This window comes from Vibrio porteresiae DSM 19223, from assembly GCF_024347055.1.
GTDB classification, from domain to species: domain Bacteria; phylum Pseudomonadota; class Gammaproteobacteria; order Enterobacterales; family Vibrionaceae; genus Vibrio; species Vibrio porteresiae.
Genome location: NZ_AP024895.1, coordinates 576,714 through 692,056 on the forward strand (window position 1 = coordinate 576,714; position 115,343 = coordinate 692,056).

Genomic DNA, 115,343 nt, shown 5'->3' on the forward strand with positions numbered 1-115,343 from the left:
GACCTTGTCGGTGGTGATGCGGCGTTAGATGCTTTGAAATGTTTAAGCGATAACGCGCGAGTAGTGACTGTGCCAACCATTACGGCTGAGCTCATTTGTGAAAAAGCCAAACTACTGGGCTTTGAGGCATCTGGAATTCTGGTGGATCCTAATCCAGAGCAGCTCGATACCATGCTTTATATGGTCAGTGTCGGTTTACTTAAAATCGAAATTTTCCAAGTTTATCCACTTACTGAAGCGGATAAAGCTCATCAACAAATCGAAACTGGACACACACGAGGTAAGGTTTTGTTAGATATGAAATGTTAAATCACTTAGCGTCACTACTCAGTGATCTTTGGCAGCTGTTTTCCTCTTCCCCTCTGTGGGTGCTCGGTGGTAGCGGCTTTCTCAGCGCTACGTTATTACCTGGAAGTTCTGAGGCCGCTTTTATTGCCACATTATCTCTTCATCAATATTCTCTCTACATCGTTATTTTAGTTGCAACACTAGGTAACACTTTAGGTGGTCTAACAAATTACTGGATTGGGTTATGGTTACCCAATCGCGCTGTGCACCATCAAGGGCATAGAGTGATGAATTGGCTCAATCGTTATGGCTACTGGGCTTTGCTGCTGAGTTGGCTACCGGTCGTTGGCGATCCTCTCTGTTTAGCTGCAGGTTGGTTAAAGATGCGTTTTGGACCAGCGTTACTCATGATTGCACTGGGTAAGGCTGCTCGTTATTTGCTTTTGGCTTTGGTTTTTAATGGCTTTTTCTAAGGAATCTCATATGAGAAAAATCTTGTGTGGTGTTTTTTCTCTGTTCTTGTTGGTCGGCTGTGGTGCATCAAGTACATCGTCTTTCTTCTCTTCATTACCCGCTGGGGTTTCCCTTGTTGAAGAGGTCGATGCAACGCCAGGTAGTGTGACTATTGCTTATAAAAAATATAAGTTATCCAATGGATTAACGGTATTACTCACTCCTGATCATTCAGATCCCTTGGTACACGTTAATGTCACCTACCATGTAGGTTCTGCTCGTGAAGAGGTGGGTAAGTCTGGCTTTGCGCATTTCTTTGAACACATGATGTTTCAGGGCTCGAAACATGTGGGTGATCAACAGCATTTTAAACTGATTACCGAAGCGGGTGGGACGCTTAATGGGTCAACGAATCGAGATAGAACGCAATATTACGAGACGGTTCCTGCCAATCATTTAGAAAAAGTCTTATGGCTTGAGTCTGACCGCATGGGGTTTTTGCTCGATGCCGTGTCGCAGAAGAAATTTGAGATCCAACGTTCGACTGTGAAAAATGAGCGAGCACAAAATTACGATAACCGACCTTATGGCATGATGCGTTTGAAGATGGATGAAGCTATGTTCCCATCAAATCACCCGTATTCATGGCCAACAATTGGTTATGTGAGCGATCTTAATCAGGTTAACGTCAACGATCTCAAAGCGTTTTTCTTACGTTGGTATGGCCCGAATAACGCGGTTCTGACCATCGGTGGGGACTTCGATGAGCAGCAAACACTCAGTTGGATCGCAAAATATTTTGGTTCTATTCCTGCAGGACCAGAAGTGCCGAAGCTACCAAAGCAGCCAGCGACTCTCGATCGCGATCGCTTTGTAACCTTACAAGATCGTATTCAGCAACCCATGGTACTGATCGGCTGGCCGACCAGTTATTTGGGCGCTCATGATCAAGTGGCTCAAGAGGTCCTAGCCACTGCGTTAGGGCAAGGAGCAAATAGTCTTCTCTATCGAGATTTGGTTAAAACGCAGAAAGCGGTGAGTGCGGGATCATTTGTCGATTGTGCGGAGCTCGCCTGCACCTTTTATGTTTATGCCATGGCGCCTGCGGGTCAGCAACTTAAGCCGTTATATAACGACGTTATGGACTCTCTAGCTCGCTTTGGTAAGCAAGGCATCTCACCAGATTTATTGAATCAAATTAATGGGGTGGCTGAATCTAGTGCTATTTTCGGTTTGCAGAGTGTTCAAGGTAAAGTGAATGAACTTGCCTTTAATCAAACCTTCTTTGGCGAGCCTGAACGTATTCAGAAAGATCTCGCTGATATTCGCTCTGTAACGGCAGATAGCGTCGCTCAAGTCTACACACAGTACCTAGAGAACCGCCCTAAGGTGGTATTGAGCGTTGTTCCAAAACAAAGGGAAGATTTGGCCGCTCAAAAAGCCGATTTTGCACCAGCTGAGCGTCAGTTACCTGATTATCAGGTGATGCAAGAGAACCAATTAGCGTACCGTCATGTTAGTGATGATTTTGATCGCAGTATCATGCCCACGTCAGAAAGTGCGGTGAGCATTCATACGCCTAATACCTATAAAGTTTATTACGATAATGGTGCTGAATTAATTGGTGAGAAGAGCAGTGAAACCCCGACAGTTCTGATTCGTTTTAGCCTGCCAGCTGGTGAACGCTATGTTGCGAAAGGCAAAGAGGGGTTAGCGGATATTACCGCGACAATGATGAATCAAGGCTCGCTGCAATATTCTAAAGAAGAGCTGCAAGCAAAATTAGATACATTGGGATCGGATATCTCTATCTCTGCTGGCGAATATTCCACACAGGTGACGGTATCGAGTTTGACCAGTAAGCTCGGTCCTACATTAGATATTCTCCAAGAAGTGCTATTTCATCCTCGCTTCTCCGAGCAAGATTTCACTCGCGAAAAGCAGCGATTACTGCAAGGCATCATGTATCAGCAACAGACACCAGCTTGGTTGGCGGGACAAGCAACTCGACAGGTGCTGTTTGGGGATACCTTATTTGCACGTGAGAGTGGTGGAACCCCTGAATCAATTAAGGCCCTGACCTTAGAGGATGTAAAAGCCTTTTATCGTCAATATTACACCCCCAAAGGAACCCAGATTGTGTTAGTTGGGGATGTAAACAAAGAGCAAGCCCGTAAGCAGCTGTCATTTGTGCAAAACTGGCATGGAAAAAATGTTCCTTTGCTTCGTCCACAGGTTTTGCCGGATCTGAAGGGACAAAAAATCTATTTGGTCGATAAAGACAAAGCAACTCAGTCTGTTGTTCGCTTGGTTCGCCGTGGCTTACCTTATGATGCGACAGGAGAAAACTTCTTGTCTGAACTGGCTAACTTCAACTTGGCGGGTAATTTTAATAGTCGGATCAACCAAAATTTACGTGAAGACAAAGGGTACACCTACGGTGCGGGAAGCAACATTATTTCTAACCGTGAAACTGGGGCTATTATTTTTTATGCCAATGTCAGAGCTGATGCGACTGCTGATTCGATAGTTGAGATACAAAAAGAGTTGGCGCAATATAGTGAGCACGGTCCGACAGCGGATGAGGTAACGTTCATGCGTTTAGCGCTAGGACAACAGCAAGCGTTAGCTAATGAAACACCCGGGCAGAAAGCACAGGTATTAAGCCGCTTGATGGCGTATAGCTTGGATGATGACTACATACAGCAGCAACATGAGCTGGTACAAACAGTCGATAGGGCGACCTTATCTCGTTTAGCTAAAAAATGGTTTAAACCACAGGACTATCAAATTATCGTTGTCGGGGATGCCCAGTCGTTGCGTCCTCAATTGGAAAAGCTAAATATTCCGGTGGAGCAACTTGAAATCAGCCGTTAGAGCACACATAAACAAGAGGTGAAAAACTCACCTCTTCCCTTTTAAAAGGGACAAGTCTCAGCTTCAATTGGATTACATAACCATAAGCGAATCATATTTTGACTAAATTTGCCGAGCGACTCGAACGAGTTGCAAAAAGACCCGAAGTGTTTAAAGCGTTTGGCCGTGGTGTCGAACGAGAAACTCTGCGTTATCAAAAAGATGGCTCTATTGCTCAAACAGGTCATCCAGAGATGTTAGGCGCTGCGTTAACCAACTCTCTAGTGACAACCGATTATGCAGAGTCACTGCTGGAGTTTATTACGCCAGTATCCAATGACGTAGACACGCTCATTGCTCAACTTGAAGATATCCATCACTTTGCACAATCACATCTAGATAAAGAGCAGCTATGGCCGCTTTCTATGCCTTGTTACGTTGGCGCTGAAGATGATGTGAAGATTGCCCAATACGGCACTTCGAATTCGGGGCGAATGAAAACGCTATATCGTGCTGGATTGAAACGCCGTTATGGCAGCTTAATGCAAATTATTTCAGGTGTTCATTTTAACTTTTCTTTCCCTGACAGTTTTTGGGATGCCCTCTATGGTGAGCAAAGTGAAGAACAGCGCCAGAATACAAAATCAAAAGGTTATTTTGGTTTAATCCGTAATTACTACCGTTTCGGTTGGTTGATTCCCTACTTTTTTGGTGCATCACCCGCGCTATGCTCTTCCTTTATTCAAGGCAGAAAAACGGCTTTGCCATTCGAAAATATTGGTCAAACGCTTTATTTGCCACATGCGACTTCGCTGCGCTTGAGTGATTTAGGTTATACCAACCATGCTCAAAGCTCATTGCGCATTGGTTTTAATAGCATTGATGAATACTTAGAAGGGCTTAACCGCGCTATACGTACGCCTTCAGCAGAGTTTGCGCAGATTGGTGTCAAAGTGGATGGCGAGTACCGTCAACTTAACAGTAATGTGCTGCAAATCGAAAATGAGCTTTATGCGCCAATCAGACCTAAGCGTGTGACTAAAAAAGGCGAGAAGCCATCGGAAGCTCTGTCTCGTGGTGGTGTTGAATATATTGAGGTGCGCTCTTTAGACGTTAACCCATTTAGTCCAATTGGTATCACTGCACAACAAATTCGTTTCCTTGATCTCTTGGTTACTTGGATGGCGTTATCGGACTCTGACCCAATGGATGATTGTGAATTGGGATGCTGGCGTGATAACTGGCGTAAAGTGGTTACTGAAGGTCGTAAACCTGATTTGATGCTGCAAATTGGCTGTCATGGTGAACAGCTAACACTGCAACAGTGGGCGAAACGTGTGTTTGCCGATCTTAAGCTGGTGGCAGAATTAATGGACTCCGCTACTGGTGGTACCGAATATCAAGCGGTTTGCCATGAATTAGAGCGCTGGATTGATCATCCAGAATTAACCTTGTCGGCACAGATTCTTGAGAAAACAAAAGAACTTGGCGGTCTTGGTAAAGTGGGTACTGCGTTTGGTTCACAGCATTGTGTGACCAACACGGAACATGAATACTCGTTCTACAGTGAAGAGAGCATGCTCCAAGAGGCTGAACGTTCACTAGTAAAACAACGCGAAATGGAACAGAGTGATAGTGAGAGCTTTGATGAATTTTTGGCTCACTATTTTGCGTATCTCAACTGAGATGAAATCTGTGTTTCGTTTGCTGATGTTGGTGGGTGTCGCTTTTGTGTCTGGTTGCGCGACAGCACCGCCAACGAATCAGTCGAATCTATGTGATATCTTTCGGGAAAAACCGGATTGGTACGAAGCTGCTTTGAATATGAATAAGCAGTGGGGCACACCAATTCAGGTCGCGATGGCGTTTGTTAAACAAGAAAGCGCATTTCATCATGATGCGCTACCGCCCAAAGATTATGTGTTGGGCTTTATTCCTTGGGGACGAGTGAGTAGCGCTTATGGCTATGCTCAAGCGCAAGATCCTGCCTGGGATGAGTTCCAAAACTCAACGGATTATGGCGGTTCCCGTAACGATTTTGATGACGCCTTGATGTTCATCGGTTGGTATACCAGTGAGACCCAAAAACAGCTAGGGGTTTCTAAATGGGATACTTTTCACCAATACTTAGCGTATCATGAAGGCCGAGGTGGTTTTCAACGTCACTCCTATCGCTCTAAACCGGCAGTGGTTGCGGTGGCCAGAAAAGTTGAACATCAAGCGAAAGAATATGGCTGGCAGCTGAAACAATGCCGTCAGGAACTGGACGATAATTTAAGCTGGTTTTTCTAAACCAGTGTGCAATGGAGAAAAGAATCATGCCACTATTAGACAGTTTTACCGTCGATCATACACGTATGCATGCACCAGCAGTTCGTGTGGCAAAAAATATGACAACCCCTAAAGGCGATACAATCACTGTATTCGACCTGCGTTTTACTGTACCAAATAAAGACATTTTGTCTGAAAGAGGTATTCATACTCTAGAACATCTGTTTGCTGGCTTTATGCGTGCGCATTTAAACGGTTCTGATGTTGAAATCATTGATATTTCACCAATGGGTTGTCGTACTGGTTTTTACATGAGCCTTATTGGCGCTCCTGATGAACAGCGTGTAGCAAAAGCTTGGTTAGCTGCGATGGAAGATGTTTTGAAAGTTGAAGATCAAAACAAGATTCCTGAATTGAACAAATACCAATGCGGTACTGCAGCTATGCACTCACTAGAACAAGCTAAGCAGATTGCACAAAATGTCATTTCTGCAGGTATTCAAGTGAATAAAAACGAAGATTTGGCATTGCCAGAAGCGATGTTGAAAGAACTTAAGGTTCACTAATTTTTCGTTTATAAAAGAAAAGGCTTGGTTCGCACCAAGCCTTTTTGCTTTTGGCTCTAACGTCAGTCGGAGCACACATCGAATCGTTTTATCGACCAGCTAAAAGCCATTAGCTGGTCTTTTTCATCTTGGTTGGAAAAACTCTGACCAGCTTAATACGGTTCTCTTCCAACTCAACAATTTCCATCGGATGTTTGGCGATCTTAATGCTGATCTTATCCTCAGGAATATCTTCAAGATGCTCTAAAATCAGGCCATTAAGTGTTCTTGGACCATCTGTCGGCAACTTCCATTTGAGGCTCTTGTTGATATCACGGATATTGGCGCTACCTTCAATTAAGAAGCTACCATCACCTTGAGGGGTGATTTCTTCCGCAAGGCTTGGAGACATTGAGGTGGTGAACTCACCGACAATCTCTTCCAAAATATCTTCCAAGGTAATCAAACCAACGATATCACCGTATTCATCTACTATAAGACCAATACGTTCTTTATTGCGTTGAAATTTAAGTAGTTGCACGTTGAGTGGTGTACCTTCTGGAATGAAGTACACTTCATCGGCTGAACGAAGCAAGGTTTCTTTAGTCAGTTCATTCTTTTCTAACATCTGACGTGACGCATCACGTAAACGCAAAATACCTACTACTTCATCAATTTGGTCACGATACAAAACCAAACGACCGTGAGGTGAGTGAGTTAATTGGCGAACAATGGATTTCCAATCATCATTGATGTTGATACCGGTAATTTCGTTACGTGGCACCATGATGTCGTTTACCGTCACGTGCTCCAAGTCAAGAATCGAGAGCAGCATATCTTGGTGACGACGTGGAATTAGACCACCGGCTTCATTTACTACCGTGCGCAGTTCATCAGAGCTCAGCGAATCATCGCCACTTTGCTGTGGTTTTAGACCAAGCAACAGAATAAAACCGTTAGTGATGAAGTTCATGAAAATGACGATAGGAGCCATCACTTTCATTAGTACGTTTAGCAAAATACTACTCGCGTACGAAATCTTTTCTGGATAAATCGCAGCGATGGTTTTTGGTGTTACTTCAGCAAACACCAAAACAACAATGGTTAAGACACCTGTTGCAATGGCAACACCCACGTCACCGTAGAGGCGCATACCGAGTATGGTCCCGATAGCAGAAGCAAGGATGTTGACTAGGTTGTTACCAATCAGAATCAGACTGATTAGTCGGTCAGGACGATCTAACAGCTTTTCGACCCGTTTTGCGCCTTTGTGTCCAGTGTTGGCTAAGTGTTTGAGTCTATAGCGGTTCAGAGACATTAACCCTGTTTCAGAACCGGAGAAATAGGCAGAGATAACAATAAGACACGCGAGTAGCGCAAACAATATACCCGTAGATATGTCGTCCAAAACGATCCATTTCCTTATAACAATTTGAGTAATTAATGACCTATGTGAGGTCAGGTGTCAATGAAGAAAAGGTCTAAACCTAGACCTTAACTAAGAATAAATTCCTTCACAAAGCGGCTACCAAAGTAAGCTAGAGTGAGTAATAAAGCACCAATGACGGAAAGCCAAGTGACTTTTTTACCACGCCAACCACGTTGGTAATGGCCCCACAACAAAACGCAATACACAATCCACGCAATAAAAGAGAGTATCCCTTTATGCGCTTTTCCTTCTGCAAACATATCGGTCAAGAACCAAAATCCAGTGATTAAGGTACAAGTCAGAAGAGCATTACCAACCACAATGATATTGAACATATGACGTTCAACTTTCATCAGCGGAGGTAAGTTCGGATTGATTGCGAGGCTCTTTTTCTTCTTCAGTTTATGATCTAACCAAGCAAGCTGAATGGAGTACAGCGCGCCGATACAGAGCGTAGAGTAGGAAAAAAGTGCGAAAGAAATATGAATGAGCAGTGTGCCGTTGTGCTCTAAATGCGTCATAAACGTATTTGGAACCACTTTAGCAATCACTAAGTTGATAGCGGAGAAACTATAAACTATCGGCAATAGAAACCATAGACGCGCCTTAAACATCGATGCTGTCATCAAGCATGAAACAATGAAGCTCGTTAACGAAGCAACATTGAGAATACTTAAATTCTGCCCATTACGATGAAATATAAGATCACTTAGTAGCCAAGCATGAAAGACTAGCGCGAGGACGGCACAGCCAAATACGGCTTTGGTTTTGATGCCTGTCTGGTTGACCACACCGGGTACGATCATCGCGATAGATGCAAAATATAAAAAAGCGGCAACTGCGGTGATAAAGTTGTCCATGTTTCTCACTAAACCGATTATTGAATCGCTCGATTATACCTTGAGTGATGCCAATGGGCTATGGCTGTTTAAACAATGATCATGCAGACTTTGTTTAGAAAAGTGATCTATGCCAATGATGAAATTGATATCTTAGGTGCTTGATAGAGATCTCATGGGTATGCCTAATCCTCTGGCTAAGGTATACTCACGAGTAGATGGTCGCCTGATAGCGAAGAGAATAGAGATGTTTGAGAATTTAACCGAACGATTATCCAAAACGCTGAAGAACATCAGCGGTAAAGGTCGTCTTACTGAAGACAATATCAAAGAGACGTTGCGCGAAGTGCGCATGGCGCTGTTAGAAGCTGACGTTGCTCTGCCTGTTGTTCGTGATTTTGTAAATCGCGTCAAAGAGAATGCAGTTGGCGTGGAAGTCTCTAAATCCCTGACGCCAGGCCAAGAGTTCATCAAGATTGTTCAAGCTCAGCTTGAAGCAGTAATGGGTGACTCCAATGAGGCTCTTAACCTAGCAGCTCAGCCGCCAGCCGTTATTTTGATGGCCGGTTTACAAGGTGCAGGTAAAACAACCAGCGTTGGTAAACTGTCGAAGCTGCTAAAAGAGCGCGACAAGAAAAAAGTATTAGTGGTTTCAGCTGACGTGTATCGCCCTGCGGCGATCAAACAGTTGGAAACCTTGGCATCGGATATCGGTGTGGATTTCTTCCCATCGTCGGCTGACCAAAAGCCAATTGATATCGCTAACGGTGCTATTGACCACGCAAAACGTAAATTTTATGACGTGGTGATTGTCGATACCGCTGGTCGTCTTGCAATTGACGAACAGATGATGGGCGAAATCAAAGAGCTTCATCATGCGATCAAGCCTGTTGAAACCCTGTTTGTTGTTGATGCAATGACAGGTCAAGATGCGGCGAATACTGCGAAAGCCTTTGGCGATGCACTACCATTGACTGGTGTTATCCTAACCAAAGTCGATGGTGATGCACGTGGTGGTGCGGCGCTTTCTGTCCGTCATATCACTGGTAAGCCAATCAAATTCTTGGGTGTGGGTGAAAAAAACGACGCATTAGAACCTTTCCATCCTGATCGTGTGGCATCACGTATTTTGGGCATGGGTGATGTTCTGTCTCTGATTGAAGATTTGCAACGTAACGTTGACCATGAAAAAGCAGAGAAGCTGGCGAAGAAATTTAAGCAGAAGAAAGGCTTTGATTTAGAAGATTTTCGTGAGCAACTCGGTCAGATGCAAAACATGGGTGGCATGATGGGTATGTTGGATAAACTGCCTGGTATGTCTCAGCTACCTGCTGATGTGAAAAACAAAGTCGATGATAAAGTTTTCAAACAGATGGAAGCGATTATCAGCTCGATGACCATGAAAGAGCGTCAAAACCCGGACTTGATTAAAGGTTCGCGTAAAAAACGTATTGCGGCGGGTTCTGGTACTCAAGTGCAAGACATTAACCGTCTATTAAAACAGTTCACCCAGATGCAGAAGATGATGAAGAAAATGCAACAGGGTGGAATGAAAGGTATGATGCGCACCATGCAAGGCATGATGGGCGGAATGGGTGGCGGCTTTGGTGGTGGTGGCGGTTTCTTCGGTCGTTAAGCTGTTTATGCGATAAACAATCGTTGACGACTTTTCAAACTGTTAACTACTTCACAGACATTTTCGCCTAATCTTGTTGGCGAAAAAATAGCTAAAACCCTTGCAATGCCTCGGAATAAGAGTAAAATTCCGAGGCTTTATTTTGGCACGAGACCCCAAACTGTTATTTTATGAACGGTTCTTGGGGTTAATTTTATTATTGAGAAAGCAAAGAGGACGACATGGTTACCATTCGTTTGGCACGTCACGGCGCTAAAAAGCGTCCATTCTATCAAATCGTTGTTGCGGACAGCCGTAACGCAGCTACTGGCCGTTTCATTGAGAAAGTAGGTTTCTTTAACCCTACTGCTACTGGTCAAGAAGAAGGCCTACGTCTAGATCTAGACCGCGTGAACCACTGGGTATCACAAGGCGCTACTGTATCTGACCGCGTAGCTAAACTAGTTAAAGACGCTCAAAAAGCGGCTTAATTCTGTTTAGAAGCAACTAGTTTATGTCGATGAAAGGTAAAGAAACAATGAGTGAGCAAAAAGAAAGAATCGTTGTAGGTAAACTAGGTTCTACTTATGGCATTCGTGGCTGGCTTAAAGTTTTTTCCTACACAGACAATCCAGAAAGTATTTTTGAGTACAGCCCTTGGTTTATTGACCAAAAGGGCGAGTGGATTGAATTCAAAGTAGAGAGCTGGAAGCGCCATAACCAAGGTATGGTGGTGAAACTGAGCGGACTTGATGTTCGTGAAGATGCACAATTACTGACAAATCTCGAAATTGCAATTGATCCAGCGGTACTACCTGAACTGTCAGAAGATGAGTTCTACTGGCGAGAATTGTTTGGCATGCAAGTGGTAACGACTCAGGGTTATGACCTTGGTCAGGTCACTGATATGTTAGAAACTGGCTCAAACGATGTTCTGGTAGTGAAAGCAAATCTGAAAGATGCTTTCGGCCAAAAGGAACGATTAATTCCGTTTCTTGAAGAGCAAGTGATCATTAAAGTTGATCGCGAAGCTCAACGGATCGAAGTTGACTGGGATCCTGCGTTTTAACTCTAAAGACGATAAGGCAAAGAACAATGTGGGTTGGCGTTATTAGCCTATTTCCAGAAATGTTCCGTAGCGTGACGGATTTTGGAGTAACAGGTCAAGCGGTAAAAAAAGGGTTGTTGTCAGTTGAGCTTTGGAATCCTCGTGATTTCGCTCATGACAAACGTCACACTGTTGATGATAAGCCCTACGGTGGTGGTCCTGGCATGTTGATGATGGTTCAGCCTTTGCGCGATGCCATTCACAGTGCAAAACAGGCTGCCCCGGGAAAGACGAAAGTCATCTACTTGTCTCCACAAGGTCGCAAGCTCGATCAAACTGGAGTAGAAGAACTGGCAACAAATGAGAATTTAATTCTGATTTGTGGTCGTTACGAAGGGGTAGATGAACGCATTATTGAGTCCGAAGTTGACGAAGAATGGTCAATTGGTGATTTCGTAATGACGGGTGGTGAACTCCCAGCCATGACGTTGATTGATTCTGTCTCTCGGTTCATTCCGGGTGTACTTGGAGATTTCGCGTCAGCAGAAGAGGACTCTTTTGCGAATGGCTTATTGGATTGCCCACACTATACACGTCCTGAAGTGTTAGATGGAAAAGAGGTGCCTGCGGTACTGAAATCCGGAAATCATGAGGATGTGCGTCGCTGGCGGTTGAAACAATCGCTAGGCCGTACCTGGAAAAGAAGACCAGAGCTCCTGGAAAACCTAGCTCTGACTGACGAACAGGAACTATTACTGGCTGAGTTCATTAAAGAATCTCAGAACCCGTAACCTATTTTATTAAGTATCAGTTTATTCTAGGAATTTAAATAATGAGTAACATCATCAAGGCTCTAGAACAAGAGCAAATGAAACAAGACCTACCTCAATTTGCACCAGGTGACACTGTTGTTGTTCAAGTTAAGGTAAAAGAAGGTGACCGTGAACGTCTACAGGCGTTCGAAGGTATCGTAATCGCTATTCGTAACCGTGGTCTACACTCAGCATTCACTGTACGTAAGATCTCTAACGGTGAAGGCGTTGAGCGTACTTTCCAAACTCACTCACCAGTTGTTGATAGCATTGAAGTGAAACGTCGCGGTGCTGTACGTCGTGCCAAACTGTACTACCTACGTGATCTATCTGGTAAAGCTGCTCGTATTAAAGAGAAGCTTGCTAAGAAGTAATGCTAGAACTCGCGTTCTCATAAAAACGGAGCCTACGGGCTCCGTTTTTTATACATAAACATTATCGATATCTCTCCACTACTGATGGGAGCAATTCGATAGTGATAGAGACAAAAAAGAGTGATAAAAAAAGAGAAGCATAGCTTCTCTTTTGTGTTTTATAGCGTATCTAATAGATTAATCACGTGTATCTTCTGCGATGGTGACCGGTACAACTACCTCTTTACCTTTACGCAGCAAGGTGATTTGGACTGTCGTTCCTGGACGCAAATTGGTAATGGTATCCATGACGCTTTGGCGTCCACTGATCTTCTTACCATCTATCTTCAATATGATGTCATTGGCTTTTAAACCTGCTTTTTGTGCAGGTCCGTTAGGATCAACTCCAATCACCAAAATACCACCGATATGTTCCCCATCAAGCAATCGCGAGGTGACCGCATTCATATCTTCGCCATCCACACCAATATATCCGCGAATCACCCGGCCATCAGCGATGATTTTATTCATGATGGTATTGGCCAATGAAAATGGGATAGCAAACGAGATGCCGTAAGTTTCGATATCAGTGGCTTGTTGGAAAGAGGCCGTATTGATGCCGACCAATTCGCCGCGAGAGTTAACTAATGCACCGCCTGAGTTACCTTCGTTGATGGCTGCGTCCGTTTGGATGAAAGCTTGGCGGCGACCCGCACTAATCGATGAACGCCCAGTGGCAGAGATAATACCAAAGGTGGTGGTTTGTCCTAGGTTATAAGGATTGCCAATCGCGAGTACCACATCACCGACTTTAGGTTGGTAATTAGGGTTTAAAGGGATAACTGGTAGGTTAGTACCTTCAATACGTAATACTGCAAGGTCCGTACGTTTATCTTTACCAACCAGTTGCGCTGCTGCAACACGACCGTCTTGGAGAGCCACAATAATTTGGTCAGCTTGAGCAATCACGTGGTAGTTGGTAATGATGTAACCTTTACTGCTGACAATAACACCAGATCCTAGCCCTTGAGTGGAAAGCTTCTGATGATTGTCTCGGTCGTATTGACGACTATAAATGTTTACCACAGCAGGAGCAGCGCGATGTACTGCTTGGTTAAAGGATAATTGTACTGTTCCCATATCTGCCGCATTTTCTTCATTTTGAGGCAGAATATGAGCTCGAAGCGATGGTACTGAGACTACGATGATCGCAGCTGCAAGCACACCAATACCAATGGAACGAAGCCAAAATTTCAGCATAAAGACCCCAAAAAAATCAATAACGACAATGAATATGAGCGACTAATAAGCGGTATTGTATGCTGAATCAGTGCTAAATCGCTACTTTGTTTTCACTCTATTACGTGGCTAAAGAGGTAAAATGGGCTCTTATTACCCACAAAAAGACCCAACAAAAAAGTGCAGACAAAGTACCAAAAAGAAAAGGCAGTAGTATAAAAGAAGACTACTGCCTAGGTGTATCCGATATTCCCCATCCTGACAGAATGGAGAGAAAAAGCACGGCGCTGTTGTACCGTGCTTAATCGAAGACGTTAGCGAATGATCAAGTAGATCGACTGCTCACCACGTTGGATGTTCAGGGCTAGAACGCCTGGCTTTTTCTCAAGGATCTTACGTAGATCGGCGATATTCTTCACACGTTCACGGTTCACGCCAATGATGATGTCATCTTTTTGCAATTGGTATTGCGCTGCTGGTGAGTCTTTTTCTACGGAGACCACTTTCACACCTTGGATTGAATCGGCGGAAGTCGTGTTACTGAACTGGGCACCAGCAAGACCTTGGTGTAGATCAGCGGCTTGAGTTTTAGTTTCGTTTTGCTCACCTAAAGTGACTTTAAATGATTCAGTTTTACCATCACGGATGATACCAAGAGTAACCTCTTTACCAGCTCCTAATGTCGCCACTTTTGCACGTAGTTCGGAGAAGGAATCAATCGATTTACCGTTAACGGAAACAATCACGTCACCTGCTTTTAGGCCAGCTTTGTCTGCTGCACTATCAGGAACCACTTGGCTAACAAAAGCCCCTTTACTTGAGTCTAGGCCAAGCGCTTCTGCCAATTCAGAGTTTACTTCACCACCTTGGACACCCAGCATACCGCGTTTTACTTCGCCGTATTTTAGAATTTGGTCGGTAAGGTTTTTCATCATATTTGATGGGATAGAGAAACCAATACCTACGTTACCGCCATTAGGGCCAAGAATCGCCGTGTTAATACCGATGAGTTCACCATTAAGGTTAACTAACGCACCACCAGAGTTGCCACTGTTAATTGCAGCATCGGTTTGAATAAAGTTTTCGAAGTTTTCGATATTGAGTCCACTACGGCCCAACGCAGAAATGATGCCGGACGTTACCGTTTGGCCAAGACCAAATGGGTTACCGATAGCGACTGCAAAATCACCCACACGTAGTTGATCAGAGTCGGCAATTTTAATTTCGGTTAGGTGTTTAGCATTCTTCAGTTGCAGTAGGGCGATATCTGACATCTTGTCGCCACCCACCAATTTTGCTTCGTACTCACGACCATCGTGAAGTTGCACTCGGATGGAGTTTGCACCATTAATCACGTGGTAGTTGGTAACGACATAGCCTTTTTCTGAATTGATCACGACGCCTGAACCGAGCCCTTTAAATGGACGCTCTTGAAGTTGTTCAGTAGGGAAATCTGGACCAAAGAAAAATTGGAACTGTTCTGGAATACGTTGACGGGAAACTTGGGTCCCTTCTACAGCAATACTGACCACCGCTGGTGTTACCTTTTCTAGCATGGGCGCTAAACTAGGTACTTGCTCCCCTTGAACCGTTAGGGGGAGAGCCGCTGATGCCGGTAGCGGGGCAATGATGGAACTTAAACTTAAAGACAATGCGGTAAGAACAAGCAAAGGTTTTTTCATCATAAAACTCCTCAAAGATACACGCCTGTAGTGTTTGATATATGTGCCAAACGAAAAAATTCAACAGACTCAATGTGAGTTATGACTCAAAAACCTTTGCAAAGTTCAGTCACTATTTTAACAATTAACTGGCTCGGCTATTTACCACCTGTGATGAGTCCAAAATTTCTTTCTTCTCATCTTTTAGCAAACCTGTAGCGCCAGAAGCGTAATCTTTCGGTGGTAATGCATGGCCTTCTTCATCGACAACTAACGATTCGTCAGTCTGATTATGTTGTGCCATGGCTTTTTCAAACGGATTGTCTTGTTCTGGCATATTCGGCAACAAATCGACCGATGTTTTGGCCATGTGTTGGTAAAGCTTTGTGTAATCCTTGCCCAATGCGTCTAGCATTTCAGCGGTTTGAGAAAAGTGATCCGCGAGCTCTTGACGTTGCTGCTCTAGCTCGAATTTTGCAGTTTGCAGATCTTTGTGTAGGGACTTTTGAGACTTATACTGTGGCGTAGTCAGGCGTGCGATGATGATCCCGACAACAACGCCAACTAGCAGGCCTACAATAGCATATATCCAAGGCATAACAGCTCCTTATTGTTGTTATTTAACATGTTTTTCACCAATTGGTTACACATGCCCTAGTCACATGTTACTATGAGTTCATGGTTGGGATAAAGCAAAAAGCATGTGCGCTGTGCGTCAGTTTTTTCTCTTTAAAGATAGTAGACAGCAATGACTCCAAAGCAACGTTACGAACAAGATTTAGCAAAGTCAGATTTTCAAAGGGATTCAGCGCAGGCGATGGCTGTCGACGCTTTGGATCGCTTATATCATCAATTAGTCGAATACGACCAATTACCCGAAGTAAAACCTACTTTTTGGCAGAAAATGACTCGCCAAAAAGTATTGCCAGTGAAACCACCGAAAGGACTCTATTTTTGGGGCGGCGTTGGCCGGGGTAAAACCTATTTAATGGATACCTTTTTCGATGCATTACCAATTAAAAAGAAAATGCGTATTCACTTTCACCGTTTTATGCTGCGTGTCCATCATGAACTGTCTCAACTAAGTGATGTGAGTGATCCTCTCGAAAAGGTCGCTGATACTCTGGCTAAAGAAACGACTATCATCTGTTTTGATGAGTTTTTTGTCTCTGACATTACCGATGCGATGATATTGGGTACTCTTTTCCAAGAGCTTTTCTATCGTAATGTCGTTTTAGTGGCAACATCGAATATTCCACCCAAAGAGCTCTACCGTAATGGTCTGCAGCGAGCTCGGTTTTTACCCGCCATCGCCCTGATTGAAGCCAATTGCCATATTCTCAATGTTGATAGTGGTGTTGATTATCGGCTACGTACACTTGAGCAGGCAGAAATCTATCACTTCCCATTAGACATCCATGCCCAGCAAAATCTTGAACGTTATTATCAGCAATTAACGGGAACAGGGCAGTCACATCAGCAGACGATTTCTATCAATCATCGCGATGTAGCGGTGATCAATTCGTGTGATGGCGTGTTGTACGCCAGCTTCGCACAGCTGTGTCAAACTGCTCGTAGCCAAAATGATTATATCGAGCTCTCTCGTTTGTATCATACTGTTTTCCTTAGTGAAGTGAAGCAGATGGGGGCGACCATTGATGATGCAGCACGTCGTTTTATCGCATTAGTGGATGAATTTTATGAGCGACACGTCAAGTTGATAGTGTCTGCGGAAGTGGCGTTAGAGTCGCTTTATACTCATGGTCAATTAGAGTTTGAATTCGCTCGTTGTCAGTCTCGTTTGATTGAGATGCAAAGTAGAGAATATTTGGCAAGAGAGCATTTAGTTTAGGCAGAAACGACGCTTTGCTGTATGATGCCCGCCGCACTTGCTTTTTCGCATGGTGAGAAGTGGTTTTTTATCAAAAAAACGGGAAATTTTTATCAAAAAAAAGGTGATTTTTTCTTCGCTCTTCTCTATAATCCTGCGACCCACCGTTACTGCAGGTCTTTTTAGGCCGAGAGTGCCATCCACTCGAAGGGGTGATGACTGGGCTCTTAGACAGTGGGAGCAAATGCTCCTTTAAGTGTAAATTTGAATTTAACGGGTAATTATTAGCATGAAAACTTTCGTTGCTAAACCAGAAACTGTAAAACGCGACTGGTACGTTGTAGACGCTGAAGGTAAAACTCTTGGCCGTCTAGCAAGTGAAATTGCATCTCGCCTACGTGGCAAACACAAAGCTGAATACACTCCTCACGCTGACGCTGGTGACTACATCATCGTTATCAACGCTGAGAAAGTGACTGTGACTGGTAACAAAGCTAAAAACAAAGTTTACTACCGTCACTCTGAATTCCCAGGTGGTATTAAATCAATCACTTTTGAAAAATTGATTGACCGTAAACCAGAAATGGCGATTGAAACAGCAGTTAAAGGTATGCTTCCAAAAGGTCCTCTAGGCCGTGCTATGTACCGTAAACTGAAAGTTTACGCTGGCGCTGAGCACAACCACGCTGCTCAACAACCAAAAGTACTAGACATCTAATTGGGGATTTCGAAAATGGCAGAGAATCAATACTACGGCACTGGCCGTCGCAAAAGCTCAGCTGCACGTGTTTTCATCAAACCAGGCAGCGGCAACATCGTAATCAACAAGCGTAGTCTTGATGAATACTTCGGTCGTCCAACTTCTCGTATGGTTGTTAAACAACCTCTAGAGCTAGTTGATATGGTTGAAAAACTAGACCTATACATCACTGTTAAAGGTGGTGGTATTTCTGGTCAAGCAGGTGCTATCCGTCACGGTATCACTCGCGCTCTTATGGAATACGATGAGTCTCTACGTCCTGCTCTACGCGCAGCTGGCTACGTTACTCGTGACGCACGTCGCGTTGAACGTAAGAAAGTTGGTCTACGTAAAGCACGTCGTCGTCCACAGTTCTCTAAACGTTAATCTTTTCTTTACGAAAAGATCATCGTCCAGAATTGTTGGATTATGGCTCAAAAAGCTCGGCTTATGCCGGGCTTTTTGTTTTTCTGGCTATCATTGTTTCTCCCGCTAAGCACCGCTATTGTTTATTCTCACTCTCCGGCTTTAGTACTGATAAATAATCAATAAACCCTTTACCAATTATGGAAATAGCGGTTTACTAAAACTCCTATCTCACTAATGATAAGCGGCAATTTTGTGGTCTATTTAACAAAGGTTTCATTACCTATCCCTCTCTTTGGAAGTGTGATGTATGGATAATGACACGACAGATCGTCTCTCTAGACGGCGCTTTCTCACTGCCAGCACTTCGGTTGTGGGGGCGTTGGGTGTGGCCGCATTTTCTGTCCCTTTTATTCGTGCGTGGCAACCTAATCGTAAAGCTCAGATCGCTGCGGCACCCATTGAGGTGGATATTTCTAAACTTGAAGATGGGCAGTTGATCCGCGTGCAGTGGCAAGGTAAACCTGTTTGGATTGTTCGGCGTCCGGCAGTGATGATTGCTGCTCTTTTAAAGCCTGATGAGCGGCTTCTTGATCCCCTCTCTTTACAAAAACAACAGCCAGACTATGCGCAAAATTCATTGCGTTCGATTCGCCCTGAGATCTTTGTTGCCGTTGGCATCTGTACGCATTTGGGCTGTTCACCGACGTATTTACCTCAGACACTGAGTGATCATATTACTAACGTACAGAGTGGTTTTTTTTGTCCTTGCCATGGTTCTAGTTTTGATATGGCTGGGCGCGTTTTTGCTGGTGGTCCCGCCTCTTTAAATTTGGCCGTACCGAAATATCGTTATTTATCCGCCAATCGACTCCTTATTGGTAAAGACGAAGGAGAGGTCACTTGATGTCACGCTTAGTTAATTGGATTGATGCTCGATTGCCGGTTAAAGAGGCTTTTCGTAAGCATGCTTCGCAATATCCGATACCCAAAAACATCAATATTTGGTGGTTGTTTGGTTCCTTATCTTTGCTGATTTTGCTCAATCAAATATTGACTGGATTGTGGTTAGCCATGAGTTATCAGCCAACGGTCGAACAAGCATTTGCCTCAATTGAAGAGATCATGCGTGATGTCGATTATGGTTGGTTATTACGTTATCTCCATGTGGTGGGGGCGTCGGCATTCTTTGTCGTTATTTATCTGCATATTTTTCGAGGCTTGTTATACGGTTCTTATAAAAAGCCAAGAGAGTTAGTGTGGCTTATCGGTATGGCCGCCTTTTTGGTAATGATGGCGGAAGCCTTTATGGGGTATCTATTACCTTGGGGGCAGATGTCTTATTGGGGCGCGCAGGTGATAACGTCTTTGTTTAGCGCTATCCCTGTGGTAGGAGACTCACTGGCTAATTGGATTCGTGGCGACTTTGTGGTGTCAGGTATTACCTTGAGCCGCTTTTTTGCTTTTCACGTAATTGGCTTACCTTTAATTTTGTTACTGTTGGTTTATCTGCATATTATCGCTTTGCATCAAGTGGGCTCCAATAATCCTGATGGTATTGAGACGAAATTGCCGAAAGGGAGTTCGAATGAACAAAGCCAATTTACGTTCCATTCCAGTTATACTCAAGAGCATGATATCGTCGATTGCGTTCCCTTTTATCCTTATGGCGTATTAAAGGATCTCGTCGGTATTGGGATTTTCCTGATATTGTTTAGTTATATACTGTTTTTTCATCCTGGCTTAGATGGGTATTTTTTAGAAGCTAATAACTATATTCCAGCCAATCCGATGCAAACTCCAGAGCATATCGCACCGCTTTGGTACTTCACCCCGTTCTATGCGGTACTGCGTGCTGTACCAGATAAGCTACTGGGCGTAATTGCCATGATGATGGCGGTAATGGTGCTGTTTTTCTTGCCTTGGCTTGATAGAGGGGAGGTACGTTCTTTCCGTTATCGCAGCCGTCTTCACCAATGGAATTTGGTGTTGTTAACTATTAGCTTTATTGGCTTAGGGATATTAGGTAGCCTGCCGGTTACTTGGCTTAATACATTACTGGCAAGAGTTTTTAGTTTGGGGTATTTCATGTTTTTTGTGCTGCTCTTTTTTTACAGCAAACATGAAACAACACGTCCTCTACCCAATAGGGTGACGATGAAATGAAAACATTATGGATAATTCTATTTGGTTGCTGTGCCATATTGCCATTTGAAACCTATGCCTTAATGGCAGCCAATAATGACCTTGGTGACCAAGCATCTCTAAGAAGAGGGGCTCAATACTATTCACAATACTGTCTAAGTTGTCATGGCTTGCAATACCAACGCTATCGCACTGTTGCTCATGATTTAGCTATTGATAAACACACCTTACGTCGGAGCATCATTATTGATCCCAATGTCCGCTGGACAGAGCCGATGCAAAGCGTGTTATCGAAGCAAAATATGCAAGAATGGTTAGGTGTAGCGGCGCCTGATCTCTCGCTTGTGACAAAACAGCACTCTGTAGATTGGCTTTATACCTATCTCCATCAGTTTTATCGTGATGAGCAGCGACCACTTGGGGTTAATAATCTCTTGGTTCCGAATGTCATGATGCCGAACGTGTTGGAGTGGTTACAAGGAAGCCAGGTGGCCGTGCGCAAAGAGCAAGGCCAAATGACCTTATCTGCTAGTAGCACAGGAACGTTGAGCAAGGCGGAATATGATCAGTTGGTACGCGATCTTGTGAACTATCTTGCGTATGCTGCTGAACCTAAACAACAAGAGCAGCAACAACTTGGTATTTGGGTCATAGGTTTTTTACTGATATTTACTATACTCTCACTGTTCCTCAAGAAAGAATATTGGCGTGATGTGCACTAATTGTGCTATTATGCCGTGCTATTTCCCGATTTTGAAATATTCAATGGAGGCTTGTCCCTCCATTGTTTTTATCTGTTTAAGTGTGCTGGAGGGCTCCATGGCTGTAGCTGCCAATAAACGTTCTGTGATGACTCTGTTTTCAAGTGCCACTGATATGTATAGCCATCAGGTTCGCATCGTGCTGGCGGAAAAAGGCGTGAGTTTTGAAGTTGAGTTGGTTGACGAAAATAACCTACCAGCGGAACTGATCGAACTGAATCCTTACAAATCAGTACCAACTCTTGTTGATCGCGAGTTGGCTTTGTACGATTCAAAAATCATCATGGAATACCTAGATGAGCGTTTCCCTCATCCACCATTGATGCCTGTTTACCCAGTAGCTCGTGGTAACAGCCGTCTGATGATTTACCGCATCGAACGTAACTGGTACTCACTAGCTGAGAAAATCGTGAAAGGTTCTGCTGAAGAAGCTGAAACTGCACGTGCTCGCCTACGTAACGATCTACTTACATTGGCACCAGTTTTTGCTGAATACGAATACTTTATGAGTGAAGAATTTAGCTTGATCGACTGCTACCTAGCTCCTCTGCTATGGCGTCTACCTGTATTAGGTATTGATCTAATTGGTTCTGGTTCTAAAGAACTGAAAGTTTACATGAACCGTGTATTTGAACGTGATTCTTTCTTGGCTTCACTAACTGAAGCTGAACGTGAGATGCGTCTGGCGCGTTAATGGTTGCCTGATGGATATTGATAAAATGACTCCTCGCCGTCCTTTTATGCTTCGAGCATATTATGATTGGTTGTTGGAGAATGATCTCACGCCTCATCTAGTTGTGGATGCGACGTTAAATGGTGTCAAAGTGCCGCTTGAATACGTTCAAGATGGACAAATTGTATTGAATGTTGCTCCTCGTGCTGTTGGTAACCTCCAACTGGGCAATGATGAAGTTACTTTCAGTGCTCGCTTTGGTGGACGCCCACATCTAGTGATTGTGCCTTTGTATGCTGTACAGGCTATTTATGCACGCGAAAATGGGGCAGGTACTATGTTTGAACCTGAACCTGCGTACATGGATATGATGATCGAAGCAGATGAATTTGATGATGTTGAAGAGATGGATGAGACCATGTCTTTGGTATCTGCTGATTCAGATGACACTGACCCAGATCCTGACGATGAACCGCCAAGACCGCGTGGTCGTCCAAGTCTGCGTGTTGTGAAATAACACGGCGTGACAAGGTAATAAAGATAAAAAGCAGCGTGGATACGCTGCTTTTTTTGTTACTGGATTTTTACTCAAGCGGTGCTTTAGTTAGGCTTGTTAGCGTGATAACAAAGAGAGGATTGTCACATGCATATCCTCTCTTTTTCTCGTTAGTATAAGGCTAGTCAGCGTAGTTAAAACCACGCACAACTTCTTTCACGCCGGAGATATTGCGAGCCACATCGGTAGCGATTTGAGCTTTATCGCGAGTGACATAGCCAAACAGATAAACCACTTTATCTTCTGTTTCGACACTCACTTTAACCCCGTTAAGATCTGATTTCGTTAACAGTGCGGATTTCACCTTGGTGGTGATCCAGCTATCTTCGCTCACTTCACCTAAGCTTAGCGGTGCTTTTATTTCGACACGGTTATGCAGCTCGCGTACACCTTTCATGTTACGCACTTCTGTTGCAAACTTATCGAGTAGATCTTGCTGCTGAGCCTGACCAATCAAAACCACTTTACCTTGGTAAGAAACGGCAGTAATTCGTAATTGATCTTTGTAAGGGGCTTTATGGGCTAACCCGCCGATGTTCAATTCTAAGTGGTTATCATCCCAAATTTGCTGCGCGGAGCGTGGGTCGGTAACCAAGTTAGCTGTAGTTGCTGCGCCTGCAATGAAAATACCGGCACAGCCTGTGACGGAAAATAAAACCGTTAATGCCAACAAAAAGTGACGATATTTTTTCACTCGATTAGTCCTCGTGTGCTGGGAACAGTACTTGATCAATCAAGTCGCACAAACAGTGGAGTGTTAGCATATGCACTTCATGAATGCGCGCTGTTCGCTGAGATGGAATACGGATTTCTACATCGTTTTCACCCAACAAACCTGCCATCTCTCCCCCGTCTTTACCGGTGAGAGCAATGATCGTCATATCACGAGTCACAGCAGCTTCCATTGCTTTAATGATATTTTGGCTATTACCACTGGTTGAGATAGCCAGCAAAATATCGCCAGGTTGACCTAAAGCGCGTACTTGCTTAGAAAAAATCTCTTGGTATGCATAATCATTAGCAACGGCTGTCAGCGTGGTGGTGTCAGACGACATGGTTAATGCTGGCAGGCTAGGGCGTTCAGTTTCAAAACGGTTTAATAAACAAGATGTAAACTGTTGCGCGTTGGCTGATGAGCCCCCATTACCACAACAGAGAATTTTGTTGCCGTTGAGTAGGGTTGCTACCATAGCTTGCGCTGCATGCATAATGGCATCTGGTAATGCTTCTGCAGCAGCAATTTGAATTTGAATGCTTTCGGTAAAACTGTCTTTAATGCTATCGAGCATTGATTATCCTTCGGTAATTGCGTTCTTTATCCACTCAATATGGCGACCCGAATCGTGGATCGCAACCACATCAAAGCGAAAATCCGTGTCGTGCACGTTTAGGTGGTGTTGTTTCATCCATATCATAGCCGAACGAATCAGAAGTTTTTGTTTCTGTCTCGTGACCATTTCAGCGGCATGACCATGACGTTGATTATCTCGATATTTTACTTCGACAAACACCAACGTCTGTTTATCACGCATCACTAAATCCAATTCCCCACCGCGAATCACAAAGTTTTTCTCGATGAGGGTTAGACCGTGGCGGATCAGATGATCCGCCGCTTGCTGTTCATACATTAACCCCGCTTTGCGGCGATTGAACAGCCCCATAATCAGTGTTTAGCCCAACTGATTTCTCGTTGTACTACACACTGGTCATCAATGCTTAGTACGCCAGTTTGGCCGTTGATGGTATAACCTTGGACCACTTTCATCTGTGGTAATTCCATCATCAAACGATAAGCATCCATACCCAGTGCTTGGAGACGACGTTCACCATTAGAATCTTTTGGCCACAAGCGTTCCATTTGGTTAGCAATCGAGGTATCTGGCTGAATAAGCAATGGAATATCGCTGTAAGTCACACCGCTCAAATCTTCATACTGATTACCGTTGCCGTTACTGGTCGAGTTAGAGAACAGGCGTGGTGGCTGTGTATCTGGGTTAATCGCCACTTCAATAAATGGTTTAATCAAGGTCAGATCGGCACTGTTGGCAACAATGTACACCGAATCGATGTCACGGCGACTACGCGGCTGGCTTTGCAATTTCATGTTCATCAACTCTTCCATCTGGGCGATGTTTTGTTGGCTGTCTTGTAAGCCAAAAATCGAGTTGATGTTACGTTGCAATTGGCGTTTATCACCAAAGAGGCTGACGGCCACTTTGTTTTTGCTGTATTTACGCCATTCATCATTAAAGGCATCCACCACACGCTCACCATAACTGCCTTCTGGCGCCAGCAATAGTGGGTATTGATAACCTTGGCTAAACAGGTACTTAGCTGCCTGAGCGACTTCTTGTTCCGGAGAGAGGGTTAGATAACAGGTTTGATAGCCCGCTTCGACTTCTTCAGGAATATTCAGTGCCAACATATTAATTGGGTTACTGTGGCTCTCTTGCAGTTTTTGCAATGCTTCGATTTTATCTTTTTCAAGCGGACCAACGATAAAGTCGATTTTCTTATCAGTCAGCGTTTTATCGATCTGCTCTAAGCTCTGGGCATTTGTATCGATAACGGTCAAGTTCGCATCAGGTTTGCGCGTTTGATCGTTCATCATTGACATAATAAAGCCGTCACGAATTAACTGAGCTTGGCGTGCGTACTTACCGGTTAATGGTAAGAGCAGAGCAGTACGACTTGGCTGCGCGATATCCATCGCTAAGATATCTTGAATGTCTTTAGGCGTGTTTAATGCAGCTGGGTGTTGTGGGTTTTCTGCTAACCAATTTTTCAACGTGTTTTGCAGCTGTGGTAGGTCGCTACCCATGGTTTTCATGTACACCGCAAGCTGTAGCCAACCATCCAAAACATCTTCGTTAGGCTTGGTGGTTAAGTTAGTGATGTTATGACCATTAAACTTACTTAAGTTAGCCCAGATTTGATCAGAGATACCTTCCCATCCGCTTTGTGGCGTGTAGTCATAAAGAGCCACAAGCTCACGGCTAGAGTCGAAAGGTTTCTCTAAATTGGTATAAATGTCTGCTTTCAGCTGGTGGTAGTTTTTCCACTGCTCATCAGAGAGTTTCCAATAAGGTTTAAAATCGAGCTGAGCTAGCGCATTATCATACTGCTCAACATTGGTCAGTAGATGTGCTTTGGCCAGTTGCCATTCGGCAGTTTGGCTTGGACTCAGTTTCTGTTTTGACAAGCGCTTACTAATCAACTCAGCTTGATCGGTATTGTTTGCCACAATCGCGGCTTTCATGGCCATGATCAACAGGTCGTTTTGCAAGCTGCCTTGAGTGGTGTCAGCTTGCATGATGTACACTTGTGCGGTTTCACTTGGTTCGTTCGTAATATCGACAAAATCAGGTGCTGAAGGTTTAGACGAACAAGCCGCTAACATGATCGCGAATGCAACAGGAGTGAGTAAGCGTGGTACACTGCGTCTCTGATGGTTTTTCATAGCCATGAGTTCTTAAGTTAATCCGTGTAAAATTGTCTCTATATTAATCGTTGAAGTGATGGTAAACAAATGACAGATAACAAAACCTTGGACGTCCCTACGTTATACATAGTTCCGACGCCAATTGGTAACCTAGGCGATATTACCCAAAGAGCTTTAGATGTGCTTTCCAGTGTTGATGTTATCGCTGCTGAAGACACGCGCCATACAGGTAAATTGCTCTCTCACTTCAATATTCAAACTAAGACGTTCGCTTTGCATGATCACAATGAACAGCAAAAAGCTCAAGCATTAGTTGAGAAATTATTAGCGGGTCAATCCATTGCATTGGTTTCTGATGCCGGTACACCGCTAATTAGTGATCCAGGTTATCATTTAGTCAGTCAATGTCGTCAAGCGGGTGTTAAAGTTACGCCACTTCCTGGTGCGTGCGCGGTGATTACAGCGCTCAGTGCTTCTGGTTTGCCATCTGATCGCTTCAGTTTCGAAGGCTTTTTCCCAGCTAAAAGTAAAGGTCGTAAAGACAAATTACTTGAGATTGCCAAAGTAGAGCGTACGTGCATTTTTTATGAATCGCCACACCGTATTACTGAGTCTTTGCAAGACATGCTAGAAATTCTCGGCCCAGACCGTGAAGTGGTGCTGGCACGTGAATTAACCAAGACCTTTGAAACCATTCAAGGTATGCCTCTCGGTGAGCTGGTTGCATGGGTTGAAGAAGATGAAAATCGCAAACGCGGTGAAATGGTGTTGCTGATTCATGGCTACCGTGAAGATAAAACCAGTGGCGTGCCAGATGAAGCGCTGCGCACCTTAGCGATTTTGACCAAAGAGCTGCCACTGAAAAAAGCCGCTGCGTTGACTGCCGAAATTTACAACCTCAAGAAGAATGAACTCTATAAATGGGGTTTAGAGAATCTAGATTAATCAGCGTTGCTGCGAGAATCGGTGTAGATTTGACCGTTTGGTAGGCATTTGGTCGAGTTTATTGATTCTTTCTAGACACTGAGGGTGGTTATCTATATTATTCGCGGTCGGAGTTGGCTGGGTAGTCGCTGCTTCATTGACGTCCCTTAACCTCGTGTTAGGGAGACTGATGGAGGGGAGGAAAGTCCGGGCTCCATAGAGCAGGGTGCCAGGTAACGCCTGGGGAGCGTGAGCTTACGACAAGTGCAGCAGAGAGAAGACCGCCGATGGCCTTCGGGTACAGGTAAGGGTGAAAGGGTGCGGTAAGAGCGCACCGTGCGACTGGCAACAGTTCGTAGCAAGGTAAACTCCACCCGGAGCAAGACCAAATAGGCTTCCACATAGCGTTGCTCGCGTTAGGAAGCGGGTAGGTTGCTTGAGCCAGTGAGTGATTGCTGGCCTAGACGAATGGCTACCGCCGCGCAAGCGGAACAGAACCCGGCTTACGATGCCGACTCCACCTTTTCTAAACCCATCATGGCTCTCGAGTTATGATGGGTTTTTTGCTTTATATTGACTCAACCAAAGCGAAAAGCTTTAAACTTAGCGCAAAGTCACGTCCCAGACGAGCTAACCGCTAGCGGTAGTGTCGGAAATAAGTACACTAATTAATAAAATTGATAGCCGATGGGCAAATGAGAATATTATGACTGAATCTTTCAAGCACATTTCTGTACTTTTACATGAATCCATCGAGGGATTAGCGATCAAGCCAGACGGTACTTACATTGATGGCACTTTCGGTCGCGGCGGTCATAGTCGTACCATTTTGTCAAAATTAGGTCCTAACGGTCGTCTTTTTAGTATCGACCGAGATCCGCAAGCAATTGCCGAAGCGCAAAAAATCGATGACCCTCGTTTTACCATTGTCCATGGACCTTTCTCTGGTATTGCTGAATACGCAGAGCGTTATGATCTGGTTGGCAAAGTCGATGGTGTTTTGTTTGATTTAGGTGTTTCTTCTCCTCAGCTTGACGACGCAGAACGCGGTTTTAGCTTTATGAAAGACGGTCCACTGGACATGCGTATGGATCCAACTAGCGGTATTCCTGTTTCTGAATGGTTAGCGAACGCTGATCTGGATGACATTACTTGGGTTATCCGTGAATTTGGTGAAGACAAACACGCGCGTCGCATTGCGAAAGCGATAGTGGCTTACCGTGAAGATGAAGAGAACGAGCCAATGACTCGTACAGGTCAACTTGCAAAATTGATCTCTGAGGCAGCACCAAAAAGCTTCAAAGAGAAAAAACATCCAGCAACACGTTCATTCCAAGCGTTTCGTATCTATATCAACAGTGAGTTGGAAGAGATCGATAAAGCACTGAATGGTGCGATGAATGTTTTGGCTCCGGAAGGCCGTTTATCGGTGATCAGTTTTCACTCTCTTGAAGACCGCATGGTGAAACGTTTTATGCGTAAAGAGAGTAAGGGACCTGAAGTGCCACATGGTATTCCTTTGACTCAAGAGCAGATTAAAGCGTTAGGTAGTGCTAACCTTATCACCGTAGGAAAAGCAATAAAGCCGACGGATCAAGAAGTTGAAATGAACCCTCGTTCTCGTAGTTCTGTGCTAAGGATTGCCGAAAAGCTCTAACGAAATTATGTCTCAGCCAACCCCTAATTTAGCCAAATTGATATTGATTGATCTGCTGACGGTGGGTCGAGTTCCGCTCATTTTACTGGTGTTTATCTTTGCTAGTGCAATGGGCGTGGTGTTAACCACCCATGACACAAGACAAGCGGTGTCTAAACTCGACCAAGTTCAAAGCGAACGCCTGAATCTAGACAATGAGTGGCGCAATTTGATTATTGAAGAGACCGCGTTGGCTGAGCATAGTCGTGTGCAGGATGTGGCACAAAATGATTTAGATATGAAACGTCCTGATGCCGACAAAGAAGTAGTGATAAACATCAAATGAAGAAGCCGTCTAAACCCTCCAAGCCGAAATCTGTTTCAGAAAACAAGCCTGCCGCGCCAACTGAGTCGGTTCTGTTTAGCCGCTGGCGTTTCTACCTCATTCTGTTTTTTATTTTCGTCGCTTTTGCCATTTTGGTTGGACGGGCTGCCTTTATCCAAATTATTGAACCTGACAACTTGATTCATGAAAGTGATTTGCGTTCAGTTCGTTCTAAAACCATTCACTCTGCGCGTGGCATTATTTCGGATCGAAATGGAGAAGCGTTAGCTGTGAGCGTCCCAGTTGATGCGGTTTGGGCCGATCCTGCGACCATTATTAAACAGGGCAGCTTAAATGATAAGAATCGTTGGTATGCGCTAGCTGATGTGCTCAATCTTGATCGCCAAGACCTGATTAAACGCATTAAAGATAATGAGTCGAGACGATTTATTTACCTGCAGCGCCAAGTCAATTCGGCCATGGCGAATTATATTCATGAGCTTAAGCTCCCTGGCATTGGTTTAAAATCCGAATCGCGTCGCTATTATCCTGCTGGGGAAGTGAGTGCTCATATTGTCGGCGTAACCGGGATTGATGGGCATGGTTTAGAAGGTGTGGAACGCAGTTACGATAAATGGTTAACCGGCGAAGCGGGTAAACAAATTATTCGTAAGGACCGTTATGGTCGAGTGGTAGAAAACATCTCGCTAGAACAGAGCGAAGCAGGAAAACCGCTGCAATTGACCATAGATCAACGTATTCAAGCCATTGCGTTTAGAGCGGTGAAACAAGCGATGGCCGATTATCGGGCTACATCAGCCTCTGCTGTGATGGTAGATGTTAAAACCGGTGAAGTACTGGCGATGGTAAATGCGCCTTCTTACAATCCGAATAATCGCTCTGACTATCAAAGCTTTAAAATGCGTAACCGGGTTATCACCGATGCATTTGAACCTGGTTCAACCGTTAAACCATTTGTGGTGTTAGCTTCTTTAGAAAATGGCATTGCTGATACTAATACCATTATTGATGTTGGTAACGGTACAATGCGCATCGGTGGCGCAATGGTGCGAGACTCGGATGCGATTCCCGGCGGCAAAGCGTCATTACAAATGATTTTGAAAAAATCGAGTAACGTTGGTGTTTCAAAACTGTCGCTAAAAATGCCAGTAGAAGCTTTGCTCGGTATGTACAGCTCAGTGGGCTTAGGGGAAACCTCCGGTTTAAACCTACCTGGAGAAAGTATTGGTATTTTCCCTACTCGCCAACGTTGGTCTGATTTTGAACGCGCGACCATCGCCTTTGGTTATGGGATAGCAATTACGCCAATTCAGTTGGCGCACGCTTATGCCACGTTAGGCAACATGGGTAAATATCAACCTTTGCACCTAATCGAGGGACATCGCCAAGAAAATCTTGAGCATCAAGTGGCGAATCCAAAGAATGTTCGTGATGTACTCAATATGCTGGAAACCGTAACACAACCTGGAGGCACTGCGGTAAAAGCAGCGGTTCCTGGTTATCGTATTGCAGCCAAAACGGGTACGTCGCGCAAAGCGGTAGCTGGTGGTTATAGTGATGAATATTTTGCTTATACTGCTGGTGTGGCTCCGGTGAGCAATCCTCGCCTGTCATTGGTGGTCATGGTCAATGAGCCACAAGGGGATTCTTATTATGGCGGTGCTGTAGCTGGTCCTGTCTTTTCCGAAATAATGAAAGGGGCCTTGCAAATTCTCAACATCGCGCCAGATGAGAACCGATTCGAAAAAGATAAAAACAATTAAGTGTGACAAGTATGACAAATAAGGGTAAAGCGCTTGCTGACCTACTTTCTCCGTGGGTGACCATTGAGATACCTGCTGTGGCTCAATTGCCAGTCACAGAGTTACATTTAGATAGCCGTCATGTCACTTCTGGCGACACCTTTGTTGCCATCATTGGTCATGCCGTCGACGGTAGAAAATTTATTGCCAAAGCCATTGAGCAAGGTGCGAATGCTGTTATCGCTCAAGCGGATCAAGATCATGCCCATGGGATGATTGACTATGTTCAAGCAGTGCCTGTGGTGTATGTGGAAAAGTTGCATGAACAGCTTTCTGCATTAGCAGGTCGTCTCTACGGTATTCATCACAATCGCCCAGTGGCAGTAACCGGAACCAACGGCAAAACGACGATCACTCAGTTGATTGCACAGTGGATGACCCTAACTGGTGTGCCTGCAGCGGTGATGGGAACCACAGGTAATGGATTTCTTGATGCTCTAGTCCCAGCCGCCAATACCACAGGTAATGCCATTGATATCCAAGCTCAACTTGCTTCACTAGCTGAGCAAGGGGCACAATACACCGCAATGGAAGTGTCATCGCACGGTCTGGTTCAAGGTCGAGTCAAAGCCTTGCATTTTTCTGCTGGTGTTTTTACCAATTTAAGTCGCGATCATCTTGACTACCATGGCACCATGGAAGCGTATGCTGAGGCGAAAAAGTCTCTGTTTACTGAACATTCATGCGATGCCGCTATCATTAATGCTGATGACAGTGTTGGAGCCTCTTGGCTAGCACAACTTCCTCATGCTGTTGGCGTTTCTCTTCATCATCAACCTATCTCTGAGCGAGCTGTCTGGGCTACACAGGTTCATTACGCTGATAGCGGCATCCATATGGAATTTGCAGGTGCTTGGGGCAAAGGCGTTATTGATGTTCCCCTGATCGGTGAATTCAATGCTAATAACGTGTTAGTCGCTTTTACCACCTTGTTAGTGCTTGGTTTTGATAAAGCCACATTACTGGCGACGGCAAATCAACTGCAACCTGTCATTGGCCGGATGGAGTTATTTCAAGCGCCTAATAAAGCGAAAGTGGTGGTTGATTACGCTCATACACCGGACGCACTCGAAAAGGCGCTGACCGCGCTGCGTGTGCACTGTAACGGTCAGTTGTGGGCTATTTGTGGATGTGGCGGTGATCGAGACAAAGGCAAACGACCATTAATGGCTCAAGTTGCTGAAAAATATGCTGATAATATTATTCTAACCGATGATAATCCCCGCAGCGAACAGCCAGAGCAGATCATCAAAGATATGCAAGCTGGCTTAAATGAACCGAGTAAAGCATTGGTTGAGCACCATCGTTTCCAAGCTTTGGAATTTGCTCTTGCTCATGCCAGTGCTGATGACATTATTCTCTTGGCAGGTAAAGGCCATGAGGATTACCAAATTATTGGTGACAAAACAATTCACTATTCTGACCGCGAGTCAGCTCAAACACTATTGGAGTTAAAGGAATGATTACCGTTCAGTTGGCAGATATTGCCTCGGAATTAGGTGGCACTCTAATTGGAACGAATTGCTCAATTTCTGCTGTATCAACCGATACCCGTGCCATTGGAGAGCAAGCGCTGTTCGTTGCTCTCGTTGGTGAACGATTTGATGCGCATGATTTTATTGAACAAGCACAAGCCGCAGGAGCGGCGGCACTATTGGTATCTCGTCAAGTTGAATCATCATTGCCTCAAATTGTCGTTGCCGATACTCGTATTGCCCTTGGCCAACTAGGCCGCTTAGTGCATCAGCGCTGTGCAACAACGACCATCGGTATTACAGGTAGCTGCGGCAAAACCACGGTAAAAGAGATGGTCGCGAGCATTTTGGCGCAAAAAGGCCAAGTGCTGTTTACCTCGGGCAATTTCAATAACGACATCGGTGTGCCTTTGACTCTGCTGCGCAACACTCCAGCCGACGATTATTCAGTGATTGAAATGGGAGCGAATCACAAAGGTGAAATCGCTTATACCACGGCACTGGTACAACCCGATATTGCCCTGGTTAACAATGTGGCAGCGGCACATTTGGAAGGTTTTGGCTCCATCGATGGGGTTAAACAAGCTAAAGGTGAAATCTATCAAGGGCTAAAACCTGGCGCGACAGCGGTTGTTAACTTAGACAGCAATGGCGGTGATTGGTGGAGTGACGTGTTATCCGACAAAAAAGTGAAAACTTTTTCGGTTACCGATCAAAATGCTGACTTTTCCGCACAAAATATCAGGCTTAATGATGACGGAAACGCGACTTTTGAGTTGCTTTCTCCTGTCGGTCAGATTCCGGTTTCCCTTGGTATCATTGGTAAACATAATGTCTCTAATGCACTTGCTGCTGCTGCCATTACGATGGAAGTTGGGGCAACATTAGAAGAAGTTGCGCTAGGCCTTGCTCATTTAACTCCCGTCAAAGGTCGTGTAAATGTGTCGGCGTTATCGCCAACCGTGAAACTTATTGATGACAGTTACAACGCTAGTGTTCCTGCGATGAAAGCCGCTGTGGATCTTCTTTCTGGCTTTAAACCTCAACGCTGGTTGATTTTAGGCAATATGGCGGAGCTCGGAGCGGAAAGTCTTGCACTTCATCGTCAAGTCGGGGAACATGCGGCACCATTTAAGTTTGAGCATGTATTGACCTATGGTCATGATGCGAAAGTAATTAGCGATATCTGTCATGGTCATCACTTTGCGACACATGACGATATGGTTGCGTATATTGAGCAGCAACTCGATCTCGAAAACGCTTACTCACACGTCCTATTAGTTAAAGGAGCCTTAAGCTCTGGTATGGGTAAAGTCGTTGCTGCACTTAAGGAGAACTTCTCATGATTATTTGGCTTTCGGAGTTACTCCAGCCATATTTTTCTTTTTTCCGTTTGTTTGAATACCTGTCTTTTAGGGCGATCGTCAGTATTTTAACTGCGTTGAGTCTCTCTTTATGGATGGGACCTCGACTGATTAAGCGTTTGCAACTGCTGCAAATCGGTCAGGTTGTTCGTAACGATGGTCCGGAATCCCACTTTAGTAAGCGCGGTACACCAACTATGGGCGGGATCATGATTCTTGCCGCGATTACCATCACTATTTTATTGTGGACCGATCTTTCAAACCCCTATGTATGGGCGGTATTGGCAGTCTTACTTGGGTATGGTGCCGTTGGTTTTGTCGATGATTATCGTAAAGTCGTACGTAAAAATACCGATGGTTTGATCGCGCGTTGGAAATATTTCTGGCAATCAGCGATTGCTCTGGTTGTTGCTTTTGCACTTTACGCTTACGGCAAAGACACGGCTGCAACTCAGTTGGTCGTGCCATTTTTTAAAGATGTGATGCCACAATTAGGTCTTATGTACATTGTGCTAACTTACTTTGTTATTGTTGGTACAAGTAACGCAGTCAATTTAACCGATGGTCTTGATGGTTTGGCGATCATGCCAACAGTGCTGGTTTCTGCAGGGTTTGCTGTGATTGCTTGGGCAACCGGTAACGTGCATTTTGCCAATTACTTACACATTCCTTATGTTCCGCATGCCTCTGAATTGGTGGTTGTGTGTACCGCAATTGTGGGCGCTGGTTTAGGCTTCTTATGGTTTAACACCTATCCTGCGCAAGTATTCATGGGCGATGTCGGCTCTTTAGCATTAGGCGGAGCGCTTGGGACTATTGCGGTATTAGTGCGTCAAGAGTTTGTTTTGGTGATCATGGGAGGCGTGTTTGTTATGGAAACCCTGTCTGTGATTTTGCAGGTGGGTTCTTATAAGTTACGTGGTCAACGTATTTTCCGTATGGCACCTATCCACCATCACTATGAATTAAAAGGGTGGCCAGAACCACGAGTCATCGTTCGTTTCTGGATTATCTCAATCGTATTAGTTTTGATCGGCTTAGCGACACTTAAAGTGCGTTAATCGTTCGAGGAGCAAGTAAATAAAATGGACCGTTGGCAAGGCATTAAGCATGTTGTGGTCGTAGGGCTCGGTTTAACCGGGCTCTCTGTCGTTAACTATCTCAAAAAATACCATCCTAGCGTATCGGTTAAAGTGATTGATACGCGAGAAGCGCCTCCTGGAGCAGATCAGCTCACAAGTGATGTGGCATTGCATTGTGGTAGTTGGCAGATGGAGTGGTTATTGGCAGCGGATTTGGTGGTGACCAATCCGGGGATTGCTCTGGCTAAGCCAGAAATTCAACAAGTCATAGCCGCTGGTATTCCGGTTGTTGGCGACATTGAGTTGTTTGCTTGGCATGTGAACAAACCGGTGATTGCCATCACTGGCTCTAACGGTAAAAGTACGGTGACCGATCTCACTGGCGTGATGGCGAATGCCGCCGGGGTGAAAACCGCGGTTGGTGGTAATATCGGTGTTGCCGCATTGGATCTATTTGAGCAAGACGCTGAGCTTTATGTACTTGAATTATCAAGCTTCCAACTAGAAACAACGACAAGTTTACCTCTGGTTGCTGCTGCCTATCTTAACTTGTCAGAAGACCATATGGATCGTTACGAACACAGTATCGAGCTCTATGGTGCGGCAAAGCAGCGTATTTTCTTAAATGCCAAAGCGGCGATAGTGAATGCGGATGATCGTGCAACCTATCCAACTATGGATGTGGAACGTGTTTTGAGCTTTGGTTTAGAGCAGTCAGCCGATTACACCACTCAAGTTATTGATGGGAAAGAGTTCTTGGTTGCTCAAGGTCAAGCAGTAATGCCAGTGGCTGATTTGAGCTTGGTTGGACGTCATAACGTTGCCAACGTGCTAACGGTACTTGCACTGCTTGATGCAGCACACATCGATTATCAGCCAGCGTTAGCCACACTTAAGTCTTACACGGGTTTGACACATAGATGCCAAGTGGTTGCGGATAATCAAGGCATTAAATGGGTGAACGATTCTAAAGCGACTAACGTAGCCAGTACGCTTGCTGCGCTCTCTGGTCTATCTTTGCAAGGGAAACTCTATTTGTTCGTGGGTGGTGTAGGCAAGGGGGCTGATTTCACTCCGTTAGCGCCAGTATTTGCTACATTGCCAATAGAACTGTGCTGTTTTGGCCGAGATGGTAATCAATTTATGTCGTTACACCCTTCAGCGAAATACTACGAATCGATGGAAGAGATCATTAAATCCATTAAGCCTGCTTTGCAAGAGGGTGATATGGTGTTGCTGTCTCCTGCGTGTGCTAGTTTCGACCAATTTAATAGTTTTGTGCATCGTGGTGAGGTATTTGCTGCGCTTGCTAAACAGTATGCGTAGAGAAAGGTGAGTTGTGGTGCTGTCCAAACCATTAAGTAAAATATTGAAGTGGTTAAAAACACCTTCGCCAGAAGCGTTTTTTGATCGTCAATTAGTGTGGATAGCACTTGGGCTGATGCTGATCGGATTGGTGATGGTAACATCCGCTTCATTTCCGATCAGTTCGCGACTGACGCATCAGCCTTTTCACTTTATGTTTCGTCATGCGCTGTTCTTGCTATTGTCGTTAATCACTTCTGCAGTCGTTTTGCAGATCTCGATGCGAACATGGCTCAAATACAGCTCGGTGATGTTGGCTATTTCCTTTGTTCTGCTGATTGTCGTACTACTCGCTGGGCACTCGGTAAACGGGGCATCGCGCTGGATTCCGCTCGGGCTATTTAACTTACAGCCTGCGGAAGTGGCAAAACTTTCCTTGTTTATGTTCATGTCCGGTTATTTGGTGCGTAAGCAAGATGAAGTGCGTCAGACCTTTTTCGGCGGATTCTTAAAGCCGATCATGGTATTTGGTTCTCTTGCAGTATTGCTATTGGGCCAGCCCGATTTAGGAACTGTAGTGGTAATGCTGGTCACCTTGTTTGGCATGCTGTTTATCGCTGGTGCTAAATTAACTCAGTTTATCGCCCTTATGCTCGCTGGCGTGTTGGCCGTGGTCGCTTTGATTCTTGCTGAACCTTATCGTATTCGTCGTGTGACCTCATTTTGGGATCCATGGGAAGACCCGTTTGGTAGTGGTTATCAGCTAACTCAGTCTCTGATGGCTTTCGGCCGAGGTGAATGGTTTGGTCAAGGTCTTGGTAACTCAGTGCAAAAACTTGAATATCTGCCTGAAGCCCATACCGACTTCGTATTTGCTGTCATTGGTGAAGAGCTGGGGTTTATTGGTGTAGTGTTGGTGCTCATGCTGATTTTCAGTCTGGTGCTCAAAGCGATTTTTATCGGTAAGAAAGCCTTTGAGCATAAAGAGTATTTCAGCGGATATCTTGCCTTTGGTATCGGCATTTGGTTTGCATTTCAAACACTGGTTAACGTGGGCGCTGCCGCAGGTATCGTTCCAACCAAAGGTTTGACCTTACCTTTGATCAGTTATGGTGGCTCAAGTTTGATTATTATGTCTGTAGCGGTGTCGATGTTATTACGAATCGACCATGAATGCCGTATGCAGGACAGAAATGAAGTAGAAGAAATAGCAATTGATGAAGAAAAATAAGCGTTTAATGGTGATGGCTGGAGGAACTGGCGGTCACGTATTTCCTGGTTTAGCGGTGGCTAAACAGCTACAAGATCAGGGATGGGAAATCCGCTGGTTGGGTACCGCTGACCGTATGGAAGCAGATTTAGTGCCCAAGCATGGCATTGAAATCGATTTTATCCGCGTAAAAGGTTTACGTGGGCAAGGTGTGCTGCGCTTACTGAAAGCGCCATTCCAAATCGTTAATGCGGTATTACAAGCACGAGCTCATATGAAACGTTGGCAGCCTGATGCGGTATTGGGGATGGGCGGTTATGTGAGTGGTCCTGGCGGTATTGCCGCATGGTTAATGGGCATTCCCGTTGTTCTACATGAACAAAATGCGGTTGCAGGTTTAACCAACCAATGGTTATCGAAAATTGCTACCAAAGTATTCCAAGCGTTTAAAGGGGCTTTCCCGAATGTTCCGGTGGTGGGAAACCCGGTTCGCCAAGATGTGGTTGCTATTGATGCGCCAGACATTCGCATGGCCGAGCGCATTGGGCCAATTCGTATTTTGGTAATGGGAGGCAGCCAAGGAGCTCGTATCCTCAATCAAACGTTACCTGAAGTGATGGCATTACTCGGTGATGGCTATGAAGTCCGTCATCAAGCTGGCAAAAACAATCAAGCCAGTGTTGAACAAGCCTATCAGCAGCAAGGGGTGTCACACGTCGAAGTGACCGAGTTTATCGATGATGTTGCCAGTGCATACGCTTGGGCTGATCTGTTGGTGTGCCGCTCTGGGGCTTTGACGGTGTCAGAAGTTTCCGCTGCAGGCGTTGGCGCGATTTTCGTTCCTTTCATGCACAAAGATCGCCAACAAGCACTCAACGCAGACCATCTCGTCGAATGCGGTGCTGCTAAAATGATTGAACAGCCAGAGCTTACTGCACAGAAAATGGCTAACACAATTCAACAAATGGATCGCCAACAGCTTTTAGATATGGCGATCAAAGCGCGTCAAGCTGCACAAGTGGATGCAGATAAAGTGGTGGCAGAGGCCATTATTGCGCTCAGTGACAAATGAGAAAGAATTCATGACAGTTAAACAAACGCCTGATTTGGCTCAAATCCGTTCCATTATTCCTGAAATGCGTCGTGTGAAATGTATTCACTTCATCGGCATAGGCGGTGCTGGGATGAGCGGTATTGCAGAAGTTCTTCTTAATGAAGGTTACCAGATTACGGGTTCTGATATTGCGGAAAACGCAGTAACACAACGCCTCGTTGAGAAAGGCGCTATTATTCATATTGGCCATGCCGCTGAAAATATTGAACTAGCCAGCGTGGTCGTAGTGTCTACTGCGATTAATGAACAAAACCCAGAAATTATTGCTGCCCGAGAAAAACGCATTCCAGTTGTGCGCCGTGCAGAGATGTTGGCTGAATTGATGCGTTTTCGTCACGGCATTGCTGTTGCGGGAACACATGGTAAAACCACAACGACTGCACTTGTTACTCAGATTTATAACGAAGCAGGCCTTGATCCAACGTTTGTCAACGGTGGTTTAGTGAAAAGTGCCGGTACTAACGCTCGTTTAGGATCAAGCCGCATTCTGATTGCAGAAGCTGACGAGAGTGATGCGTCATTTTTGTACCTGCAACCTATGGTATCTATTGTGACCAATATTGAAGCGGATCATATGGATACTTACGGCGGTAATTTTGAAACATTGAAGCAAACTTTCGTTGATTTCCTGCATAACTTGCCATTTTACGGTCAAGCTGTGGTTTGTATTGATGATCCTGTAGTACGCGAGATTATTCCTCGAGTTAGCCGTCAAGTTATTACCTATGGTTTCTCGGCAGATGCGGATGTCCGGATTGAAGACTATCGTCAGGATGGTCAACAAGGCCACTTCACTGTGGTACGTAAAGGCCGTGAAAACTTACACATTACGCTGAATATTCCTGGTCGTCATAATGCTCTGAATGCGTCGGCAGCTATTGCTGTGGCAACAGAAGATGATATTAATGATGAAGCGATTTTACGCGCTATGGCGGGGACTCAAGGTACGGGGCGTCGTTTTGACCACCTTGGCGTATTTGATACTGGCCATGGTGAAGCTATGCTGGTGGACGATTACGGTCACCATCCAACCGAAGTAGATATGACTATCAAAGCGGCACGCAGTGGCTGGGCAGATAAACGTTTGGTGATGATTTTCCAACCACACCGTTATACGCGTACTCGTGACTTGTATGATGATTTTGCCAATGTATTGGAACAAGTCGACGTGCTACTGATGTTAGATGTCTATCCTGCTGGTGAAAAACCGATTGCGGGCGCTGATGGACGCTCACTATGCCGCACAATCCGTGCTCGTGGTAAAGTGGACCCTATTTTCGTGTCAGATAGTAAGACTTTACCGTCAGTTTTGGCAAATGTATTACAAGACGGTGACTTAGTACTGACTCAAGGGGCTGGGGATGTAGGCAAAGTGGCTAGACAATTAGCTGCTATGCAATTAAACATTGAAAAGATGCAACAAAACTAAGATAAGTTGTCTTGTTTGATGTATTTGTCGTCTAACTTGGTATCAATAACAGATTTCTTTATATCAGTATTTGATACTTTGAATGACCTCAGTATAATCCATGGGTTACAGCTAATGCTTTTGCCTCTATTAAAACAAAAAATAGGGACTCAAATTGCCAGTCGTTAACAGGATATTCGGACTTTGATACAGCAAGCTTTATCCAGAGGCAGTCGACTATCCAGTTCGCCACTAGTAAAACAACACGCCTTCGGTGGCTGCTTTTTACTGGTGGTATTGTTGTTGATTGGCTTTTTAATGTACTCAACGGTCAGTTGGATGTGGGATGAACAACGTCTCCCCCTCTCTAAAATCGTATTGGAAGGTGATCTGAAATACGTCACTCCACAGGATGTACAAAAAGCGTTTGCCAAGTTGGATCATATCGGCACATTTATGTCGCAAGACATTAATGCCTTACAGGTAAGCGTAGAATCCATACCTTGGGTTGCTCATGCGTCAATTCGCAAACAGTGGCCCGATACGATCAAAGTGTTTCTGACCGAGCACCACATTGCTGCGTTTTGGAACGGCAATGCGTTGCTCGACACTGAAGGAAACGTCTTTAGCGGCGATATTTCCTTAGTCGATGAGGATTACGTCAAATTATATGGACCAGATGGAAGTGCTTCCGAGGTTTTAAAAGTTTGGCGCAAATACAATCCACAATTTCAGCAATTAGGATTAACCATATCTTCTTTGCTATTAAATGAACGTCGTGCGTGGCAAATTATTTTGGATAACGGCATTCGTTTGGAACTCGGTAAAGAATCGCTAGATGAAAGAATCGAACGATTTTTCTTACTGTATAAGAAATTAGGCGATGACGCTGAGCGTATCAGCTATATTGATCTGCGATATGATACTGGTGCAGCAGTAGGCTGGATTCCTCAGCAAGAGTTAACACAAGAGAAGAACGATGACTAAAACTTCCGACGACAATATTATTGTTGGTTTGGATATAGGCACTGCAACGGTATCTGCGTTGGTGGGTGAAATTCTTCCTGATGGCCAAATTAATATCATTGGTGCTGGTACAAGTCCGTCCCGTGGTATGGACAAAGGCGGTGTCAACGATTTGGAATCGGTCGTCAAATCTGTACAACGAGCTATCGACCAAGCGGAACTGATGGCAGAATGCCAAATCAGTAATGTCTTTTTATCAATTTCTGGCAAGCATATTGCAAGTCGTATAGAAAAGGGCATGGGGGCAATTTCTGACGAAGAAGTGACCCAAGACGACATGGATCGTGCTATTCATACGGCTAAGTCCATTAAGATTGGTGATGAACAGCGAATTCTGCATGTAATTCCGCAAGAATTTACGATTGATTACCAAGAAGGGATTAAAAATCCGCTAGGCTTATCAGGAGTACGCATGGAAGTGAGTGTGCACCTGATCACTTGTCACAATGATATGGCAAGAAATATCATCAAAGCAGTTGAGCGTTGTGGATTAAAAGTTGAACAATTGGTTTATTCAGGATTAGCAGCCAGTCATGCTGTTATTACTGAAGACGAGCGAGAACTGGGTGTGTGCGTCGTTGATATTGGCGCAGGCACTATGGATATCGCTATTTGGACAGGTGGAGCACTGCGTCATACAGAAGTGTTCTCCTACGCTGGTAATGCGGTAACAAGCGATATCGCGTTTGCCTTTGGTACTCCGGTCAGTGATGCGGAAGAAATCAAAGTCAAATATGGCTGTGCCTTAAGCGAACTTGTGAGTAAAGATGATACGGTCAACGTTCCGAGTGTCGGTGGTCGTCCATCTCGCAGCCTTCAGCGTCAAACCTTGTCCGAGGTTATCGAGCCTCGCTACACTGAACTGATGGGTATGGTTAATCAAGTCATCGATTCAGTGCAAGATGAGCTTCGAAAAGAAGGTATTAAACACCATTTAGCTGCTGGTATCGTTTTAACAGGCGGTGCTGCGCAGATAGAAGGATTAGTTGAGTGTGCGGAGCGAGTCTTCCGCAACCAAGTGCGAGTAGGTAAACCACTTGAAGTAAGTGGCCTTACCGACTACGTAAAAGAGCCGTATCATTCTACGGCAGTGGGTTTACTTCATTACGCAAAAGACAGTCAGATGAATGATGAGACGGACTACCAAGAGCCTAAGCGCCAGCAAGCTACGTCCAGCATTTTCAGTCGTTTGCGTAGCTGGATACAAAAAGAGTTTTAACCTGAGTTGCAGGAAAAACGGAGATAACACATGTTTGAACCGATGATGGAAATGTCTGACGATGCTGTAATTAAAGTCGTTGGGGTTGGTGGCGGCGGTGGTAACGCCGTCGAACACATGGTGCGTGAGTCCATCGAAGGCGTGGAATTCATCAGTATCAATACAGATGCGCAAGCACTTCGTAAAGCCAGCGTAAGCACTGTCATTCAAATTGGCGGCGACATCACCAAAGGTTTGGGTGCGGGTGCTAATCCGCAAGTTGGACGTGATGCAGCTCTCGAAGATAGAGATCGTATTAAAGAAGTTCTAACTGGTGCCGATATGGTATTTATCGCAGCAGGTATGGGCGGTGGTACTGGTACTGGTGCTGCTCCTGTAATTGCTGAGGTAGCAAAAGAACTGGGCATCTTGACTGTAGCCGTGGTGACTAAACCTTTCAGTTTTGAAGGGAAAAAGCGCCTATCATTTGCAGAACAAGGCATTGAAGAGTTATCAAAACATGTTGACTCTTTGATTACCATTCCAAATGAAAAACTACTGAAAGTGCTTGGTCGTGGTATTACTTTGTTAGAAGCGTTTGCTAGCGCGAACGATGTGTTGAAAAACGCAGTTCAAGGTATTGCCGAGCTAATTACTCGTCCTGGTATGATCAACGTCGACTTTGCTGACGTGCGTACCGTAATGTCTGAAATGGGTCATGCCATGATGGGCAGCGGTGTTGCAAGAGGCGAAGACCGTGCGGAAGAAGCGGCTGAAATGGCAATTTCTAGTCCACTTCTCGAAGATATCGACTTGGCGGGTGCTCGTGGCGTACTGGTTAACATTACTGCTGGTCTTGATATGCGTCTTGATGAATTTGAGACCGTTGGTAATACTGTTAAAGCGTTCGCTTCTGATAATGCCACTGTGGTTATCGGTACTTCATTAGATCCTGATATGGATGATGAAATCCGCGTAACTGTTGTAGCAACAGGTATTGGTAACGAAAAACGCCCTGACATTACTCTAGTTGCGGGTGGCAAAGCGAAAGTAGCAGCTCCTGCTCCTGCGCCTCAACCACAGCAAGTTGCAGCTAAGGTAGAAGAGAAAGTGGCACAGCCTATGCAAGAAAAACCAGCGACAACATCAATGAATGTTTCTTCTGGTAATCAAAGCACAGCGCCTAAGCCAGAAAAGGAAAGTGGATACCTTGATATTCCTGCTTTCTTGCGTCGTCAGGCTGATTAAACTATCAGCATTTAATTTGACACTGTTCAAAATTCTGGTAGGATGTGGCTCGACTCTATTATGAGTCGAGCTTTGTAGCACTAATTTGAGGCAAGTAGATGATCAGACAACGTACTCTGAAAGAAATCGTGAAAACAACTGGGGTGGGATTACACTCTGGTCGTAAAGTCACACTTACTCTTCGCCCTGCTGCTGCAAATACTGGGATTATCTACCGTCGTACAGACCTTAATCCACCAGTCGATTTCCCTGCTGATCCAGCTGCGGTGCGTGACACTATGTTATGTACTGCGCTCGTAAATGACGCAGGCGTACGTATCTCTACAGTTGAACACTTGAGTTCTGCTCTAGCGGGTATGGGTATCGATAACGTGATTGTCGAAGTAGATGCTCCTGAGATTCCAATCATGGATGGTAGCGCGAGCCCATTTGTGTTCTTGCTGCAACAAGCAGGTGTACAAGAACTTAATGCGCCAAAACGCTTTATCCGTGTTAAAAAACCAGTTCGTATTGAAGATGGTGATAAGTGGGCAGAAATTGTGCCACACAACGGTTTCAAAATGGATTTCGAGATTGAATTTAATCACCCTGCAATCGATGGTGATGGGCAGCATTTAGTATTCGATTTCTCTTCTCAAGGTTTTGTGAAAGAAATTTCTCGCGCGAGAACCTTTGGTTTCATGCGTGATATCGAGTACTTACAATCTCAAAATCTATGTTTAGGTGGTAGTTTTGATTGCGCAATCGTACTAGACGATTACCGTATCCTAAACGAAGATGGCCTACGCTTTAGCAATGAATTTGTGACTCATAAGGTTCTTGACGCTATTGGTGACCTTTACATGTGTGGTCATGCATTAGTTGGTGAGTTCCGAGCATTCAAATCTGGTCATGGCCTAAACAACCAATTGTTACGCGCACTTTTGGCTAACCAAGAAGCTTGGGAATGGGCTACCTTCGAAGAAGAAGCTGGTTCACCCGTTACTTTCGCCGAACCAACGATGGTTATTGCGTAAGCACAGATAATTCTGAAGAATAATGAAAGCCAGACATCTAGTCTGGCTTTTTTATTACCTTAAATTTGGTTCACATAAATAGTAACCCTAAAGAGGTAGGCGAGTTTTTGCCATAGGATCGTTGCCGATCTTGCCGCAGGATCGTGATTGATTGCCACGTATGATCCGCTAATTCAGGGTATTTCGGATATCTAACACCTCACAACGCATGAAGTGAATGCTCTATTAAGATCATTCTGATCTTGATGATCTCGGTGCGCGATAAGTGCATTTTTCTCCCTTTTTAGTCCTTGTTTCGGAAGCTGTTCTAACTTCCCTAATTCAAACCGGTCGTTGTTTATATATTGATAGCTATTGCCATGTGACGAGTATGCTTTACTGCTAATGTCGCTGTTCTAAATTTTCAGTCGCAATGGATTGTGAGCGAGTTCAGCACAATATAGATAACAATATGGAAGTTTAAGAATAAGTGTAAAATTGACGTGTTATGATAGCGATTATGGGCAAAATGGTGTCAATTTAACCCGTTTGCTAAATTTCTGGTCAATTTGATCGACTTGAGCCGCTTTAGCTATTGATAGATGAGCAGAAAAACCTTAGGTTAAGTGCACAAAATTCTAAGTTTGATCGAAACAAAGCGCTTTGCTATTGGTCGTCTGGGGAAAAATTCCTTAAACTAGGCGGCACTTGTATCAATTGAATGCCTTGAAAATAGACATTGTCATCACCATATCACGAGTATATGACTTATCTCGGTATCCTTAGTTGATTGGGTAGAGACCAGAGGCATTAAGAAGTCGATCGATGACGATCTAATTACAGAGAGATCCACAAGAAATGATAACTAAGTTACTGACAAAGGTAATTGGCAGTCGTAATGATCGTACATTGCGCCGCTTGAGAAAGATTGTCAAAGAAATCAATAATTATGAACCAGCTTTCGAAGCGCTATCTGATGAAGAACTAAAAGCAAAAACCGCTGAATTTCGTCAACGTTTAGACCAAGGTGAAACTTTAGACCAACTACTACCTGAAGCATTCGCGACTGTACGTGAAGCCTCTAAACGTGTTTATGGCATGCGCCACTTCGATGTGCAATTAATCGGTGGTATGGTGCTAAACGCTGGTCAAATCGCAGAAATGCGTACTGGTGAAGGTAAAACCCTGACCGCAACTCTCCCAGCTTATCTAAACGCATTGCCACAAAAAGGCGTCCACGTTGTTACAGTCAACGACTACTTGGCAAAACGTGACGCAGAAACAAACCGTCCACTCTTTGAATTCCTTGGTATGACCGTTGGCGTTAACGTGCCAAACATGCCGCCACACGAGAAAAAAGAATCTTACAAAGCTGACATCCTTTACGGTACTAACAACGAGTTCGGTTTTGATTACCTACGTGACAACATGGCATTCCGAGTTGAAGACCGTGTTCAAGGCGAACGTTTCTTCGCTATCGTCGACGAAGTTGACTCAATCCTTATCGATGAAGCTCGTACTCCACTGATCATTTCTGGTCCGGCTGAAGACAGCTCTGAGCTTTACACTCGTATTAACGCTCTGATTCCTTATCTGAAAAAACAAGATAAAGAAGATTCAGAGGAATACCGTGGTGATGGCCACTACACCGTTGATGAAAAAGCCAAACAAGTTTACCTGACTGAAACTGGTCAAGAGTATGTTGAAGAGCTTTTGGTCAACAACGGTTTGATGGGTGAGGGCGATACTCTTTATTCACCAGCTAATATCAGCTTGCTACACCACGTTAACGCTGCACTACGTGCTCACGTACTTTTCGAACGCGATGTGGATTACATTGTTAACCAAAAAGGCGAAGTGGTCATCGTTGACGAACATACTGGTCGTACGATGGAAGGTCGTCGTTGGTCGGACGGTTTGCACCAAGCAGTTGAAGCAAAAGAAGGGGTTAAGATTCAGAACGAGAACCAAACATTGGCTTCTATTACGTTCCAGAACTACTTCCGTCTTTACGAAAAACTGTCTGGTATGACAGGTACTGCGGATACAGAAGCGTTCGAATTTAACCAAATTTATGGTTTGGAAACTGTTGTTATCCCAACTAACCGTCCAGCTGTTCGTATCGATATGCCTGATATGGTGTACCGTACTGAAGCTGAAAAATTTGCTGCGATTATCGAAGACATTAAAGCTCGCGTAGAGAAAGGTCAGCCAGTGTTGGTTGGTACCGTGTCTATCGAAAAATCTGAGCTACTTTCTAATGCATTGAAGAAAGCGAAGATTAAGCACAACGTATTGAACGCGAAATTCCATGAAAAAGAAGCGGAAATCGTTGCTGAAGCTGGTAAACCTGGCGCAGTAACCATCGCAACTAACATGGCGGGTCGTGGTACCGATATCGTATTGGGCGGTAGCTGGCAGTCTAAAGTTGAGTTACTTGATAACCCAACCAAAGAGCAAATTGATGCAATTAAAGAAGAATGGAAAAAAGTGCATGATGAAGTGCTGCAATCTGGCGGCCTACACATCATCGGTACTGAACGCCATGAATCTCGTCGTATCGATAACCAGTTACGTGGTCGTTCTGGTCGTCAAGGTGACCCAGGCTCAACTCGTTTCTACCTATCTATGGAAGATACTCTGCTGCGTATTTTCACTTCTGACCGTATGGCAAGCCTTATCCAAAGCGGTATGGAAGAAGGCGAAGCGATTGAAAGTAAACTTCTTTCTCGTTCAATCGAAAAAGCTCAACGTAAAGTTGAAGGCCGTAACTTCGATATCCGTAAACAACTGCTTGATTACGATGACGTAGCGAACGATCAGCGTAAAGTGGTTTACGAACTGCGTGATGCATTAATGGGTTCTGACGACATTAGCGAAATGTTGGATCACAACCGTGAAGATGTCTTCAATTCAGTGATTGATGAGTTCATTCCACCGCAAAGTCTTGAAGATATGTGGGATATCAAAGGTCTTGAAGAGCGCCTACGTAACGATTTCGATTTGGATCTGCCAATTCAACAGTGGTTGGATGAAGATGACAAATTGCACGAAGAGAGCTTACGTGAGCGTGTAACCGAAGAAGCGACCAAAGTGTACCGTGCTAAAGAAGAAGCGGTAGGTTCTGAAGTGATGCGTAACTTCGAAAAATCAGTGATGTTGCAAACATTGGATAACCTTTGGAAAGAACACTTGGCGGCGATGGATCATCTGCGTCAAGGTATCCATCTTCGTGGTTATGCGCAAAAAGACCCTAAACAAGAGTACAAACGTGAGTCGTTTGAATTGTTTGGTGGTTTGTTAGATGCATTGAAAGCTGATGTAATTATGGTGTTGTCTAAAGTCCGTGTTCAACAACAAGAAGAAGTTGAACGTATGGAAGCACAGCGAATTGCTCAAGCAGAAGAAGCCGCTCGCCGTGCTCAAGCACACAACGGTGAGCTGGAGTCTCAAGCTCAGGAGCATAACAACCAGCCGATCACTCGTGATATGCCAAAAGTAGGCCGTAACGATCCATGTCCTTGTGGCAGCGGTAAAAAATACAAACATTGTCATGGTAAACTAACCGAATGATAATTGTTGATTAATAAAAAAGAGTCGCTCCGGGCGACTCTTTTTTTGACTAGTGGTTTACGGACCCAATTAGTCTGAGGATAGAAAATGAAACGAGTTCATATTGTTGCTGGCGTGATTTTTAATGCAGACAAATCGCAAATTTTTATTACTAAACGACCAGCAGATCGCCATAAAGGCGGTTACTGGGAATTTCCTGGTGGAAAAGTTGAAGCGGGTGAAGAAGCTCACGATGCGATGAGCCGTGAATTGTTCGAAGAGATCGGTATTTCAGTGATTGAACAGATCACTTACCAGCAGTTGGAATACGATTATCCAGATAAGTCTTTGAAGTTTGACTTTATCTTGGTTACTGAGTTTGAACACGAGCCGTATGGCAAAGAAGGTCAGGAAGGGAAGTGGGTTGCGGTTGCTGACCTTCCTCAATACACCTTTCCAGAAGCGAATGTACCGATTTTAGAACGTGTGGTAAAAGAGTTTAGTTAAGTGCTAGCCAGCGCAATCGATAGTTGGTAGTTTAGCTGGATAACCCTATAAAGTGGAAAGCCGGCCTGATAAAGGGCGGTGAATGAGAATGGAGAATAAGGCAATGGTTAAAATTGCAATTGCTGGTGCTGCTGGTCGTATGGGCCGCAATCTAGTTAAAGCAACACATCACAACCCAAATGCAACAGTGGGTGCTGGTTCTGAACGACCAGAGTCTTCACTTGTTGGTGTTGATATCGGTGAACTTTGTGGTGAAGGACGTTTTGATGTTGCTTTGGTTGATAACCTTGAGCAGGCCATTGAAGATTTCGACGTCATTATTGATTTTACCGCACCTAAAAGTACGCTTGCGAACATCGAGCTATGTAAACAGTATGGTAAAAAATTGGTCATTGGAACTACAGGTTTCTCTGAGCAAGAGCGCGCTCTTATTGATGAAGCTGCCAAAGAGATTCCAATTGTCATGGCGCCTAACTACAGCGTAGGTGTGAACTTAGTGTTCAAACTGCTCGAAAAAGCGGCCAAGGTGATGGGCGATTACTGCGATATCGAAATCATTGAAGCTCACCATCGTCATAAAGTGGATGCTCCTTCTGGTACTGCAATTGGTATGGGTGAAGCGATTGCTCATGCTATGGGTAATAAACTCAGTGATGTTGCAGTGTATTCTCGTGAAGGAATTACAGGTGAACGCACTCGCAGTGAAATTGGCTTTGCGACCATTCGTGCTGGGGATATCGTTGGTGAACACACTGCGATGTTTGCAGATATCGGTGAACGTGTGGAAATTACTCATAAAGCCACTGACCGTATGACTTTTGCTAATGGTGCTGTTCGCGCTGCCATTTGGTTGGCAGATAAACCTGCTGGTTTCTATACCATGACCGAAGTGCTTGAACTCAACTCGCTCTAATTACATAATTATGCGCCAGCTCAGTTTGGCGCATTTGTTTTCCTTTCATTTTTGCCTTTCAACTCAATTTCCACAAAACTCCCTATTTTTCCTTAGTTTTCTGTTACTTTTGCTGGCTTTGTTGTATGTGGTGGCATATTTCGTTGTTTTTTACATTAATCTGTCTTGTGTTATCGATTGCTTTATCAGTCAGATTATACGGTGAAGTAGTGAAAATGATGGGTGGTGGATTTTTAGTCGTTTTCTATTCATATTAGAAAAATATGATAGAAAAAGGGTGGTTTTAACCATTTTGACCTGAAATTTTTAATGAGGGCGATAAATATTCATTTTATTTTTTACTCAATGTTGACAGGTTTGGCTGCACTCATTAGAATACCGCCAATTTGTCTGCTATACCCAAAAGCAATTTACATACGCGAAATGGAAGGCAAATTTGCAGTTTAATTTATTTTTTTTGCATTTTTATTCTGGAGGTTGTCTTGAGTAAATCAGCACTGTTAGTCCTGGAAGATGGGACAGTGTTCCGCGGAGTTTCCATTGGCGCAGATGGTTCTTCCGTTGGTGAAGTCGTTTTTAATACCTCGATGACGGGGTATCAAGAAATCCTCACTGATCCTTCCTATTCCCAACAAATCGTTACTCTTACTTATCCTCACATTGGCAATACCGGAACTAACTCCGAAGATGAAGAATCCACAGCGATTCATGCACAAGGCCTTGTGATCCGCGATCTTCCCCTTATCGCTTCTAATTTCCGCTCCGAGCAATCCCTTTCTGAATATCTAAAACAGCACAACATTGTTGGCATCGCAGATATCGACACACGTAAGTTGACTCGTCTCCTTCGTGAAAAAGGCGCACAGAATGGTTGTATCGTTGCAGGCGATAATCTGGATGAAGCCCTCGCATTAGCGAAAGCAAAAGAGTTCCCTGGCCTTAAAGGCATGGATCTAGCGAAAGTAGTAACAACAAAAGAAGCGTATGAATGGAAACAAGGTTCATGGACGCTTGAAGGCGGATTGCCTGCACCAAAAGACGATAGCGAATTACCATACCACGTTGTTGCATATGACTTTGGTGCGAAACGTAATATCCTGCGCATGTTGGTTGACCGTGGTTGTAAATTAACAGTGGTTCCAGCTCAAACTTCTGCTGAAGAAGTGTTCGCATTAAATCCTGATGGCGTATTCCTGTCTAATGGCCCTGGTGACCCAGAACCATGTACTTACGCGATTGAAGCGACTCAGGCATTCCTTGAAAAAGGCCTACCAGTCTTTGGTATCTGCCTTGGCCACCAAATTTTGGCTCTCGCCTCTGGTGCGAAAACCATCAAAATGAAGTTCGGTCATCACGGTGCAAACCACCCAGTGAAAGATCTTGATCGTGGTGTGGTAATGATTACCTCTCAAAACCACGGCTTTGCTGCTGACGAAGCGACCTTACCAAGCAACCTACGTGCAACTCATAAATCTTTGTTTGATGGCTCTCTACAAGGTATCCATCGCACAGATAAACCAGCATTTAGTTTCCAAGGTCACCCTGAAGCGAGCCCTGGCCCGCACGATGCAGCTCCGCTGTTCGACCACTTTATTGAATTGATTAAACAACACCGCGCTTAATTTGGAGTAGTAAACAATGCCAAAACGTACTGACATAAAAAGCATTCTTATTTTAGGTGCTGGTCCTATTGTTATCGGTCAGGCTTGTGAGTTTGATTACTCTGGTGCTCAGGCTTGTAAAGCGCTGCGTGAAGAGGGTTACCGCGTTATTCTGGTTAACTCTAACCCTGCTACCATTATGACTGACCCAGAGATGGCCGATGCAACTTACATCGAGCCAATTAACTGGCAAGTGGTACGCAAAATTATTGAACGTGAACGTCCAGATGCAATTCTACCTACCATGGGTGGTCAAACTGCATTGAACTGTGCGTTAGATCTTGAAAAACACGGCGTGCTCGCAGAGTTCGGCGTGGAAATGATCGGTGCAACCGCTGACGCGATTGATAAAGCAGAAGACCGTTCTCGTTTCGATAAAGCAATGAAATCTATCGGCCTTGAATGTCCTCGCGCTGATACAGCTAAAACGATCGAAGACGCTTACAAAGTTCTCGATATGGTTGGCTTCCCATGTATCATCCGCCCTTCATTTACTATGGGTGGTTCAGGCGGCGGTATCGCGTACAACAAAGAAGAGTTTGATGAAATCTGTCGTCGTGGTTTGGACTTGTCTCCAACTAACGAACTGCTTATCGACGAATCTTTGATTGGTTGGAAAGAGTACGAGATGGAAGTGGTTCGTGATAAAAACGACAACTGTATCATCGTATGTTCTATCGAAAACTTCGACGCAATGGGTATTCACACTGGTGACTCTATCACTGTGGCACCTGCGCAAACACTGACCGATAAAGAATACCAATTGATGCGTAACGCTTCTCTAGCGGTACTGCGTGAAATCGGTGTTGAAACAGGTGGTTCAAACGTTCAGTTTGGTATCAACCCTAAAGATGGCCGCATGGTGATCATCGAGATGAACCCTCGTGTATCTCGTTCATCTGCATTGGCATCAAAAGCTACAGGTTTCCCAATTGCGAAAGTTGCTGCGAAATTGGCAGTGGGTTTCACTCTTGATGAGTTGATGAATGACATCACTGGTGGCGCAACACCAGCATCATTCGAACCAACCATCGACTACGTTGTAACTAAGATTCCTCGTTTCAACTTCGAAAAATTCCACGGTGCAAATGACCGTCTAACCACACAGATGAAATCTGTTGGTGAAGTGATGGCGATTGGTCGTAACCAACAAGAATCACTACAAAAAGCGCTACGTGGTCTTGAAGTTGGCGCAACAGGTTTCGACAGCATGGTGGACCTAGATGCTCCTGACGCTCTAACTAAAATTCGCTACGAATTGAAAGAAGCTGGCGCGCAGCGTGTTTGGTACATCGCCGATGCATTCCGTGCAGGTATGTCTGTTGATGGCATCTTCAACCTAACTAACATCGACCGTTGGTTCCTAGTTCAAATTGAAGAACTAGTGAAAATGGAAGCAGATATCAAAGCAGGCGGCTTTGCTGGTTTGACTGAAGACGTACTACGCCGTGCAAAACGTAAAGGTTTTGCTGATGCACGTCTGTCTAAAATTCTTGGTGTATCTGAAAAAGAAATCCGTCGCGTTCGTGACCAATACAATATTCACCCAGTTTACAAACGTGTGGATACTTGTGCGGCTGAATTTGCGTCAGATACAGCTTACATGTACTCATCTTACGATGAAGAGTGTGAAGCCAACCCAACAGACCGTGAGAAAATCATGGTATTGGGTGGCGGTCCAAACCGTATCGGTCAAGGTATCGAATTTGACTACTGTTGTGTACACGCATCATTAGCGCTACGTGAAGACGGTTACGAAACTATTATGGTGAACTGTAACCCAGAAACCGTATCAACTGACTACGATACATCAGACCGTTTGTACTTCGAACCAGTAACGCTAGAAGATGTACTGTCTATCGTGCGCGTTGAGAAGCCAAAAGGCGTTATCGTTCAATACGGTGGTCAAACTCCACTTAAATTGGCTCGTGAGCTTGAAGCGTGTGGTGTGCCAATCATTGGTACTAGCCCAGATGCAATTGACCGTGCTGAAGACCGTGAACGTTTCCAACATGCAGTACAACGTCTAGGTTTGAAACAGCCAGAAAACGCAACCGTAACAGCGATCGACCAAGCAGTTGAAAAAGCTCGTGAAATTGGTTATCCATTAGTGGTTCGTCCTTCTTACGTGTTGGGTGGCCGTGCGATGGAAATCGTATACGATGAAATCGACCTACGTCGTTATTTCAACGAAGCGGTAAGCGTATCAAACGAGTCTCCAGTATTGCTTGACCGTTTCCTTGACGATGCAATCGAAGTTGATATCGATGCTATCTGTGACGGTGAACGCGTACTTATCGGCGGTATCATGGAACATATTGAACAAGCAGGCGTTCACTCAGGTGACTCAGCATGTTCACTTCCTGCATATACCCTAAGCCAAGAAATCCAAGACAAGATGCGTGAAGAAGTTGAAAAACTCGCATTTGAATTGGGTGTTCGTGGTCTGATGAATACACAGTTTGCAGTAAAAGATAACGAAATCTACCTGATTGAAGTGAACCCTCGTGCTGCACGTACGGTTCCATTCGTATCAAAAGCAACGGGTGCACAGCTGGCTAAAATCGCAGCGCGCGTAATGGTTGGTCAAACACTTGAACAACAGGGTTGTACTAAAGAAATCATTCCTCCTTACTACTCAGTGAAAGAAGTGGTTCTACCGTTCAACAAATTCCCTGGTGTTGACCCACTGTTAGGCCCTGAAATGCGCTCTACTGGTGAAGTTATGGGTATCGGCAAAACTTTTGCTGAAGCCTTTGCTAAAGCAGAAATGGCTTGTGGTAGCTACTACCCAACAGCAGGTCGTGCGCTTCTATCAGTTCGCGATGGCGATAAAGAACGTGTGGTTGACCTTGCGTCTAAACTCATCAAATTGGGTTACAAACTCGATGCAACTCACGGTACAGCAGTGATTCTTGGTGAAGCAGGTATTAACCCTCGCTTAGTAAACAAAGTTCATGAAGGTCGTCCACACATTTTGGACCGCATCAAGAACCATGAATATACCTACATCGTGAACACAACTGCAGGTCGTCAAGCGATTGAAGATTCTAAAGTACTACGTCGTGGCGCTCTAGCGGCTAAAGTGAACTACACCACAACGCTAAACGCAGCGTTCGCAACTTGTATGGCACACACTGCCGATGCAACTGCAGAAGTTCACTCGGTACAAGAGTTACACGCTCGTATTCGCGAAAATCAGGCATAATGCAATTATAAATGAGAGTCTATTAGCTCTCTTTAGACAACCTCTTTACCCGCCCTTATGGGCGGGTTTTTTATTGCCATGCAAAAGATGGTTGCAATTTCTTTTCCGTAGTAACTCTCTACATAACTGCTACGTTATTGATGAAAATTAGGAATAGGTTGTTATCTTTGCTTTCGCTTTTTATTGCGATCCGACAGTGATAACTTGCGCTTTTTATCGGTCATTGAATTTAGGTGTTTCATGGAAGTATCGTTAGATATATTGGCATTGCTGTTTGTCGTAGCGGGAGCTGCGGGGTTTATCGATGCTATGGCTGGGGGCGGTGGCTTATTGACTCTGCCAGCGTTACTTGCGGCAGGCGTTCCACCCGCTCAAGCGTTAGCTACCAACAAACTGCAAAGCTCTTTTGGTAGTTTTTCTGCCTCCTTGTACTTTGTGCGCCGCGGTTTGGTTAATCTACGCGAAATGGCCTTTGCGATTGTTTGTACCTACATTGGCGCAGCAACGGGTGCTGAACTCGTGCAGCGTATTGATGCTTCGGTATTGACCACTTTGATTCCTGGTCTGCTGATTTGTATTTCACTCTACTTTCTATTGGCGCCACAAACTCGTAAGAACGATAACAAAAAACCACTATCACCCATTTGGTTTGCGCTCATTATTGGTACTTGTATCGGCTTTTATGATGGCTTTTTTGGTCCGGGCACGGGGTCTATTTTTACGATCTGTTTTGTTCTGTTAGGGCATTTTAATCTTGTTGAAGCGACCGCAAGAACCAAAATTCTTAACTTCACCTCAAACTTTGCAGCGCTGACTTTTTTCCTAATTGCTGGTTTGCCTATCTGGAAAATTGGATTGGTGATGGCAGTAGGGCAATTTATTGGTGGTCGTTTAGGGGCGAAAGTGGTGATTGCCAAAGGACAAAAATGGATTCGTCCTCTGGTCATTACGATGTCTATGGTGATGGCGATAAAATTGCTTTGGGAACAGCACCAGCAATGGTTTCTATCAATCTTTTAACTCGAGCAGAGCGATAAGTATTTGCGCGGACACAGATGTGAATCGGACGAGTTAACGCAGCAAGCTGAGGAAAATCAAAGCAGTATTGCGGTGCGATATTGAGTGTTTGTACCACAGATAAGGGCACCAGTGCTGGCGCTGTGCCTCCTAAGGCTAGCTGAGCGGCTGCGGCATACGAGTCCATCTGCATCACCGGATTGATACCTAATTTGGCCAATATGGCACTTTGATAAGTATTGGCCGGATTGACAAGATCATTGGTGATCAATTCATCAGGCAAAGTCTCTAAATGCTGTTGGCTTACGATCAAAAAGGGCTCGTCGCACAGATGGAATGCTAATAGTCCATGGTTACTTACGATATACCCAGCACAAAAGCCTAGGGTTGCTCGCCCTGATTTGACGTTCTCGACGATTCTCGGCGTATGGTTAGTGGTAATGGTGAAGTGACGATCCGTTTTTCGATATTGGCCGATGGCCTGATAGAGGTAACCAGCCACGAGGGTTTCAGAGCAGTCGATACGAATCTGCGAATGATCTTCAAGTGATTCTTGATCAAACATTAAACCACGTAATTCGTTAAACGTCGGTTCAATATTGGCTATTAGCTGCTCCGCATCCGGGGTAAGTTTGATGTGACGACCTGAAGGTACGATCAGTTTTTTGCCAAGCTTTTGTTCTAGATTTGCAATACGTTTACTTACTGCTGATTGGCTAATATAGAGAAGAGAGCCTGCGCGGCTCATGGTTTTCTCTTTGCTCAGTACCAGCAGTGTTTCAATCCCTTCGAGTAACATAGTCCATTCTTGTCGCTGGATAATAGCGCCATTTAAGCAAAATAAACTGCGAAAAGGTAGCTCTTTGTTGAGCAATAAAAATCCCGCCTTAAAGCGGGATGTTAGTGTCACGAGAGCGCTGAATAGGCTCTATAACTTAGGCTAAAGAGGTGGATAACTCTTCGACTAATTGCGCTGGAAAGTGCTCGCTTGGCGAGACTAACTCGTCTTGAGCTGCAATGGTTTGCAGCTCCCATTCGCCACTTTGATGGGTCGCTTTAAGTACGCCATGAACAGCATCGTGGCAATGTTGGAATGCTTGAAGTGGTGTCCAACCTTTTAATAGTCCCGCCGTAAATATGGACGTAATCAAATCACCCACGCCAATCGGTTCTTTGGTAATAGGGAAAAGCGGACGTTTTGCCAAATAGATGCCATCTTGTGTGGCAAGCATCATATTGAAACAGCTTTTATCAATGCCATGCAGATGTTTAGCGATGACGAACTTTGGACCTTTGGTGAGTGCACGACGACATGCTTCAACGGCATCTTGCAAACAGGTAATTTGCATGTCGGCGATTTGGGTCAGTTCAAATTGGTTTGGTACGATGACATCGGCAATTGGAATTAAAGTGCTGATCAGCTGTTCTGTGATCCCCGGAGCGACAATACATCCTTTCTCTGGATTGCTCATAACAGGGTCGCACACGTAAATTGCCTGAGGATTGTGTGATTTCACCTTGGCAACAGTGTCTGCTACAACGCTGCACTGCTCAGCTGTGCCTTGGTAGCCAGTGACCACCGCGTGACAGCCTTTCAATACATCAAGGTTTTCCAATCCACGTACGACGTCAGCGATGTCCTCTGCTGAAAATGCGTGCCCCGTCCACCCCTGTGTATAGTGAGTATGGTTTGAAAATTGGACGGTATGGATTGGCCAAACTTCAAAACCCATTCTTTGCATAGGAAATACAGCACTGCTGTTACCAGCATGGCCATAACTCACATGGGATTGGATGGATAGAATTCCTTGCATAACTATCGTATCTCTTAAAGTAATATGGATATAAAACAAACGGCGAAGACCGCATGGAGTCTAATTTCGTGACTTGAAGCACGTTTAGCCCTAGGCTACACCTAAGAGGCTTAAAGCAACAGTGATATTTACGCCGTCAGAGTCGTTATACCCAAATGAGGTAACGTCGGCTAACGGCGCTTATCGTTATTTATTTAAGGCGAAAATAGGCAGAGATAAATGCCAGCGGATCGCACCTAAACGAATAATCAAGGTGGAGAGAATGCCTGATGCTAATGCACTGGATGGCGAGTAGCCCAACGCCAGTGCGGAAGTGTGAAATATACCACCGATAATGCAAGCTGTGGCATACACCTCACTGCGCAGTACCATGGGAATTTCACGCGCTAATACGTCACGAATAATGCCGCCACCGCAGCCCGTTAATACGCCCATAATGATGGCAACTAACGCAGAGCTTTGATAACTCATCGCTTTTTCTACACCAATCCCAACAAACACGGCTAAGCCAATCGCATCACACACGGGTAAAATCCACCACGCGACTCGTTTCGGACGACGAACGACCAGCATGGTGAGCACACAGGTGATCAAAATGACCCAAAGATAGGTAGTATTGCGAATCCAGAATACGGGGGTTGCCCCTAACGCCATATCGCGGATAGTTCCGCCACCAATCGCTGTCACGCTTGCTAAGACGATAACACCAAACGGATCCATACGCAGACGACCCGCGAGCAGAACACCTGAAATGGCAAAAATTGCGGTACCAAATAGGTCAATAAAGTAGAGAAGTGAAGTGTCCAAGGTTATCTGCTCTATTCATCAATAACGGAAGAAATTGGGCACGAATTGTACGCGTTTTTCGCTGAACAACGCTACTTTTTTCTTGCCTGAGCAAAGTAATCACAAACCTCTTTGATCGCCCTGACTGTGCGAGGCGTTGGTCGGTTAAGCCAGTCTGAATGGAGCTTCCACACCTGATGCTTTTCTACTGCAGGAAGTTCATCATGCCAATCATTCCACATCGAACCATCGGCCATAGCATGCCCTGATGTAAAGATGACTTGAGGCTTAGCCAATATCACCTGTTCCATACCAACTTGCGGATAAGGACTGGGACTGTTGACGAACACATTCTTACCACCGCAAAAAGAGAACACTTCACTTGGCCAGCTGTTTTGCGCCACGGTGATGATGGGTTTCTGACTCAGTTGATAAAAGTAGGGCACAGGTTTGCCATTGCCATATTCATTATGCAGTTGAGTTAGCTGTTCCCGAAAAGCCTGCGCTGCTTGATGACCTATTTTCGGGTCATCAGCAAACTGACTTAAAGCATCAATATTGGTAGCAATATCTTCTAAGGATTGAACATGGGAAGGGAACAGATGAAATCCCATTTGTTTTAACTTTTCCAGTTCACGTACCGGATTACCAGCAGGCCAAGTGATGATGAGATCAGGCTCTAAAGCGACAATACGATCGACATTGATGCCTTTGTAGTTGGCGACTTTTTCTAGTTTTTGGGCTGCTGGTGGATAATCGCTGTAATCACTTACGGCAACCAATTTGTCGCCAAGCCCTGCCGCATAGGCAAGTTCGGTTGCGTGAGGGGAGAGGCTAACAATACGGTGAATTTGGTTTTGTGCCTGAGCGAAACAAGAAGCAAAAAGGAGCGAAACAACAGTAATAATGCGAGCAACAGGCATTTATATCCCTTGATAAACAGCAAATAAAATAAGGCTTTCTAATAAAATCCAAGCGAGTGCACGCCATGCCAGTAGGCTTTGGATTTGATGTAAATGGATCGAAGCAGGAGCAATCCGACCGCCAATTTTGCTGCGGATGGCTTTTCTTTTGCCATAGATGGCAGGACCGCCTAAAGAGAGCTCCAATTTATTACCAACAACGCAGAGTAACCAAGCCGGACCGGGTAATGGCCATGATGGGGCTTGCTCTTGCACTTTTCTCAGTACTTGGGCGCTGCCCTTACCAAGCAATAAAATTAGGCTAAACAGGCGCATCGGTAGCCACTCAAGCACGGCGATAACGCGAATGATGGGCAGGCCAAATGGGGAGAATTCTTCACGAGAAGGAGACCAAGCTCTGCCGAGTTCTGCTAATAAACGGTACGTTAGCGCACCAATACCACCCAATAACCCATACCAAAACAGGACAGAAATGACATTTCTGCCAAAACCCATAATTAAAGTTTCCGCACTCGCCTTGCCTAAACCAAGCGCTGAAAGTCGCGACGTGTCGCGGTTAACATAGGGGGCTAATGTTTCTCTAGCACTCGCTTTGTCTTGTTCTGCCAATGAGAGAGAGATACGTTTTGCTAGTAGCTCTTGAGTTCGCCAATCAAAGGCGAGTAACAGTAATGCCAGCTCAAACAGTGCTGGTTGCCAAACTAACGTCTTTAATGCCACTAACACCATAATGGTTGGAATGATCATCAGTAGCCAAGCGAGCGTGCCGGAAATGTAACTTTGTTGGTAACTGTTGTTGCGATTGACTTTGCTTGCTAGCAACTCCGCAAATTTATGCCACAGAGTGACCGGATGTGCTGAATGTGGAATGGGAACTATAAGATGAAATAGTAACGCTCCCCATAGGGCGAGGAGCGTACCATTGGCGTAAACTTGATGAAAGAATCCGTCCATTCACAAAGGCTTATTTGAGAAGGTCGATCATCTTCAATACCATTGCCGATGAGCTTTGTGCCGCTAATGGTAAAAACTCATCAAATGACATTGGTGATTCTTTATCAGCCACGTCAGAAATCGCGCGAACGACCACAAATGGCACCTTAAACTGGTGGCAAGTTTGTGCAATCGCTGAAGCTTCCATTTCTACGGCCACAACATTTGGGAAATGACGACGAATGTATTCTTGTTGCTCTGGTTTGCAAATGAATGCATCACCAGTACAGATTAGGCCGCGTACCGCGTGTTTATCTGCCATGCTTTCCAGTGCTTTTTCAGCAACAGACATTAGATGTGCATCTGCTTGGAAAGCCGCTGGTTGACCTGCCATTTGACCCATTTCGTAGCCAAATGCAGTCACGTCTGCATCGTGATGACGCACTTCGCTAGAGATAACCACATCACCCATAGTCAAAGAGGAATCAAAACCACCTGCAGAACCTGTATTCAATACAACATCAGGTTGATATTCGTTAAGCAAAATTGCGGTGCCAACGGCTGCTGCCACTTTACCAATACCAGATTGCAGCAAGACCACCTCAGCACCATTTATTTGGCCTGAATAGTAAGTGCCACCTGCTTTGCTCACTTGTTGAACATTTTGCATCGCGTCTTTTAGAATCGCGACTTCTTGTTCCATCGCACCAATGATGCCAATTTTCATGGTAAATCTCTTTGTTGTTTTTAAACGAATGGCGCTCAGTTTAACATGACCTTTCTGTTGGGATCGAGCTATGGTGTTTCTAGCATGCCACCTAAGCTGAGCTTTTCTCTCAATTCTTCTACACGGCGACGGTTCGAACCAAAGTCAGGGTACTCGGAACGAGATTGTGAACGAACAATCAATTGGAAATCAGAGAGCCGCAGCTCTAAATCATCGACAAAGCGCAATATTTTGGAAGTGCATTCAATACGTACGTAATCGCTGTCTTTGTTTCGGTCGGCGATTCTGGTTCCCGGAAGCGTTAGCACGACGCGTTCAACTTGCTCCAAGGTGACTCCGGGGCGAAGAATAAACGGGGCAAGATGCACTTTTTCGCTAGAGTCAGCGGTTGAAACACAATGGGTATCAGCACGACATGGTTTCGTAGTGCGATCATTGGTAGGTTCGATGCCTTGGCTGCACGCGCTCAAGAGGCCTGTAATAACAATAAGAGTGACCGGTTTAAACATGATTGCACCCCGAGTGCGTAATCAAATTACTGAGTTATTTCCCTCAAGGCCACACTTCTAAAGGGATAGTTTGCGCCCAATTGAAGTGATAAGGATTGCTCAGCGTGACCACTCAAATAAATTGTATTGGACCAAGTCATTACATCAACGCTGTGACTTGCACTGAGACTTTGCAATTATAGAACGTGCAATAAAAAAAGGATCCATATCTCTATGAATCCTTTATCAAATATCATTTTATGTGCGCTGTGACACTAAATGTCAAGAAAATCGAGGATACCGTTTGCTGCTTTACGACCTTCATCGATAGCAGTAACCACCAAATCAGAGCCACGAACAGCATCACCGCCAGCGAAGATTTTCGCGTTGCTGGTTTGATATTGGAACTCTTGATTACTTGGTGCTTTAATGCGACCGCGAGAATCTAAGTCAACGCCAAATGGTTCTAGCCAACTCATTTGATGAGGTTGGAAACCAAACGCCATGATAACCGCATCGGCTGGTAATACATGTTCGCTACCAGCGACAGGTTCAGGACGACGACGACCCGCTTCATCAGGTTCACCAAGTGCTGTAGTCACCACTTTAACGCCAGTCACTTTGCCTTGCTCGTTAACACGTACGCCAAGAGGTTGCAGGTTGAACATGAATTCCACACCTTCTTCACGTGCGTTTTTCACTTCGCGGCGTGAACCAGGCATGTTCTCTTCATCACGACGATAAGCACAAACCACTTGTGAAGCACCTTGACGAATCGAAGTACGCACACAGTCCATCGCGGTATCACCACCACCAAGGACAACCACTTTTTTGCCGTCCATATCGATGAATGGGTCGCTGTTTTCAAGATCCATTACTTTGTAAGTATTCGAGATCAAAAATGGCAGTGCGTCATAAACGCCATCAGCATCTTCGTTTTCTAAACCAGCGCGCATGTACTTGTAAGTACCCACACCTAAGAAAACAGCATCATACTCATCGAGCAGCTCTTGCATTTGAACATCTTTACCCACTTCGGTATTTAAGCGGAATTCAACACCCATTTCGGTAAAGATGCGGCGACGGTTTTCCATCACGCCCTTTTCCAATTTGAATGAAGGGATACCGAAGGTGAGTAGGCCGCCGACTTCTGGATAACGGTCAAATACCACAGGTTTAACGCCATTACGGACAAGAATGTCCGCCGCAGCTAGACCTGCAGGACCTGCACCAATGATGGCGACTTTTTTATCGGTCCAAACCACCTTAGACATGTCTGGTTTCCAGCCCATCTCAAAGGCTTTATCGGTAATGTATTTTTCAATATTACCGATAGTTACGGCGCCAAAATCAGCACTTAACGTACATGATCCTTCGCAGAGACGATCTTGTGGACAAACGCGGCCACACACTTCTGGAAGACTGTTGGTCTGGTGAGACAGTTCCACCGCTTCAAGAATACGCCCTTCGTTAGCCAGTTTTAGCCATTGAGGAATGTAGTTGTGTACTGGACATTTCCATTCACAGTAAGGGTTGCCACAATCTAAGCAGCGATCCGCTTGCGCGGTCGCTTGTTGCTTAGTGAAGGGTTCGTAGATTTCTACGAACTCAATTTTACGGATGTTGAGCGATTTTTTAGCCGGATCAACACGTTTTACATCGATAAATTGGTAAACATTCTGGCTCATTGTTTCTTGGCTCCTTCCAATTACTGTGCCTGAACACGAAGTTCTGCTGCACTACGGCTTTGGTGACCCAGAAGAGTCTGAAGATCCGCGGCTTGTGGTTTAACAAGGTAGAACTTAGGAATCCATTCATCAAAGTTCGCTAAGATGGTTTCTGCGTAAGTAGAGCCAGTTTGCTCTAAGTGCTCTGCAATCAAACCACGCAAATGTTCTTGGTGAATGTAGAGATCTTCCAGTGACAGTGCTTCAACGGATTCTGCGTTGACACGACCTTGGAAATCGCCATTCTTATCGAGTACATAGGCGAAACCGCCTGTCATACCCGCACCAAAGTTAACCCCTGTCGCGCCGAGAATCGCGACAATACCACCCGTCATGTATTCACATGCGTTATCGCCAGCACCTTCAATCACTGCGATAGTGCCAGAGTTACGAACGCCAAAACGTTCTCCTGCTTTACCCGCTGCAAAGAGCTTACCGCCCGTTGCACCGTACAAACAGGTGTTACCAATAATCGTTGCTTCGTTACAAGCAAAAGCAGTGCCTTGATGAGGTTTAATCACCAGTTTACCGCCAGCCATGCCTTTGCCGACATAGTCGTTAGCATCGCCTGTTAGAATCAATTCGACACCACCTGCGTTCCAAACCCCGAAGGATTGACCTGCAGTCCCTTCTAATACGATACGAATTGGAGTAGCTGCTAGACCTTGGTTGCCATAACGTTTGGCAATTTCGCCAGATAGGCGAGCACCGATAGAACGGTCGGTGTTGATCACGTTGTAGTAAAGCTCTAATGGCTCTTGAGCTTCAACCGCTTTAATTGCATCTTTTACGATACGTTGGTTAAGTTCACCATGATCAAATGGTGTGTTTGGTTCAGTGCAGTACAGAGGTAGACCTGCTGGCGACACTGGAGCTTCCAGAATGTCAGACAAATCGAGTTTGCTCTGTTTCGCTGTCATGCCGCTAACCACTTCAAGCAGGTCGGTGCGACCAATTAAGTCTGTTAGCTTTTCAACACCCAGCTCTGCCAAGTAGCCGCGCACTTCTTCCGCTAGACCAATGAAATAGTTCATCACCATTTCTGGTAAGCCTTTGAAGTATTGCTTACGCAATGTTTCGTCTTGGGTTGCTACACCTGTTGCACAGTTGTTTAGGTGACAGATACGTAGGAACTTACAGCCCATTGAAACCATTGGCGCAGTACCGAAACCAAAGCTTTCAGCACCTAAAATAGCGCCTTTGATAACATCTAGACCGGTTTTCAGACCACCATCCACTTGCAGGCGGATTTTATGGCGCAAGCCGTTAGCTACCAAAGATTGTTGAGTTTCGGCTAGACCTAATTCCCAAGGACAACCAGCATATTTCACTGAAGTGAGAGGGCTAGCGGCAGTACCACCATCATAACCAGAGATAGTGATTAAATCGGCGTAGGCTTTCGCTACACCTGTTGCAATAGTACCGACACCAGGTTCAGACACCAATTTTACAGACACGAGCGCATTTGGGTTGACCTGCTTTAAGTCAAAGATCAATTGCGACAAGTCTTCGATTGAGTAAATGTCATGGTGTGGCGGTGGAGAAATCAGCGTAACGCCTTGTACTGAGTGGCGTAGTCGCGCAATTTCAGCCGTCACTTTATGGCCCGGTAGCTGACCACCTTCGCCAGGTTTTGCCCCTTGTGCCACTTTAATTTGCAGTACGTCAGCACTGGTCAAGTAGTGTGGAGTAACGCCAAAGCGACCTGATGCCACCTGCTTGATACGAGAGTTCTTCTCGGTACCAAAGCGGCGAGGATCTTCACCACCTTCTCCTGAGTTAGAGAAACCGCCCAAACGGTTCATTGCCGTTGCTAATGCTTCGTGAGCTTCAGGGCTCAAAGCACCAATCGACATCGCCGCAGAGTCAAAGCGTTTGAATAGTTCGCTAGCGGGTTCAATCTTCTCTAGAGGGATTGAAGTGTCGGTTTTTTTCAGCTTCATCAAGTCACGTAATGTCGCGACTGGACGTTGGTTTACCTGAGCAGAGAAAGCGTGGTAATCGCTGGTTTCACCTGTTTTCACTGCATGTTGTAAGGTTTGTACCACATCTGGGTTGAACGCATGGTATTCGCCGCCGTGAACGTATTTCAGTAGACCGCCATGTTCAAGAGGTTTACGTTTTGCCCACGCTTTACGTGACAAGTTAAACAGATCTTGTTGGAAGTCTGAGAAGTTCGCACCTTGAATGCGGCTAACAACGCCTTTAAAGCAAAGGGATGTCAGTTCTTTATTCAAGCCAACCGCTTCAAACAGTTGTGAACAACGATAGGACGCCACTGTCGAAATACCCATCTTCGACATGATTTTGTACAAGCCTTTGTTGATGCCATGCTGATAGTTTTGCATCACATCGCGATAGCTTTTATCAATCGCACCATCATCAACCAATTTGCCTAGTGTTTCATAAGCTAGGTATGGGTAAACCGCTGTTGCTCCGAAACCTAACAATACCGCAAATTGGTGTGGGTCACGGGCGGCTGCAGTTTCAACAATAATGTTGGCATCACAGCGCAATTGAGTGTCGACTAAGCGAGTTTGAATAGCACCAACCGCCATCGCTGCTGGAATTGGCAATTTGCCTTTGGTCAGAGCGCGGTCGGAAAGAACCAACAATACCGTCCCTTCGCGAACTACTTTTTCTGCTTCGTCACATAGGTCTAAAACGGCTTGTTTGAGATCTTTTTCATCTGGATTGAAGTTGATATCCAAGATGGTATTGCGATAGTGCTCGTCATTTAGAGTGAGCAGCTGTTGCATGTCAGAGTAAAGAAGCACTGGTGAGTCGAACGTTACGCGATAGGCGTGACCATCGGTTTCGTTAAACACGTTCATCTCTTGACCGATACAGGTAGCCAAAGACATCACGTGTTTTTCACGTAGTGGGTCGATTGGTGGGTTGGTGACCTGCGCGAATTTCTGACGGAAGTAATCAGTAATGAGGCGCTCTTTCGAAGAGAGCACGGCCATTGGGGTATCATCGCCCATTGAGCCAACCGCTTCTTGTCCCATATCACCTAGGACACGAAGGATTTGATCAATCTCTTCGTTACTCATCGCGAACTGTTTCTGATAGGTTCTTAGCAGATCTTCATCAAAGTTACGTTCACCCACTTTATCGTCTGGCAAAGCAGAGAATGGAACGAGTGGATAAACGCAGCGATCCAACCATTCACGGTATGGGTGACGGTCTTTTAAGTCGTTATCAATTTCGCTTGATTGCCAGATTTTGCCAGTACGGGTGTCAATCACCAGCAGTTCACCTGGACCAACACGGCCTTTTTCAGCCACTTCGTCTGGTGCGTAATCCCAAATACCAATCTCTGATGCCAGTGTAATCAGTTTGTCTTTAGTGATCACATAACGAGCAGGACGTAGACCGTTACGGTCTAGGTTACATGCAGCGTAGCGACCATCAGACAATACAATCCCCGCTGGACCATCCCATGGCTCCATATGTTTGGAGTTGAAGTCATAGAACGCACGTAGCTCATCATCCATATCTGGGTGATGTTGCCATGCTGGTGGCACAAGCATACGCATTGCACGGAAGAGGTCCATACCGCCTTGCAAAAGCAGTTCAAGCATGTTGTCTAAGCTTGATGAGTCAGAACCGGTTTCGTTAACGAACGGTGCTGCACTTTGCAGGTCAGGAAGTAGTGGAGATGAAAATTTATAACCACGAGCACGAGCCCATTCACGGTTACCTTGAATGGTGTTGATCTCACCGTTGTGTGCTAGGTAGCGGAACGGTTGAGCCAAAGGCCAGCGTGGTTGAGTGTTGGTTGAGAAACGTTGGTGGAACAGGCAAATCGCCGATTCCATACGTAGGTCCGCTAAGTCTAAATAGAAACGGGGAAGGTCTGCAGGCATACATAGGCCTTTGTAGACGATCACCTGAGTGGATAATGAACAGATATAAAAGTCATTATCTTCTGTAATTTGTTTTTCGATACGACGTCGTGCGATATACAAACGACGCTCAATGTCTCGATCTTGCCAGCCTGCAGGAGCAGAAACAAACACTTGTTGGATATCTGGCAAAGAAGAACTCGCAATAGGGCCCAATACTTTTGGATTGGTTGGCACAGCGCGCCAGCCTGCAACCGTTAGGGTTTCTTGAGTCAGTTCTTTGTTGATGATATCGCGAGCTGTTTGTGCTTTTACAGGATCACGGCTAAGAAAAATCATACCAATTGCGTACTGTCGACCGAGCTTCCAGTGTTGCTCATCGGCGATCAGACGTAAGTATGAATCCGGTTTTTGAAGCAGTAGACCACAGCCATCGCCGGTTTTACCGTCAGCTGCAATCCCACCACGGTGAGTCATACGATCAAGAGCTGAGATAGCGGTGCGCACAAGCTTATGACTTGCTTGACCTTCCATGTGGGCAATTAAGCCAAATCCGCAGTTATCTCGTTCAAAACTTGGATCATATAGAGCCATTGCAATTCTCCCTTCTTGCCTTTCTGTCTTCCGGACAGTAAATGACTAGCTATTCTTGTAGATTATAATTATATGAGTGTTTATGTTTAAAAAATGACTAAAACTGTAAAAAAGCTCAGTTATAAAATTTTCACTGAGTTCACAACCTATAGCTAATTATACAAAAGGTCAAGCCACTGGTGAAAAATCAATCATAGACAGGGTTTAGCGCTGATAACTTTGAAAAAGTTAATAATATCAACACCTTGAAAATTTGAAGTTAACATGTAAATCCAGCATTTCTCTCACGATATGAGAAAAATGGTGAAAAATAGCGCAGAGAGTGGTGGCGTGGTGAGCGGGTATATGAGGGGGTTATCATATTAATCTGGCTATTTGCCAGACTTATAGTCTGAATATTAGTTTGTATTTAGTTTTTTGCTCTAATTTATTGAAAAAATCTTCATGATTACTGTGAACCCACTGCGATAGAAAGATAGGCGCAGTATAAAACGCGATTTTATGCACTTTTCTTGATTTTGATTAGGCTTGCAGCCCTTCTGGTCGCCTAAACTGCCTCGGTATTTTATTCGTCCATTTTTAAGTTCAACGGAAGCTCTCCATGCAGTTACATGAATTGGTTAATACCATTGGTCAAGATTTACATCGTCGCTATGGAGAGCGAGTCCATAAATTGACATTACATGGTGGTTTTAGTTGTCCTAACCGCGATGGCACCATTGGGCGCGGTGGGTGTACTTTTTGTAATGTGGCTTCGTTTGTCGATGAACAAACACAAATTCAATCGATTGAGCAGCAACTGACCAATCGCGCCGGTGAAATTGCCCGCGCCAACAAATACCTTGCTTATTTTCAAGCTTACACAAGTACTTATGCTGAAGTGCAAGTCCTGAAAAATATGTATGAGCAGGCGTTAAAAATGGCCAACATCGTAGGGCTATGTGTGGGGACTCGTCCCGATTGTGTTCCTGATGCCGTGCTAGAACTATTAGGTTCTTATGTAGAGCAAGGATATGAAGTGTGGTTGGAGTTGGGGTTGCAGACGGCCAATGACCAGACTCTTAAACGAATCAATCGCGGCCATGACTACGCGGCCTATGCTGAGATAGTGCCACGTGCACGTGCGCTTGGAATCAAGGTGTGTACCCATCTGATTATCGGCTTACCCAAAGAAGGGAAAGAGGACAATCTGCAAACGCTCGCCAAAGTGTTAGAGACAGGAACCGATGGCATTAAATTGCATGCTTTACACATTGTCGAAGGGAGCACGATGGCGAGAGCATGGCATGCAGGAAAGCTTGAGGCACCAACACTGGAGTTCTATCTTGATGTCGCGAGCGAAATGATTCGCCGTACTCCGCCAGAGATCATTTATCACCGAGTTTCTTCAGCGGCTCGCCGCCCAACACTATTATCCCCACTCTGGTGTGAGAATCGCTGGTTAGCGATGACTGAGTTAGGCAAAATCCTCAATGAGCTTGGCCCGCAAGGTTCCTTGCTTGGCCAGCCATTTTGTTACACCCTGCCTAATAGTCAGGTTCTCAATCACAATACCAACTAAATAGAGCCTATTTAGCGTTAGTTTTCTTGAGGTAGTGTTCGGGATACTTTGGCTGGATTACCCATAGCCAGATGATAGGCAGGGACATCTTTGGTCACTACGCTACCTGCACCGATGACAGCGCCTTCACCAATTGTCACTCCTGGTAAAATAATCGCCCCGCCACCAATCCAAACGTGAGAGCCTATGGTAATAGGCTCCGCCCAGCCTATGTGTTGGTCACGAGTTGCTGCATCTAATGGATGATGTGCCGTATAAATTTGTACATTAGGACCAATAAACACATGGTCGCCTATGGTTACTGGAGCGCAATCTAATAAGACAAAATTGAAGTTGATGAAAACATGACTGCCGAGCGTAGTGTTCACGCCATAGTCAACATTTAACTGTTTTTCGAAATGAACATCTTCTCCGACTTGCGCAAAAATTTGACTCAATAGTGCCTGTTGCTGATCGTGGGCTTCTCGTGGCAAAAGATTATATTCTGCCACTCTATTGCGGGTTAGATTGCGAATTTCGATCAGTTCAGCATCATTAATTGAGTAGCGTTTTCCCGCTACCATGTCTTGATAAGCACTCATGATTTCCCTTGTATAACCAATGATATAAACAACTATTACTGCGGGTAATACTACAGTGTTATGCAATATTTACAGGAATAAAAATGTATTTTCTACTATATAGTGAATCTCTGGGATTCAACTAACTTTGTTTTCGTTCCTATTTTTTGTATTAGAAATAATAACTTGGTCCTAGTCTATTAACTGTGGCAATATTATTCCTATTGTTTTATAAGGAATATTGCATTATGGCTAATAGCACATCTAATGATAATGGAAGGGCGCTGGAGTATGCATTAACACAGGCACTGATCAGGTACTATCCAACTGCTCGTATTGATGAACAAACAAAACACGATCAAATCAGAGATTTTGGGAAACTCAAGTCATTACCTGATAATGTTCAAGCGTATTTTATTAAAAATACTGATTATTTTGTAAGTGAAATATTACCTAGTCGTATCGGTTATGATAATGAAATAATAAAATTAAGTAGATTAACCGATACTCAAGGAACAAGAGGTGATGTTACAGATATAAGGTTATGGTTGGTTGATGGATATGTTTATAATATTTCGCTTAAGCATAACCATGAAGCTGTTAAACACCCTAGACCAGGTTCACTAATAGACCAACTTGGTATTAATAATGATTTAATTAATAAAGAATATAGAAATAAAGTTAAAGCAATAGAAAAAGATTTTTATGATAACCTTTTAGAAGGTGAAACAACCTTTAATGTTGTTAAACAAAGAAATCCTGATATTATTTTAAATCTTTATAGAAATATTTGTAATAATTATATTAATTATTTAAATAAATATAGAAGCTATGCTGAAGAGTATTTTTCATTTATTGTAGGTATCTATGAATTTGAAAAAGTAATTATTACAAGAAATAAAATTGACATATTAAACTTTTACAATATACCTAGACCTACAGACATGCGTGCAGAAATATATAATAATAGTTATGTAGATGTTCACTTCAATAACGGTATTTCGTTTAGGTCAAGATTACACACTGCTAGTAGTAGAATTAATCTTGGTCGTTCTATTAGTCTAAAGTTTGACACAAATATACTTTATGATGAAGAAAATTATATTAATAGATGTAGCATTGATCTTTAATCGATATAGAGGAGGTATAACCTCCTCTATGTAATCTATGTAATTAGAGTTATGCTACTAATTCTAATTTAAGAACATTTTCTAGTGATTTCTTTATACTATTTGCTATAGCATAAGCAAAATTTACAGCAACAGCATTTCCAATCATCTTATAACCAGCAGAAACATCATTATATATAAATCTAAAACTATCTGGAAATCCTTGAATTCTAGCACATTCACGAACACTTAGCCGTCTATATTCAAAGCCATCAACAAATAGGAATTTGTTTTGTTCTAGTTTTTCCATTTTTGGTGCTGATGGGTGTATTGGTGCATGTCTCCCACCAGCCTGAATAGTAAATGATGGCTCATTCCAAGCTCTTACTCTATTTCTACTCATATACATACTAGAAAACGATCCTGTCATATATTCGTGGTTAGGAATTACTGTGTCAGGATTTGGCTTAGATTTAGAAATTGCAGGAACGGCTAGCCCATCTAAATCCATTATACAATCTTTTAGTTTAGGTTTGTTATCCAATGCTTCAGGAAAAGAATAAGAAACACCTAAGTCCTTTCTAAATCCGATGAATATAACTCGTTTTCTATCTTGTGCTACGCCGTAATCATTAGCATTTAGAAGTTTAAAAAAAAGATCATACCCAGCATCTTGGAATGTTTTTTTTATATTATCTAAAGCTTCTTTATGTCTTGGTGCTAACATACCACTAACATTTTCAGCTAGGAAGAATTTAGGCTGTTTATCTTTTAAAATACGAATAAAATCGAAAAATAGCTGACCTCTCTGATCATTTATTCCTCTTCTTGAGCCTGCTTCACTCCAACTTTGACACGGTGGACCACCGATAATTCCGTCGCAATCAGGTACCTCTATACTAGGAATATCTACGATACTACGTCTATCTAACTTGGTATTTGGGTGATTAAGCTCATAAGTCGCCCATATGTCTTTATCATATTCGTTGGCGAATGGTATTGAAAATCCAGCTTTTTCAAAACCCAAGTCGAGTCCACCAGCTCCTGAAAAGAAAGAGTTTACTTTTAGTTGCATATACATTTTCTCTAGTAAGAAGAATTACCATATTGAAGCAAATAACTGGATATAAGGCCAGTGCTTTTTTGTCTGTTTATTAAAAATTCGTGATTTATATCACACATTTTCGGCGTAGCAAATTGTTAAAGTCGATTTCTTCGAGCGTTATGAGTTTTTAGAGATTGACTATACTCCATTTCATGCGCTTTCTCAGGATCTAACTTTCTAAGTTTAGATAGTGCGATGTTAGTTAAATCAATAGATTGAAGAAAACATGTCGTTAAGTTTTCTATTTCAGCTTCTAAATCACCAATTATCAATTGGTGATTTTCTATTTTATCTTTTAATCTTTGACTTGGTTCTTGTCTTTTCTTTTCTAGTTGATTTTTTGTTTTTAATCTTTCCTTCAATTTATATTTTTCATTCTCGCAAATATTTTTTTTCAAGATTATTTCATTATTTAAACTTTTAGATAAAACGTTTTTGTTTTTTGATTCTAGAAATGTTTTTATATTGTCATCCATATTTTATACCTCACTAAATATAAAGTATCATTAATTATTTATTTATCAATAGATAATATTGACTTTGTTTAGGATTATGTAATTAATATAATTGTAGTGAAAGTTATATTTTACACTTTGGATATACTAAGAATAGACTACCAACGATTCTAAAACATAAGTTTTCCATTGCTGCGCTCGGATAAACTTTAATTTTAGGTTGGTAAACTTTAAAAAGTTTAATCAAATAAAAAGAGGGCATAAAAATATAGGAGAAAAGACAAATGACAAAACAAAGGTTATACCACTCAAATTTCAATCACCACGGACATCGTAGAGGTAAAGCAAATCGGTCTCGTGCTCATAATTTAAGAGCCAAAGCAGTTCTTGAAAGTTTATATACAGACAAATTAGAAATGAACGATATCTGTGATTTCGGTTTGACAAAAAATAATGTTTTATATATTCCTGACGAAAACGGGAAATTAAAACTATCTAATCCGGAGAAAGGAGAAAACCTCTATAATCAAATAACATTTAAACTGGATAAAGAAAAAAAGGAATACTTGGCTAATCTAGAAAGTGCTTTTAGCGACTCAAACAAAGCAGAACTATCTGATAAAAGGGCAAAAGCAAAAGCTGCATTAAAACGTTATAAGGATGGTTCTGATGGTTCAGAAAGTGAGTTCTGGCAAGACTTAACGGATAGGTTAGGCTCTGACGAAATAGATCCAGAAACAGAAATTTATAATTTAAAAAATTGTGCTGCAAAGATAAAAAGATTTAATCAAAAAGTTCAAAGACTAAAAGAATTATCAGATTATAATCAATTGATAGGAGTGAAAAGTAGAAATACAGAATATACAGTTTTCAGCAAGGAGTTGGTTTATAAGTTCCCTGATGATACAGGGTTAAATGTTAAACCTACGGATTTGGCTAATTTTGTAAATGGCATTAGTAAAATATTATATCCTGATTTTTCTGTTAATTATTTAGTTGTTCATTTAGATGAAAACCCAGACAATCCCCATGCTCATATTGAATATTCTGGTAAAAATAATCAAACTGGTGAAATGGACATTCAACAGCAAGTTTTTTTAAATTTGAAAAGAGTATATAAAAAAGAAAGTAAAATTTTTCCTTTTGAAAATATTAATCATTATAATGATTTAACATTTACAGAAGTTAAAAAATTTGGTGAAGTGTATCAAGATTATATTTTCGAAAAGATGAATGCTTTTTTAAAAGAAAGGAAATATGAAGTAAACCTTGAAAAAAGAACAGCAGTAGAAAAGTTAAATGACTTTGAAAAATTCAAAGATAAATTTAGACCATCACAGAAAAGAGAATGGACTAGAGCTGGTAAATTGAAAGAACAAAATAAGGTGGCTGAAGAAAAATTAGTAGAAACAAATGAAAATTTAGCTAAAAATAAAACAAAAATAGCAACTCAAAATATGGTTATAAAATCAAAAAAAGAAGAGGTTGAAAAAATAGATATTGAAATAATAGACAAGGTAAATATTTTACTTAAACTTAATGAAAAAATTAATGATCTTAATAAAAAATATGAAGAATTAAAAGAGGCGGTAAAAGATGCCCTGACAAGCGCTTATGAATATGCAGTAAATGATTTAAAACCAAGTTTATTTAACTATTTTAAAAGGCAAAAGCAAATTAAAGAAATTGATTCTGAATTAGGGGAAAGGTTAAAAAATGATGCTATTGATCTACAACCAAATGAAGAAAAGAAAAATGCCATTAAATATAACAGAAATTAAATGAACTAATTATAGTTCATTTAATAATATTTATTATAATATGATAGTATAGTAAATAATTAATAACGACCCCAATCATTAGGATCATCGCAATTATCTATGGCTTCTTGCTCTTGGCAGTTTCTGCATATATCTTCACCGTGATTAGTATCTTCATTGCATATTTTGCAGTTTCCAACATCTTCATAGTCATAATTACTTTCGTTCATTTTCTTCTCCTGTTATTTTGTTGTTATTTGTTTTGAATATTCTCTTTTTATTTTCTTTGTCTGCTCATTATAGTCTAAATAAATAGTTGCTTTAAATTTTGCTTTCCACAAATTAGCATCACCTTTTGTCCATACAATAAAGGCATTTATTGCATAAATGTTCATGTTTCCATTTTTAAATATTTCAATGAATTTTCTTTCAACAAGAACTCTAATGTGTCTTGATAAAGTTCGTCTACTAAGTTTAAATAATTTTTCTAACGTAGCCATTGAAATACATATTGCATTAGTTCCGTCCATCTCAGATATAAAAAACTCAAAAATAGAATTAGCAATAGGTTCCTCTCTTGCTAACAAAACTTTGGATTTGTAATTTTCTTTATTAAATGCAAAAAAAGGTGCGCTCAATTGTTTTGCTTCTATCTCTCCTGTTTCTTTGTCTCTATTTAGAATTACTGGACATTCTTGGCTATCTTCTCTATATGTTTTATATTTATTATTTTCAATAATATTATTCATTTTAATTTCTCCTATATTTATAAATTGAATATAATTAATGAAACATATATTTTTTATTTGTCAATAGTTGGGAAATAAAAATCTCGATTAAAGACGTATTATTCACATTAATGTGAAGTGAAATACTTCATCTTTTTAGAAAATATTAAACCAATAAAAATAAAGAAAAATCAAATAAAATAACAAGGTTTACCCATTAAATTTGGGCTTCATTAAGCGGAAAATTAGCTGATTTTTCGAAAAGTGTGCCCATTAATGGGATCTCTAAGGATCTCATTGGTCGGAAAAAAATCCTTATTTTAAGCTATTTTTTAAGTTGCTCTCTTGTATCTGCTTTTAATAGGTAATTACGAGTAAGTTTCTTACGTGTGTTTGAGCGTATGCGAGTAGAAATTTTCCTTGTTCGATTGGTCGAAAAATGAAAGGACGGATCATTTTGAAAATTTGGGTAGGAAATGTGGGGGGCAAGTCTCCCCCACACCCCCCGATACCCTATGGGGTTGCTCTGATTTTGACTAGTGAGGGATTATTATTCGAAAGTGTAATATTTTTCTGGAGTTTCAATTCCCCAGAAATTTGTTGCTTTTAATATCTCAGAAAAACGTCCGTCCATAGTGCCATTTTTATATGCTTGAACTACTTCCTCTTTAAGATCGAAAAATTCTTTGAAACCATCAGCTTTTTCAATAATATTCTTTGTTTTTTCTATCTTGCTATTTTTCACTTTAAAGTAAATGATTTGACCATTGTTATATAAAGCAGTGCAGTTTCTGGAATCGCTTGATATTATAAATCCTGCAAAATTTTCATTTATAAATTTTTTTGCTTTTTTTATTGAAATAGGATCGTTTTTGTCAAAATAATCTAATTTATTATCACTTGATAATCTTGATATGCTAACTTTGAAACTGGCTATACGTGCATCATTCTCTCTTATTTGCTTTTGTAGTTTTGAACTTTCTTTAAGATATATTGTAAAATCTAGTTCGTCATTATTGTTAAGTTCTTCAAGTAATAATAATTTTTCATTAATACTTTTTGAATAACTTGATATCTCGGCTATTTTTTCTTTTATTTTTTTGATTTTATCACTATTGTCTTGTGGTTTTGTATCTATTAAACCGAACATGTTAGGCATTGATATTAGAAAATCATCATATTTAATAGATGCACTTTTGCATTGTAGCCCACGTCTACCAGAGCATTTAAGCATATGATAATATTTTTTACCTGACTTTAAAATTTTATCATCAGTTTCAAAATAGTATTTTTGGCCACAGCCAGAACAAAATATTTTTCCTGTAAAGATGTTTATTGAATTTCGTCCTGATGTTTTTATTGTTTTTTTTGTTTTAGTCATAGATTGAACTATATCCCAATCATCGTTTGAAATGATTTGAGGATAGTAGTTTTTAAATGTATCACCAGTTTTTCGAATGTACAATTCACCTAATACACAGCGATTTTTTAAAATGTGATTTACTTTTGCTGAACTCCAAAGGTTAGTAAAGTTTTTTTGTCTTTTTTTTGCCACTTGTGGAGTTTTTTCATAATTTAAAGTCCTTGCTATTTCGTTAAAAGAGATTCCATTTATATACATTTTGAATATTCTTTTTACGATCTCAGCTTTTTTATTTAAAACAAAATTTGTTTCTTTCTTAGTACCTTTATTGTCGATCCAACCGGGAAAAATCCCAACATATTGTATTTGTTTACCGTCATGTAATGCGTCTAGTCTAGCGTCAAAACTCTTTAGAATCCGTTCTGATTTCTTTGCACTTTCTTCATTCGCCTGAGCCATGAGCATAGATGAATACATAACGCTCATTAAGTCATTGAGACTTTCTTTTGTGTAGACCCTCTTATCCATCAGCGTTATGACGTTGATATTCGATCTAAGTATCTTTCTCAATACATCAGAGGCATCGTCTAAACTTTGTCGTGAGAGCCTGTCAAATTGTTCAACACACAGATAAGCAGTTCCGTCTGTTTCAATAATTCCCGTATCTATAGCGTCAAAGAAATCGCCTAGTGAGCCCTTTTTGATATGATCGGCTTTATACGCTGATAAGCCTAAATCTCTCAATTCAAGACTATCATTTACGGTATAGCCGTTCTCTTTCGCATACTTTAAAATATCGCCAAGCTGTCGCTTGTAAGAACTACCGCCAGATTGTTGTTCACTGCTAAACCGAACGTATGGGTATATAATTTTTTGCATCACTAGGCTCCTTAGATTATGCAAATCTTAACATAAATTCTTTCCTGTAAATTATATTAAAAAGCACGGGGCTGTTATCAGGTAAAAAGAGAAGTAGGTCGAATTTACTTTATTCGACATACTGTGAGGGATTATTTAGCAATGACTGATATTTAATGGGTTAACGAACTTCCATTAACTGATATTGCTTAGGGGTTAAGCCATATTCTTTCTTAAATAGACGAATATAGTGGGAAATATTGTCATAACCGGCTTCATAAGCGGTGTCCGTCACCGACAGATTACGTAAATACTGGCGAGATTTTTTTAACCGCAGTTTGGTTATGTAATCTTTTGGGCATTGATTGGTGATCAATTTAAATTTTTGACTGAAATTTGATAACGACATATCCACTTCTTCAGCGATATCTGAAATCGACATGTGATTACCTTGATTCGAGTTCATTAATCGAATCGCTTTATTGATCGGATGATGTTGGTGGTGCTGAATAATATCGTGGCAACCTTGAATCTTCATCAGTTCATAGACGAGTTCTTGGCAAGTGATATCGACTAAAAATTTCATATTCGCATCTTCTTCCGCCATGATTTCTTGCATACGAGATTGCAGTGCGGTGAGTCGATGAGAAATGGAGTCCAAGAAAAAGGTTGAGTAGGTAATGTCTTTAGCTAGCTCAATTTGCAAATTGGCAGACACTTTCTGGCTCACGTCATCAATGAGATGATCGCTGAATTCATACACTAAGGCTTTGGTGTATTCAGGCATCGACATATAAACATTCGAATGAGGCGGTAAAAGGATAAATTGATCCTTACCGTAAACGAAGCGTTCAGATTGGTTAATGCTGACTGTTTTGGTGCCAGAAATAATAGTACAGAGGCGAGGCGAGTCATACGAACGATACTCATCGCAAAAATGCTTGGGTAGGTCGTAGTACATCAAATTGATGCTATCGGTTGAAAAAGCATATTCGGTTTCAGCTACCTTGTTAAAATTTGAAATTTTATCCATAGGGCACCTCTTCTATTTATGCCTGAACTGCGCCGATTATAGGGGAAGTTATTCCTCTTCACTATATTAGTTTTTATGAGCGTAAGTTCATTTTTAAATCTTTCATCATTAAATTTAATGAGTTAGATAATGTGGATTCTCAGCATTTAGTGAAATATGTGATCTGGATTTAGTCGATGATTAAATAAGAAAGGCCCAACAAGTAAGGTGATAGGTCTTGTTGAGCCTGCTTATGTCAATGGTTGAGACAAGCGAAAGGGGATAATGTCTTTGCTTGTCCTCAGTGTCAGAAGCTTGGGAATGTCACTGACGCAGAGGAAACCAAGATAACTTAAGCAACGTTTTCCAGTTGTTCTTCGAAGTGATAAACCACTTTCTTAATATTAAATAGGTGCTCTGGGCCAACGTTGTCTGATACTGAACTGCCGCCAACCGCGCCACAACCTAGAGTTAGTGCTGGTGTTAGGTCGGTAGTTGCGCCAATACCGCCAAGCGCACTTGGTGTGTTGACTAGGCAGCGAGATACCGGCATACGTAGCGAGAATTCGTTAATCACACTGATGTTATTAGAGTGAATGGATGCAGTGTGACCACTGCCTTCGTTCACTAATAGATCAGCACAACGTTGTAGCGCAGCTGCATTATCTTGTTCCACATAGAAAGCAAGAATTGGCGTTAACTTCTCTCTTGAATATGGGTTAGTTTTGCTCACTGTATTTTGCTCAGAAAGCAGAATACGAGTGTCATCAGGAACCGTAAGACCTGCAAGCTCTGCAACATATTGTGCAGTTTTGCCTACGATTTGAGGGTTCATCGTGCCGTTTTCACGCAGAATGAACTTGCCTAGTTGCGCTGACTCTTCTTCAGATAAGAAATAACCACCATTTTTCACGATCTCATTGCGTACGCGTTCTTCCATGGATTTTTCAACCACAATGGATTGCTCTGATGCACAGATAACGCCGTTGTCGAAGGTTTTACTAAGGAAAATCTTTTCTACTGCTTTGGTTACGTTAGCTGACTTTTCGATGTAAGCCGGAGAGTTTCCTGGGCCAACGCCAATTGCTGGATTACCTGAACTATAGGCTGCACGCACCATCGCTTCGCCACCTGTAGCTAGGATCATAGCGGTGTCATGGCTAGTCATTAGTGCTTGAGTACCTTCTAAAGAGAGTTTGCTCATGCAGCCAATAATGCCTTCAGGAGCTCCCGCAGCGAGTGCAGCTTCATAGACGATACGGACAGTTTCTGTAATAGATTTGATCGCTGATGGGTGCGGAGAAATAACAATGCCATTGCCAGATTTGAGTGCAATCATCGTCTTATAGATGGTGGTAGACGTTGGGTTAGTTGATGGAATCAACGCAGCCACAACCCCCATAGGTACAGCAACATCCATAGTGCGAGTCACTGGATCAGTTTTTAGCACTCCAATGGTTTTCTGGTCTTTAATGTGTTCGTAAAGTTTTTTACTCGCAAACTCGTTCTTCACTACTTTATCGGCAGCATTACCAAAACCTGTTTCATCGGCAGCCATCTGTGCAAGACGAATGCTTTCGCGCAAAGCGGCATCAGCCATGCTTTTTACTATGGTATCAATTTGCTTTTGAGAAAAGGTTTTTAAGGTAGCTTGCGCTTGAGATGCTTGTTGAATTAGCGCTTGAGCTTCTTGTACAGACTCGTTGGTTAGGGTTTCACGTGTCATGGGAATTTCTCCAGTGTTGTACTCATTATGTTTGTGAGCTTTCCATGGCGCGGATAATAGCAACGGGGCTTTTTCACAACTAATTCACATTTTAAAAAAATAGCTATTTTTTTAATTGTTTGAATCGGAGGGCAAAATACGTGATCGGGTTAATAAATTCTTTTAAAGCTAGCTATTTTGCAAAATTGGCTGAGATGAAGGGGAGGAGGTGACTAATCACTTAACTTCAATGGGTTGTGATTGAGAAAGCTGACGAACAGGGGGGAAACACGCTAGACTAGCACTAATTCATTCCTATGGAGTTTTGAATGAAACCAATGAAAAATTTGGCCCAGTACTACGTCGACTTATTAGTCAAACTGGGCATTTTGCGCTTTTCTATTCTATTAGCGCTGGCGCTTGTGGCGCTGGCTGTTGTCGTTCAAGTGGGGATTACCTTAGCTTTAAAAGGTCATGTGGATGATATTGATATTGTCCGTTCAGTCTTTTTTGGTTTGCTTATTACTCCATGGGCTGTCTATTTTCTTTCTGTCGTGGTCGATCAACTTGAAGAGTCACGGCAGCGCCTTTCAAAACTCGTGTCGAAGTTGAAAGACATGCGTTCTCGCGATCAGGAGCTAAATCAGAAGCTGCAGCAGAACATTGTCAAACTCAATCAAGAGATTGAAGAGCGTATTAAAGCCGAAGAAGCTCGCGAGATAGCGATGGTGGATCTGGAAAACGAAGTCCATCAGCGTGAACAAACACAGCTTGAGTTAGCTGAACGAACCGCACTACTGCGTTCCTTTATCGATGCTTCTCCCGACCTTATCTATTACCGTAATGCTAATGGCGAGTTTTCCGGATGTAACCGTGCCATGGAAGAGTTGACAGGACGGAGCGAACGCGAACTGGTGGGCTTAACCCCATGGGATGTGTATCGCAAAGAGATCGCTAAATCGATTGTGGAAACCGACCAAGATGTGTTTAAAAACAATCGCTCAATCACGTATGAACAATGGCTTGAATATCCAGATGGTAGCAAAAGCTTTTTCGAACTGCGTAAGGTGCCATTTTATAGCAAAGATGGGGATCACTTAGGTTTGGTTGGTTTTGGCCGTGATATTACCGAGCGTAAGCGTCATGAAGAGTCATTGGAAAAAGCCTCTCGAGATAAAACCACGTTTATTTCAACGATCAGTCATGAATTGCGTACTCCTCTAAACGGGATCGTTGGGTTAAGTCGTATGCTGCTTGATTCGCCATTGACCCAAGAGCAACACAAATACATGCAGACAATTAACGTCAGCGCGGTCACGTTGGGCAATATCTTCAACGATATTATCGATATGGATAAATTCGATCGCCGTAAGTTGGAGCTTTTCCCTGCACCACTCGATTTTGATGAATTTGTGGTTGAGTTAGAGAGCCTTTCTACCTTGATGGCAGAGCAGAAAGGATTGCGTTTCGATCTGGATCGCATTACCGACTTGCCGCACATGATTGAAGTTGATGCGACACGATTACGCCAAGTTCTGTGGAATATCATCAGTAATGCGGTGAAATTCACTAAAGAAGGCGGCATTGTTATGACCGTCAGTGCGGAAATAGAAGATGGCTTTGCCGATATCGTGATGGATGTTGAAGATACCGGGATCGGTATTCCAGAAAGTGAGTTAGATAAAATATTCGCCATGTATTACCAAGTGAAATCAGGTAAAGATAATCTGCACGCGGTTGGTACGGGTATTGGGTTATCTGTGTCTCGTCAATTGATTAACTTGATGGATGGGGACATTACTGTGAGCAGTGAAGAAGGATTCGGCAGTACCTTTACGGTCTCAATTCGTGTTCCGTTAGCTCAAGAGCAGGAAGATAAATCGATTCAGTATGAGTCACAACGTCCTCTAAATATCTTTATGGTTGAGGATATTCCTCTCAATATCACCGTAGCTCGCTCTTTGTTGGAATCACTCGGGCACCATGTCACGGTGGCGATGACCGGGGAAGAGGCGAAAGCCAGCTTTGACCCACAAATGTACGATTTGGTCTTCTTAGATATTCAGTTGCCGGATATGACGGGTTTTGATATCGCCAAAGATTTCCGAGCTCGTTATAAACAGCTACCACCTCTGGTAGCATTGACAGCTAATGTACTGAAAAACAAAGATGAATATCGCCAAAAAGGGATGGATGATGCGATAAGTAAACCGCTGTCTGTTGCGGCTGTGCAAGAGGTGATCGCAAAAATGACGGGAATAGAACATCAGGAAGAGTCTCATCCACAAGAATCTGTGCAGAGTGAGATCAGAAACGAAGTTTATTCAAGGCTTCTTGATCTGGATATGTTAGAGTCTTACGTCAATATTGTCGGCGCTCAACCTGTCATTGAAAGTGTGCAACTCTTTGAAGAGATGATGCCTTCATACCTAGCAGTGTTGGACTCAAATATGGTGGCTAAAGATCAGCAGGGTATTGCCTCTGAAGCTCATAAAATCAAAGGCGCTGCTGGTTCTATTGGTTTGAAACATATTCAAAGTGTTGCGCAAAAAGCGCAAACGCCAGACGCCCCAGCTTGGTGGGAGAACATCACCGACTGGGTCGATGAAATAAAAAATGAATATCAGTCTGATATTCAAGTGCTAAAACAGTGGTTAGCTCAAAGGAAATAGTATGAAAAAGTTCGCATTACTCACCTTGGTCTGTTTTTTGACCGCCTGTTCCTTCTCTCCAGATGTGAACTGGGAGCAGGGTAACTTGGCTGAATTAGCGCATATCGATGTTGAATTAAAGAGTAACCTGTGGACTGACTTATTACCGAATGTCGATAAGTCAGCACAAACTCGTAATTTGAACGGGACATTGACCTTAACTACATCAGGTGAGTTACCAGCCGATTTGACGGTTAAGCAGATCGTGCTAAAGCAAGGTAAAGATTTTTGGGTGATCAACGGCGATGATGTTGAGTTACGTACTCAAAGTGAGAACGTTTGGGAAGTGGTATTCCAAACCGAAATCGCATTGCACTTGAACAAAACCGTTTCTGTTGCACTTGAATTGGTCGATACCGATGGTGATGTTTGGCTAGTTGAACGGAAAATTGAGATTGATCGAGTGTACTAACCCGGTTGAGTATCAACAGTTGATATAGAAAAAGCCCTGATAAATCAGGGCTTTTTTATGACTTAGTTTTGGAAGACTAAATATTGCAGCCGATGACGCTGCAACATTGATTAGTCTTCTAGGTCACCACAGAAGCGGTAGCCTTCACCGTGAATCGTAGCAATGATTTCTGGTGTGCCAGAAACAGATTCAAAGTGTTTACGAATACGACGGATAGTCACGTCTACAGTGCGGTCATGAGGTTTTAGTTCACGGCCAGTCATTTTTTTCAGTAAATCTGCACGAGTCTGAATTTTACCTGGGTTTTCACAGAAGTGAAGCAATGCGCGAAATTCAGAACGAGGTAATTTATAACCATCACCACTTGGATTTACCAGAGAACGACTGTTGATATCAAGAACCCAACCGTTAAACTCATATTTTTCTACAGAACGTTTCTCTTCTTGAGAAGCGCTTGCATTCATAGAACGGCTTAGCAAGTTACGTGCGCGAATCGTCAATTCACGAGGGTTGAATGGTTTGGTGATGTAATCATCAGCACCAATTTCCAATCCCAGAATTTTATCGACTTCATTATCGCGACCAGTCAGGAACATTAGGGCCACATTTGCCTGTTCGCGAAGTTCGCGAGCGAGCAGCAGACCATTTTTACCCGGCAAGTTGATATCCATAATCACTAAGTTAATTGGGTGCTCAGAAAGCACATGGTGCATCTCTTCACCATTACTTGCTTCAAAAACAGCGTATCCCTCTGCTTCAAAAATACTCTTTAGAGTGTTACGAGTAACTTGCTCGTCTTCAACAATAAGAATCTGCGGGGTTTGCATTGGCGGTACCTAAAATTGTGAAAAAACTGTGCTAATAGAACTCATTCTAGGCAAAAATATAACATACATGTAATGTTATGTTGATCATAAACCGATGTATTTTGACTAAATGTTCTCTTACTTCGCCCGCCCTCCCTGGGTTGTAATAACAATTGAAGTCTCCCCACTTCAAGGTTCTACTAGGCTTTGGGCGGATTCTATAATGTTAACAGCATGCTAACAACGACCAAATGTTAATTCCAATCACTTTGTTGATTTACATCAAGAGTTGTAATTGAAGCGTTATTAACAGTCGTAATCAATTGTAAATTGAGTTTTAAATGAAAATAGATGCACAACTTTGGCAATATTATTCAGAGGTTAAGTTTGACTTCGAAGAGCCTTTTCTCAAAGATTGCTATGCTGTGATCACAGCTTGGAACCCTCAAAGCCGAAGGTTGTCACATAATGAGAATCGCCTAAATAATCAGCGTTTACAGCTCAAACTAATTGATTATGATTGGGTAAGTGTCACCGTTGGTGATGCCAAATTTGAATGGTTTGAAGAAAGTTTTGCCGTTGCTATGGAGTTAGGGATGGCGTTGGATCTCGCTCGCACTTTTGAGCAAAATGCCATCTATTACGTAAGAAGTAACATACTGTATCTGTATTCTTGTGTGGATTTACAGCACATCTCCCTAGGCAACATTGAAAAAATGATTATAAAAAAATAGCCAAGTTCGTAGTTGAGTGGCTTGGAGACGATAAAAAATCAAGGAGGAATGATGAGAGACATAACACCGGATATTAGCGATAAATACGGTTCCAAGGTCACATTACTTGATCTGCCGTTACAGAATTTCGGCCAACGATTTTCTTTTTGGGGCGAAGTCGTAACGGTTCGTTGCTATCACGACAACTCGAAAGTGAAAGATATTTTACAAACCAATGGTAAAGGGAAAGTCTTAGTTGTGGATGGACATGGCTCTTGCCAACGCGCATTGATGGGCGATCAAATTGCCATTTCTGCCATTGAGAATGGGTGGGAAGGGGTCATTATATATGGCGCAGTTCGCGATGTGGTTGCAATGTCGGAAATGGATCTCGGAGTCAAAGCTTTGGGCACTTGCCCAATCAAAACTGAGAAGCGTGGCGCAGGGGAAGTTAATGTGAAACTTTCAATGCTTAATCAAATCGTGTTACCTGGCGATTATATTTATGCTGATTGGAATGGCATGCTGCTTTCTCCAGTTGAGTTGGATCTCACCTTTTAACTCGTCATTATTGTCACGAATTAAAAGCGAAACCCTAATCCAACTTCAACATCTTGCTGCCACTCTTGATAACCGAGAGTGGCATGCACATCAATCTTATCTGATACCCGATATTGGCTGGAAAATTCAGCGGAAATAGAGTCACCGCTCGGGTCTTTAATGTCGCGATGGTATGAGCTAATCACGGAATGTAACGTGCTCTTAAGTAATAAGCGATCACTGTATTGATAGCTTAAACCACTCATGAAGCTTTTATCAGTCAGTTCTGAGTCGACGCGAGTCCCTAAGCTGGTCCCGATAAATAGGTCAATATCATCAAACAGAGAGTAGCGGTAACCACTATCGACTACCCATCCATCTAAACTATTGCCATTTTGTTGGCCACTGATAAATAAATTATGTGGCGACACTGCTGGTGTGGAGTCATCAGTGAGTGACGGTAGGGTGTAAGCTTGAGCTGATATGGATAACAACAAATAAGAACTCAGCAGCCATGCGAGTTTCATTATTGTTCCCCCTATTGGGTAATGGATGCCACAATCACTATCCCTTAATGATCACGAAACATATTGCTGTTTACACCAAGAAGTCATTAGAGATTTGCCTAACCTAAGCATAGTCGAGTTTATTTAATTGTTTCTGTGATTAATGCAGTCAGTCTTGCTCTGCGGACAAAATATCGCCGCAGTGAAGAAAATCAATTGATCCTATAGGGATTGTTATTATTTCAAGTGCATATAGGAGGTGGAATGAAAAAAAAACATTTTTTCATTGACTCGCCATGCGAAAATAGGTTAAACGTAGTGTCACGCAAACACAAAAGTGACACAAGAACGTCTATGTTATCCATCAGCCTAGTAGTAATGACCACCACCATTATTATTACCGACATTACGCATGTTGGGGCAGGCTGCTGAGCGTAAAAAATTTCAAAAAAGGCCTGTATCCCAACGATACAGGCCTTTTTTTATACCTATTAAAATCTTCTCGGAGGAAGGGATGCGAGTATTAAAGTTTGGAGGTTCGTCGTTAGCGGATGCTGACCGTTTTTTAAGAGCGGCAGATATCATCGCCAATAATGCCAAGCAAGAAGAGGTCGCTGTAGTTCTTTCAGCGCCTGGTAAAACAACCAATAAGCTTGTCTCCATTATTGAGAGTGCTATGCGTCATGGTGAAGCGGAACTACAAGTAGAACAACTCGAAGCTGAATTTCACCAACTGCTTAACGACATTAAAGCGATTCTACCTAATCTCGACGGTACAGATGTTCTTCAGCATGTTCGTCAATCTATGGCCACACTCCGTTCGTTTGTCCATGGAATTACGCTGCTTAGCATGTGCCCAGATAACATCAACGCTCGTATTATTAGTAAAGGTGAACGGTTTTCGATTCAATTGATGAAAGCCGTAATGGAAGCTAAAGGTCTTAACGCATTTTTAATTGACCCTGTGACCTATTTGGTAGCCAAAGGCGACTATCTTGAAGCTGCTGTTGACGTGGATGCGTCAACTAAGAAATTCCGCCAAGCGCCACTGCCTGAAAATCATGTCTCTATCATGCCTGGTTTTACCGCGGGTAACGCAAAGCAAGAATTGGTTTGTCTTGGTCGTAATGGTTCTGACTACTCAGCAGCCGTATTGGCCGCCTGTTTACGTGCCGACTGTTGTGAAATTTGGACAGACGTTGATGGGGTTTACAACTGTGACCCGCGCTTAGTGAAAGAAGCGCGTCTGCTTAAATCACTGAGCTACCAAGAAGCAATGGAGCTTTCTTATTTTGGCGCATCAGTGATGCACCCTAAAACCATCGCTCCAATTGCTCAGTTCCAAATCCCATGTTTGATTAAAAACAGTTTCAACCCACAAGGTGCTGGTACGTTAATTGGTCAAGATACTGGTGAAGATCAGCTTGAGATTAAAGGTATCACCACGCTTAGCAATCTGACGATGGTTAACGTTTCAGGTCCAGGTATGAAAGGCATGGTTGGCATGGCAAGTCGCGTATTTAGCGCTATGTCGGCTCACGGCGTGTCTATCGTGCTTATTACGCAATCGTCATCTGAGTACAGCATCAGTTTCTGTATTGAAGCTCAGCATAAGGCACTAGCTCAGTTTGCTCTTTCTGAAGAGTTCGAGTTGGAGTTGAAAGATGGTTTGCTTGAGCCGGTCGACTTTATCGACGACCTCGCTATCATCAGTCTCGTCGGTGATGGGATGCGTACGACTTGTGGTATCGCATCACAGTTTTTTACTTCTCTTGCTGAAGTGCATGTGAACATTATTGCTATTGCCCAAGGTTCTTCAGAGCGAGCTATCTCTGCTGTGATTCCTGAGTACAAAATCGCTGAAGCAGTGAAAACCTGTCATGAGAATTTCTTCAACTCTAAACACTACCTTGATGTGTTCGTTGTCGGTGTCGGTGGTGTCGGTGGCGAACTCGTTGATCAAATCCACCGTCAACAAGAAAAATTGGCACAAAAAGGCACGATTATCCGCGTTTGTGGTTTAGCCAATAGCCAAGGTCTGATTTTGGACAGCGAAGGTCTAGAGTTAGCACATTGGCGTGATCAAATGCAGAATGTGACTGAAGAGTTCAGTTTGGCTCGTCTAATTGCGCTTGTTCAACGTAATCACATTATTAACCCAGTGCTGGTGGATTGTACTTCTAGTGATCAGATTGCTAGTCAGTACGCTGAGTTTCTTGCTGCTGGTTTCCACGTAGTGACGCCAAATAAAAAGGCCAACACTGGTAGCATGGCTTATTATCAACAACTTCGTGAAGTGGCGCGTCACTCTCGTCGTAAGTTGATGTATGAAACAACGGTAGGTGCGGGCTTGCCGGTTATTGAAAACTTGCAAAACCTAATTGCAGCCGGCGATGAACTAGAACAGTTCAATGGCATTTTGTCAGGCTCTCTCTCCTTTATTTTCGGTAAACTCGATGAAGGTTTAACTCTGAGCCAAGCGACTTTGTTGGCGAAAGATAAAGGTTTTACTGAACCCGATCCTCGTGATGACTTGTCTGGTATGGACGTTGCTCGTAAGCTGTTGATTCTGGCTCGTGAATCCGGCCTATCACTTGAACTAAGCGATGTCATTGTTGAGCCTGCGTTGCCACCGGGTTTTGATGCGAGCGGCAGCGTTGAAGAGTTTATTGCTCGTTTACCTCAAGCTGATGCGTATTTCAGTGAGCAGTCTGCAAAAGCGGCTGAGCAAGGTAAAGTATTGCGTTATGTTGGTGAAATCGCCGATGGTCAGTGCCGTGTGCGCATTGCTATGGTCGATGAAAACGATCCAATGTTCAAAGTAAAAGAAGGCGAAAACGCATTAGCGTTCTACAGCCGTTATTATCAACCAATCCCATTGGTACTTCGCGGTTACGGCGCAGGTACTGAGGTAACTGCAGCTGGTGTGTTCTCCGATGTGATGCGCACACTTGGCTGGAAATTAGGGGTGTAATCGAATGAGTTCAGATGACATGGGCGTAGTAGTCTACGCTCCCGCTTCCATTGGTAACGTAAGTGTCGGTTTCGACGTATTGGGAGCGGCAGTCTCTCCGGTCGACGGTACTCTGCTAGGCGATCGTGTTGAAGTGAAAGCCGGTAGTGAACCTTTCACGTTAAATGCTGTTGGACGTTTTGTTGGTAAATTGCCAAGCGATCCAAAAGAGAACATCGTTTACGATTGTTGGCAGGTATTTGCTCGTGAAATTGCGAAGAAAAATATCGCTCTAAAACCGGTAGCAATGACGCTTGAAAAGAACATGCCGATCGGGTCTGGTTTAGGTTCGAGTGCTTGTTCTATCGTTGCCGCTCTAGATGCGCTAAACCGTTTTCATGGTCAACCTCTGAATGAAACCGAATTGCTCGCTCTAATGGGGGAGATGGAAGGAAAAATTTCCGGTGGTGTTCACTATGACAACGTTGCACCTTGCTATCTTGGTGGCGTGCAATTGATGGTGGAAGAGCTTGGAATCATTAGCCAGGAAGTGCCATGTTTTGATGACTGGTTTTGGGTAATGGCTTATCCAGGCATCAAAGTATCGACCGCAGAAGCGCGTGCGATTCTACCTGCTCAATATCGTCGCCAAGACATCATTGCTCATGGCCGTTACCTTGCTGGTTTTGTACATGCTTGTCATACTGGGCAGCGAGAACTGGCAGCGAAGATGATCAAAGACGTGGTTGCTGAACCATATCGTCAGAAACTGCTACCAGGTTTTCCTGAAGCACGCAAATACGCACTTTCTGCTGGTGCATTAGCGACGGGTATTTCGGGTAGTGGCCCAACGCTATTTAGCGTGTGCAAAGAGAAAGAAGTCGCTGAGCGAGTTGCTCGTTGGCTAGAACAAAATTATGTGCAAAACGAAGAAGGCTTTGTACACATTTGTCGATTAGACAAACAAGGTTCAAAAGTGACAGGAAGTGAGCTATGAAGCTTTACAATATAAAAGAAAATGATGAACAGGTGTCCTTTGGACAAGCAGTACGCCAAGGTCTAGGCCGTAACCAAGGCTTATTTTTCCCAGCGGAATTGCCAAAGTTTGAAGACATCGACTCCCTGCTAGCGGAAGATTTTATCTCTCGCAGTACCAAGATCCTTTCAGCATTGATTGGTGATGAGTTATCGAAAGAAAAAGTGGCGGAAATGGTTGGCAATGCTTTTCAATTTCCAGCACCTATCAAAGCGGTAAAAGATGGTGTTTATGCGCTTGAGTTATTCCACGGTCCAACTTTAGCTTTTAAAGACTTTGGTGGCCGTTTTATGGCGCAATCTTTGGCGGCAGTATCTGATGGCGGCAAAATCACAATTTTGACTGCAACCTCTGGTGACACTGGTGCGGCGGTTGCTCATGCTTTTTATGGAATGGAAAACATCAACGTAGTTATCCTGTATCCAAAAGGCAAAATTAGCCCACTACAAGAGAAACTTTTCTGTACTTTGGGTAATAACATCCACACCGTTGCGATCAACTCTGACTTCGATGCTTGCCAAGCGATGGTGAAAAAAGCCTTTGATGACGAAGCACTACGTCAACAAGTCGGCTTAAACTCAGCAAACTCAATTAACATCGCTCGTTTAATGGCACAAATTTGCTACTACTTCGAAGCCGCATCGCAGATGAGTAAAGCAGAGCGTGAAAACTTAGTTATTTCAGTACCAAGTGGTAACTTCGGTAACTTAACTGCTGGTCTTTTGGCTAAAGCACTAGGTTTGCCAGTGAAACGCTTTATCGCTGCGACCAACGCTAACGATACGGTTCCGCGTTATCTAGAAACAGGTAAATGGGATCCTAAACCAACCGTAGCAACGACATCGAATGCGATGGATGTGAGTCAGCCAAATAACTGGCCACGTATTGAAGAGCTGTGCCGTATTCAAGGTTGGGGTCTAGAAACCTTAGGTAAAGGTGCTGTACGTGATGATGCAACGGCTGCACAAGCGGTTCGTGAGCTCAATGATCTCGGTTATCTATGTGAACCACATGGTTCAATTGCATACCGAGTGTTAGAAGAGCAACGTGGGGCAGATGAAACGGGTCTATTCCTATGTACTGCTCACCCAGCGAAATTCAAAGAAGTCGTTGATTCAATTCTAGGTTCAGATATTGAGCTGCCAGCACCATTGGCGAAACATGCCGCGATGGATCTTCTCTCTCTGAATTTTGATGCAGACTTTGCTCAATTGCGTGAACTGTTGGTGAAAATCAGCGGCTAATTTTATTTTCCCTTTCTATATCAATAGCAAGGGAAAATGAGCATAAAAAAAGCGGTGCAATGCACCGCTTTTTCATTCAATCTAGAACTGAATTACATTGTTTCAGTAAAAGTACGAGAAATAACGTCACGTTGTTGTTCTGGAGTTAGTGAGTTGAAACGCACTGCGTAACCAGATACACGGATAGTTAGTTGAGGGTATTTTTCTGGATGATCAATTGCGTCCAATAGAGTATCGCGGTGTAGAACGTTAACGTTCAGGTGTTGGCCACCTTCAACACGTGGAGCAGATTCAATTGCTACTTCACGGCTTTCGTAGTCACCGAGATCGCTTAGAGGAACGACTTGATCCGCATCGAAACCTTTTAGTGCAGCAACACAACGAGCTTCATTGGTTTCAGAATTGATCAACCAGATAGAGTTCAGTAGTTCATCGTTAGCTGCTTTAGTAATTTGAATACCTTGGATCATCACAATCTCCTAAACCACTCAGAGTGGTGTTTGTTGGTGTTAAATTTCAATTCTATGTTGAGCTGGGTATTGTATACCTAATGTCCATAATTATAGTATTGATTTAGGTCAATTAACAACAATAAACCTCATTTTATTAGAGGTTATTTTTTTGACTTGCATCAATAAGATTAATGAAAATAAGGCACTAACAATAAATTTGATGATTTAAAAAATAGTTAAATGTAATAAATGTTGTAAATTTACTACATTTATTACATTTCATAAGTTCTTATTGCATAATATCAAACTGTTAGAAAATAAATCTGAAAGTAAAAAGTGATTTAATGACAAATTCCAAAATGGTAAATGACAACAAATGGATTGGGGCACATGTTTCCGCTGCCGGTGGTGTGGATCAAGCTCCTGTAAGAGCAAAAGAGATTGGGGCAAATGCTTTTGCACTGTTCACTAAAAACCAAAGACAGTGGGTGGCAAAACCACTGGATGATAAGACGATTGCTAACTTTAAACGTAAGTGTGCAGCGTTGGGTTTTTCTGCCGAACAAATCTTGCCGCATGACTCTTATCTGATCAATTTGGGTGCACCCGATGAGGAGAAATTGGCGCAATCTAGGGCAGCGTTTATTGATGAGATGGAGCGTTGTGAGCAACTAGGTCTTAAGTTATTGAATTTTCACCCAGGTAGTCATCTTAAGCAGATCTCTGAAGCTGAGTGTCTCAGTAAAATTGCTGAGTCGATTAATTTGGCGCACCAAGCGGTGCCGAATGTGATTGCCGTGATTGAAAACACCGCGGGGCAGGGCAGTAATTTGGGCTGGCGTTTTGAGCATTTGGCGCAAATTATTGAGCAAGTTGAAGATAAGAGTCGTGTCGGTGTTTGTATCGATACTTGCCACACCTTTGCCGCTGGATATGATTTAACGACAGAGGAGGCATGTGCTGCCACCTTTGCTGAATTTGATCGTGTTGTTGGCATGCACTATTTAAGGGCAATGCATATCAATGATTCAAAGAACCCTTGCGGTAGTAAGGTCGATCGCCATCATTCGTTAGGTGCAGGTACGATTGGTTGGTCGTGTTTTGAGTATATAGCGAAAGATCCTCGCTTTGATCGTATCCCTCTGATTCTAGAAACGATTGATCCAGACATTTGGCCTGAAGAAATTGCAAAATTAAGGCAATTCCACTTAGAGGCGTAAGTTTTTCGCGGCAGACTCACAATATTGGCATCTTTTTTTCATGTAAAATGTTGACCTAGCAGTATCGGAGGAAGTCGTTATGTCAGCAGCAGTGTTAATGGTTAGTCCCCGCCCAATGCCAGTGCCTAATCGCCATGTTAATGGTCAAGGGCACCACCGATCTCCACAGAAATCGGGCAAATAGGCGTGTAAAGTTAGGTTGATGACTGGGGGACCCTGCATTCTGGATGGAATTAGGTATACAATGGCCTGATTACTCAAAGAATTAAGGATCTTTTTATGACTCAGTCATTGACCTGGCATGATGTGATTGGTGCCGAAAAAGAACAGGCTTATTTTCAGCATACCTTGCAATTTGTTGAATCAGAACGACAAGCAGGCAAGGTGGTTTTCCCTCCCGCCAAAGATGTATTCAACGCATTTCGTTTTACTGAATTTAATCAAGTGAAAGTCGTGATGCTTGGCCAAGATCCTTATCATGGTCCTAATCAAGCGCATGGTTTGTGCTTTTCTGTCCTTCCTGATGTAAGAACACCCCCTTCACTGGTGAATATCTATAAAGAGATGACACAGGACATTCCTGGCTTTGTCACACCGCACCATGGCTATTTAAAAGAGTGGGCAGATCAAGGTGTGTTACTCCTTAATACGGTGCTGACAGTTGAGCAGGGAATGGCTCATTCTCATGCAAATACTGGCTGGGAACAATTTACCGATAAAGTGATTGATGCTCTTAATCAACATGGCGAAGGGATTGTCTTTCTCCTCTGGGGCTCCCATGCGCAGAAAAAAGGACGCATGATTGATACTAACCGTCATTTTGTTCTGAAAGCACCACATCCATCACCATTGTCAGCTCACCGCGGATTTCTTGGATGCCGTCATTTTTCTCAGACTAACCAGATTCTACAGCAGCAGGGTAAAACACCAATCAATTGGCAAATATCAGTAGATGCTCCTGAAGTCTAAGGACGTCTTTTGGCGGTAACTGTGCCTGTGAGGCAAAACTTCGACTCCAGTCAAAGTGTGCGTTGGTTAACTTTTATACACTGACAAAAAGTGTGTAAAGGAGCTGCACTATGATGATTGAACGGATAAGACGCGAACACGGTTACATGACGCGTTTACTGGTAATTCTCCGCAGTAAACTGGAAGCATTGCGAGCTGAAGAAAGTGTGAATTACAGCCTTATTAAAGAGGTGGTGGATTACCTTTCCACACATTCCGAGGCAGTTCATCACCCTAAAGAAGACATTATTTATCACTACTATATTGATAAATATGGCGTAGACGACAGCATGGTGAACTTAGCAAGAGAGCATTTGGATCTGGCGGATAAAACGCACGACTTCTTAAATATTGTCGAGATGATTTTGCAAGACGCGATAGTTCCACAAGATGTGTTTATGGCGCAGCTGGAAGACTTTATTGTGGCGCAGAAACAGCATCTGGATATAGAAGAGCGTTCGGTTTTACCAAAGATTATCGAAACCTTCACGGTCAATGATTGGAGAAACGTCGAATCGCAGTGGAGTGAAAGTGAGTCTGACCCACTGTTTGGTGACACCATTGCTGATCGTTATAAACAGTTGGCTAAACTCGTACGAGAAAATGCGTTGGAATGTCATTAACTCTCAGATCATAGGATAAATAAAAGAGGCGTCTCAGGACGCCTCTTTTGTTTATCTGATGTAAATCAGCTGAGGTTAGTACTGAATATCATTGATATCGAGACAGACATCCATTTCCATAAGCTCTTTTTCGAGCCGTTTCTTATCACGTATTGCTTCGATTTCTCTCCACATCCTTTTCCCGGGTTTAGTGCGGGCTGCGCGAATTTTATTAATCTCATTTTCCAACAGTTCTACGAAGTGCATATCATCCATAAGCAAGCCTCATCTGCGTTGTTGTGGTCAAGATAACTGTGATTCAGTCATTCCCTCAATGCTGTAAATAGCACAACTGAGATCACTCTATCCATCGTTTGTTTCCCAAATGTTACGTTTTTTTTAACTTTTTTCGGACTTTGAGCTCGAATTCACATTTTTACCACTTTGGTGTAGTACAAATTTTCAGCGATTGAAATGGGCAAACGTTTTCGTCAGTAAAAAAACCTTGTTAACAAACTGTTGTGAAAAAAGAAGAGTGAAGTTTTTCTGATTGTTTTTTGAGCGAACGATACTTGAGCCAGTTTTTTTATCTAATTGGGTAGGCTGACCCCGTTGAAATCCCTTTATTCTCAAGGGATGAGATTCAACCATGCTGTTAACGCGCTATTGCCTAGTTTTTATGCTGACTTGTATCTTAAATGTTGCAAACTTGTTTGTTGATTGCGTTTTAGTTGGAAAATGGAGTGTTAATAATTGGTGATTTTACGGTAAAAAATAACAAATTTATGCTATTAGGTTCCTATTGATTTTTGTGATTTGAGCCTGCATTATCCGCCCGTCAAAAAATGCGCTGAATGATCACGAACGGATTCCATGGCCATGTTTCGGGTTGGAGTGCCTACCTAATATTTATAAATTTCGCAGCGCGATGTACTCCAAACATTCGATGAATACGGCTAGGACAGCGTCAAACACTCTATGAGAGGTTCTTGTGACAGACTTAATTAACTTACTGAATGACCTACTTTGGGGGTCGATTCTTGTTTATTTATTAGTGGGTGTGGGTATCTATTTCACACTGCGTTTGGGTTTTATTCAATTTCGTCATTTCGGCCATATGTTCTCTGTCTTGAAGAACAGCCGCAAAGATGACAGTGCTGGTATCTCTTCTTTCCAAGCTCTTTGTACCAGCTTAGCTGCTCGTGTTGGCACCGGTAACATGGCGGGTGTGGCAGTTGCATTGACTGCTGGCGGACCTGGCGCGATTTTCTGGATGTGGATGACTGCTATGCTTGGCATGGCAACTTCTTATGCAGAAAGTGCACTTGCTCAGCTATATAAAACTCGCGATAAAGATGGCAACTACCGTGGTGGTCCTGCTTACTACATGGAGAAAGGTCTAGGCATGCGCTGGATGGGCGTATTGTTCTCTATCTTCCTACTGTTAGCATTTGGTTTGGTGTTTAACGCAGTTCAAGCGAACTCGATTACTAACGCAATTCACACTGCATTCCATTTCGATGAAATTTACATCGGTATTGGCATCGTAATTCTGTCAGGTATCGTTATTTTTGGTGGTATTCGTAAGATCGCTCGTACTGCTGAAATCATCGTTCCATTCATGGCATTAGCTTACCTTGCGATTGCACTATTTGTGGTTTTCTCAAATATTGAGAAACTACCAGACATCATCGCGCTGATTTTCAAGAGTGCATTTGGTTTCCAACAAGCTGCTGCTGGTGGTGTTGGTTACGCTATCGCTCAAGCAATGATCAATGGCGTTAAACGTGGTCTGTTCTCGAATGAGGGCGGTATGGGTTCTGCGCCTAACGCGGCTGCAACTGCAACTCCATATCCACCACACCCTGCATCACAAGGTTACGTGCAAATGTTGGGTGTATTTACCGATACCATCGTTATCTGTTCTGCAACGGTCGCTATCATTCTGATGTCTGGGGAATACGTACCGCACAGTGATATCACAGGTATTGAATTGACCCAGCGCGCTTTGAGTGCGCAAGTGGGTAGCTGGGGCGGCCCGTTCATTGCACTAGCCATTTTCTTCTTTGCCTTTACTTCGATCATTGCAAACTATGCGTATGCAGAAACAAACTTGATCTTCTTAGAGCACAAGAACAAGAAAGGTTTAATGGTATTTCGTTTCGTGTTCCTAAGCATGGTGATGTTTGGTTCTCTAGCAAACCTACCAACGGTATGGTCAATGGCTGACGTTTCTATGGCACTGATGGCGATTGTTAACTTGGTTGCGATTCTACTGCTATCAGGTATCGTGGTGAAATTAACCAAAGACTACAACAAGCAGTTGAAAGCCGGTAAGTTGCCAACCTTCGATGTGAACGACTATCCAGAGTTGAAAGCTCAGCTTGAAGAAGGCATTTGGGATAATCCACCAAAACAGCCTTAATCGGTTCGAGCAATAGCTAAGATTGAAAAAGCCATGCAGACACTGCATGGCTTTTTTTGTACCCTTAAGTAAATAAAATAACTTGCTCAACACTGAATTATTAGGATGCCCATTATGCTGATTGTTGTCTCTCCTGCGAAAACACTGGATTACGAATCACCGTTAACGACTGAACGTCATACGTTACCTGAATTAACCGAGTATTCCGTTGAGTTGATTGAAGTGTGTAAAACCCTATCTCCACAAGCGATAGCTGAGCTGATGAAGGTCAGTGATAACATCGCTGGACTCAACGTGGCGCGCTTTGCTCAATGGACTCCACACTTTGACTTCGATAATGCTCGTCAAGCGATTTTTGCTTTTAAAGGGGATGTCTACACCGGTCTAGAAGCGGAAACCTTGAGTGATGATGATCTTAGTTATGCCCAACAGCATCTGCGCATGTTGTCTGGTCTCTATGGCGTATTAAAGCCGCTTGATTTGATGCAACCATATCGTCTAGAGATGGGCACTAAGCTAACTAACCCTCGTGGTACGAATCTTTATCAATTCTGGGGAAATATTATCACCGACAAAATCAATGAAGCGTTGGCAGAGCAAGGGGATAATGTCTTAGTTAACTTGGCGTCGAACGAATATTTCAAAGCGGTAAAACCGAAAGCGGTTGATGGCACCATTATTACCCCGATATTCAAAGATGCGAAAAACGGTCAATACAAAGTGATCAGTTTCTTTGCGAAGAAAGCACGTGGCATGATGGCGCGTTTTATTATTGATCGTCAGATTGGTTCAATTGACGAACTAAAACAGTTCGATACGGCGGGTTATTACTATGTACCAGAAGAGTCCACAGCGACTGAACTGGTATTTAAACGCGAAGAGCAATAATCATGTTATTTGATACTCACTGTCATTTCGATTTCGCGCCTTTTATTCCGATTGAAAGGTCGTTAGCTAAGGCTCAAGAGGCAGGAGTATCAAAAATCCTTATACCGGGCACGGAACCCAGAGGATGGGATAGGCTCTCTCAGCTTACCCAATCGCATTCTCAGCGGTTATGGGGTGCGTATGGTCTGCACCCTTACTTTCTGCATGAAAAGAGCTCCAGCGCTATTTTGGCGCTCGATAAAGCCCTAGCCGAACGTAACGCCAATATTGTTGCGTTGGGTGAATGTGGCCTTGATGGTGTGGTTGATGTGCCAGCTGCATTGCAAGAAGCCGTATTGATGGCGCAAATCAGTCTTGCTACTCAGCATAAACTCCCTTTAATCCTTCATTGTCGTAAACAGCATCAGCGTTTGTTGAAATTGCTCAAAACTGCGCGTTTTGAGTTTGGTGGTGTACTGCACGGTTTTTCCGGTAGCGTAGAACAGGTCAAGCCATTCATCGATCTTGGTTTTAAAGTGGGCATTGGTGGGGTAATTACCTACCCAAGAGCGAACAAAACTAGGCAGAGTGTTGCTAAATTGCCGCTTTCCTCTTTGGTTCTAGAAACCGATGCGCCTGACATGCCGCTGAATGGTTATCAGGGAGAACCAAATCATCCAGCACACTTGCCACAAGTGTTAACATGCTTGGCTGAGTTAAGAGAGGAAAATCCGACGGAGTTAGTTGAGCGACTATGGCAAAACAGCCATGAGGTTTTTCACCTAGATTGATGGGATTGAGCCAAAGCAAGTGGCAAAGTTGGCTTCACGGGCACAACAAAAAGAAAAGGGGCATTATGCCCCTTTCTTGATCTGCAACTACAGAATATTAATGGCTATTCACGCTCTTTGGTGTAAGGAACACCAACTGCTTTAGGCGCAATCGCTTTGCCAATAAAGCCTGCAAGTAGGAATACGGTAAGGATGTAAGGTAGTGCTTCGATAGCTTGTACCGGTACATCAACGCCCGCGATGGTAACACCTTGGAGACGAATGGCTAGCGCATCCAAGAAACCAAACAGCAAACATGCGGCCATGGCATTAAGTGGACGCCATTTACCAAAGATTAATGCGGCAAGAGCCATATAGCCTTTACCGGCACTCATGTTTGGAATGAATTGAGCCGTTTGTCCTACCGATAGGTAAACCCCACCCATTCCGACCAAAATCCCGCAAATGATCTGCGCACTGTAGCGCATTTTAATCACTGAAATACCGGCAGTATCAACAGCTGCTGGAGATTCACCTACCGCGCGTAAACGCAATCCGAAGCGAGTTCTAAACAAAATGAACCAAGAGATTGGTACCATGATGAATGCCAAATATTCGATCAAGGAGTGGCCACTGAGCAGTTCAGAGTAAATATGTCCTAGTACGGGAATATCTTGAACTGCATCTGCACCTGGTAAGGTAATGGGCGCAAAACGGCCATCCCCAGAAAGGGCTGGAGTATTACCGCCTTGGTGGAACCAATAGCGACCAAGCGTCACCGTTAAACCTGCGGCAAGAATGTTAATCGCCATACCGCTGACCACTTGGTCACCACGGTGAGTGATAGAGGCAAAACCGTGCAGCAGTGAAAGTAGGATAGAGATCCCAATCCCTGCGCCAAGTCCAAGCCAAGCAGAACCCGTCACATAAGCGGTTGCCGAGCCAGCAAAGGCAGCGGCCAACAGCTTACCTTCAAGACCAATATTAACCACACCCGAGCGTTCACTGAACATCCCTGCTAATGCAGCGAGAATCAGCGGAGTTGCCATACGAATAGTGGAGTCGAGAATTTGAATAATTGTTTCAAACATTAGGCTTCTCCCTCAATTTGACGACGAGCAAAGAGGCGTAGATAGAGCTTTTCTAGAGAAGGTTTGAACATATGTTCTAACGCACCACTAAAGAGAATGACTAGGCCTTGAAGTACCACAACGATGTTACGGTCAACGCCATATTCAAAGCTTAACTCGGCGCCGCCTTGATATAAGAAACCAAACAGTAGACTAGAGAAAAACACGCCTACGGGGTGATTACGGCCCATTAATGCAATCGCGATACCGGTAAAACCAAAGCCTTCGACAAAGCCAAGTTTAACCTGATGCAGTTCACCTTGCAGAACGTTAACGCCAAAGAAGCCAGCCAGCATCCCTGAAACCAACATAGTAATAACGACTACTTTGACATAGTTGATACCAGCGTAAGAAGCTGCTGATGGATTAGATCCGATCGAACGGATCTCATAACCCCAGCGGGTATGCCAAATGAGCAACCACACGCCAAAGCAGCAGATTAACGCGAAGAAAAAGCTGATATTGAGCGGGCTTTGCGCCATATCAATCCCAAATAATCCCATCACTTCGTGCATTTGTGGTAGCCAGCTACCCTCGGCAAAGATACGAGTTTCGGTTGCCATGGAACCAGGCGCTTTCAATACATCAACGAGTAAATAGGCCATTAACGACGAGGCAATAAAGTTAAACATGATCGTGGTGATAACGATATGTGAGCCGCGTTTCGCTTGTAGATAAGCGGGAATAAATGCCCATAAAGCACCAAATAGCCCACCTACGATAATGCTACAGGGTAATACTACGTACCAAGGTGCTACATCGCCTACACTTAAACAGATGAGACCAACGCCCAAGCCACCTACATAAGACTGGCCTTCGACACCGATGTTGAATAGTCCAGCATGGTAAGCAACTGCCACCGCCAGACCTGTGAAAATGAATCCAGTGGTGTAGTAGAGTGTGTAACCAAAGCCTTCTGAGTAACCAAAAGCTCCCGTCCACATGACTTTGACTGCATCGATAGGGTTAATATCGATGTACATAAACAAAAATGCGGAGACAATAAATGCCACTAACACATTAATTGCTGGCAATAGGCCAATGGTTACCCAAGCAGGAACCTTAACTTGACTCATGCTTATTCTCCTTGCTCTTGTTGAATATGGTCAGGAACAATATTTGCCATCATTAGACCAAGGGTTTTCTCATCTGCTTTCGCGGCAGAGACTTCACCAACAATCGCACCATCAAACATCACTAAAATTCGGTCTGCTAGGGCGAGGATTTCGTCGAGTTCAACGGAGACAAGCAAGACGGCTTTTCCTGCATCACGACTGGCGATGATTTGTTGGTGGATGTATTCAATGGCACCAATATCCACACCACGTGTTGGTTGTCCGACCAACAGCACATCTGGGTTTTCTTCCATCTCACGGGCGATCACCAACTTTTGCTGGTTACCACCGGAAAAGTTAGCGGTTTTTAGATGGATGTCATTTGGGCGTACATCCCATTTGTTCATGCTTTCTAAACACAGATCGGCAATCGCTTGTTTATTTTGCAGCACGCCTTTGTTGTATTTAGGAAGATTGTGATAGCCCAGAATGTACGCTTCTTGTGCTTCGAATTTGTTGATTAGGCCTTGCTTGTGACGGTCTTCAGGAATATGGCCAACCCCTATGCCGCGAATCTTTTGCGGATCAAGTAGGTGATCAGCATTAATCACATGCTCGTTAAGTACAATCTCGCCTGACGTTGGTGACATCATGCCTGACAGTAGCGACAAGATTTCTGATTGACCATTGCCTGATACCCCAGCGATACCAACCACTTCGCCTGCGCGAACGCTGAAATTGACGTGTTTAACGCGCTGGACACCTGAATTGTCAGTGAAGCATAGATCCACCACTTTAATGCGCTCTTGTGATGGCGTTGCTGGTGCTTTATCCACTTTCAAACGCACCTTACGTCCCACCATTAACTCGGCCAGCTCTTCTTTGTTGGTCGCTGAGGTTTCAACGTGAGCGACCATCTCACCTTGACGCATAACCGAGATGTTGTTGGTTATGGCTAACACTTCACGCAGTTTGTGAGTGATGATGATGACAGTGGTGCCTTGTGCACGAAGTTTATCGAGAATGACGAATAAGTGGTCGGCTTCTTGAGGAGTCAACACGCCCGTTGGTTCATCAAGAATCAAAATATTGGCATCACGATACAAGGCCTTAAGGATCTCTACACGCTGTTGAATGCCTACAGGCAGTTCACCAACAGGCGTATCTAGTGGCACTTCTAGACCGTAATCTTTCGCAAGCTGGTGGAGTTTTTTACGTGCTGAAGAGAGACTTTCTTTCAGTTGCCAGCTTGTTTCTGCACCTAGGATAATGTTTTCTAGAGCAGTAAAGGTGTCGACCAACATAAAGTGTTGGTGCACCATGCCAATCCCTGCGGCAATGGCTTCTTGAGAATTGTGTGGTTCATATGAGCGTCCGGCTACGCGCATGTGACCTGAATCAGGCTGATAGAAGCCGTAGATGATACTCATCAACGTTGATTTACCAGCACCGTTCTCTCCAATGATGCCATGGATAGTGCCAGCAGGAACTTGTAAGTCGATGCTGTTGTTGGCATGCACCGCGCCAAAACGTTTGTCGATTTTCTGCAGCTCTATGGCGAAATTTTGAGCTTGAGTCACGAGATAACTTCCTGAAAATAAGCGAAAAGAATGAAATAATAATGCAGTTTGTTGCTTATCAAGAGCTGCATAGCAACACGCCGCTGACAAGAGCGGCGTGCTTATTATTTCTATAAAATCATAAAGTTAGAAATTACAGGTGTTATCTGTAGTGTAATCGTGAACTTTGATTTTTCCAGCAATAATGTCGGCTTTAAGGCCATCAACATAGGTTTTCACTGCAGGAGTGATCAGATCTTTGTTGTATTGGTCAATTGCGTAATCTAAAGCGTTATCTTCTAGACCCAGAACAGTAACACCTGGTTTCCAAGTGCCGTCCATTTCAGCATGCCAGCTCTTATAAGCAGCTTGGCCTACTTTTTTCACCATAGACGTTAGCATGGTGCCTGGGTGGATGTGGTTTTGGTTTGAGTCCACACCAATTGCGTATTTGCCCGCATCTGCAGCCGCTTGATAAACACCAAGACCTGTACCGCCTGCTGCTGCGTAAATTACGTCAGCGCCTTTAGAGAATTGAGCTTTAGCTAATTCAGAACCTTTTGCTGGGTCATTAAATGCAGCGCCAGTTGAACCAGTCATGTTTTGTAGTACTTGGATTTTAGGATTCGCAAATTTCGCGCCTTGTTCATAGCCGCACTCAAATTTACGAATAAGAGGGATATCCATGCCGCCAACAAAGCCAACTACACCAGTTTTTGAGTATTTTGCGGCGATCGCACCAACAAGGAACGAGCCTTCTTGTTCTTTAAACACGATAGATTGAACGTTTGGTTTGTCTACGACTGAGTCAAGTACGACGAAGTGAATCTTAGGAAACTCTGCCGCAACTTTGTCAACTGCCGATACCATGTTGAAGCCAACTGCCACGATAGGGCTAAAGCCGCGACTTGCTAAACGACGCAGACCTTGTTCACGTTGAGCTTCGTTTTGTGGTTCAAATTCACGAACCTCGTTGCCTTCAGCATTCATGACTTTAACGCCATTTTGGTAAACGGCTTCGTTAAATGATTTATCAAATTTACCTGTTGTATCGTAAATAACAGCAGGTTTTGCGGCAGCTAATACGTTAAAAGAAGATACTGCTAGTGCAAGTGTTGTGAGCTTTAAAATGGACTTTTTCACAATGAAATCCCTATGTTGCAATGCCACTGTCTATGTTTTCAATCCAGATTGAAAACGTGTGTAGTTAAGAAAACTGTATCCCAAAACCTATCGAGATTTGCCCCAAAATGGGGAGTCGTTCTAGGCGTCGTCATGGATACAAATAGCGAATCAGTTTATCGTTTGCTTAGAAAAAAAAAGTGGATTACTTCACATCAAGTCACATTTTTTTATTAAATAAACGAGTTTATTCATTTCAAATGTTAAATTTAAGTTTCTATTGATAACAATTTTTAACATGAGAGATTGTAAAATGTGATCTGAGCGACTTTATTGAATGCAAACGTTTCTTTTGCACAAATTGGTGCGTTTTTCACTAAATTGGTGCAATCGAGCGTCAATAAGCACTTGTGCGTTAAGTTTCCAAGCGATCATCAAAGGTCTTATTCAACAGGGAAAGTAACAAGGAAGTTAAAGGCTGATGTAGCCATTTAAACAACCCGTTTTGTGCGCTTTCTCGTAATCCAACTGCTCACTTATGAAAAATGCGTGCCAACTAGTGTGACGAGACACTCATGTTTTGGTGGTGTAGAACAAACTAACTCGATAGAAACTTGTAGCGATTATGCAGAGAAGATTAATTAAACAATCGTTAACGTGTCGAATTTTATGGAGCGCAAACGGTTGCAGCGCAACAAGGAAAAATGAAAAATAAATGTTAAATATAGGTTATTCTTAGGTTGGATTTGGCAGGCGTTTTTAAACTTACCGTGATGAAACTCTCAAATAGAGATGTATGCTAATAAATCTGTTCATAAAAGCGTGAGCAGCTCATTACTTTTAATAAAGTCGTGCGTATAATCCGTGCCCGAAATTATTCAGTGTCCAACACCAACTACTAACCTGGAAGGAAATCATAAACTATGAGCCTGTTTATGAGCCTAGTCGGCATGATCGTACTCATTGCGTTTGCAGTGTTACTTTCTGATAACCGCAAAGCTATCAATTTAAGAACCGTGGGTTGCGCTTTCGCTATCCAATTTATTATCGGTGGTTTCGTTTTATACGTACCATGGGGTCGTGATGTACTAGCTGGTTTCTCAGCTGGCGTGCAACACGTTATCGATTACGGTAAAGACGGTATCGGCTTCCTATTCGGAAGTTTGGTTAACTTCTCTGTCGATGGCATCGGTTTTATCTTTGCTTTCCAAGTTCTACCAACTGTTATCTTCTTCTCTGCGTTGATCTCTGTTTTTTATTACCTAGGTGTTATGCAGTGGGTTGTCCGCATTCTTGGTGGCGGCTTACAAAAAGCGTTGGGTACTTCTCGTGCAGAATCTCTTTCTGCAGCGGCAAACATTTTCGTTGGTCAAACTGAAGCTCCTCTTGTTGTTCGTCCTTTTATTTCACGCATGACTCAATCTGAACTGTTTGCAGTAATGTGTGGTGGTTTGGCTTCTGTTGCTGGTGGTGTTCTTGCTGGTTACTCATCAATGGGTGTACCTCTAGAATACTTGGTAGCAGCATCATTTATGGCGGCTCCTGGTGGTCTTCTATTTGCAAAAATCATCAAGCCAGAAACTGAAAAGCCAAACGACAATATTCTTGAAGAAGGTCTAGCGGATCAAGAAGACAAACCAGCTAACTTAATCGATGCAGCAGCAAGCGGCGCAGCAACGGGTCTGCAACTTGCGCTAAACATCGGTGCAATGCTACTTGCATTCGTTGGTCTGATTGCTTTGGTTAACGGCGTACTTGGTGGTGTCGGTGGTTGGTTCGGTATGGGCGACCTATCACTACAAATGCTATTGGGCTGGGTGTTCTCTCCTGTTGCATTCCTTATCGGTGTGCCTTGGAGTGAAGCAACTCTTGCTGGCTCTTTCATTGGTCAAAAACTGGTAGTAAACGAATTTGTTGCTTACCTAGACTTCGTACCATACGTTAAAGACGCAGCAAACCACGTTGTTGCAACAACTGGTCTACCAATGACAGATAAAACTCAGGCGATCATTTCATTCGCTCTATGTGGTTTTGCGAACTTGTCATCTGTTGCTATTCTGCTTGGCGGTCTTGGTCCATTGGCACCAAATCGTCGCCACGACATCGCACGTTTTGGTATGCGTGCAGTAGCCGCTGGTACGCTATCTAACTTGATGGCAGCTACCATTGCTGGCTTCTTCTTGTCTCTATAATTAGTTGAGCTAATTTATATAGACGCCGCCTAATTACACCCCGTAGCAAGTGATTGCTGCGGGGTTTTTTAGTTTTAGGGGAATGGAAAACTCTTTAATTTCTGATGTGACAAATAGTTAAGGCTCGATGCTAGGTTTGTCGCAATAGAAAACCACTGAGATAACGTAAGGGTTTTGAGATCCAAACCGTTTGCGTTTTTCTTACTGCTAGGGATTCGTACCTAAGAGCGCTAAGGTATGCGGCGCCACAGTATGAATCTCGTGAGCAAATCCAGTTGTATTGTCATTAGGATGATGACGGTGCAACTGAAATTAGCAGACCACTAGGTACTGTGCGGTGCTAGGGATAGCGATCTTCTCACTGAGGGATTCTTCAAGGAACCAAGTCCGTTCATTGTGTGCTGATGTACCTTAGGTATTAGCATGACTTAATGAATTATTTTGATCGGAGATAGAAATGAGCGATTTAAAAGCGGCGGCTTTACGTGCACTAAAATTAATGGATTTAACCACTTTAAATGACAACGATACCGATGAGAAAGTGATTCAACTTTGTCACGATGCGAAAAGCCCGGTAGGGAACACTGCAGCTATCTGTATCTATCCTCGCTTTATTCCTATTGCTAAGAAGACCTTAAAACAACAAGGAACACCTGACATTCGTATTGCGACTGTGACGAATTTCCCACACGGTAACGATGACATCGAAATCGCAGTGGCTGAAACCAAGGCTGCTGTTGCTTACGGCGCAGACGAAGTGGACGTGGTATTCCCTTATCGTACTCTTATCGCTGGTGATGAAACTTGCGGTTTTGAATTGGTGAAACAGTGTAAAGCTGCGTGTGGCGACAAGGTGCTATTAAAAGTCATTATTGAAACCGGTGAGCTAAAAGAAGAAGCCTTAATTAAAGCGGCTTCTCGCATCGCTATCGTCGCGGGCGCTGATTTCATCAAAACATCCACAGGTAAAGTGCCAGTAAACGCGACACCTGAATCGGCTCGCATGATGCTAGAAGTGATTCGTGATATGGGTGTAGCAGACAAAGTCGGCTTTAAACCTGCGGGTGGTGTTCGCACTGCGGAAGATGCTCAGGCCTACCTTGCTATGGCTGATGAGATTTTAGGTAACTCTTGGGTTGATAGTCGCCATTACCGCTTTGGTGCTTCAAGCCTACTTACCAACCTGTTGAATACCCTAGAAGCCACCGATCAAACGGCTGATCCAGCGGCTTATTAAGAAAGTATGGGCGGAGTTATGACTTCGCCTAACTATCGGGATGTAAATAGGGATATCTCATGTTTTTAATTCAGGAAATTATCCGCAGAAAGCGTGATGGCGAGATTCTAAGTGCTGAAGAGATTCAGTTCTTTATCCAAGGTGTTGCCAATAATAGCGTTTCTGAAGGACAGATCGCCGCGTTTGCGATGGCGATTTATTTTCGTGAAATGACCATGCCCGAGCGAATTGCGCTGACGTGTGCCATGCGTGATTCCGGAATGGTACTAGATTGGGCTCCAATGCAGTTTGATGGTCCAGTGCTGGACAAGCACTCCACCGGCGGAGTAGGTGATTTAACGTCGCTAGTTTTAGGACCGATGGTCGCTGCTTGTGGTGGTTATGTACCGATGATTTCTGGACGAGGTCTAGGTCATACGGGTGGGACGCTAGATAAGCTGGAATCCATACCTGGCTATAACATCACCCCCAATAATGAACAATTTGCACAAGTCACCAAACAAGCGGGCGTGGCAATCATCGGTCAAACTGGCAATTTGGCTCCAGCCGATAAACGCGTTTATGCGACAAGAGATATTACTGCGACCGTAGATAATCTCTCTTTGATTACGTCATCTATTCTGTCGAAAAAGCTTGCTGCTGGTTTAGATGCTTTGGTGATGGATGTAAAAGTGGGTTCGGGCGCGTTTATGCCGACGTATGAATTGTCGCAAGAGCTAGCAGAATCGATAGTGTCAGTGGCTAATGGTGCCGGAACTCGCACCAGTGCATTACTGACCGACATGAACCAAGTGTTGGCATCGTCAGCTGGTAATGCGTTAGAGATTCGTGAAGCTATTCGTTTTCTCACGGGCGAATATCGTAACCCTCGTTTGACGGAAGTGACACTGGCTCTAGGGGCTGAAATGCTTGTTCTTGGCGGATTAGCAAAAGATAGCGAGTCCGCCAAGGCTACATTGCAGCAGGCGCTTGATAATGGCAGTGCTGCCGAACGTTTTGAGCGTATGGTGGCAGGGCTGGGTGGACCAAACGATCTCATTGCCAACATGCAGCGCTATTTACCTAAGGCTAATGTCATTAAACCGGTATTTGCGCAACAGTCCGGCGTGATCAGTGCGATGGACACGCGGGCGATTGGCATGACAGTCGTTGGCTTGGGCGGCGGTCGTCGCGTTGCTGATGATCTGCTTGATTACTCTGTCGGCATGGATCAGTTTGCAGCACTTGGCGATAGCGTTGATGCTCAAACTCCAATCGCTATGTTACATGCTAACAATGAGCAAGATTGGCAGAACGCTGCACAGCAGTTAATTAAAGCCGTTACCATTAGCGATACGGCGCCAAATTTACCGATGATTTATCGCTATCTGCGCGCGTAGTGTCAGAGTGACGACTGGAAGTAATAGAAACAAATGAAAAGAGCCATTATTTTAGTTTTAGACTCATTTGGCATTGGCGCAACAGCCGATGCGAATGTGTTTGGTGATGTGGGTGCTGATACATTGGGCCATATTGCTGAGCAATGTGCCCAAGGCCATGCCGATAATGAACATCGTCACGGAGCGCTGACTTTGCCAAACTTATCCAAGTTGGGATTGGGCCTAGCTCATCAAGAATCGACGGGGTCGTTTGCTCCCGGATTGGATAAACAAGCCGACATTATTGGTGCTTATGGCTATGCAGCTGAGCTATCTTCAGGTAAGGACACACCTTCAGGTCACTGGGAGATTGCTGGCGTTCCGGTACTGTTTGATTGGGGATACTTCACCAACAAAACCGAGAGCTTTCCCCAAGAGTTATTAGAGCGCATTGTTGCTAGGGCGCAGTTACCTGGTTATTTAGGCAACTGTCATTCATCAGGAACCCAAGTTTTAGATGATTTGGGCGAAGAGCATATGGCAACAGGCAAACCAATCTTCTACACTTCTGCCGATTCGGTATTCCAGATTGCGTGCCATGAAGAGACGTTTGGTTTAGATAATTTATTGACCCTGTGCCAAATCGTTCGTGAAGAGCTAGAGGATTACAATATTGGTCGCGTGATTGCTCGACCATTCATTGGTCCCAAAGCAGGTCAGTTTGCACGTACAGGCAATCGTCGAGATTTGTCGGTTGAGCCGCCAGCGGCGACTGTGTTGCAAAAATTGGTCAGTGAGAAGCAGGGTAAAGTCGTATCGATTGGTAAGATTGCTGATATTTACGCTAACTGCGGTATTACCGACAAAGTGAAAGCAACGGGAATTCCCGCGCTGTTCGATGCCACGCTAAAGCAAGTGGCAGCAGCACAAGACAATACGATTGTCTTTACCAACTTTGTTGATTTTGACTCATCTTACGGCCATCGTCGTGATGTGGCAGGATATGCACAAGCTCTCGAATATTTTGATGCTCGTTTACCTGAATTGTTATCGCTGTTGGCTCCGGAAGATGTATTGATTCTAACCGCCGATCACGGTTGCGATCCAACATGGCAAGGGACTGACCACACTCGTGAGCATATCCCTGTACTCGTTTACGGGCAGAAAGTGAATCCAGGTTCATTAGGGCTACGGGATACTTTTGCTGATATTGGTCAATCATTGGCGAGCTATTTTGAGCTGTCGCCTATGGATTATGGTCAATCGTTTTTACACCAAGCTCCATCAGCTTAGAGTTGATGTGCTTGATATTTAAATTATAAAGGAAACAAAACTATGGCAACTCCACATATTAACGCTGAAATGGGTGATTTCGCTGACGTTGTTCTTATGCCTGGCGATCCGCTACGTGCAAAATATATTGCGGAAACCTTCTTAGAAGATGTGGTTCAGGTTTGTGACGTACGCAATATGTTCGGTTTTACTGGTACATACAAAGGTCGCAAAATTTCTGTCATGGGCCATGGCATGGGCATCCCTTCATGTTCTATCTACGCGACTGAGCTCGTGAAAGACTACGGCGTGAAGAAAATCATCCGTGTTGGTAGCTGTGGTGCAGTAAGTACTGATATCAAAGTCCGTGACGTGGTAATCGGTATGGGTGCATGTACGGATTCAAAAGTAAACCGTATCCGTTTCAAAGGTCATGACTTTGCAGCTATCGCAGATTACAAGATGGTTCGTGCAGCAGAAGAAGCAGCAAAAGCGCAAGGTACGGCAGTTAAAGTAGGTAACTTGTTCTCTGCAGAACTGTTCTACACTCCAGATCCAGATATGTTCGATGTAATGGACAAATACGGTATTGTTGGCGTAGAAATGGAAGCGGCTGGCATCTATGGTGTGGCTGCAGAGTACGGTGCTAAAGCGCTGACTATCTGTACTGTTTCAGACCATATTAAAACTGGCGAGCAAACCACTTCAGAAGAGCGTCAAACAACTTTCAATGACATGATTGTTATCGCTCTTGAATCGGTTCTTATTGGCGATAAAGACGCGTAATAAGCCGTGATTGAATCGAAAAAAACCTCAGCATGCTGAGGTTTTTTTATCGCTAATTTATAGCACTTTAAGCCTGTGGCGATTGAGATACGTTTTTCAGTAGCAGGTTTTCACCACGACGGACAATCGTTTTTTTCTTGCGCAGAAGCAGCGTAATCAATACGCCGCTAACAAAGCTCATTAATACCATTAGGTACATGTAGCGGTCGCTTTTGCGATAGTGATGGTCTGATATTGCGGTCACTTTGCCAGTTTCAAACGTGACACGTACGAAGCCGATAATATCCCCATCATGCATGACGGGTTCAACAAGCTGTTGACGACCAATACTGGCTGTGTGCAATGGGGTATCTAACCCCAACACTTCACGAACACTCATAGCGTTGTCACTAGAGGCCAGTTTTACCCCTTCAGCATCGTAAATAGCGGCATCAAATACCAAACGATCTTGCGCGAGTTGATTGGTGAGAGCTAAGAGACGCTCTTGATCTTGGTCGGCAATCATACTGCTGGCAGTCATGGCGGCCTGAGTGATCAATACTTTGGTTAGAGTCTCTAACTGGTTGGCTTGAATGCGTTCGTTACCTTTACTAATAATGACACTGTTAGTGATGGTGATCACAAACATGACGGCAACGGCAATGACAGCAAAGAGACGCATCACTACACGGAACGAGAATAGTGAGCCATTCATAAACTTTCACCTAATCAAAAATTAAGGGTTGGCCAATATTGGGACTTGCGTTTTTAAATTGCAATAGGTTAACGTTCATTTCTCCCAATTAAGGATAGTATACATGGACGCTTTTAAGACTTTACCTATAAAAAAACATCCCTCTCTTATTCAACGGTTTCCTGAAACTCGAATTGTTAACCCTATCGAGCGCAAACGAGCCAATTGGATTGTCTTTGGTGAACACTTAGCGCCTCAACTGTTTATTGACCTCGATTTTTACGCGCGAGAAAAGCACGCCATTTTAGATATTTGGCAAGTTGGCCCTTATGAAGTAGCGTTGATGTCTGGTGATTTGGATGCGGACAAAGAAGCCATTCTGCAAGAACTGAAAATTGAGTATGCCAATATCCATGATGTTCCAGACCTAACTCAGCCGGGGCTGATTGTGATGGATATGGATTCGACTGCGATTCAGATTGAATGTATCGATGAAATTGCAAAATTGGCCGGAGTGGGCGACGAAGTGTCTGCTGTGACCGAACGGGCCATGCAAGGTGAGCTTGATTTTGAGCAGAGCTTACGTTTGCGCGTCAGCAAACTTAAAGACGCAGAACAAAGCATTCTTGATGAGGTTCGTTCAGGCATTCCTTTCATGCCAGATCTTGGTGAGATGGTGACAACACTGCAGCAGTTTGGGTGGAAAACAGCGATTGCTTCCGGTGGGTTTACCTATTTTTCCGATCATCTTAAAGAGCGCTTAAATCTCGACTTTGCCCAGTCAAACGTTCTAGAAATTGTGAATGGCAAGCTGACGGGGCAAGTATTAGGCGGTGTGGTGTCTGCGCAAACCAAAGCGGATATCTTGCAGCAATTGACTGCTCAATATGGCATTGAAGCGCATAACACCGTTGCTATTGGTGATGGCGCTAATGATCTGGTAATGATGGCCGCTGCGGGTTTAGGGATCGCTTATCATGCAAAGCCTAAAGTCTATGCCAAAGCGCAAGCGTCCATTCGTTATATTGGCCTAGGCGGTGTGCTGTGTATTTTATCTGCTGGGTTGGTAAAACGTCAGAAACTCAGTTGGCAAGCGAAACCGTAATCGTCCGATTTTCGTACCGTACCCTGTTAGTCAACGCAGTGAAAACGAAAGGCCACTTAAGTGGCCTTTCGTGTCTCTTGAATTGAGGATCTTAAAGGACTAATTGAGCTGCAGGCGCATAATGACTTCGTCAGTTACATCAACTATCTCGCCATACCCAGCTAGTGCCGTAATCTCTTTTTCCAATGCTGTTGCGTTGGGCATGCTGATTTGGGCCAGCTCATCTAAGTCTTGCCTCAATAAGGTTGTGAACGCATCGAAAATTGGAGCCGATGCAATCCGTAGTACAAAAATCTCGCCCATGTTCTGCGCATTTCGAATGAACTCAATGCGTTGTTGGGTGCTTTCAAATTCATTGAGCAAACGAGTTTCTATCGATTTGACCCGATTGCCAAACTTCAGAATCGAAATATAGAGCTCGTTGAATTGAGGCTCTACACCATCGATGCGTTTCATCGGATTGGCCAGTAGGGTATTGGTGTGCCCCTTAAAAATCGGTTCAAGCGAGATTTTGTTCTCTTGGCCCAATTTGGCTAAAAACTCAATATGACGCGGTAATGGGTAATTCACACCAATCACCTTAGGGCGAAGATTGCGGGTGCTCTTATCCACAAAAATCGGTGAGCTCACCATCTTATCCAGAAGGATATTGTGCAGACTTTCTAGCAATTCCAATGAAGGAAGAATTTCCGGTTTTTGCAGTAATTTGTCGCGATTGTGTTCTATAACGCTGTTAAAGAACGCGATGATTTTCATGGTACTCGAGGTCTCTTCGAGCATCAGTTGCACGCGTCGTCCTTCAGGGCTAAGGCGGATCAGCTGATAGGGAACACTGTCTAACGGCAAATCTTTGTCATAAAGCTTGAGCTCATCAAAATCGATAGTGATTTTGTCCTGCACCTTCATTGAAATTGGCTCTTCGACAATGACGCTTAAACCACGCTTTGACATATCGACGGTAAAACCGGAATAGCGTTTCCCTTCGGAGTCAATCAAGGTTAATGGTGTACGAAAATGATAACGAGGTTCTTTGCGGCGCGAGCGAGCATCGAAATACACCCCCATTGGCATACCGTGCACTTTGCGTGGGTGACAAAATGGGTTAATCGCTTTGCTGCTTAAATCGGGTTTATCCACAAACAGATAATCATGGGCAGATTGCAGATCACTGATCTCTTGCAAGATACCAAAATGTGTCAGGTTACGAGAGCGCTGAGATAGCTCTTCACTGTGGCTAGCTAAAGCGCGTCGCTCGTCAGTTGATAGCTCGAACATCCAAAGACGAAATACCTTCCAACTGTCGCGTTTGGCCCCAATATGCCAAAACAGCTTGCGTTCATCGGGTTTTGCCTCTGGCATCATCATCGAGAAAAATAGGGTTTTGTCTTTATATTCGTGTTTAAACGCATAAAGAACATTATTGCTATCGTGAATGCCGGGCTTAGTTAACGTTGCCATTCTTTGTTCACTGAATAAGGTGCCAAGCGCTTGTTGATTACGTTCATCGTGCCAGTATTGCCAGAGCGGCAGGTTATTCTCGGTGATTAACGCGATCTTCAGTTCATTACCACTAAAAAAGAGTGGCAATGAGCAGCTGTGTTTAAGATAGGCATGTTCATAAGCGCGAGTGCGGGCACGAATAATTTTATCCTGATTATCGTGGGTCGCTTTTTTGCGATTGTTGGACAGGGATTCGGCAATCACCCGATCAATAGCATCGGTTTCACTAAGGCGTAATACCCTTAAAAACTTAATGGCATCATTGTCATAGGATTCATCTACAGCGAGAATTCGGTACTCAATCTGCGCATCCAAACCGGATATTTCGTATTCTTTGAACAGTTCGACAAAGCGAACCGTAATGATTTCGCCGAGTTTGTAATCGAAGAAAGAGGGCACTTTAAAGCGCGCACCAGAGGTGGATAAATCGACACTCAAGCCATGTACCACCTGCTGTTTATTGGCAAGGTGGATCTCGATTTGAGTGGAAATACGCATGCGATTTTCCAATCGCTTCAAATCGTATCCGAGCTTAATTGGGTCGGCGTCAAAGAATGAACTTTTGGTGTCCACTTCTTTCTGCGGCGTGCCACGTTGCTGCATCACACGAAAGTTGTTGCGCGTATTATTGAGCGCTTCCCAAACGCCTTCCGTGTATGATCCGTATTTGCGAATACTTTTGTGATAAGCGTTAAATGCCACATCGTCGAGCCAGTGGGTGATACCTTCGATCTCATATTCACGACACTCGCCATTCACTCGCCCGCGCAAGTCGACGCTCTTGTAGCATGGCGTCATGATGCGATTGAGCTCCATTTTGACGAGCAGTTTGACAGAGGGCGATTCCCCTTGGGTTAATTGACCCAAAAGGTACTCAAGATCCGCTGAATAATAGGCCGATATTAGGCGTTCGGCTAAAGAGAGTATTTCAGATTGCTGCATACTATTCTGTTAGAGTCATTGTCTCAGTTAGTTCATCGGCTTAGATCAGTATATCTTTAGTAATATACCCAAATAACATCGCGATTTTGTTTCGGTGAAATAGAGCAAATTTGCTGACAGTTAAAGCAGTTATTTTACGCTTGCAATCAGTAACGTCAGATAAGCACGTCGCAACTTGCCCTTTTGATGGTGACGTCATTTGGGTATAGCTTCATCGGCATCATCCGTCTTATTATTGGTTAAGAAGTTACTATTGTCATTTTTGTGAGAAAAATAGAGGATTCATGGCTAAAGCAAAGCGTGCATACGTTTGTAATGAATGTGGGGCTGATTTTCCCCGTTGGCAGGGGCAGTGTAATGCGTGTGGTGCGTGGAATACCATCACGGAAGTTCGCTTAGCTGCATCACCACAAGTGGCTCGCAATGAAAGACTGACAGGCTATGCGGGTGCTGTAGAGTCTCAAGTACAAACGCTTGCTGAAATAGATTTGCAAGAGGTGCCTCGTTTTACTAGTGGTTTTAAGGAATTTGACCGAGTGCTTGGCGGTGGGGTTGTCCCTGGTGCGGCGATTCTTATCGGTGGTAGTCCTGGTGCGGGTAAATCGACCTTACTTCTACAAACGATGTGTTACCTTTCCTCACAAATGCCAACGCTCTATGTCACTGGTGAAGAGTCGTTACAACAAGTGGCGATGCGTGCAGCTCGTTTGGGGTTACCTAAAGACAATTTAAAAATGCTCTCTGAAACCAATGTTGATCGCATTTGCCAAATTGCCGAAAAAGAACAACCTAAGATCATGGTCATTGACTCGATTCAGGTAATGCATGTCTCTGATGTGCAATCCTCTCCGGGTAGCGTGGCACAAGTTCGTGAATCAGCCACTGCCTTGACTCGCTATGCCAAGCAAAACAACGTGTCGGTGTTTATTGTTGGTCACGTAACGAAAGATGGCACACTGGCAGGTCCTAAAGTACTTGAGCATATTATTGACTGTTCCGTATTGCTGGATGGTGATGCTGATGGGCGTTTCCGAACACTGCGTAGTCATAAGAACCGTTTTGGTGCGATTAACGAATTAGGCGTTTTTGCTATGACAGGGCAAGGATTGCGTGAGGTGAAAAACCCATCGGCTATTTTCTTGTCACGTGGCGAAGAAGAGACTTCGGGCAGTTCAGTCATGGTGGTGTGGGAAGGTACTCGACCATTGTTGGTTGAGATTCAAGCGCTGGTGGATTATTCCCAATTAGCCAATCCACGCCGTGTTGCTGTGGGGATGGAACAAAACCGCCTTTCTTTGTTGCTTGCGGTTTTACATAAGCATGGTGGACTTCAGATGGCTGACCAAGATGTGTTTGTCAATGTGGTTGGCGGCGTGAAAGTGACTGAAACCAGCGCAGATTTAGCGCTATTGGTGGCATTGCTATCGAGTTTTCGTGATCGCCCAGTACCCAAAGATGTAGTGGTGTTTGGTGAAGTCGGGCTAGCTGGTGAAATTCGCCCAGTGCCAAGTGGCCAAGAGCGATTAAACGAAGCCTATAAGCACGGTTTTCGTAAAGCCATCGTCCCCTTTGCCAATATGCCGAAACATGGGATTGAAGGCATGGAAATACACGGAGTTAAAAAATTATCAGAAGCAATCGAAGCATTTGATGAACTTTGATTAAAATCCCTGTATGCTCGCGCGGATATTTCACAGTGAATAAAATAAGTGGAGGTGGAGACAAACAGGTAAACTGCTTCGTCTATACTTCCTCACTGACAGCGAACGAAAAATTTTCGTTCATGGCTTATGACAAATTCGACAGAATGAAGGATAAATGTTCTTAAGTGCAGAACTCTGCAAGAAATGTCTCTTTTATTTCGCGAAATGATCATGAGCTGAAAAAACCAACAAACTTTTTTTTTGGAATCTGCACGCAGGACTATCAGTCTATAAAGATTATGGTATACTCTGCGCGCACTTTATACCTTATTAACAGAGTAAGACAATGACTACTGATTTATCGAAATACAGAAACATTGGTATTTTCGCGCACGTTGATGCGGGTAAAACTACCACTACTGAGCGTATCCTAAAGCTAACTGGTATGATCCACAAAACTGGTGAAGTTCATGACGGTGAATCAACTACCGACTTCATGGTTCAGGAAGCAGAACGTGGTATTACAATCCAA

General features: G+C 43.6%; 100 protein-coding genes, 1 other RNA gene and 1 other annotated feature (2 of these 102 cut by a window edge). Of the genes, 65 read left to right on the forward strand and 36 right to left on the reverse strand.

The genetic code is table 11. The features are described from left to right. The 6 genes from OCV11_RS02740 to luxS all read left to right on the forward strand — a co-directional run. Positions 1 to 309: the 3' portion of an NADP-dependent oxidoreductase gene (locus OCV11_RS02740; protein WP_261894848.1), read on the forward strand. Its footprint begins 642 nt before the window's first position; the window shows 309 of its 951 coding nt (coding positions 643–951); its start codon lies beyond the left edge, outside the window; it ends in the stop codon at positions 307 to 309. Then, the gene (locus OCV11_RS02745) at positions 303 to 761 is read left to right on the forward strand and encodes a YqaA family protein (protein WP_261894849.1); all 459 of its coding nucleotides are present in this window, start codon (positions 303 to 305) and stop codon (positions 759 to 761) included. Before OCV11_RS02740 ends, OCV11_RS02745 begins: the two co-directional genes overlap by 7 nt. A gap of 10 nt (positions 762 to 771) precedes the next feature. Continuing rightward, a complete protein-coding gene (locus tag OCV11_RS02750) occupies positions 772 to 3,618 on the forward strand; it encodes a M16 family metallopeptidase (protein WP_261894850.1) in 2,847 nt (948 codons plus the stop codon). A gap of 98 nt (positions 3,619 to 3,716) precedes the next feature. Then, entirely contained in the window at positions 3,717 to 5,282 is a 1,566-nt protein-coding gene (gene gshA, locus OCV11_RS02755; RefSeq protein WP_261894851.1) for a glutamate--cysteine ligase, read from the forward strand. Between the two features lies 1 nt (position 5,283). Then, the gene (locus OCV11_RS02760; RefSeq protein ID WP_261896208.1) at positions 5,284 to 5,889 is read left to right on the forward strand and encodes a transglycosylase SLT domain-containing protein; all 606 of its coding nucleotides are present in this window, start codon (positions 5,284 to 5,286) and stop codon (positions 5,887 to 5,889) included. A gap of 26 nt (positions 5,890 to 5,915) precedes the next feature. Further along, positions 5,916 to 6,434, forward strand: a complete 519-nt coding sequence (luxS, locus tag OCV11_RS02765) for an S-ribosylhomocysteine lyase (RefSeq protein ID WP_261894852.1) — start codon at positions 5,916 to 5,918, stop codon at positions 6,432 to 6,434. Positions 6,435 to 6,543: 109 nt separating this feature from the next. Here the strand turns inward: luxS and OCV11_RS02770 are convergent, their stop codons facing one another. Continuing rightward, a complete protein-coding gene (locus OCV11_RS02770; RefSeq protein WP_261894853.1) occupies positions 6,544 to 7,821 on the reverse strand; it encodes an HlyC/CorC family transporter in 1,278 nt (425 codons plus the stop codon). A gap of 86 nt (positions 7,822 to 7,907) precedes the next feature. Then, on the reverse strand, positions 7,908 to 8,702 hold the full coding sequence (locus OCV11_RS02775) for a cytochrome C assembly family protein (RefSeq protein WP_261894854.1): 795 nt from the start codon (positions 8,700 to 8,702) through the stop codon (positions 7,908 to 7,910). A 226-nt stretch (positions 8,703 to 8,928) separates the two neighbouring features. Between OCV11_RS02775 and ffh the strand changes: the two genes are divergently transcribed. From ffh to rplS, 5 genes are all read left to right on the forward strand, one after another. Continuing rightward, on the forward strand, positions 8,929 to 10,317 hold the full coding sequence (ffh, locus tag OCV11_RS02780; RefSeq protein ID WP_261894856.1) for a signal recognition particle protein: 1,389 nt from the start codon (positions 8,929 to 8,931) through the stop codon (positions 10,315 to 10,317). A 221-nt stretch (positions 10,318 to 10,538) separates the two neighbouring features. Beyond that, on the forward strand, positions 10,539 to 10,787 hold the full coding sequence (gene rpsP, locus OCV11_RS02785; RefSeq protein WP_042480523.1) for a 30S ribosomal protein S16: 249 nt from the start codon (positions 10,539 to 10,541) through the stop codon (positions 10,785 to 10,787). Between the two features lie 23 nt (positions 10,788 to 10,810). Next, positions 10,811 to 11,365: a ribosome maturation factor RimM gene (gene rimM / locus OCV11_RS02790; protein ID WP_261894858.1), complete on the forward strand. Its 555-nt coding sequence runs from the start codon at positions 10,811 to 10,813 to the stop codon at positions 11,363 to 11,365. A gap of 26 nt (positions 11,366 to 11,391) precedes the next feature. After that, entirely contained in the window at positions 11,392 to 12,135 is a 744-nt protein-coding gene (gene trmD, locus OCV11_RS02795) for a tRNA (guanosine(37)-N1)-methyltransferase TrmD (protein WP_261894859.1), read from the forward strand. A gap of 41 nt (positions 12,136 to 12,176) precedes the next feature. Then, on the forward strand, positions 12,177 to 12,530 hold the full coding sequence (gene rplS / locus OCV11_RS02800) for a 50S ribosomal protein L19 (protein ID WP_000065250.1): 354 nt from the start codon (positions 12,177 to 12,179) through the stop codon (positions 12,528 to 12,530). A 177-nt stretch (positions 12,531 to 12,707) separates the two neighbouring features. Here rplS and degS read toward each other — a convergent pair whose 3' ends face one another. The 3 genes from degS to zapG form a co-directional block, all read right to left on the reverse strand. Then, positions 12,708 to 13,769 (reverse strand): outer membrane-stress sensor serine endopeptidase DegS, encoded by a 1,062-nt coding sequence (gene degS, locus OCV11_RS02805; RefSeq protein WP_261894860.1) that lies wholly within the window; start codon positions 13,767 to 13,769, stop codon positions 12,708 to 12,710. 293 nt (positions 13,770 to 14,062) lie between these two features. Beyond that, on the reverse strand, positions 14,063 to 15,430 hold the full coding sequence (locus OCV11_RS02810) for a Do family serine endopeptidase (RefSeq protein WP_261896209.1): 1,368 nt from the start codon (positions 15,428 to 15,430) through the stop codon (positions 14,063 to 14,065). A 124-nt stretch (positions 15,431 to 15,554) separates the two neighbouring features. Then, positions 15,555 to 16,007 (reverse strand): Z-ring associated protein ZapG, encoded by a 453-nt coding sequence (gene zapG / locus OCV11_RS02815; RefSeq protein ID WP_261894861.1) that lies wholly within the window; start codon positions 16,005 to 16,007, stop codon positions 15,555 to 15,557. Between the two features lie 150 nt (positions 16,008 to 16,157). Here zapG and zapE point away from each other — a divergent pair, with 150 nt between their 5' ends. From zapE to sspB, 8 genes are all read left to right on the forward strand, one after another. Then, complete coding sequence (gene zapE, locus OCV11_RS02820; protein WP_261894862.1) at positions 16,158 to 17,261, forward strand: cell division protein ZapE; 1,104 nt, start codon at positions 16,158 to 16,160, stop codon at positions 17,259 to 17,261. 268 nt (positions 17,262 to 17,529) lie between these two features. Beyond that, entirely contained in the window at positions 17,530 to 17,958 is a 429-nt protein-coding gene (rplM, locus tag OCV11_RS02825; protein ID WP_261894863.1) for a 50S ribosomal protein L13, read from the forward strand. Between the two features lie 15 nt (positions 17,959 to 17,973). Next, the gene (gene rpsI, locus OCV11_RS02830; RefSeq protein WP_261894864.1) at positions 17,974 to 18,366 is read left to right on the forward strand and encodes a 30S ribosomal protein S9; all 393 of its coding nucleotides are present in this window, start codon (positions 17,974 to 17,976) and stop codon (positions 18,364 to 18,366) included. Between the two features lie 289 nt (positions 18,367 to 18,655). After that, positions 18,656 to 19,252, forward strand: a complete 597-nt coding sequence (petA, locus tag OCV11_RS02835) for a ubiquinol-cytochrome c reductase iron-sulfur subunit (protein ID WP_261894865.1) — start codon at positions 18,656 to 18,658, stop codon at positions 19,250 to 19,252. Continuing rightward, positions 19,252 to 20,511 (forward strand): cytochrome b, encoded by a 1,260-nt coding sequence (locus tag OCV11_RS02840; RefSeq protein ID WP_261894866.1) that lies wholly within the window; start codon positions 19,252 to 19,254, stop codon positions 20,509 to 20,511. The genes petA and OCV11_RS02840 overlap by 1 nt, the downstream gene beginning before the upstream one ends. Beyond that, positions 20,508 to 21,212 (forward strand): cytochrome c1, encoded by a 705-nt coding sequence (locus OCV11_RS02845; protein WP_261894867.1) that lies wholly within the window; start codon positions 20,508 to 20,510, stop codon positions 21,210 to 21,212. Before OCV11_RS02840 ends, OCV11_RS02845 begins: the two co-directional genes overlap by 4 nt. A 97-nt stretch (positions 21,213 to 21,309) precedes the next feature. Next, positions 21,310 to 21,945, forward strand: coding sequence for a stringent starvation protein SspA (gene sspA, locus OCV11_RS02850; RefSeq protein ID WP_261894868.1), 636 nt, complete (start codon positions 21,310 to 21,312; stop codon positions 21,943 to 21,945). Between the two features lie 10 nt (positions 21,946 to 21,955). After that, the gene (gene sspB / locus OCV11_RS02855; RefSeq protein ID WP_261894869.1) at positions 21,956 to 22,441 is read left to right on the forward strand and encodes a ClpXP protease specificity-enhancing factor; all 486 of its coding nucleotides are present in this window, start codon (positions 21,956 to 21,958) and stop codon (positions 22,439 to 22,441) included. A 160-nt stretch (positions 22,442 to 22,601) separates the two neighbouring features. On the opposite strand, the gene OCV11_RS02860 is transcribed toward sspB, so the two are convergent. Genes OCV11_RS02860 through OCV11_RS02875 form a run of 4 tightly spaced genes read right to left on the reverse strand, consistent with a single transcriptional unit; the run spans position 22,602 to position 25,940 of the window. After that, on the reverse strand, positions 22,602 to 23,174 hold the full coding sequence (locus OCV11_RS02860) for a BON domain-containing protein (protein ID WP_261894870.1): 573 nt from the start codon (positions 23,172 to 23,174) through the stop codon (positions 22,602 to 22,604). A gap of 4 nt (positions 23,175 to 23,178) precedes the next feature. Then, a complete protein-coding gene (locus OCV11_RS02865; RefSeq protein ID WP_261894871.1) occupies positions 23,179 to 23,769 on the reverse strand; it encodes a phosphoheptose isomerase in 591 nt (196 codons plus the stop codon). A gap of 3 nt (positions 23,770 to 23,772) precedes the next feature. Further along, on the reverse strand, positions 23,773 to 24,141 hold the full coding sequence (locus tag OCV11_RS02870; protein ID WP_261894872.1) for a YraN family protein: 369 nt from the start codon (positions 24,139 to 24,141) through the stop codon (positions 23,773 to 23,775). A 2-nt stretch (positions 24,142 to 24,143) separates the two neighbouring features. Continuing rightward, positions 24,144 to 25,940: a penicillin-binding protein activator gene (locus tag OCV11_RS02875; protein ID WP_261894873.1), complete on the reverse strand. Its 1,797-nt coding sequence runs from the start codon at positions 25,938 to 25,940 to the stop codon at positions 24,144 to 24,146. Positions 25,941 to 26,009: 69 nt separating this feature from the next. On the opposite strand from OCV11_RS02875, the gene rsmI reads away from it, so the two are divergent. The 22 genes from rsmI to OCV11_RS02985 all read left to right on the forward strand — a co-directional run bounded on the left by rsmI (position 26,010) and on the right by OCV11_RS02985 (position 54,916). Then, the gene (gene rsmI / locus OCV11_RS02880; RefSeq protein WP_261894875.1) at positions 26,010 to 26,867 is read left to right on the forward strand and encodes a 16S rRNA (cytidine(1402)-2'-O)-methyltransferase; all 858 of its coding nucleotides are present in this window, start codon (positions 26,010 to 26,012) and stop codon (positions 26,865 to 26,867) included. Positions 26,868 to 26,976: 109 nt separating this feature from the next. Then, positions 26,977 to 27,369, forward strand: an RNA gene (gene rnpB / locus OCV11_RS02885) — RNase P RNA component class A. Between the two features lie 183 nt (positions 27,370 to 27,552). Beyond that, positions 27,553 to 28,503 carry a 16S rRNA (cytosine(1402)-N(4))-methyltransferase RsmH gene (gene rsmH, locus OCV11_RS02890; RefSeq protein ID WP_261894876.1) on the forward strand — a complete coding sequence of 317 codons (951 nt, stop codon included), beginning with the start codon at positions 27,553 to 27,555 and terminating at the stop codon, positions 28,501 to 28,503. A 4-nt stretch (positions 28,504 to 28,507) separates the two neighbouring features. After that, positions 28,508 to 28,828 (forward strand): cell division protein FtsL, encoded by a 321-nt coding sequence (ftsL, locus tag OCV11_RS02895; protein WP_373332814.1) that lies wholly within the window; start codon positions 28,508 to 28,510, stop codon positions 28,826 to 28,828. Next, positions 28,825 to 30,591 (forward strand): penicillin-binding transpeptidase domain-containing protein, encoded by a 1,767-nt coding sequence (locus OCV11_RS02900; protein WP_261894878.1) that lies wholly within the window; start codon positions 28,825 to 28,827, stop codon positions 30,589 to 30,591. Before ftsL ends, OCV11_RS02900 begins: the two co-directional genes overlap by 4 nt. 11 nt (positions 30,592 to 30,602) lie before the next feature. Beyond that, positions 30,603 to 32,093 carry a UDP-N-acetylmuramoyl-L-alanyl-D-glutamate--2,6-diaminopimelate ligase gene (gene murE, locus OCV11_RS02905; RefSeq protein WP_261894880.1) on the forward strand — a complete coding sequence of 497 codons (1,491 nt, stop codon included), beginning with the start codon at positions 30,603 to 30,605 and terminating at the stop codon, positions 32,091 to 32,093. Further along, positions 32,090 to 33,451 (forward strand): UDP-N-acetylmuramoyl-tripeptide--D-alanyl-D-alanine ligase, encoded by a 1,362-nt coding sequence (locus OCV11_RS02910; RefSeq protein ID WP_261894881.1) that lies wholly within the window; start codon positions 32,090 to 32,092, stop codon positions 33,449 to 33,451. The genes murE and OCV11_RS02910 overlap by 4 nt, the downstream gene beginning before the upstream one ends. Beyond that, on the forward strand, positions 33,448 to 34,530 hold the full coding sequence (mraY, locus tag OCV11_RS02915) for a phospho-N-acetylmuramoyl-pentapeptide-transferase (RefSeq protein ID WP_261894883.1): 1,083 nt from the start codon (positions 33,448 to 33,450) through the stop codon (positions 34,528 to 34,530). The genes OCV11_RS02910 and mraY overlap by 4 nt, the downstream gene beginning before the upstream one ends. Positions 34,531 to 34,554: 24 nt before the next feature. Next, entirely contained in the window at positions 34,555 to 35,877 is a 1,323-nt protein-coding gene (murD, locus tag OCV11_RS02920) for a UDP-N-acetylmuramoyl-L-alanine--D-glutamate ligase (protein ID WP_261894884.1), read from the forward strand. A 13-nt stretch (positions 35,878 to 35,890) separates the two neighbouring features. Continuing rightward, positions 35,891 to 37,087: a cell division protein FtsW gene (gene ftsW, locus OCV11_RS02925; RefSeq protein WP_261894886.1), complete on the forward strand. Its 1,197-nt coding sequence runs from the start codon at positions 35,891 to 35,893 to the stop codon at positions 37,085 to 37,087. Continuing rightward, on the forward strand, positions 37,074 to 38,138 hold the full coding sequence (gene murG / locus OCV11_RS02930) for an undecaprenyldiphospho-muramoylpentapeptide beta-N-acetylglucosaminyltransferase (protein ID WP_261894888.1): 1,065 nt from the start codon (positions 37,074 to 37,076) through the stop codon (positions 38,136 to 38,138). The genes ftsW and murG overlap by 14 nt, the downstream gene beginning before the upstream one ends. A 10-nt stretch (positions 38,139 to 38,148) precedes the next feature. Further along, the gene (murC, locus tag OCV11_RS02935; RefSeq protein WP_261894890.1) at positions 38,149 to 39,609 is read left to right on the forward strand and encodes a UDP-N-acetylmuramate--L-alanine ligase; all 1,461 of its coding nucleotides are present in this window, start codon (positions 38,149 to 38,151) and stop codon (positions 39,607 to 39,609) included. 183 nt (positions 39,610 to 39,792) lie between these two features. Then, a complete protein-coding gene (locus tag OCV11_RS02940) occupies positions 39,793 to 40,575 on the forward strand; it encodes a cell division protein FtsQ/DivIB (RefSeq protein ID WP_261894892.1) in 783 nt (260 codons plus the stop codon). Further along, positions 40,568 to 41,833 (forward strand): cell division protein FtsA, encoded by a 1,266-nt coding sequence (gene ftsA / locus OCV11_RS02945; protein WP_261894893.1) that lies wholly within the window; start codon positions 40,568 to 40,570, stop codon positions 41,831 to 41,833. The genes OCV11_RS02940 and ftsA overlap by 8 nt, the downstream gene beginning before the upstream one ends. A gap of 30 nt (positions 41,834 to 41,863) precedes the next feature. Then, positions 41,864 to 43,060, forward strand: a complete 1,197-nt coding sequence (gene ftsZ, locus OCV11_RS02950; RefSeq protein WP_261894895.1) for a cell division protein FtsZ — start codon at positions 41,864 to 41,866, stop codon at positions 43,058 to 43,060. Between the two features lie 98 nt (positions 43,061 to 43,158). Then, positions 43,159 to 44,076 (forward strand): UDP-3-O-acyl-N-acetylglucosamine deacetylase, encoded by a 918-nt coding sequence (gene lpxC / locus OCV11_RS02955; protein ID WP_261894896.1) that lies wholly within the window; start codon positions 43,159 to 43,161, stop codon positions 44,074 to 44,076. Positions 44,077 to 44,913: 837 nt separating this feature from the next. Continuing rightward, positions 44,914 to 47,628, forward strand: coding sequence for a preprotein translocase subunit SecA (secA, locus tag OCV11_RS02960; RefSeq protein ID WP_261894897.1), 2,715 nt, complete (start codon positions 44,914 to 44,916; stop codon positions 47,626 to 47,628). A gap of 87 nt (positions 47,629 to 47,715) precedes the next feature. After that, complete coding sequence (gene mutT, locus OCV11_RS02965) at positions 47,716 to 48,114, forward strand: 8-oxo-dGTP diphosphatase MutT (protein ID WP_261894898.1); 399 nt, start codon at positions 47,716 to 47,718, stop codon at positions 48,112 to 48,114. An 88-nt stretch (positions 48,115 to 48,202) separates the two neighbouring features. Continuing rightward, positions 48,203 to 49,027 carry a 4-hydroxy-tetrahydrodipicolinate reductase gene (dapB, locus tag OCV11_RS02970; protein ID WP_261894900.1) on the forward strand — a complete coding sequence of 275 codons (825 nt, stop codon included), beginning with the start codon at positions 48,203 to 48,205 and terminating at the stop codon, positions 49,025 to 49,027. Between the two features lie 482 nt (positions 49,028 to 49,509). Continuing rightward, positions 49,510 to 50,649: a glutamine-hydrolyzing carbamoyl-phosphate synthase small subunit gene (gene carA / locus OCV11_RS02975; protein WP_261894901.1), complete on the forward strand. Its 1,140-nt coding sequence runs from the start codon at positions 49,510 to 49,512 to the stop codon at positions 50,647 to 50,649. Between the two features lie 16 nt (positions 50,650 to 50,665). Next, entirely contained in the window at positions 50,666 to 53,896 is a 3,231-nt protein-coding gene (gene carB / locus OCV11_RS02980) for a carbamoyl-phosphate synthase large subunit (RefSeq protein ID WP_261894902.1), read from the forward strand. 240 nt (positions 53,897 to 54,136) lie between these two features. Further along, entirely contained in the window at positions 54,137 to 54,916 is a 780-nt protein-coding gene (locus tag OCV11_RS02985) for a TSUP family transporter (protein ID WP_261894903.1), read from the forward strand. Here the strand turns inward: OCV11_RS02985 and OCV11_RS02990 are convergent. From OCV11_RS02990 to gltB, 9 genes are all read right to left on the reverse strand, one after another. After that, positions 54,852 to 55,712, reverse strand: coding sequence for a LysR family transcriptional regulator (locus tag OCV11_RS02990; protein WP_261896210.1), 861 nt, complete (start codon positions 55,710 to 55,712; stop codon positions 54,852 to 54,854). The genes OCV11_RS02985 and OCV11_RS02990 overlap by 65 nt on opposite strands. A 136-nt stretch (positions 55,713 to 55,848) precedes the next feature. Further along, positions 55,849 to 56,727, reverse strand: a complete 879-nt coding sequence (pdxY, locus tag OCV11_RS02995) for a pyridoxal kinase PdxY (RefSeq protein WP_261894904.1) — start codon at positions 56,725 to 56,727, stop codon at positions 55,849 to 55,851. A 186-nt stretch (positions 56,728 to 56,913) separates the two neighbouring features. Continuing rightward, positions 56,914 to 57,534 carry a TRIC cation channel family protein gene (locus OCV11_RS03000; protein ID WP_261894906.1) on the reverse strand — a complete coding sequence of 207 codons (621 nt, stop codon included), beginning with the start codon at positions 57,532 to 57,534 and terminating at the stop codon, positions 56,914 to 56,916. A 71-nt stretch (positions 57,535 to 57,605) separates the two neighbouring features. Next, positions 57,606 to 58,436 carry a vitamin B12 ABC transporter substrate-binding protein BtuF gene (gene btuF, locus OCV11_RS03005; RefSeq protein ID WP_261894907.1) on the reverse strand — a complete coding sequence of 277 codons (831 nt, stop codon included), beginning with the start codon at positions 58,434 to 58,436 and terminating at the stop codon, positions 57,606 to 57,608. After that, entirely contained in the window at positions 58,437 to 59,390 is a 954-nt protein-coding gene (locus OCV11_RS03010; protein ID WP_261894909.1) for a cobalamin biosynthesis family protein, read from the reverse strand. Positions 59,391 to 59,400: 10 nt separating this feature from the next. Next, entirely contained in the window at positions 59,401 to 60,096 is a 696-nt protein-coding gene (gene mtnN, locus OCV11_RS03015) for a 5'-methylthioadenosine/S-adenosylhomocysteine nucleosidase (protein ID WP_261894910.1), read from the reverse strand. A 68-nt stretch (positions 60,097 to 60,164) separates the two neighbouring features. Beyond that, positions 60,165 to 60,605 carry a DUF1499 domain-containing protein gene (locus OCV11_RS03020; protein WP_261894911.1) on the reverse strand — a complete coding sequence of 147 codons (441 nt, stop codon included), beginning with the start codon at positions 60,603 to 60,605 and terminating at the stop codon, positions 60,165 to 60,167. A 254-nt stretch (positions 60,606 to 60,859) separates the two neighbouring features. Continuing rightward, positions 60,860 to 62,272 (reverse strand): FAD-dependent oxidoreductase, encoded by a 1,413-nt coding sequence (locus tag OCV11_RS03025; protein WP_261894912.1) that lies wholly within the window; start codon positions 62,270 to 62,272, stop codon positions 60,860 to 60,862. 20 nt (positions 62,273 to 62,292) lie between these two features. Next, positions 62,293 to 66,756: a glutamate synthase large subunit gene (gltB, locus tag OCV11_RS03030; RefSeq protein ID WP_261894914.1), complete on the reverse strand. Its 4,464-nt coding sequence runs from the start codon at positions 66,754 to 66,756 to the stop codon at positions 62,293 to 62,295. 601 nt (positions 66,757 to 67,357) lie between these two features. Between gltB and OCV11_RS03035 the strand changes: the two genes are divergently transcribed. Then, positions 67,358 to 68,317 carry a TIGR01212 family radical SAM protein gene (locus tag OCV11_RS03035; protein WP_261894916.1) on the forward strand — a complete coding sequence of 320 codons (960 nt, stop codon included), beginning with the start codon at positions 67,358 to 67,360 and terminating at the stop codon, positions 68,315 to 68,317. A 17-nt stretch (positions 68,318 to 68,334) separates the two neighbouring features. Here OCV11_RS03035 and OCV11_RS03040 read toward each other — a convergent pair whose 3' ends face one another. After that, entirely contained in the window at positions 68,335 to 68,880 is a 546-nt protein-coding gene (locus OCV11_RS03040) for a sugar O-acetyltransferase (protein WP_373332815.1), read from the reverse strand. Positions 68,881 to 69,125: 245 nt separating this feature from the next. On the opposite strand from OCV11_RS03040, the gene OCV11_RS03045 reads away from it, so the two are divergent. Continuing rightward, positions 69,126 to 70,007 carry a HaeIII family restriction endonuclease gene (locus tag OCV11_RS03045; protein ID WP_261894201.1) on the forward strand — a complete coding sequence of 294 codons (882 nt, stop codon included), beginning with the start codon at positions 69,126 to 69,128 and terminating at the stop codon, positions 70,005 to 70,007. A 49-nt stretch (positions 70,008 to 70,056) separates the two neighbouring features. On the opposite strand, the gene OCV11_RS03050 is transcribed toward OCV11_RS03045, so the two are convergent. Then, positions 70,057 to 71,061, reverse strand: coding sequence for a DNA cytosine methyltransferase (locus tag OCV11_RS03050; protein ID WP_252935059.1), 1,005 nt, complete (start codon positions 71,059 to 71,061; stop codon positions 70,057 to 70,059). A 125-nt stretch (positions 71,062 to 71,186) separates the two neighbouring features. Then, positions 71,187 to 71,567 carry a hypothetical protein gene (locus tag OCV11_RS03055; protein WP_261894203.1) on the reverse strand — a complete coding sequence of 127 codons (381 nt, stop codon included), beginning with the start codon at positions 71,565 to 71,567 and terminating at the stop codon, positions 71,187 to 71,189. A gap of 263 nt (positions 71,568 to 71,830) precedes the next feature. On the opposite strand from OCV11_RS03055, the gene OCV11_RS03060 reads away from it, so the two are divergent. Continuing rightward, a complete protein-coding gene (locus OCV11_RS03060) occupies positions 71,831 to 73,327 on the forward strand; it encodes a coiled-coil domain-containing protein (RefSeq protein ID WP_261894204.1) in 1,497 nt (498 codons plus the stop codon). Between the two features lie 59 nt (positions 73,328 to 73,386). Here OCV11_RS03060 and OCV11_RS03065 read toward each other — a convergent pair whose 3' ends face one another. The 5 genes from OCV11_RS03065 to OCV11_RS03085 form a co-directional block, all read right to left on the reverse strand. Next, positions 73,387 to 73,536 (reverse strand): hypothetical protein, encoded by a 150-nt coding sequence (locus OCV11_RS03065; RefSeq protein ID WP_261894205.1) that lies wholly within the window; start codon positions 73,534 to 73,536, stop codon positions 73,387 to 73,389. 12 nt (positions 73,537 to 73,548) lie between these two features. Further along, on the reverse strand, positions 73,549 to 74,055 hold the full coding sequence (locus OCV11_RS03070; RefSeq protein WP_261894206.1) for a helix-turn-helix domain-containing protein: 507 nt from the start codon (positions 74,053 to 74,055) through the stop codon (positions 73,549 to 73,551). Positions 74,056 to 74,584: 529 nt separating this feature from the next. Next, positions 74,585 to 76,276 (reverse strand): recombinase family protein, encoded by a 1,692-nt coding sequence (locus OCV11_RS03075; protein WP_261894207.1) that lies wholly within the window; start codon positions 76,274 to 76,276, stop codon positions 74,585 to 74,587. A gap of 160 nt (positions 76,277 to 76,436) precedes the next feature. After that, complete coding sequence (locus OCV11_RS03080; protein ID WP_261894920.1) at positions 76,437 to 77,288, reverse strand: helix-turn-helix transcriptional regulator; 852 nt, start codon at positions 77,286 to 77,288, stop codon at positions 76,437 to 76,439. A gap of 331 nt (positions 77,289 to 77,619) precedes the next feature. Continuing rightward, complete coding sequence (locus OCV11_RS03085; RefSeq protein WP_261894921.1) at positions 77,620 to 78,993, reverse strand: acetaldehyde dehydrogenase (acetylating); 1,374 nt, start codon at positions 78,991 to 78,993, stop codon at positions 77,620 to 77,622. 317 nt (positions 78,994 to 79,310) lie between these two features. Between OCV11_RS03085 and arcB the strand changes: the two genes are divergently transcribed. Together arcB and OCV11_RS03095 are read left to right on the forward strand one after the other, a co-directional pair. After that, complete coding sequence (arcB, locus tag OCV11_RS03090) at positions 79,311 to 81,644, forward strand: aerobic respiration two-component sensor histidine kinase ArcB (RefSeq protein ID WP_373332816.1); 2,334 nt, start codon at positions 79,311 to 79,313, stop codon at positions 81,642 to 81,644. Between the two features lies 1 nt (position 81,645). Next, the gene (locus OCV11_RS03095; protein WP_261894926.1) at positions 81,646 to 82,095 is read left to right on the forward strand and encodes a hypothetical protein; all 450 of its coding nucleotides are present in this window, start codon (positions 81,646 to 81,648) and stop codon (positions 82,093 to 82,095) included. Positions 82,096 to 82,205: 110 nt separating this feature from the next. On the opposite strand, the gene arcA is transcribed toward OCV11_RS03095, so the two are convergent. Further along, positions 82,206 to 82,922 carry a two-component system response regulator ArcA gene (arcA, locus tag OCV11_RS03100; RefSeq protein WP_261894928.1) on the reverse strand — a complete coding sequence of 239 codons (717 nt, stop codon included), beginning with the start codon at positions 82,920 to 82,922 and terminating at the stop codon, positions 82,206 to 82,208. Positions 82,923 to 83,242: 320 nt separating this feature from the next. On the opposite strand from arcA, the gene OCV11_RS03105 reads away from it, so the two are divergent. Both OCV11_RS03105 and OCV11_RS03110 read left to right on the forward strand, forming a co-directional pair. After that, entirely contained in the window at positions 83,243 to 83,635 is a 393-nt protein-coding gene (locus OCV11_RS03105) for a DUF3293 domain-containing protein (RefSeq protein WP_261894930.1), read from the forward strand. Positions 83,636 to 83,686: 51 nt separating this feature from the next. After that, positions 83,687 to 84,175 carry a putative 4-hydroxy-4-methyl-2-oxoglutarate aldolase gene (locus OCV11_RS03110; RefSeq protein ID WP_261896211.1) on the forward strand — a complete coding sequence of 163 codons (489 nt, stop codon included), beginning with the start codon at positions 83,687 to 83,689 and terminating at the stop codon, positions 84,173 to 84,175. A gap of 20 nt (positions 84,176 to 84,195) precedes the next feature. Here the strand turns inward: OCV11_RS03110 and OCV11_RS03115 are convergent, their stop codons facing one another. After that, the gene (locus tag OCV11_RS03115) at positions 84,196 to 84,681 is read right to left on the reverse strand and encodes a hypothetical protein (RefSeq protein WP_261894931.1); all 486 of its coding nucleotides are present in this window, start codon (positions 84,679 to 84,681) and stop codon (positions 84,196 to 84,198) included. Between the two features lie 346 nt (positions 84,682 to 85,027). Further along, positions 85,028 to 85,145, forward strand: a sequence feature (Thr leader region). 29 nt (positions 85,146 to 85,174) lie between these two features. On the opposite strand from OCV11_RS03115, the gene thrA reads away from it, so the two are divergent. From thrA to thrC, 3 genes are read left to right on the forward strand one after another with little or no spacing between them, the layout of a single operon-like run. Continuing rightward, positions 85,175 to 87,634 (forward strand): bifunctional aspartate kinase/homoserine dehydrogenase I, encoded by a 2,460-nt coding sequence (gene thrA / locus OCV11_RS03120; RefSeq protein WP_261894933.1) that lies wholly within the window; start codon positions 85,175 to 85,177, stop codon positions 87,632 to 87,634. A gap of 19 nt (positions 87,635 to 87,653) precedes the next feature. Further along, positions 87,654 to 88,610 carry a homoserine kinase gene (gene thrB / locus OCV11_RS03125; protein WP_261896213.1) on the forward strand — a complete coding sequence of 319 codons (957 nt, stop codon included), beginning with the start codon at positions 87,654 to 87,656 and terminating at the stop codon, positions 88,608 to 88,610. Then, positions 88,607 to 89,893, forward strand: a complete 1,287-nt coding sequence (gene thrC / locus OCV11_RS03130; protein ID WP_261894935.1) for a threonine synthase — start codon at positions 88,607 to 88,609, stop codon at positions 89,891 to 89,893. The genes thrB and thrC overlap by 4 nt, the downstream gene beginning before the upstream one ends. A gap of 92 nt (positions 89,894 to 89,985) precedes the next feature. Here thrC and grcA read toward each other — a convergent pair whose 3' ends face one another. Continuing rightward, a complete protein-coding gene (grcA, locus tag OCV11_RS03135; RefSeq protein ID WP_261894937.1) occupies positions 89,986 to 90,363 on the reverse strand; it encodes an autonomous glycyl radical cofactor GrcA in 378 nt (125 codons plus the stop codon). 326 nt (positions 90,364 to 90,689) lie between these two features. Between grcA and nfo the strand changes: the two genes are divergently transcribed. The 3 genes from nfo to OCV11_RS03150 all read left to right on the forward strand — a co-directional run bounded on the left by nfo (position 90,690) and on the right by OCV11_RS03150 (position 93,196). Beyond that, the gene (nfo, locus tag OCV11_RS03140) at positions 90,690 to 91,565 is read left to right on the forward strand and encodes a deoxyribonuclease IV (RefSeq protein WP_261894939.1); all 876 of its coding nucleotides are present in this window, start codon (positions 90,690 to 90,692) and stop codon (positions 91,563 to 91,565) included. A 279-nt stretch (positions 91,566 to 91,844) separates the two neighbouring features. Next, positions 91,845 to 92,534 carry a uracil-DNA glycosylase gene (gene ung / locus OCV11_RS03145; protein ID WP_261894941.1) on the forward strand — a complete coding sequence of 230 codons (690 nt, stop codon included), beginning with the start codon at positions 91,845 to 91,847 and terminating at the stop codon, positions 92,532 to 92,534. Between the two features lie 110 nt (positions 92,535 to 92,644). Beyond that, on the forward strand, positions 92,645 to 93,196 hold the full coding sequence (locus OCV11_RS03150) for a hemerythrin domain-containing protein (protein WP_261894942.1): 552 nt from the start codon (positions 92,645 to 92,647) through the stop codon (positions 93,194 to 93,196). Between the two features lie 75 nt (positions 93,197 to 93,271). Here the strand turns inward: OCV11_RS03150 and OCV11_RS03155 are convergent, their stop codons facing one another. After that, positions 93,272 to 93,451: a DUF3545 family protein gene (locus tag OCV11_RS03155; RefSeq protein WP_261894943.1), complete on the reverse strand. Its 180-nt coding sequence runs from the start codon at positions 93,449 to 93,451 to the stop codon at positions 93,272 to 93,274. 715 nt (positions 93,452 to 94,166) lie between these two features. Here OCV11_RS03155 and OCV11_RS03160 point away from each other — a divergent pair. From OCV11_RS03160 to OCV11_RS03170, 3 genes are all read left to right on the forward strand, one after another. Then, positions 94,167 to 95,600 (forward strand): alanine/glycine:cation symporter family protein, encoded by a 1,434-nt coding sequence (locus OCV11_RS03160; RefSeq protein ID WP_261894944.1) that lies wholly within the window; start codon positions 94,167 to 94,169, stop codon positions 95,598 to 95,600. 114 nt (positions 95,601 to 95,714) lie between these two features. Then, positions 95,715 to 96,488 (forward strand): peroxide stress protein YaaA, encoded by a 774-nt coding sequence (gene yaaA / locus OCV11_RS03165; RefSeq protein WP_261894945.1) that lies wholly within the window; start codon positions 95,715 to 95,717, stop codon positions 96,486 to 96,488. Positions 96,489 to 96,490: 2 nt separating this feature from the next. Then, positions 96,491 to 97,258, forward strand: coding sequence for a TatD family hydrolase (locus tag OCV11_RS03170; protein WP_261894946.1), 768 nt, complete (start codon positions 96,491 to 96,493; stop codon positions 97,256 to 97,258). 104 nt (positions 97,259 to 97,362) lie between these two features. Here the strand turns inward: OCV11_RS03170 and OCV11_RS03175 are convergent, their stop codons facing one another. The 4 genes from OCV11_RS03175 to OCV11_RS03190 all read right to left on the reverse strand — a co-directional run bounded on the left by OCV11_RS03175 (position 97,363) and on the right by OCV11_RS03190 (position 102,124). Beyond that, a complete protein-coding gene (locus OCV11_RS03175) occupies positions 97,363 to 98,328 on the reverse strand; it encodes an ABC transporter permease (RefSeq protein WP_261894947.1) in 966 nt (321 codons plus the stop codon). Continuing rightward, positions 98,328 to 99,443, reverse strand: a complete 1,116-nt coding sequence (locus tag OCV11_RS03180; protein WP_261894948.1) for an ABC transporter permease — start codon at positions 99,441 to 99,443, stop codon at positions 98,328 to 98,330. The genes OCV11_RS03175 and OCV11_RS03180 overlap by 1 nt, the downstream gene beginning before the upstream one ends. 2 nt (positions 99,444 to 99,445) lie before the next feature. Continuing rightward, positions 99,446 to 101,002, reverse strand: a complete 1,557-nt coding sequence (locus tag OCV11_RS03185) for an ABC transporter ATP-binding protein (protein WP_261894949.1) — start codon at positions 101,000 to 101,002, stop codon at positions 99,446 to 99,448. Positions 101,003 to 101,128: 126 nt separating this feature from the next. Further along, positions 101,129 to 102,124, reverse strand: a complete 996-nt coding sequence (locus OCV11_RS03190) for a BMP family lipoprotein (protein ID WP_261894951.1) — start codon at positions 102,122 to 102,124, stop codon at positions 101,129 to 101,131. A gap of 902 nt (positions 102,125 to 103,026) precedes the next feature. Here OCV11_RS03190 and OCV11_RS03195 point away from each other — a divergent pair. The 5 genes from OCV11_RS03195 (at position 103,027) to deoD (ending at position 108,948) form a co-directional block, all read left to right on the forward strand. Continuing rightward, the gene (locus OCV11_RS03195; protein WP_261894952.1) at positions 103,027 to 104,295 is read left to right on the forward strand and encodes a NupC/NupG family nucleoside CNT transporter; all 1,269 of its coding nucleotides are present in this window, start codon (positions 103,027 to 103,029) and stop codon (positions 104,293 to 104,295) included. 457 nt (positions 104,296 to 104,752) lie between these two features. Further along, positions 104,753 to 105,532, forward strand: coding sequence for a deoxyribose-phosphate aldolase (gene deoC / locus OCV11_RS03200; protein ID WP_261894953.1), 780 nt, complete (start codon positions 104,753 to 104,755; stop codon positions 105,530 to 105,532). Positions 105,533 to 105,591: 59 nt separating this feature from the next. After that, positions 105,592 to 106,911: a thymidine phosphorylase gene (deoA, locus tag OCV11_RS03205; RefSeq protein WP_261894954.1), complete on the forward strand. Its 1,320-nt coding sequence runs from the start codon at positions 105,592 to 105,594 to the stop codon at positions 106,909 to 106,911. A 33-nt stretch (positions 106,912 to 106,944) separates the two neighbouring features. Further along, positions 106,945 to 108,183 carry a phosphopentomutase gene (locus OCV11_RS03210; protein ID WP_261894956.1) on the forward strand — a complete coding sequence of 413 codons (1,239 nt, stop codon included), beginning with the start codon at positions 106,945 to 106,947 and terminating at the stop codon, positions 108,181 to 108,183. Positions 108,184 to 108,225: 42 nt separating this feature from the next. Continuing rightward, positions 108,226 to 108,948, forward strand: coding sequence for a purine-nucleoside phosphorylase (gene deoD / locus OCV11_RS03215; RefSeq protein WP_261894957.1), 723 nt, complete (start codon positions 108,226 to 108,228; stop codon positions 108,946 to 108,948). A gap of 67 nt (positions 108,949 to 109,015) precedes the next feature. Here deoD and OCV11_RS03220 read toward each other — a convergent pair whose 3' ends face one another. After that, entirely contained in the window at positions 109,016 to 109,642 is a 627-nt protein-coding gene (locus tag OCV11_RS03220; RefSeq protein ID WP_261894958.1) for a YtjB family periplasmic protein, read from the reverse strand. A 103-nt stretch (positions 109,643 to 109,745) separates the two neighbouring features. Between OCV11_RS03220 and serB the strand changes: the two genes are divergently transcribed. After that, positions 109,746 to 110,726, forward strand: a complete 981-nt coding sequence (gene serB, locus OCV11_RS03225; RefSeq protein WP_261894959.1) for a phosphoserine phosphatase — start codon at positions 109,746 to 109,748, stop codon at positions 110,724 to 110,726. 99 nt (positions 110,727 to 110,825) lie between these two features. On the opposite strand, the gene OCV11_RS03230 is transcribed toward serB, so the two are convergent. Next, positions 110,826 to 113,168, reverse strand: coding sequence for a PilZ domain-containing protein (locus OCV11_RS03230; RefSeq protein ID WP_261894960.1), 2,343 nt, complete (start codon positions 113,166 to 113,168; stop codon positions 110,826 to 110,828). Between the two features lie 284 nt (positions 113,169 to 113,452). Here OCV11_RS03230 and radA point away from each other — a divergent pair, with 284 nt between their 5' ends. Together radA and fusA are read left to right on the forward strand one after the other, a co-directional pair. Further along, positions 113,453 to 114,829: a DNA repair protein RadA gene (gene radA, locus OCV11_RS03235; protein WP_261894961.1), complete on the forward strand. Its 1,377-nt coding sequence runs from the start codon at positions 113,453 to 113,455 to the stop codon at positions 114,827 to 114,829. A 328-nt stretch (positions 114,830 to 115,157) separates the two neighbouring features. Continuing rightward, on the forward strand, positions 115,158 to 115,343 hold the 5' portion of the coding sequence (gene fusA, locus OCV11_RS03240) for an elongation factor G (protein WP_261894962.1). Its footprint extends 1,902 nt past the window's final position; the window shows 186 of its 2,088 coding nt (coding positions 1–186); the start codon lies at positions 115,158 to 115,160; its stop codon lies off the right edge, out of view.

Bases quoted from the DNA above. Each gene is read 5' to 3' on its own strand.
- OCV11_RS02745 (WP_261894849.1), top strand. From the start codon at position 303: ATGTTAAATCACTTAGCGTCACTACTCAGTGATCTTTGGCAGCTGTTT.
- OCV11_RS02750 (WP_261894850.1), top strand. From the start codon at position 772: ATGAGAAAAATCTTGTGTGGTGTTTTTTCTCTGTTCTTGTTGGTCGGC.
- OCV11_RS02760 (WP_261896208.1), top strand. From the start codon at position 5,284: ATGAAATCTGTGTTTCGTTTGCTGATGTTGGTGGGTGTCGCTTTTGTG.
- luxS (WP_261894852.1), top strand. From the start codon at position 5,916: ATGCCACTATTAGACAGTTTTACCGTCGATCATACACGTATGCATGCA.
- OCV11_RS02775 (WP_261894854.1), bottom strand. From the start codon at position 8,702: ATGGACAACTTTATCACCGCAGTTGCCGCTTTTTTATATTTTGCATCT.
- ffh (WP_261894856.1), top strand. From the start codon at position 8,929: ATGTTTGAGAATTTAACCGAACGATTATCCAAAACGCTGAAGAACATC.
- rpsP (WP_042480523.1), top strand. From the start codon at position 10,539: ATGGTTACCATTCGTTTGGCACGTCACGGCGCTAAAAAGCGTCCATTC.
- rimM (WP_261894858.1), top strand. From the start codon at position 10,811: ATGTCGATGAAAGGTAAAGAAACAATGAGTGAGCAAAAAGAAAGAATC.
- trmD (WP_261894859.1), top strand. From the start codon at position 11,392: ATGTGGGTTGGCGTTATTAGCCTATTTCCAGAAATGTTCCGTAGCGTG.
- rplS (WP_000065250.1), top strand. From the start codon at position 12,177: ATGAGTAACATCATCAAGGCTCTAGAACAAGAGCAAATGAAACAAGAC.
- degS (WP_261894860.1), bottom strand. From the start codon at position 13,769: ATGCTGAAATTTTGGCTTCGTTCCATTGGTATTGGTGTGCTTGCAGCT.
- OCV11_RS02810 (WP_261896209.1), bottom strand. From the start codon at position 15,430: ATGAAAAAACCTTTGCTTGTTCTTACCGCATTGTCTTTAAGTTTAAGT.
- zapG (WP_261894861.1), bottom strand. From the start codon at position 16,007: ATGCCTTGGATATATGCTATTGTAGGCCTGCTAGTTGGCGTTGTTGTC.
- zapE (WP_261894862.1), top strand. From the start codon at position 16,158: ATGACTCCAAAGCAACGTTACGAACAAGATTTAGCAAAGTCAGATTTT.
- rplM (WP_261894863.1), top strand. From the start codon at position 17,530: ATGAAAACTTTCGTTGCTAAACCAGAAACTGTAAAACGCGACTGGTAC.
- rpsI (WP_261894864.1), top strand. From the start codon at position 17,974: ATGGCAGAGAATCAATACTACGGCACTGGCCGTCGCAAAAGCTCAGCT.
- petA (WP_261894865.1), top strand. From the start codon at position 18,656: ATGGATAATGACACGACAGATCGTCTCTCTAGACGGCGCTTTCTCACT.
- OCV11_RS02840 (WP_261894866.1), top strand. From the start codon at position 19,252: ATGTCACGCTTAGTTAATTGGATTGATGCTCGATTGCCGGTTAAAGAG.
- OCV11_RS02845 (WP_261894867.1), top strand. From the start codon at position 20,508: ATGAAAACATTATGGATAATTCTATTTGGTTGCTGTGCCATATTGCCA.
- sspA (WP_261894868.1), top strand. From the start codon at position 21,310: ATGGCTGTAGCTGCCAATAAACGTTCTGTGATGACTCTGTTTTCAAGT.
- sspB (WP_261894869.1), top strand. From the start codon at position 21,956: ATGGATATTGATAAAATGACTCCTCGCCGTCCTTTTATGCTTCGAGCA.
- OCV11_RS02865 (WP_261894871.1), bottom strand. From the start codon at position 23,769: ATGCTCGATAGCATTAAAGACAGTTTTACCGAAAGCATTCAAATTCAA.
- OCV11_RS02870 (WP_261894872.1), bottom strand. From the start codon at position 24,141: ATGGGGCTGTTCAATCGCCGCAAAGCGGGGTTAATGTATGAACAGCAA.
- OCV11_RS02875 (WP_261894873.1), bottom strand. From the start codon at position 25,940: ATGAAAAACCATCAGAGACGCAGTGTACCACGCTTACTCACTCCTGTT.
- rsmI (WP_261894875.1), top strand. From the start codon at position 26,010: ATGACAGATAACAAAACCTTGGACGTCCCTACGTTATACATAGTTCCG.
- rsmH (WP_261894876.1), top strand. From the start codon at position 27,553: ATGACTGAATCTTTCAAGCACATTTCTGTACTTTTACATGAATCCATC.
- OCV11_RS02900 (WP_261894878.1), top strand. From the start codon at position 28,825: ATGAAGAAGCCGTCTAAACCCTCCAAGCCGAAATCTGTTTCAGAAAAC.
- murE (WP_261894880.1), top strand. From the start codon at position 30,603: ATGACAAATAAGGGTAAAGCGCTTGCTGACCTACTTTCTCCGTGGGTG.
- OCV11_RS02910 (WP_261894881.1), top strand. From the start codon at position 32,090: ATGATTACCGTTCAGTTGGCAGATATTGCCTCGGAATTAGGTGGCACT.
- mraY (WP_261894883.1), top strand. From the start codon at position 33,448: ATGATTATTTGGCTTTCGGAGTTACTCCAGCCATATTTTTCTTTTTTC.
- murD (WP_261894884.1), top strand. From the start codon at position 34,555: ATGGACCGTTGGCAAGGCATTAAGCATGTTGTGGTCGTAGGGCTCGGT.
- murG (WP_261894888.1), top strand. From the start codon at position 37,074: ATGAAGAAAAATAAGCGTTTAATGGTGATGGCTGGAGGAACTGGCGGT.
- murC (WP_261894890.1), top strand. From the start codon at position 38,149: ATGACAGTTAAACAAACGCCTGATTTGGCTCAAATCCGTTCCATTATT.
- ftsA (WP_261894893.1), top strand. From the start codon at position 40,568: ATGACTAAAACTTCCGACGACAATATTATTGTTGGTTTGGATATAGGC.
- ftsZ (WP_261894895.1), top strand. From the start codon at position 41,864: ATGTTTGAACCGATGATGGAAATGTCTGACGATGCTGTAATTAAAGTC.
- lpxC (WP_261894896.1), top strand. From the start codon at position 43,159: ATGATCAGACAACGTACTCTGAAAGAAATCGTGAAAACAACTGGGGTG.
- secA (WP_261894897.1), top strand. From the start codon at position 44,914: ATGATAACTAAGTTACTGACAAAGGTAATTGGCAGTCGTAATGATCGT.
- mutT (WP_261894898.1), top strand. From the start codon at position 47,716: ATGAAACGAGTTCATATTGTTGCTGGCGTGATTTTTAATGCAGACAAA.
- dapB (WP_261894900.1), top strand. From the start codon at position 48,203: ATGGAGAATAAGGCAATGGTTAAAATTGCAATTGCTGGTGCTGCTGGT.
- carB (WP_261894902.1), top strand. From the start codon at position 50,666: ATGCCAAAACGTACTGACATAAAAAGCATTCTTATTTTAGGTGCTGGT.
- OCV11_RS02985 (WP_261894903.1), top strand. From the start codon at position 54,137: ATGGAAGTATCGTTAGATATATTGGCATTGCTGTTTGTCGTAGCGGGA.
- OCV11_RS02990 (WP_261896210.1), bottom strand. From the start codon at position 55,712: ATGTTACTCGAAGGGATTGAAACACTGCTGGTACTGAGCAAAGAGAAA.
- pdxY (WP_261894904.1), bottom strand. From the start codon at position 56,727: ATGCAAGGAATTCTATCCATCCAATCCCATGTGAGTTATGGCCATGCT.
- btuF (WP_261894907.1), bottom strand. From the start codon at position 58,436: ATGCCTGTTGCTCGCATTATTACTGTTGTTTCGCTCCTTTTTGCTTCT.
- OCV11_RS03010 (WP_261894909.1), bottom strand. From the start codon at position 59,390: ATGGACGGATTCTTTCATCAAGTTTACGCCAATGGTACGCTCCTCGCC.
- mtnN (WP_261894910.1), bottom strand. From the start codon at position 60,096: ATGAAAATTGGCATCATTGGTGCGATGGAACAAGAAGTCGCGATTCTA.
- OCV11_RS03020 (WP_261894911.1), bottom strand. From the start codon at position 60,605: ATGTTTAAACCGGTCACTCTTATTGTTATTACAGGCCTCTTGAGCGCG.
- OCV11_RS03025 (WP_261894912.1), bottom strand. From the start codon at position 62,272: ATGAGCCAGAATGTTTACCAATTTATCGATGTAAAACGTGTTGATCCG.
- gltB (WP_261894914.1), bottom strand. From the start codon at position 66,756: ATGGCTCTATATGATCCAAGTTTTGAACGAGATAACTGCGGATTTGGC.
- OCV11_RS03035 (WP_261894916.1), top strand. From the start codon at position 67,358: ATGCAGTTACATGAATTGGTTAATACCATTGGTCAAGATTTACATCGT.
- OCV11_RS03040 (WP_373332815.1), bottom strand. From the start codon at position 68,880: ATGGTAGCGGGAAAACGCTACTCAATTAATGATGCTGAACTGATCGAA.
- OCV11_RS03045 (WP_261894201.1), top strand. From the start codon at position 69,126: ATGGCTAATAGCACATCTAATGATAATGGAAGGGCGCTGGAGTATGCA.
- OCV11_RS03050 (WP_252935059.1), bottom strand. From the start codon at position 71,061: ATGCAACTAAAAGTAAACTCTTTCTTTTCAGGAGCTGGTGGACTCGAC.
- OCV11_RS03055 (WP_261894203.1), bottom strand. From the start codon at position 71,567: ATGGATGACAATATAAAAACATTTCTAGAATCAAAAAACAAAAACGTT.
- OCV11_RS03060 (WP_261894204.1), top strand. From the start codon at position 71,831: ATGACAAAACAAAGGTTATACCACTCAAATTTCAATCACCACGGACAT.
- OCV11_RS03065 (WP_261894205.1), bottom strand. From the start codon at position 73,536: ATGAACGAAAGTAATTATGACTATGAAGATGTTGGAAACTGCAAAATA.
- OCV11_RS03070 (WP_261894206.1), bottom strand. From the start codon at position 74,055: ATGAATAATATTATTGAAAATAATAAATATAAAACATATAGAGAAGAT.
- OCV11_RS03075 (WP_261894207.1), bottom strand. From the start codon at position 76,276: ATGCAAAAAATTATATACCCATACGTTCGGTTTAGCAGTGAACAACAA.
- OCV11_RS03080 (WP_261894920.1), bottom strand. From the start codon at position 77,288: ATGGATAAAATTTCAAATTTTAACAAGGTAGCTGAAACCGAATATGCT.
- OCV11_RS03085 (WP_261894921.1), bottom strand. From the start codon at position 78,993: ATGACACGTGAAACCCTAACCAACGAGTCTGTACAAGAAGCTCAAGCG.
- arcB (WP_373332816.1), top strand. From the start codon at position 79,311: ATGAAAAATTTGGCCCAGTACTACGTCGACTTATTAGTCAAACTGGGC.
- OCV11_RS03095 (WP_261894926.1), top strand. From the start codon at position 81,646: ATGAAAAAGTTCGCATTACTCACCTTGGTCTGTTTTTTGACCGCCTGT.
- arcA (WP_261894928.1), bottom strand. From the start codon at position 82,922: ATGCAAACCCCGCAGATTCTTATTGTTGAAGACGAGCAAGTTACTCGT.
- OCV11_RS03105 (WP_261894930.1), top strand. From the start codon at position 83,243: ATGAAAATAGATGCACAACTTTGGCAATATTATTCAGAGGTTAAGTTT.
- OCV11_RS03110 (WP_261896211.1), top strand. From the start codon at position 83,687: ATGAGAGACATAACACCGGATATTAGCGATAAATACGGTTCCAAGGTC.
- OCV11_RS03115 (WP_261894931.1), bottom strand. From the start codon at position 84,681: ATGAAACTCGCATGGCTGCTGAGTTCTTATTTGTTGTTATCCATATCA.
- thrA (WP_261894933.1), top strand. From the start codon at position 85,175: ATGCGAGTATTAAAGTTTGGAGGTTCGTCGTTAGCGGATGCTGACCGT.
- thrB (WP_261896213.1), top strand. From the start codon at position 87,654: ATGGGCGTAGTAGTCTACGCTCCCGCTTCCATTGGTAACGTAAGTGTC.
- thrC (WP_261894935.1), top strand. From the start codon at position 88,607: ATGAAGCTTTACAATATAAAAGAAAATGATGAACAGGTGTCCTTTGGA.
- grcA (WP_261894937.1), bottom strand. From the start codon at position 90,363: ATGATCCAAGGTATTCAAATTACTAAAGCAGCTAACGATGAACTACTG.
- nfo (WP_261894939.1), top strand. From the start codon at position 90,690: ATGACAAATTCCAAAATGGTAAATGACAACAAATGGATTGGGGCACAT.
- ung (WP_261894941.1), top strand. From the start codon at position 91,845: ATGACTCAGTCATTGACCTGGCATGATGTGATTGGTGCCGAAAAAGAA.
- OCV11_RS03150 (WP_261894942.1), top strand. From the start codon at position 92,645: ATGATGATTGAACGGATAAGACGCGAACACGGTTACATGACGCGTTTA.
- OCV11_RS03155 (WP_261894943.1), bottom strand. From the start codon at position 93,451: ATGGATGATATGCACTTCGTAGAACTGTTGGAAAATGAGATTAATAAA.
- yaaA (WP_261894945.1), top strand. From the start codon at position 95,715: ATGCTGATTGTTGTCTCTCCTGCGAAAACACTGGATTACGAATCACCG.
- OCV11_RS03170 (WP_261894946.1), top strand. From the start codon at position 96,491: ATGTTATTTGATACTCACTGTCATTTCGATTTCGCGCCTTTTATTCCG.
- OCV11_RS03175 (WP_261894947.1), bottom strand. From the start codon at position 98,328: ATGTTTGAAACAATTATTCAAATTCTCGACTCCACTATTCGTATGGCA.
- OCV11_RS03180 (WP_261894948.1), bottom strand. From the start codon at position 99,443: ATGAGTCAAGTTAAGGTTCCTGCTTGGGTAACCATTGGCCTATTGCCA.
- OCV11_RS03195 (WP_261894952.1), top strand. From the start codon at position 103,027: ATGAGCCTGTTTATGAGCCTAGTCGGCATGATCGTACTCATTGCGTTT.
- deoC (WP_261894953.1), top strand. From the start codon at position 104,753: ATGAGCGATTTAAAAGCGGCGGCTTTACGTGCACTAAAATTAATGGAT.
- deoA (WP_261894954.1), top strand. From the start codon at position 105,592: ATGTTTTTAATTCAGGAAATTATCCGCAGAAAGCGTGATGGCGAGATT.
- OCV11_RS03210 (WP_261894956.1), top strand. From the start codon at position 106,945: ATGAAAAGAGCCATTATTTTAGTTTTAGACTCATTTGGCATTGGCGCA.
- deoD (WP_261894957.1), top strand. From the start codon at position 108,226: ATGGCAACTCCACATATTAACGCTGAAATGGGTGATTTCGCTGACGTT.
- OCV11_RS03220 (WP_261894958.1), bottom strand. From the start codon at position 109,642: ATGAATGGCTCACTATTCTCGTTCCGTGTAGTGATGCGTCTCTTTGCT.
- serB (WP_261894959.1), top strand. From the start codon at position 109,746: ATGGACGCTTTTAAGACTTTACCTATAAAAAAACATCCCTCTCTTATT.
- OCV11_RS03230 (WP_261894960.1), bottom strand. From the start codon at position 113,168: ATGCAGCAATCTGAAATACTCTCTTTAGCCGAACGCCTAATATCGGCC.
- radA (WP_261894961.1), top strand. From the start codon at position 113,453: ATGGCTAAAGCAAAGCGTGCATACGTTTGTAATGAATGTGGGGCTGAT.